Annotated in this window: 117 protein-coding genes, 5 tRNA genes and 5 pseudogenes (1 of these 127 running past the window's edge); 58 read left to right on the plus strand and 69 right to left on the minus strand. The window is 54.9% G+C overall.

From position 1 onward, the window contains the following. Positions 1 to 46 precede the first annotated feature (46 nt). Entirely contained in the window at positions 47 to 424 is a 378-nt protein-coding gene (locus V8689_RS18090; protein ID WP_155717241.1) for a hypothetical protein, read from the plus strand. On the opposite strand, the gene V8689_RS18095 is transcribed toward V8689_RS18090, so the two are convergent. Further along, entirely contained in the window at positions 421 to 666 is a 246-nt protein-coding gene (locus tag V8689_RS18095; RefSeq protein WP_056787105.1) for a hypothetical protein, read from the minus strand. The genes V8689_RS18090 and V8689_RS18095 overlap by 4 nt on opposite strands. A 132-nt stretch (positions 667 to 798) precedes the next feature. Between V8689_RS18095 and V8689_RS18100 the strand changes: the two genes are divergently transcribed. Together V8689_RS18100 and V8689_RS18105 are read left to right on the plus strand one after the other, a co-directional pair. Next, the gene (locus tag V8689_RS18100; RefSeq protein WP_434520577.1) at positions 799 to 1086 is read left to right on the plus strand and encodes a type II toxin-antitoxin system Phd/YefM family antitoxin; all 288 of its coding nucleotides are present in this window, start codon (positions 799 to 801) and stop codon (positions 1084 to 1086) included. Beyond that, positions 1076 to 1363, plus strand: a complete 288-nt coding sequence (locus V8689_RS18105; RefSeq protein WP_056787100.1) for a type II toxin-antitoxin system RelE family toxin — start codon at positions 1076 to 1078, stop codon at positions 1361 to 1363. The genes V8689_RS18100 and V8689_RS18105 overlap by 11 nt, the downstream gene beginning before the upstream one ends. A gap of 401 nt (positions 1364 to 1764) precedes the next feature. Here V8689_RS18105 and V8689_RS18110 read toward each other — a convergent pair. The 9 genes from V8689_RS18110 to thrS form a co-directional block, all read right to left on the minus strand. Next, positions 1765 to 1841, minus strand: a tRNA-Pro gene (locus tag V8689_RS18110). A 90-nt stretch (positions 1842 to 1931) separates the two neighbouring features. Further along, positions 1932 to 2288: a MerR family transcriptional regulator gene (locus V8689_RS18115; protein ID WP_003174972.1), complete on the minus strand. Its 357-nt coding sequence runs from the start codon at positions 2286 to 2288 to the stop codon at positions 1932 to 1934. Further along, positions 2269 to 2571: an integration host factor subunit alpha gene (gene ihfA / locus V8689_RS18120; protein ID WP_002553164.1), complete on the minus strand. Its 303-nt coding sequence runs from the start codon at positions 2569 to 2571 to the stop codon at positions 2269 to 2271. Before ihfA ends, V8689_RS18115 begins: the two co-directional genes overlap by 20 nt. 3 nt (positions 2572 to 2574) lie before the next feature. Beyond that, on the minus strand, positions 2575 to 4953 hold the full coding sequence (pheT, locus tag V8689_RS18125) for a phenylalanine--tRNA ligase subunit beta (protein WP_056787098.1): 2379 nt from the start codon (positions 4951 to 4953) through the stop codon (positions 2575 to 2577). A gap of 26 nt (positions 4954 to 4979) precedes the next feature. Then, on the minus strand, positions 4980 to 5996 hold the full coding sequence (gene pheS, locus V8689_RS18130) for a phenylalanine--tRNA ligase subunit alpha (protein ID WP_003192486.1): 1017 nt from the start codon (positions 5994 to 5996) through the stop codon (positions 4980 to 4982). 109 nt (positions 5997 to 6105) lie between these two features. Further along, complete coding sequence (gene rplT, locus V8689_RS18135; RefSeq protein WP_003192488.1) at positions 6106 to 6462, minus strand: 50S ribosomal protein L20; 357 nt, start codon at positions 6460 to 6462, stop codon at positions 6106 to 6108. A gap of 29 nt (positions 6463 to 6491) precedes the next feature. After that, positions 6492 to 6686: a 50S ribosomal protein L35 gene (gene rpmI, locus V8689_RS18140; protein ID WP_002553160.1), complete on the minus strand. Its 195-nt coding sequence runs from the start codon at positions 6684 to 6686 to the stop codon at positions 6492 to 6494. A 59-nt stretch (positions 6687 to 6745) separates the two neighbouring features. Further along, entirely contained in the window at positions 6746 to 7297 is a 552-nt protein-coding gene (gene infC / locus V8689_RS18145; RefSeq protein ID WP_015884933.1) for a translation initiation factor IF-3, read from the minus strand. Then, complete coding sequence (gene thrS, locus V8689_RS18150; protein WP_003192490.1) at positions 7297 to 9219, minus strand: threonine--tRNA ligase; 1923 nt, start codon at positions 9217 to 9219, stop codon at positions 7297 to 7299. The genes infC and thrS overlap by 1 nt, the downstream gene beginning before the upstream one ends. Positions 9220 to 9584: 365 nt before the next feature. On the opposite strand from thrS, the gene V8689_RS18155 reads away from it, so the two are divergent. Next, positions 9585 to 9899 carry a hypothetical protein gene (locus tag V8689_RS18155; RefSeq protein ID WP_019820908.1) on the plus strand — a complete coding sequence of 105 codons (315 nt, stop codon included), beginning with the start codon at positions 9585 to 9587 and terminating at the stop codon, positions 9897 to 9899. 289 nt (positions 9900 to 10188) lie between these two features. Beyond that, positions 10189 to 10401 (plus strand): cold-shock protein, encoded by a 213-nt coding sequence (locus V8689_RS18160; protein WP_003192493.1) that lies wholly within the window; start codon positions 10189 to 10191, stop codon positions 10399 to 10401. Between the two features lie 68 nt (positions 10402 to 10469). Here V8689_RS18160 and V8689_RS18165 read toward each other — a convergent pair whose 3' ends face one another. Then, positions 10470 to 10790, minus strand: a complete 321-nt coding sequence (locus V8689_RS18165) for an I78 family peptidase inhibitor (RefSeq protein ID WP_003192494.1) — start codon at positions 10788 to 10790, stop codon at positions 10470 to 10472. Positions 10791 to 10934: 144 nt separating this feature from the next. Next, positions 10935 to 11240 carry a hypothetical protein gene (locus tag V8689_RS18170; RefSeq protein ID WP_044275308.1) on the minus strand — a complete coding sequence of 102 codons (306 nt, stop codon included), beginning with the start codon at positions 11238 to 11240 and terminating at the stop codon, positions 10935 to 10937. A 156-nt stretch (positions 11241 to 11396) separates the two neighbouring features. Here V8689_RS18170 and V8689_RS18175 point away from each other — a divergent pair, with 156 nt between their 5' ends. Then, on the plus strand, positions 11397 to 11603 hold the full coding sequence (locus V8689_RS18175) for a hypothetical protein (RefSeq protein WP_044275162.1): 207 nt from the start codon (positions 11397 to 11399) through the stop codon (positions 11601 to 11603). Between the two features lie 33 nt (positions 11604 to 11636). Here V8689_RS18175 and V8689_RS18180 read toward each other — a convergent pair whose 3' ends face one another. Genes V8689_RS18180 through V8689_RS18210 form a run of 7 tightly spaced genes read right to left on the minus strand, consistent with a single transcriptional unit; the run spans position 11637 to position 18606 of the window. Next, entirely contained in the window at positions 11637 to 12665 is a 1029-nt protein-coding gene (locus V8689_RS18180) for a nucleoside hydrolase (RefSeq protein ID WP_056787097.1), read from the minus strand. A 28-nt stretch (positions 12666 to 12693) separates the two neighbouring features. Beyond that, entirely contained in the window at positions 12694 to 13098 is a 405-nt protein-coding gene (rbsD, locus tag V8689_RS18185; RefSeq protein WP_056787094.1) for a D-ribose pyranase, read from the minus strand. Beyond that, positions 13095 to 14012, minus strand: coding sequence for a ribokinase (gene rbsK / locus V8689_RS18190; protein ID WP_056787092.1), 918 nt, complete (start codon positions 14010 to 14012; stop codon positions 13095 to 13097). Before rbsK ends, rbsD begins: the two co-directional genes overlap by 4 nt. Before the next feature lie 23 nt (positions 14013 to 14035). Continuing rightward, the gene (locus V8689_RS18195) at positions 14036 to 15058 is read right to left on the minus strand and encodes a LacI family DNA-binding transcriptional regulator (protein ID WP_003192500.1); all 1023 of its coding nucleotides are present in this window, start codon (positions 15056 to 15058) and stop codon (positions 14036 to 14038) included. A gap of 3 nt (positions 15059 to 15061) precedes the next feature. Further along, a complete protein-coding gene (locus V8689_RS18200) occupies positions 15062 to 16039 on the minus strand; it encodes an ABC transporter permease (protein ID WP_003192502.1) in 978 nt (325 codons plus the stop codon). After that, positions 16036 to 17589: a sugar ABC transporter ATP-binding protein gene (locus V8689_RS18205; RefSeq protein WP_032896204.1), complete on the minus strand. Its 1554-nt coding sequence runs from the start codon at positions 17587 to 17589 to the stop codon at positions 16036 to 16038. Before V8689_RS18205 ends, V8689_RS18200 begins: the two co-directional genes overlap by 4 nt. A 57-nt stretch (positions 17590 to 17646) precedes the next feature. Then, positions 17647 to 18606, minus strand: a complete 960-nt coding sequence (locus V8689_RS18210; RefSeq protein WP_056787089.1) for a sugar ABC transporter substrate-binding protein — start codon at positions 18604 to 18606, stop codon at positions 17647 to 17649. Positions 18607 to 19171: 565 nt separating this feature from the next. Between V8689_RS18210 and V8689_RS18215 the strand changes: the two genes are divergently transcribed. From V8689_RS18215 to V8689_RS18265, 11 genes and pseudogenes are all read left to right on the plus strand, one after another. Then, a complete protein-coding gene (locus tag V8689_RS18215) occupies positions 19172 to 20260 on the plus strand; it encodes an asparaginase (protein WP_032896200.1) in 1089 nt (362 codons plus the stop codon). 241 nt (positions 20261 to 20501) lie between these two features. Then, positions 20502 to 20753: a DUF1654 domain-containing protein gene (locus V8689_RS18220; RefSeq protein WP_081089312.1), complete on the plus strand. Its 252-nt coding sequence runs from the start codon at positions 20502 to 20504 to the stop codon at positions 20751 to 20753. 4 nt (positions 20754 to 20757) lie between these two features. After that, positions 20758 to 21147 (plus strand): annotated as a pseudogene (locus tag V8689_RS18225) (endonuclease); the annotation flags it as partial. A 107-nt stretch (positions 21148 to 21254) separates the two neighbouring features. Further along, positions 21255 to 22406 carry a tyrosine-type recombinase/integrase gene (locus V8689_RS18230; RefSeq protein ID WP_060765723.1) on the plus strand — a complete coding sequence of 384 codons (1152 nt, stop codon included), beginning with the start codon at positions 21255 to 21257 and terminating at the stop codon, positions 22404 to 22406. Further along, the gene (locus V8689_RS18235) at positions 22390 to 24561 is read left to right on the plus strand and encodes a hypothetical protein (RefSeq protein WP_150072893.1); all 2172 of its coding nucleotides are present in this window, start codon (positions 22390 to 22392) and stop codon (positions 24559 to 24561) included. Before V8689_RS18230 ends, V8689_RS18235 begins: the two co-directional genes overlap by 17 nt. 7 nt (positions 24562 to 24568) lie before the next feature. Further along, positions 24569 to 26539 (plus strand): tyrosine-type recombinase/integrase, encoded by a 1971-nt coding sequence (locus V8689_RS18240; protein WP_056787076.1) that lies wholly within the window; start codon positions 24569 to 24571, stop codon positions 26537 to 26539. Next, complete coding sequence (locus tag V8689_RS18245) at positions 26536 to 27111, plus strand: hypothetical protein (protein ID WP_056787073.1); 576 nt, start codon at positions 26536 to 26538, stop codon at positions 27109 to 27111. The genes V8689_RS18240 and V8689_RS18245 overlap by 4 nt, the downstream gene beginning before the upstream one ends. Before the next feature lie 434 nt (positions 27112 to 27545). Then, positions 27546 to 28178, plus strand: a complete 633-nt coding sequence (locus V8689_RS18250; RefSeq protein ID WP_056787071.1) for a hypothetical protein — start codon at positions 27546 to 27548, stop codon at positions 28176 to 28178. A 338-nt stretch (positions 28179 to 28516) separates the two neighbouring features. Beyond that, entirely contained in the window at positions 28517 to 29482 is a 966-nt protein-coding gene (locus tag V8689_RS18255; protein ID WP_434520578.1) for an endonuclease, read from the plus strand. Between the two features lie 13 nt (positions 29483 to 29495). Then, complete coding sequence (locus tag V8689_RS18260) at positions 29496 to 29954, plus strand: thiol-disulfide oxidoreductase DCC family protein (RefSeq protein WP_056787067.1); 459 nt, start codon at positions 29496 to 29498, stop codon at positions 29952 to 29954. 512 nt (positions 29955 to 30466) lie between these two features. Further along, positions 30467 to 31069, plus strand: coding sequence for a DUF262 domain-containing protein (locus V8689_RS18265; RefSeq protein ID WP_056787065.1), 603 nt, complete (start codon positions 30467 to 30469; stop codon positions 31067 to 31069). 478 nt (positions 31070 to 31547) lie between these two features. Here the strand turns inward: V8689_RS18265 and V8689_RS18270 are convergent, their stop codons facing one another. Then, positions 31548 to 32459: a hypothetical protein gene (locus V8689_RS18270; RefSeq protein WP_056787061.1), complete on the minus strand. Its 912-nt coding sequence runs from the start codon at positions 32457 to 32459 to the stop codon at positions 31548 to 31550. Between the two features lies 1 nt (position 32460). Continuing rightward, complete coding sequence (locus V8689_RS18275; protein WP_056787059.1) at positions 32461 to 33282, minus strand: phosphodiester glycosidase family protein; 822 nt, start codon at positions 33280 to 33282, stop codon at positions 32461 to 32463. A 153-nt stretch (positions 33283 to 33435) separates the two neighbouring features. Here V8689_RS18275 and V8689_RS18280 point away from each other — a divergent pair, with 153 nt between their 5' ends. Then, positions 33436 to 33696, plus strand: a complete 261-nt coding sequence (locus V8689_RS18280) for a hypothetical protein (protein ID WP_150072892.1) — start codon at positions 33436 to 33438, stop codon at positions 33694 to 33696. Positions 33697 to 33754: 58 nt separating this feature from the next. Here V8689_RS18280 and V8689_RS18285 read toward each other — a convergent pair whose 3' ends face one another. Both V8689_RS18285 and V8689_RS18290 read right to left on the minus strand, forming a co-directional pair. After that, on the minus strand, positions 33755 to 34159 hold the full coding sequence (locus V8689_RS18285; protein ID WP_056787054.1) for a hypothetical protein: 405 nt from the start codon (positions 34157 to 34159) through the stop codon (positions 33755 to 33757). Then, positions 34152 to 34685 (minus strand): 3'-5' exoribonuclease, encoded by a 534-nt coding sequence (locus V8689_RS18290; RefSeq protein ID WP_150072891.1) that lies wholly within the window; start codon positions 34683 to 34685, stop codon positions 34152 to 34154. Before V8689_RS18290 ends, V8689_RS18285 begins: the two co-directional genes overlap by 8 nt. Positions 34686 to 34968: 283 nt before the next feature. On the opposite strand from V8689_RS18290, the gene V8689_RS18295 reads away from it, so the two are divergent. After that, positions 34969 to 35934: a hypothetical protein gene (locus V8689_RS18295; protein ID WP_230962027.1), complete on the plus strand. Its 966-nt coding sequence runs from the start codon at positions 34969 to 34971 to the stop codon at positions 35932 to 35934. Between the two features lie 74 nt (positions 35935 to 36008). Here V8689_RS18295 and V8689_RS18300 read toward each other — a convergent pair whose 3' ends face one another. The 5 genes from V8689_RS18300 to V8689_RS18320 form a co-directional block, all read right to left on the minus strand. Then, the gene (locus V8689_RS18300) at positions 36009 to 36860 is read right to left on the minus strand and encodes an HNH endonuclease (RefSeq protein ID WP_223816869.1); all 852 of its coding nucleotides are present in this window, start codon (positions 36858 to 36860) and stop codon (positions 36009 to 36011) included. Continuing rightward, positions 36857 to 38395, minus strand: a complete 1539-nt coding sequence (locus V8689_RS18305) for an AAA family ATPase (RefSeq protein ID WP_060766042.1) — start codon at positions 38393 to 38395, stop codon at positions 36857 to 36859. Before V8689_RS18305 ends, V8689_RS18300 begins: the two co-directional genes overlap by 4 nt. 86 nt (positions 38396 to 38481) lie before the next feature. Continuing rightward, entirely contained in the window at positions 38482 to 39168 is a 687-nt protein-coding gene (locus tag V8689_RS18310) for a hypothetical protein (protein WP_056789424.1), read from the minus strand. Further along, the gene (locus V8689_RS18315; protein ID WP_056789421.1) at positions 39149 to 40108 is read right to left on the minus strand and encodes a hypothetical protein; all 960 of its coding nucleotides are present in this window, start codon (positions 40106 to 40108) and stop codon (positions 39149 to 39151) included. The genes V8689_RS18310 and V8689_RS18315 overlap by 20 nt, the downstream gene beginning before the upstream one ends. A 14-nt stretch (positions 40109 to 40122) precedes the next feature. Further along, positions 40123 to 40632 carry a hypothetical protein gene (locus V8689_RS18320; RefSeq protein ID WP_056789418.1) on the minus strand — a complete coding sequence of 170 codons (510 nt, stop codon included), beginning with the start codon at positions 40630 to 40632 and terminating at the stop codon, positions 40123 to 40125. A gap of 231 nt (positions 40633 to 40863) precedes the next feature. Between V8689_RS18320 and V8689_RS18325 the strand changes: the two genes are divergently transcribed. The 3 genes from V8689_RS18325 (at position 40864) to V8689_RS18335 (ending at position 45907) form a co-directional block, all read left to right on the plus strand. After that, positions 40864 to 40983 carry a DUF7693 family protein gene (locus V8689_RS18325; RefSeq protein WP_434520579.1) on the plus strand — a complete coding sequence of 40 codons (120 nt, stop codon included), beginning with the start codon at positions 40864 to 40866 and terminating at the stop codon, positions 40981 to 40983. A 302-nt stretch (positions 40984 to 41285) separates the two neighbouring features. Beyond that, the gene (locus tag V8689_RS18330; protein ID WP_056789416.1) at positions 41286 to 45587 is read left to right on the plus strand and encodes a hypothetical protein; all 4302 of its coding nucleotides are present in this window, start codon (positions 41286 to 41288) and stop codon (positions 45585 to 45587) included. Between the two features lie 173 nt (positions 45588 to 45760). Beyond that, entirely contained in the window at positions 45761 to 45907 is a 147-nt protein-coding gene (locus V8689_RS18335) for a hypothetical protein (RefSeq protein ID WP_156408336.1), read from the plus strand. Between the two features lie 309 nt (positions 45908 to 46216). Here V8689_RS18335 and V8689_RS18340 read toward each other — a convergent pair whose 3' ends face one another. The 3 genes from V8689_RS18340 to V8689_RS18350 form a co-directional block, all read right to left on the minus strand. Beyond that, complete coding sequence (locus tag V8689_RS18340) at positions 46217 to 47020, minus strand: hypothetical protein (RefSeq protein ID WP_150072889.1); 804 nt, start codon at positions 47018 to 47020, stop codon at positions 46217 to 46219. Positions 47021 to 47194: 174 nt separating this feature from the next. Then, on the minus strand, positions 47195 to 48646 hold the full coding sequence (locus tag V8689_RS18345) for a PIN-like domain-containing protein (RefSeq protein WP_056789407.1): 1452 nt from the start codon (positions 48644 to 48646) through the stop codon (positions 47195 to 47197). A 363-nt stretch (positions 48647 to 49009) separates the two neighbouring features. After that, entirely contained in the window at positions 49010 to 51592 is a 2583-nt protein-coding gene (locus V8689_RS18350) for a UvrD-helicase domain-containing protein (protein ID WP_056789404.1), read from the minus strand. A gap of 852 nt (positions 51593 to 52444) precedes the next feature. Between V8689_RS18350 and V8689_RS18355 the strand changes: the two genes are divergently transcribed. Together V8689_RS18355 and V8689_RS18360 are read left to right on the plus strand one after the other, a co-directional pair. Then, a complete protein-coding gene (locus tag V8689_RS18355; protein WP_056789401.1) occupies positions 52445 to 52930 on the plus strand; it encodes a hypothetical protein in 486 nt (161 codons plus the stop codon). Between the two features lie 189 nt (positions 52931 to 53119). Next, positions 53120 to 53812, plus strand: a complete 693-nt coding sequence (locus tag V8689_RS18360; protein ID WP_056789435.1) for an ImmA/IrrE family metallo-endopeptidase — start codon at positions 53120 to 53122, stop codon at positions 53810 to 53812. 258 nt (positions 53813 to 54070) lie between these two features. On the opposite strand, the gene V8689_RS18365 is transcribed toward V8689_RS18360, so the two are convergent. Together V8689_RS18365 and V8689_RS18370 are read right to left on the minus strand one after the other, a co-directional pair. Next, the gene (locus V8689_RS18365) at positions 54071 to 54478 is read right to left on the minus strand and encodes a hypothetical protein (protein WP_056789432.1); all 408 of its coding nucleotides are present in this window, start codon (positions 54476 to 54478) and stop codon (positions 54071 to 54073) included. A 252-nt stretch (positions 54479 to 54730) separates the two neighbouring features. Further along, positions 54731 to 55288: a hypothetical protein gene (locus V8689_RS18370; protein ID WP_056789397.1), complete on the minus strand. Its 558-nt coding sequence runs from the start codon at positions 55286 to 55288 to the stop codon at positions 54731 to 54733. A 298-nt stretch (positions 55289 to 55586) separates the two neighbouring features. Here V8689_RS18370 and V8689_RS18375 point away from each other — a divergent pair, with 298 nt between their 5' ends. The 4 genes and pseudogenes from V8689_RS18375 (at position 55587) to V8689_RS18390 (ending at position 58600) form a co-directional block, all read left to right on the plus strand. Next, a complete protein-coding gene (locus tag V8689_RS18375) occupies positions 55587 to 56054 on the plus strand; it encodes a helix-turn-helix domain-containing protein (protein ID WP_056789396.1) in 468 nt (155 codons plus the stop codon). A gap of 324 nt (positions 56055 to 56378) precedes the next feature. Beyond that, a complete protein-coding gene (locus V8689_RS18380) occupies positions 56379 to 57380 on the plus strand; it encodes a metallophosphoesterase (protein WP_056789394.1) in 1002 nt (333 codons plus the stop codon). A gap of 68 nt (positions 57381 to 57448) precedes the next feature. Continuing rightward, a pseudogene (locus V8689_RS18385) lies at positions 57449 to 58057 on the plus strand (histidine phosphatase family protein); the annotation flags it as partial. Between the two features lie 300 nt (positions 58058 to 58357). Next, entirely contained in the window at positions 58358 to 58600 is a 243-nt protein-coding gene (locus tag V8689_RS18390; protein ID WP_223816872.1) for a DUF7693 family protein, read from the plus strand. Positions 58601 to 58960: 360 nt separating this feature from the next. Here the strand turns inward: V8689_RS18390 and V8689_RS18395 are convergent, their stop codons facing one another. The 3 genes from V8689_RS18395 to V8689_RS18405 all read right to left on the minus strand — a co-directional run bounded on the left by V8689_RS18395 (position 58961) and on the right by V8689_RS18405 (position 61764). Then, positions 58961 to 59209: a CsbD family protein gene (locus V8689_RS18395; protein ID WP_056789384.1), complete on the minus strand. Its 249-nt coding sequence runs from the start codon at positions 59207 to 59209 to the stop codon at positions 58961 to 58963. Positions 59210 to 59339: 130 nt separating this feature from the next. After that, complete coding sequence (locus tag V8689_RS18400; protein WP_056789381.1) at positions 59340 to 60794, minus strand: toxin-antitoxin system YwqK family antitoxin; 1455 nt, start codon at positions 60792 to 60794, stop codon at positions 59340 to 59342. 229 nt (positions 60795 to 61023) lie between these two features. Beyond that, entirely contained in the window at positions 61024 to 61764 is a 741-nt protein-coding gene (locus V8689_RS18405; protein WP_082587736.1) for a GIY-YIG nuclease family protein, read from the minus strand. 128 nt (positions 61765 to 61892) lie between these two features. Between V8689_RS18405 and V8689_RS18410 the strand changes: the two genes are divergently transcribed. From V8689_RS18410 to V8689_RS18430, 5 genes and pseudogenes are all read left to right on the plus strand, one after another. Then, on the plus strand, positions 61893 to 62102 hold the full coding sequence (locus V8689_RS18410; RefSeq protein ID WP_056789430.1) for a hypothetical protein: 210 nt from the start codon (positions 61893 to 61895) through the stop codon (positions 62100 to 62102). Next, a pseudogene (locus V8689_RS18415) lies at positions 62099 to 62529 on the plus strand (hypothetical protein). Before V8689_RS18410 ends, V8689_RS18415 begins: the two are co-directional and overlap by 4 nt. Positions 62530 to 62625: 96 nt before the next feature. Continuing rightward, complete coding sequence (locus tag V8689_RS18420) at positions 62626 to 63165, plus strand: SH3 domain-containing protein (protein ID WP_223816871.1); 540 nt, start codon at positions 62626 to 62628, stop codon at positions 63163 to 63165. 152 nt (positions 63166 to 63317) lie between these two features. Beyond that, positions 63318 to 63713 carry a hypothetical protein gene (locus V8689_RS18425; protein ID WP_056789427.1) on the plus strand — a complete coding sequence of 132 codons (396 nt, stop codon included), beginning with the start codon at positions 63318 to 63320 and terminating at the stop codon, positions 63711 to 63713. 31 nt (positions 63714 to 63744) lie between these two features. Continuing rightward, entirely contained in the window at positions 63745 to 63876 is a 132-nt protein-coding gene (locus V8689_RS18430; RefSeq protein ID WP_082587738.1) for a DUF2256 domain-containing protein, read from the plus strand. Between the two features lie 42 nt (positions 63877 to 63918). On the opposite strand, the gene V8689_RS18435 is transcribed toward V8689_RS18430, so the two are convergent. Both V8689_RS18435 and V8689_RS18440 read right to left on the minus strand, forming a co-directional pair. Beyond that, on the minus strand, positions 63919 to 64284 hold the full coding sequence (locus V8689_RS18435) for a histone-like nucleoid-structuring protein, MvaT/MvaU family (protein ID WP_056789377.1): 366 nt from the start codon (positions 64282 to 64284) through the stop codon (positions 63919 to 63921). Positions 64285 to 64694: 410 nt separating this feature from the next. Then, entirely contained in the window at positions 64695 to 65477 is a 783-nt protein-coding gene (locus V8689_RS18440) for a DUF4253 domain-containing protein (RefSeq protein ID WP_056789374.1), read from the minus strand. A gap of 213 nt (positions 65478 to 65690) precedes the next feature. Here V8689_RS18440 and V8689_RS18445 point away from each other — a divergent pair, with 213 nt between their 5' ends. Continuing rightward, on the plus strand, positions 65691 to 65927 hold the full coding sequence (locus tag V8689_RS18445; protein WP_056789372.1) for a hypothetical protein: 237 nt from the start codon (positions 65691 to 65693) through the stop codon (positions 65925 to 65927). Positions 65928 to 66068: 141 nt separating this feature from the next. Further along, positions 66069 to 66467, plus strand: a complete 399-nt coding sequence (locus V8689_RS18450) for a hypothetical protein (RefSeq protein ID WP_223816866.1) — start codon at positions 66069 to 66071, stop codon at positions 66465 to 66467. Positions 66468 to 66575: 108 nt separating this feature from the next. On the opposite strand, the gene V8689_RS18455 is transcribed toward V8689_RS18450, so the two are convergent. Beyond that, the gene (locus V8689_RS18455) at positions 66576 to 66875 is read right to left on the minus strand and encodes a hypothetical protein (protein ID WP_056789366.1); all 300 of its coding nucleotides are present in this window, start codon (positions 66873 to 66875) and stop codon (positions 66576 to 66578) included. A 579-nt stretch (positions 66876 to 67454) separates the two neighbouring features. Between V8689_RS18455 and V8689_RS18460 the strand changes: the two genes are divergently transcribed. After that, positions 67455 to 68156, plus strand: a complete 702-nt coding sequence (locus V8689_RS18460; RefSeq protein WP_056789364.1) for a glutathione S-transferase family protein — start codon at positions 67455 to 67457, stop codon at positions 68154 to 68156. 233 nt (positions 68157 to 68389) lie between these two features. Further along, complete coding sequence (locus V8689_RS18465) at positions 68390 to 68953, plus strand: TetR/AcrR family transcriptional regulator (RefSeq protein WP_056789362.1); 564 nt, start codon at positions 68390 to 68392, stop codon at positions 68951 to 68953. 348 nt (positions 68954 to 69301) lie between these two features. Here V8689_RS18465 and V8689_RS18470 read toward each other — a convergent pair whose 3' ends face one another. From V8689_RS18470 to V8689_RS18480, 3 genes are all read right to left on the minus strand, one after another. Further along, on the minus strand, positions 69302 to 69922 hold the full coding sequence (locus V8689_RS18470; protein ID WP_048402005.1) for a hypothetical protein: 621 nt from the start codon (positions 69920 to 69922) through the stop codon (positions 69302 to 69304). 201 nt (positions 69923 to 70123) lie between these two features. Next, positions 70124 to 70408: a hypothetical protein gene (locus V8689_RS18475; protein ID WP_003191463.1), complete on the minus strand. Its 285-nt coding sequence runs from the start codon at positions 70406 to 70408 to the stop codon at positions 70124 to 70126. 205 nt (positions 70409 to 70613) lie between these two features. Beyond that, a complete protein-coding gene (locus V8689_RS18480; RefSeq protein ID WP_056789359.1) occupies positions 70614 to 71030 on the minus strand; it encodes a hypothetical protein in 417 nt (138 codons plus the stop codon). Between the two features lie 264 nt (positions 71031 to 71294). Between V8689_RS18480 and V8689_RS18485 the strand changes: the two genes are divergently transcribed. Together V8689_RS18485 and V8689_RS18490 are read left to right on the plus strand one after the other, a co-directional pair. Further along, positions 71295 to 71771, plus strand: a complete 477-nt coding sequence (locus tag V8689_RS18485; protein WP_056789356.1) for a hypothetical protein — start codon at positions 71295 to 71297, stop codon at positions 71769 to 71771. A gap of 189 nt (positions 71772 to 71960) precedes the next feature. After that, the gene (locus tag V8689_RS18490; protein ID WP_032900663.1) at positions 71961 to 72296 is read left to right on the plus strand and encodes a hypothetical protein; all 336 of its coding nucleotides are present in this window, start codon (positions 71961 to 71963) and stop codon (positions 72294 to 72296) included. 97 nt (positions 72297 to 72393) lie between these two features. On the opposite strand, the gene V8689_RS18495 is transcribed toward V8689_RS18490, so the two are convergent. Then, entirely contained in the window at positions 72394 to 73053 is a 660-nt protein-coding gene (locus tag V8689_RS18495; protein ID WP_081089313.1) for a hypothetical protein, read from the minus strand. 220 nt (positions 73054 to 73273) lie between these two features. On the opposite strand from V8689_RS18495, the gene tnpA reads away from it, so the two are divergent. From tnpA to tnpC, 3 genes are read left to right on the plus strand one after another with little or no spacing between them, the layout of a single operon-like run. Beyond that, positions 73274 to 73591 (plus strand): IS66-like element accessory protein TnpA, encoded by a 318-nt coding sequence (gene tnpA, locus V8689_RS18500; RefSeq protein WP_106120197.1) that lies wholly within the window; start codon positions 73274 to 73276, stop codon positions 73589 to 73591. Next, positions 73588 to 73923, plus strand: coding sequence for an IS66 family insertion sequence element accessory protein TnpB (gene tnpB / locus V8689_RS18505; RefSeq protein WP_040266828.1), 336 nt, complete (start codon positions 73588 to 73590; stop codon positions 73921 to 73923). The genes tnpA and tnpB overlap by 4 nt, the downstream gene beginning before the upstream one ends. A 50-nt stretch (positions 73924 to 73973) precedes the next feature. Further along, on the plus strand, positions 73974 to 75500 hold the full coding sequence (gene tnpC, locus V8689_RS18510; RefSeq protein ID WP_106120196.1) for an IS66 family transposase: 1527 nt from the start codon (positions 73974 to 73976) through the stop codon (positions 75498 to 75500). Between the two features lie 385 nt (positions 75501 to 75885). Here tnpC and V8689_RS18515 read toward each other — a convergent pair whose 3' ends face one another. Next, the gene (locus V8689_RS18515) at positions 75886 to 76794 is read right to left on the minus strand and encodes an abortive infection family protein (RefSeq protein ID WP_056789510.1); all 909 of its coding nucleotides are present in this window, start codon (positions 76792 to 76794) and stop codon (positions 75886 to 75888) included. Between the two features lie 460 nt (positions 76795 to 77254). Here V8689_RS18515 and V8689_RS18520 point away from each other — a divergent pair, with 460 nt between their 5' ends. From V8689_RS18520 to V8689_RS18550, 7 genes are all read left to right on the plus strand, one after another. Then, a complete protein-coding gene (locus V8689_RS18520) occupies positions 77255 to 77623 on the plus strand; it encodes a hypothetical protein (RefSeq protein ID WP_056789514.1) in 369 nt (122 codons plus the stop codon). A 61-nt stretch (positions 77624 to 77684) separates the two neighbouring features. Further along, complete coding sequence (locus V8689_RS18525; RefSeq protein WP_056789516.1) at positions 77685 to 78857, plus strand: DUF3800 domain-containing protein; 1173 nt, start codon at positions 77685 to 77687, stop codon at positions 78855 to 78857. Positions 78858 to 78903: 46 nt separating this feature from the next. After that, on the plus strand, positions 78904 to 80442 hold the full coding sequence (locus V8689_RS18530; protein ID WP_056789518.1) for an LA2681 family HEPN domain-containing protein: 1539 nt from the start codon (positions 78904 to 78906) through the stop codon (positions 80440 to 80442). Positions 80443 to 80636: 194 nt separating this feature from the next. Further along, the gene (locus V8689_RS18535) at positions 80637 to 81446 is read left to right on the plus strand and encodes a hypothetical protein (RefSeq protein ID WP_150073093.1); all 810 of its coding nucleotides are present in this window, start codon (positions 80637 to 80639) and stop codon (positions 81444 to 81446) included. 604 nt (positions 81447 to 82050) lie between these two features. Beyond that, positions 82051 to 82932, plus strand: coding sequence for a protein kinase domain-containing protein (locus V8689_RS18540; RefSeq protein WP_056785746.1), 882 nt, complete (start codon positions 82051 to 82053; stop codon positions 82930 to 82932). Positions 82933 to 83186: 254 nt separating this feature from the next. Beyond that, positions 83187 to 83882 (plus strand): LA2681 family HEPN domain-containing protein, encoded by a 696-nt coding sequence (locus V8689_RS18545; RefSeq protein WP_150073082.1) that lies wholly within the window; start codon positions 83187 to 83189, stop codon positions 83880 to 83882. Positions 83883 to 83889: 7 nt separating this feature from the next. Further along, a complete protein-coding gene (locus tag V8689_RS18550) occupies positions 83890 to 84888 on the plus strand; it encodes a DUF4238 domain-containing protein (RefSeq protein WP_056785752.1) in 999 nt (332 codons plus the stop codon). A 254-nt stretch (positions 84889 to 85142) separates the two neighbouring features. On the opposite strand, the pseudogene V8689_RS18555 reads toward V8689_RS18550, so the two are convergent. From V8689_RS18555 to V8689_RS18575, 5 genes and pseudogenes are all read right to left on the minus strand, one after another. After that, positions 85143 to 85745, minus strand: a pseudogene (locus tag V8689_RS18555) (SIR2 family NAD-dependent protein deacylase); the annotation flags it as partial. After that, entirely contained in the window at positions 85702 to 86007 is a 306-nt protein-coding gene (locus tag V8689_RS18560) for a hypothetical protein (protein WP_056785758.1), read from the minus strand. The pseudogene V8689_RS18555 and the gene V8689_RS18560, both read right to left, overlap by 44 nt. Before the next feature lie 60 nt (positions 86008 to 86067). Beyond that, the gene (locus V8689_RS18565) at positions 86068 to 86451 is read right to left on the minus strand and encodes a hypothetical protein (RefSeq protein ID WP_056785760.1); all 384 of its coding nucleotides are present in this window, start codon (positions 86449 to 86451) and stop codon (positions 86068 to 86070) included. An 89-nt stretch (positions 86452 to 86540) separates the two neighbouring features. Further along, positions 86541 to 86831, minus strand: coding sequence for a hypothetical protein (locus V8689_RS18570; RefSeq protein WP_223816899.1), 291 nt, complete (start codon positions 86829 to 86831; stop codon positions 86541 to 86543). 209 nt (positions 86832 to 87040) lie between these two features. After that, positions 87041 to 87412, minus strand: coding sequence for a DUF6957 family protein (locus V8689_RS18575; RefSeq protein ID WP_150073083.1), 372 nt, complete (start codon positions 87410 to 87412; stop codon positions 87041 to 87043). 157 nt (positions 87413 to 87569) lie between these two features. Between V8689_RS18575 and V8689_RS18580 the strand changes: the two genes are divergently transcribed. After that, entirely contained in the window at positions 87570 to 88031 is a 462-nt protein-coding gene (locus V8689_RS18580) for a helix-turn-helix domain-containing protein (RefSeq protein WP_056785768.1), read from the plus strand. A gap of 436 nt (positions 88032 to 88467) precedes the next feature. Next, positions 88468 to 88794: pseudogene (locus tag V8689_RS18585) on the plus strand (endonuclease); the annotation flags it as partial. Positions 88795 to 88827: 33 nt separating this feature from the next. Here V8689_RS18585 and V8689_RS18590 read toward each other — a convergent pair. Beyond that, entirely contained in the window at positions 88828 to 89193 is a 366-nt protein-coding gene (locus V8689_RS18590; RefSeq protein WP_019820896.1) for an SPOR domain-containing protein, read from the minus strand. A gap of 263 nt (positions 89194 to 89456) precedes the next feature. Here V8689_RS18590 and csrA point away from each other — a divergent pair, with 263 nt between their 5' ends. The 3 genes from csrA (at position 89457) to V8689_RS18605 (ending at position 90517) form a co-directional block, all read left to right on the plus strand. Continuing rightward, positions 89457 to 89651 (plus strand): carbon storage regulator CsrA, encoded by a 195-nt coding sequence (csrA, locus tag V8689_RS18595; protein WP_003192511.1) that lies wholly within the window; start codon positions 89457 to 89459, stop codon positions 89649 to 89651. A 210-nt stretch (positions 89652 to 89861) separates the two neighbouring features. Continuing rightward, entirely contained in the window at positions 89862 to 90122 is a 261-nt protein-coding gene (locus tag V8689_RS18600) for a hypothetical protein (RefSeq protein WP_056785771.1), read from the plus strand. A 98-nt stretch (positions 90123 to 90220) separates the two neighbouring features. Continuing rightward, a complete protein-coding gene (locus tag V8689_RS18605; protein ID WP_034135975.1) occupies positions 90221 to 90517 on the plus strand; it encodes a hypothetical protein in 297 nt (98 codons plus the stop codon). A gap of 20 nt (positions 90518 to 90537) precedes the next feature. Here V8689_RS18605 and V8689_RS18610 read toward each other — a convergent pair whose 3' ends face one another. After that, positions 90538 to 91158 carry an HAD-IA family hydrolase gene (locus V8689_RS18610; protein WP_397388092.1) on the minus strand — a complete coding sequence of 207 codons (621 nt, stop codon included), beginning with the start codon at positions 91156 to 91158 and terminating at the stop codon, positions 90538 to 90540. A 253-nt stretch (positions 91159 to 91411) separates the two neighbouring features. Here V8689_RS18610 and V8689_RS18615 point away from each other — a divergent pair, with 253 nt between their 5' ends. Genes V8689_RS18615 through V8689_RS18625 form a run of 3 tightly spaced genes read left to right on the plus strand, consistent with a single transcriptional unit; the run spans position 91412 to position 93783 of the window. Beyond that, positions 91412 to 91672: a DUF2790 domain-containing protein gene (locus V8689_RS18615; RefSeq protein ID WP_056785777.1), complete on the plus strand. Its 261-nt coding sequence runs from the start codon at positions 91412 to 91414 to the stop codon at positions 91670 to 91672. 42 nt (positions 91673 to 91714) lie between these two features. Then, positions 91715 to 92386: a heavy metal response regulator transcription factor gene (locus tag V8689_RS18620; RefSeq protein WP_056785781.1), complete on the plus strand. Its 672-nt coding sequence runs from the start codon at positions 91715 to 91717 to the stop codon at positions 92384 to 92386. Continuing rightward, positions 92383 to 93783 (plus strand): heavy metal sensor histidine kinase, encoded by a 1401-nt coding sequence (locus V8689_RS18625; protein WP_056785783.1) that lies wholly within the window; start codon positions 92383 to 92385, stop codon positions 93781 to 93783. Before V8689_RS18620 ends, V8689_RS18625 begins: the two co-directional genes overlap by 4 nt. A 12-nt stretch (positions 93784 to 93795) precedes the next feature. Here V8689_RS18625 and V8689_RS18630 read toward each other — a convergent pair whose 3' ends face one another. The 5 genes from V8689_RS18630 to V8689_RS18650 form a co-directional block, all read right to left on the minus strand. Beyond that, on the minus strand, positions 93796 to 94305 hold the full coding sequence (locus tag V8689_RS18630) for an anti-virulence regulator CigR family protein (protein ID WP_056785786.1): 510 nt from the start codon (positions 94303 to 94305) through the stop codon (positions 93796 to 93798). Positions 94306 to 94369: 64 nt separating this feature from the next. After that, on the minus strand, positions 94370 to 94999 hold the full coding sequence (pcp, locus tag V8689_RS18635; protein WP_056785789.1) for a pyroglutamyl-peptidase I: 630 nt from the start codon (positions 94997 to 94999) through the stop codon (positions 94370 to 94372). 7 nt (positions 95000 to 95006) lie between these two features. Next, positions 95007 to 95957, minus strand: a complete 951-nt coding sequence (locus V8689_RS18640) for a DUF979 domain-containing protein (RefSeq protein ID WP_056785791.1) — start codon at positions 95955 to 95957, stop codon at positions 95007 to 95009. After that, entirely contained in the window at positions 95954 to 96670 is a 717-nt protein-coding gene (locus V8689_RS18645; protein WP_056785794.1) for a DUF969 domain-containing protein, read from the minus strand. The genes V8689_RS18640 and V8689_RS18645 overlap by 4 nt, the downstream gene beginning before the upstream one ends. 627 nt (positions 96671 to 97297) lie before the next feature. After that, a tRNA-Val gene (locus V8689_RS18650) sits at positions 97298 to 97374 on the minus strand. Positions 97375 to 97558: 184 nt separating this feature from the next. Between V8689_RS18650 and V8689_RS18655 the strand changes: the two genes are divergently transcribed. Further along, entirely contained in the window at positions 97559 to 98842 is a 1284-nt protein-coding gene (locus V8689_RS18655) for an NAD(P)/FAD-dependent oxidoreductase (RefSeq protein WP_056785797.1), read from the plus strand. A 114-nt stretch (positions 98843 to 98956) separates the two neighbouring features. On the opposite strand, the gene V8689_RS18660 is transcribed toward V8689_RS18655, so the two are convergent. From V8689_RS18660 to folC, 13 genes are all read right to left on the minus strand, one after another. Then, positions 98957 to 99928: an XdhC family protein gene (locus V8689_RS18660; RefSeq protein ID WP_056785799.1), complete on the minus strand. Its 972-nt coding sequence runs from the start codon at positions 99926 to 99928 to the stop codon at positions 98957 to 98959. Position 99929: 1 nt separating this feature from the next. Next, on the minus strand, positions 99930 to 101165 hold the full coding sequence (locus tag V8689_RS18665; protein ID WP_056785802.1) for a c-type cytochrome: 1236 nt from the start codon (positions 101163 to 101165) through the stop codon (positions 99930 to 99932). A 2-nt stretch (positions 101166 to 101167) separates the two neighbouring features. Continuing rightward, the gene (locus V8689_RS18670; protein ID WP_044275296.1) at positions 101168 to 101707 is read right to left on the minus strand and encodes a (2Fe-2S)-binding protein; all 540 of its coding nucleotides are present in this window, start codon (positions 101705 to 101707) and stop codon (positions 101168 to 101170) included. Then, positions 101700 to 104531 carry a xanthine dehydrogenase family protein molybdopterin-binding subunit gene (locus V8689_RS18675; protein ID WP_056785804.1) on the minus strand — a complete coding sequence of 944 codons (2832 nt, stop codon included), beginning with the start codon at positions 104529 to 104531 and terminating at the stop codon, positions 101700 to 101702. The genes V8689_RS18670 and V8689_RS18675 overlap by 8 nt, the downstream gene beginning before the upstream one ends. 386 nt (positions 104532 to 104917) lie before the next feature. Beyond that, a tRNA-Asp gene (locus tag V8689_RS18680) sits at positions 104918 to 104994 on the minus strand. 105 nt (positions 104995 to 105099) lie between these two features. Continuing rightward, positions 105100 to 105176: transfer RNA gene (locus tag V8689_RS18685), tRNA-Asp, on the minus strand. A 55-nt stretch (positions 105177 to 105231) separates the two neighbouring features. Then, positions 105232 to 105307 (minus strand) — tRNA-Val (locus V8689_RS18690). Positions 105308 to 105415: 108 nt separating this feature from the next. Continuing rightward, positions 105416 to 106180: an SDR family oxidoreductase gene (locus V8689_RS18695; protein ID WP_003192533.1), complete on the minus strand. Its 765-nt coding sequence runs from the start codon at positions 106178 to 106180 to the stop codon at positions 105416 to 105418. A gap of 11 nt (positions 106181 to 106191) precedes the next feature. After that, positions 106192 to 107403: an O-succinylhomoserine sulfhydrylase gene (locus tag V8689_RS18700; RefSeq protein WP_014719150.1), complete on the minus strand. Its 1212-nt coding sequence runs from the start codon at positions 107401 to 107403 to the stop codon at positions 106192 to 106194. A 65-nt stretch (positions 107404 to 107468) separates the two neighbouring features. Next, positions 107469 to 108974: an amidophosphoribosyltransferase gene (gene purF, locus V8689_RS18705; RefSeq protein ID WP_003192537.1), complete on the minus strand. Its 1506-nt coding sequence runs from the start codon at positions 108972 to 108974 to the stop codon at positions 107469 to 107471. A gap of 41 nt (positions 108975 to 109015) precedes the next feature. Beyond that, complete coding sequence (locus V8689_RS18710; RefSeq protein ID WP_003192538.1) at positions 109016 to 109573, minus strand: CvpA family protein; 558 nt, start codon at positions 109571 to 109573, stop codon at positions 109016 to 109018. Between the two features lie 826 nt (positions 109574 to 110399). Next, entirely contained in the window at positions 110400 to 111056 is a 657-nt protein-coding gene (locus V8689_RS18715) for an SPOR domain-containing protein (RefSeq protein WP_056785806.1), read from the minus strand. Then, positions 111040 to 112188 carry the 3' portion of a bifunctional tetrahydrofolate synthase/dihydrofolate synthase gene (gene folC / locus V8689_RS18720; protein ID WP_434520580.1) on the minus strand. 159 nt of this gene lie beyond the right edge of the window, so the window shows 1149 of its 1308 coding nt (coding positions 160-1308); its start codon lies beyond the right edge, outside the window; it ends in the stop codon at positions 111040 to 111042. The genes V8689_RS18715 and folC overlap by 17 nt, the downstream gene beginning before the upstream one ends.

The raw sequence follows: 112188 nt of genomic DNA on the forward strand, positions 1-112188 counted from the left end.
CTTAGGGAGTCAGACTTGGTGCTTCTTGAGGGCATAGCTACCCAGCTTGAAAAGGCCAACGCTGAAAAGCCTTGAGCCAGATGCAGAAAGCCCGGCGCATGGCCGGGCTCAAGGTTTTCAGGGACCTGCTGACCACTTAATCAGCAGCGCAGCCTGGGAATTTGGGTTGGACTTCGACTACTACAAGCTCTTCAGCGTACCCGGCGTCATCCTGACCCGCCTGACAAGCACTTTTGCTCATTTCGTACTGACGAAGAGTAATGTTTCCCTTGCGGTGCTCGCTCATATCCTCCACACCTTGCACCAGCTCGGCAAACAGGCTGCGTTTCAATTCCCACCTCATTTTTCAACTTTGCGCCAACGGATGCGCAAAACGAAAAAGCTCAGCAGACAAGCCGGGCTTTTACTGGTTACTCAAAACTAGGCGTCAGACGTTTTATTTCTGACAGAGTCACCAGCGGAGAGTGAGCCTTTGATTTTTGCCGCGCGTGCAACCACCTCACGCTGGGAAGCGCTTGCCTTGTGAAGTACCTCCCGGAAAACCTCACGCTTGGTTTCATAGGAGGCTTTATTGAAGAAATCCGCCAGTAGGCTGGAGTCCTCGATATTGGTTTTACGCATGACGATCTGCCTCAGCCAGTAGCTCATTGAGCTGCTGGCAATCATATGCCAGTTTGCACCGGCCTCGATAGTTCAGCGATCAAGCTCTGCAAATGCGAGCATGCTCTGAACTTAGGGGAACACTTGCCACCCCATAACAAAAAGACCAGAATTAAGACCTATATAGGAGTCTTATCTATGCAAAATATCCTGGCTGACGTGGCGGTGAGCGTTTCCGAATTCAAGAAAAACCCATCATCCGTCTTGAGCGGCGCCAATGGCCTGCCCGTGGCGGTACTGAACCACAACCGCGTTATGGGCTACATGGTTCCGGCAAATGTCTACGAAGCTATGGTAGAGCGCTTGGACGAGCTGGAACTGATTCACTTGGTCAAGGCTCGGCTCGACGCCAACGAAATACCCGTTCGAGTATCTCTCGACGATCTGATTGGCGAGGCGGAGGCAGATATAGCCAATGGGCGCTGATTACGAGGTTGAATGGGATCCAAAGGCGCTCAAAGAACTGCGAAAACTCGACGGCACGCTACGTCTCCAGTTTCTGAAAAAGCTTCAGGAGCGACAGGCCGGACCGCGAGTGCCAAGTGATGCGCTTCAAAGTATGAAGGATTGTTACAAGATCAAATTACGCGGCGCCGGCTACCGGCTGGTATATCGCGTTGAGGATGAGCGGATTGTCATCTTGGTTCTGGCCGTCGGAAAACGCGAACGCAGCTCCGTGTACGAGCAGGCAGCGAAACGATAGATAACTGCGAGGAGGCTGGCGCGATGTCAGGCTTTGTCTTCAGGCTAGATTGCGCTGGAAACTCATTGGTAACCGAGCTATCACCTTTCGGTGCTCAAGGACCTTCATGACGGCATACTTGGCCTTGACTGCTCATCAGTCAGGGAATGAACCCTGCGCAGCCTCACCTTCAAAATTTTGCCTTTTTTGAGCTAGGGGAGAAGGTGCGGATGCAGTGGCGGTCGTAATCGAGGAAGACCGCAAGGCTTTTGGGGTGACAAGAATGGCAGCATCAGCAACCCATTGTCACGGGATCCTAACAACTATGAAAAGGATACAGGGGTAAAAACAAAATTCACGCAAATCTCACGCACATGAAAAAGGCCAATGCTGTGAACATTGGCCTAAGTCATTGAATAATATGGTCGGGACGGAGTGATTCGAACACTCGACCCCTAGCACCCCATGCTAGTGCGCTACCGGACTGCGCTACGCCCCGACTAGGCGTGTTACTGGGTTCGCTTCTTAACGAAGCGAACCGGAATATACCGCAAGCTTTTGAAATGTGGAAGTATTTTTAAAGCTTGAATCATTTTTTCAGCACCACCAGTACATCTTCCAATTCGGAGATCATCTGGCGGATCAGTTGCTTGTATTGGGTGGTGTCGTCTTTGGCTTCATCACCGGACATACGCTGGCGTGCGCCGCTGATGGTGAACCCCTGGTCGTACAGCAACGCACGGATCTGTCGGATCATCAGCACGTCCTGGCGCTGATAATACCGACGGTTCCCGGTGCGTTTGACGGGGTTGAGTTGAGGAAACTCCTGCTCCCAATAGCGCAGCACGTGCGGTTTTACCGCACACAGCTCGCTGACTTCACCAATGGTGAAGTAGCGTTTGCCTGGGATGACGGGTAGCTCGTCGTTATGACTTGGTTCCAGCATAAGCCTCAACTCGGGCCTTCAACTTCTGCCCTGGACGAAAGGTGACCACACGGCGAGCCGTGATCGGGATTTCTTCTCCCGTTTTTGGATTGCGGCCAGGCCGCTGGCGTTTGTCTCGCAGGTCAAAATTGCCGAAACCGGACAATTTGACCTGTTCGTTGTCTTCCAGAGCGTGTCTGATCTCTTCAAAAAACAGCTCGACCAATTCCTTGGCCTCGCGCTTGTTCAGACCCAACTCTTCGTACAGACGTTCCGCCATCTCAGCTTTCGTCAAAGCCCCCATACGTCACTTCCTTAACGTGGCGTTCAACCTTTGTTCGAGCGAGGTGAGGATATTTTGCGTCGTGGTATTCACCTCATCGTCATTAAGAGTGCGCGATGGATGCTGCCAGGTCAAGCCAACTGCGAGGCTTTTTCTATGCGGATCAATGCCTTTACCCTGATAGACGTCAAATAGCCTGAGGTCTGTCAGCCATTCCCCTGCATTTTCACGGATTACATCCAGAACCGCAGTGGCGGCGACTTCGCGGTCGGCGATCAGGGCCAGGTCGCGACGCACTTCAGGGAAGCGCGACAACTCGCTGAATTTAGGCATCTTGCCCGACGCAACTTCAGCCAAGACTAGCTCAAACACGAAGACTGGACGGTCCAGACCCAAGGTTTTCGACAGTTCCGGGTGAATGGCGCCGACGAAGCCCACCAGGCGGCCTTCACGCTCGATACGTGCAGTCTGGCCTGGATGCAAGGCTGGGTGGCTGCCCGGTACAAATGTAAAGGCGTCCAGCGCACCGGCAAAGCCGAGCACCGCTTCCACGTCAGCCTTGACGTCGAAGAAGTCCACGACCTCACGGCCTTGCGCCCAGCCTTCCGGCAGACGGCTGCCGCAGACAACACCCGCCAGCATTGGCTCTTGCTTCAAGCCATCGAGCTGGCCGACGAAACGCAAGCCGCTTTCGAACAGGCGCACGCGGTCTTGCTGGCGGTTCAGGTTGTGGGAAAGTGCCTTCACCAGGCCCGGCCACAGCGACGAACGCATGGCGGCCATATCGTTGGAGATCGGGTTGGCCAGCAGCAACGGCTCAACGCCAGGGTTGAACAGTTCGAACTGTTTTGGATCGATGAAGCTATACGTCACGGCTTCCTGGTAACCACGGGCAACCAGCAAGCGACGCAGTTCAGGCAAGTGCGCACGCGCTTCGGCCTTGGGTTGCGGTGCCAGGCGTGCTTGCGGATAGCGAACCGGCAGGCGGTTGTAGCCGTACAGGCGCGCCAGCTCTTCGATCAGGTCGACTTCCAGGCTGATGTCGAAGCGATGGCTAGGTACTGCAACCTGCCACTGCCCTTCCCCGCCCGCAGAAATACCCAGGCCGAGCGCAGACAGCAGTTGCTCGATTTCAGCCGGTTCGATGACCAGGCCGAGCATCTGCTCAACGCTTTTGGCACGCAAGGTGATCGGCGCAATCGACGGCAGGTACTGTTCGCTGACGGTCTCGGTGATCGGGCCGGCTTCGCCACCGGTGATTTCCAGCAGCAGGCCGGTGGCGCGCTCCATGGCTTCACGGGCGAGTTTCCAGTCCACGCCACGCTCATAGCGGTGTGACGCATCGGTGTGCAGGCCGTAAGAACGGGCCTTGCCAGCGATCGCGATCTGGTCGAAGAACGCGCTTTCAAGGAACACGTCACGAGTGGTCGCGGATACACCGCTGTGCTCGCCACCCATCACGCCGGCAATTGCCAGGGCACGAGAGTGGTCGGCGATCACCAAGGTGTCGGCACGCAGGCTGACTTCCTGACCATCGAGCAGCACCAGCTTCTCACCCTCTTCGGCCATACGCACGCGGATGCCGCCGTTGATTTCGGCGAGATCGAACGCGTGCAACGGCTGGCCCAGTTCGAGCATCACGTAGTTGGTGATGTCGACCGCAGCGTCAATACTGCGAACGTCGGCACGACGCAGGCGCTCGACCATCCACAGCGGAGTTGGCTTGGACAGGTCGACGTTACGGACCACACGCCCCAGGTAACGCGGGCAAGCGTTGGGCGCCAATACTTCAATCAAGCGAACTTCGTCGTGTACCACCGGCACGGCAGCAACCACTGGACGAGTGACAGGCGCGTTGTACAGCGCACCCACTTCACGGGCCAGGCCAGCCAGGGACAGGCAGTCGCCGCGGTTGGGGGTCAGGTCGACCTCGATGCTGGCGTCTTCCAGCTCCAGGTAAACACGGATGTCCTGACCCACTGGTGCGTCGGCCGGCAGTTCCATCAAGCCGTCATTGCCCTCACCTACTTGCAGCTCGGCCTGGGAGCACAGCATGCCGTTGGATTCAACGCCACGCAGCTTGGCCTTCTTGATCTTGAAGTCGCCCGGCAACTGGGCGCCGATCATGGCGAACGGGATTTTCAGGCCCGGGCGCACGTTAGGCGCTCCGCACACGACCTGAAAGGTTTCCGAGCCGTTGCTGACCTGGCACACACGCAATTTGTCGGCATCCGGGTGCTGCTCGGTGCTTAACACCTCGCCCACCACCACGCCACTGAAAACACCGGCGGCCGGCGTAACGCTATCGACCTCAAGACCGGCCATCGACAGACGAGCAACCAGCTCGTCGCGATCTACCTGCGGGCTTACCCAGCCACGCAGCCATTGTTCACTGAATTTCATCCTGCTCTCCTAAAGATTCGTTACGACTAGCGAAATTGCGCGAGGAACCGCAAGTCGTTGTCGAAGAACAGACGCAAGTCGTTCACGCCGTAACGCAGCATGGCCAGACGCTCAACGCCCATGCCGAAGGCAAAGCCCGAGAACTCTTCCGGGTCGATCCCGGACATGCGCAGCACGTTGGGGTGAACCATGCCGCAGCCCATCACTTCCAGCCAGCCAGTCTGCTTGCACACGCGGCAGCCTTTACCGCTGCACATCACGCATTCCATGTCGACTTCAGCCGATGGCTCGGTGAACGGGAAGAACGAAGGACGGAAACGTACCGCCAACTCTTTTTCGAAGAACACCCGCAGGAACTCTTCGATGGTGCCTTTGAGGTCGGCGAAATTGATATCGCGATCAACCAGCAGGCCTTCGACCTGGTGGAACATCGGCGAATGGGTGATATCCGAGTCGCTACGGTACACACGGCCTGGGCAGACAATGCGGATCGGCGGCTTGTTCGCTTCCATGGTGCGGACCTGTACCGGCGAGGTATGGGTGCGCAGCAGCATGTTGGCGTTGAAATAGAAGGTGTCGTGCATCGACCGGGCCGGGTGATGGCCTGGGATGTTGAGCGCCTCGAAGTTGTGGTAGTCGTCTTCGACCTCAGGGCCTTCGGCAATGCCGTAGCCGATGTGGGTGAAGAACTGTTCGATACGTTCCAGAGTCCGGGTGATCGGATGCAGACCGCCCGAGGCCTGGCCACGACCAGGCAAGGTCACGTCAATGGACTCGGCGGCGAGCTTGGCCGCAAGATCGGCCTCCTCGAGCGACGCCTTGCGCGCATTGAGAACCTCTGTGACACGCTCCTTGGCGACGTTGATCAGCGCACCGACTTGCGGACGCTCTTCAGCAGGCAGATTTCCCAGGGTCTTCATCACCTGAGTCAATTCACCTTTCTTGCCAAGGTAGTGAACCCGGATTTGCTCCAGGGCATTTACATCTTCAGCGCTTTGCACAGCCTCAAGGGCTTGGGCGACGAGCGCGTCCAGGTTTTCCATGTACAGACTCCAGATACAAAATAGGGGAAGAGCTTGAAGGCTCTTCCCCTATTTATGACGTTTACCACCTTGGGCCACAGGAGTAGCCCAGGGTGACTGTCGGGGGTACTTAAGCCAAGGAGGCTTTAGCTTTCTCGACAATCGCAGCAAACACCGCTTTTTCGTTCACGGCCAGTTCAGCCAGAACCTTACGGTCGATTTCGATGGACGCTTTTTTCAGGCCAGCGATGAAACGGCTGTAGGACAGACCGTTAACACGTGCACCAGCATTGATACGAGCGATCCACAGAGCGCGGAACTGACGTTTTTTCTGACGACGGTCGCGGTAGGCGTATTGGCCTGCCTTGATTACCGCTTGCTTGGCAACACGGAATACGCGTGAACGCGCGCCGTAGTAGCCTTTAGCAAGTTTCAGAATTTTTTTGTGACGCTTACGGGCCATGACGCCACGCTTTACACGAGCCATGAGTTACTTCCTCTATTCTTGAACCAAAATTAACGAAGGCGCAGCATGCGCTCGACTTTTGCCACGTCAGACGGATGCAGCAAGCTGCTACCGCGCAGTTGACGCTTACGCTTGGTCGACATTTTGGTCAGGATGTGGCTCTTGAAAGCGTGCTTGTGCTTGATGCCGTTAGCAGTTTTCAGAAACCGCTTAGCAGCACCACTTTTAGTTTTCATCTTTGGCATGTTCGGTACTCCGCATTCAGTTGATAAACATAATCAGAAGGCCTGCCGTGCCCTGTTGATTACTTCTTCTTTTTCGGGGCGATGACCATAATAAGCTGGCGTCCTTCCATCTTAGGATGCTGTTCGACCGAACCGTACTCGAGCAGGTCAGCTTCAACCCGCTTGAGGAGTTCCATCCCCAGCTCCTGGTGGGCCATCTCACGGCCGCGGAATCGCAAGGATACCTTGGCCCTGTCCCCATCACTCAGGAAACGTACCAGGTTGCGCAGTTTTACCTGGTAATCCCCTTCCTCCGTCCCTGGACGAAACTTGATTTCTTTTACTTGAATCTGCTTCTGGTTCTTCTTCGCTGCGGCAACCTGCTTCTTCTTTTCGAAGATCGATTTGCCGTAGTCCATCACCCGACAAACAGGTGGGATTGCATCGGCGGAGATTTCCACCAGGTCCAGCTTGGACTCTTCTGCAATACGAAGCGCTTCATCAATCGAGACGATGCCAATCTGCTCGCCATCAGCGCCAATTAACCGAACCTCGCGTGCCGAGATATTCTCGTTGATCGGGGCTTTCGGTGCAGCTCGTTTATCTTGTCTCATTTCACGCTTAATAATAATTACTCCGAATCTGGGCGACCACGCCGGGAAACCGCTTGCGCGAGGAACTCAGCGAACTGGGCGACGGGCATCGAGCCCAGGTCAGCACCTTCACGAGTACGCACAGCGACAGTCTGCATCTCGACTTCCCGATCTCCGATAACCAAGAGATAGGGAACCTTGAGCAAGGTATGCTCGCGGATTTTAAAGCCGATCTTTTCATTTCTCAAGTCGGACTTGGCACGAAACCCGCTTTCGTTGAGAGTTTTTTCAACTTCAGCGGCAAAATCTGCCTGTTTATCAGTGATATTCATGATCACTGCCTGGGTCGGAGCCAGCCACGCAGGGAACGCACCCTCGTAGTGCTCGATCAGGATACCGACGAACCGTTCGAACGAGCCGAGGATCGCCCGGTGCAGCATAACCGGGTGTTTACGGCTGTTGTCTTCGGAGACGTATTCGGCTCCCAGACGGATCGGCAGGTTAAAATCGAGCTGCAGGGTACCACACTGCCAGACACGGCCAAGGCAATCTTTGAGCGAGAACTCGATCTTAGGACCATAGAAGGCGCCCTCACCCGGCTGCAGATCGTATGCAAGGCCCGCACTGTCGAGCGCTGCGGCCAGTGCCGCTTCGGCGCGATCCCACAGCTCGTCGGAACCGACGCGTTTTTCCGGACGAGTGGACAGCTTCATCTCGACTTCGGTAAAGCCGAAATCGCGATAAACGTCCATGGTCAGTTTGATAAACGCTGCGGACTCGGCCTGCATCTGCTCTTCGGTGCAGAAGATGTGGGCGTCGTCCTGGGTGAAGCCACGCACGCGCATGATGCCGTGCAGCGCACCCGATGGCTCGTTACGGTGGCAGGCACCGAACTCGGCCAGGCGCATCGGCAACTCGCGGTAGCTCTTCAGGCCCTGGTTGAAGACCTGCACGTGGCACGGGCAGTTCATCGGCTTGATGGCGTAGTCGCGGTTTTCCGACTGGGTGGTGAACATGTTGTCGGCATAGTTGGCCCAGTGCCCGGATTTCTCCCACAGGCTGCGATCAACCACTTGCGGGGTCTTGATCTCCAGGTAGCCGTTTTCGCGCTGCACCTTGCGCATGTACTGCTCAAGCACTTGGTACAGGGTCCAGCCATTCGGGTGCCAGAACACCATGCCCGGCGCTTCTTCCTGAAGGTGGAACAGGTTCAGGCGCTTGCCGATCTTGCGATGGTCGCGTTTTTCGGCTTCTTCGATGCGCTGGATATAGGCGGCCAGCTGCTTCTTGTCAGCCCAGGCCGTGCCGTAGATCCGTTGCAGTTGCTCGTTCTTTGCATCGCCGCGCCAGTAGGCACCGGACAGCTTGGTCAGCTTGAACGACTTGAGAAAGCGCGTGTTCGGCACGTGCGGGCCACGGCACATGTCGACGTATTCTTCGTGGTAATACAGGCCCATGGCCTGCTCATCCGGCATGTCTTCCACCAGGCGCAGCTTGTAGTCTTCGCCACGCGCGGTAAACACGTCGATCACTTCGGCACGCGGGGTGACTTTCTTGATGACGTCGTAATCTTTTTCGATCAGCGCGTGCATGCGCTGTTCGATGGCCGCCAGGTCGTCCGGAGTAAAAGGACGCTCATAGGCGATGTCGTAATAGAAGCCTTCTTCTATGACCGGGCCGATCACCATCTTGGCGGTTGGGTACAGTTGCTTGACCGCATGGCCAATCAAATGCGCGCAAGAGTGGCGAATGATCTCCAGCCCCTCTTGATCCTTGGGCGTGATGATTTGCAGGCTGGCGTCACTGGTGATCAGGTCGCTGGCGTCAACCAGCTTGCCGTCGACCTTGCCGGCCACGGTGGCCTTGGCCAGGCCTGCACCAATGGATGCGGCGACCTCGGCTACGGAAACCGGATGATCGAATGAACGTTGACTGCCGTCGGGAAGAGTAATAGTTGGCATGGCGCCTCCTCTCCTAGTGGTGACCCCTACCAAAGGTCACGTGGGTTGGGATGAGCCAGTACAAGATCCAACACCAGGCCGTTCATTGCTGAACGCCTGCCTTACAGCGGCAGGAGCCTTTCGGCCAACCGATAATCGAACCAGAGTGACTGGAGTGAACAAAAAGAACCTGGCAAGGCGGCAAATGGCGCGCCTGGAAATAGCCAGGCAAGGATGCTAGCACAGATGAACGGTCATCGCGTCGGCCAAGCGTTGGGTAAAGAGCAATTCATGGCTTTATAGCTGTGAAAGTGAACTTGAGCTGTACGTAGGGCCTCAAAGCCACTGAGAATCGCCGTTCGTCCTCGACCCAAAGGAGCATCCCCATGATGCGTTTTACCTCTACCCTCGCTGTCGCCGCTACCCTGAGCCTCCTTTCCCTCGGCGCGCAGGCAGCAGCCCCTTCCAACTGGCCAGCCGGCGCCCGTGACGCCTTCGTCAACGACTGCAGTGCCGCCGCCAGCCAGAACGTGGACGTCAAAACTGCCAAAGCCCACTGTGAATGTGGCGCCGACAAGATCAATGCCGAATTGAGCACTGCCGAGATCAAGGAATTGATGACCAACCAGAACGCCAGCCCGGAGCTTAAAAACAAAGCGGTCGCGGCTATTTCGTCCTGCAAAGTGGTGAAGAAAAAGTAAGATTGGCTGACGATTCGACGGCCATTTCGCTGGAAAAACAGCCTGAAAACTGCCATTTCGCACAAATTATGCAGGTTTTACGGCTTTTTTTAATAGCTGATATGTCGTCGCAAAGCCCCGTAAATCGGGGCTTTCAGCCCAATGATGAATCAAACGCAAAGCGATTGATTAGCAAACAGTGCCTTGGGGGGGCTCCCAAGCCGAACATTTCGACTATGATAGCCCGGTGTGCCCAGTTGGCCTGAGCAGCACAGCACTACTGAAAATATATGTTTCTTGGAGATACACCATGTCTAATCGCCAAACCGGCACCGTTAAATGGTTCAACGATGAAAAAGGCTTCGGCTTCATCACTCCTACAGGTGGCGGTGACGACTTGTTCGTACACTTCAAAGCTATCGAAAGCGACGGTTTCAAAAGCCTGAAAGAAGGCCAAACCGTTTCCTTCGTGGCTGAGAAAGGCCAAAAGGGTATGCAAGCTGCACAGGTTCGCGGCGAGTAATTCTCCGCTGAGCTAAAAAAAACCCCGTCCATGTGACGGGGTTTTTTATGGGTGATGCAAAAGCCGCATCAGCCGCAGTTAACCCGGTTGATCACCAGATTGTTGTCGGTGTTCAGGTTCAAGCGGTCGGAGCGATACTCCAGCGTGATCATGTCATTGGGCTTGAGAATGCGTGCATTCTGCGCGCCGGCACGCGTGCGGGCCTGCTCCAGCAACTGAGGCGAGGCTTTCTGGCCGATGGCGAACTCTGCAGCCTTCGACTCACAGCGGCTATGACCAGCATCGGTCGCAGTGGCAGCTTTGCCTGGCTCAGAGGCACCCGGGGTGCTGCAACCCGCCAACGCGAGCGCAGCCAACAAAGTACCGAATGATGCGAGCTTCCAAGGCATGAAGCCTCCTATGATAAAAAGTGGACAGAGATCGTGCGACAGCAGTCAAAGCGATTGGTTTCAAGACGTTAACCGCCTGTAGGCAAGTCTGCCTGAGTCCCGGCCTGCAATCGCTCGGTGAATCGTGACTAGATATGAACGTATTCAGTAGATGTCGATGTAGTCCGACGAAGGCGTAGGCCAATTCTGCTTCAGCGCGTTGAAAATCTGCATAACCCAGACTTCATCGCTGGCTGCCACCTTGCCGACATAGCCGGAACCCTTGGCCCAGGTCTCCAGGCGAAACAACAGGCCATCGATATCAGCCCCCCCGACTACGCCGGAAGAAATGTAGGCCACGCCTTTTTTGGTCACCCGCAGCTGGGTATGTTCGTCGTCACTGGCGCTGCCAAGCAGTTGGCGCACGGCGTCCAGCGTCAGGTTGTCGGGCTTGCTCAAATCGATTTGCACGCGGTGTTTCCCGGCCATTTAACAGGCCGACAGTGTCGCACAGCCTCTGCGTCATGCCTAAGTAGCAGTGCCAAATGCCGTACAAAATGCTTAACTGCGCCCCTCTGGAACGGCGTTCCAGTGCATTGACCCGCATTTTCAGCCCGTGAGATTTCCATGACCACCGTAACGCTTCAAGCCGACATCAAAGCCAAGTGGCCCCAAGGGCAAAGTTCCTACAGCCCCGGAAGCCCGGAAGAACTGGCGATCATTGGTATCGACCTGTTGGTCAAGGAACTGGGCACCCAGGCGGCGCAAGCGTTCATCGGCCAGATATTCGAGAAATACCCGGCCGATTACGGGGGCGCCCAAGAGCGCGAATAGAACCGGGCGACGAGCGCCGCCCGGTAAAACACCTTACTTCAGACGTGCCAGGCGCTCGGTCAGCAGATCGAAGAAGCCCTGGGCGTCGCCATTCTCAACCCAGAACACATTCTTGGGCTGCTTGAGGCCGTCGTACCAATCGACGATGGTCTGGCCGAAGGTCGGGCCTTCGCGGCTGTCGACCACCACATTGGCCTCACGACCGCTGAACAGCGAAGGTTTGAGCAGGTACGCCACCACGGTAGCGTCGTGGACCGGGCCACCGGGAATGCCGTAGTGCTCCATATCGCCTTTGACGTACTCATTCAGAATACTGCTGACCACCTTGCTCGCGTTGTTGTTCAGGTCCGCAATCTTCTTCAGGCGGGCGTCGCTGGTGAGGACTTTATGGGTCACGTCCAACGGCAGGTAAGTCAATTTCACACCGCTTTTGAGCACGATCTCCGCCGCCACCGGATCGGCGAACAGGTTGAACTCAGCCACTGGGGTGATATTGCCGCCGTTGAAGTGCGCGCCGCCCATCACCACCACTTCCTTGATGCCCTGGGTGATTTCGGGCGCCTGGGTCAGTGCCAGTGCCAGGTTGGTCTGCGGGCCGAGCATGGCGATGGTGATGCTGTGCGGCTTGGCGCTGCTCAGGGTTTTGATCAGGTAGTCGACCGCATTGCCTTCGGCCAGGCCTTTTTTCGGTTCATGCACTGTGACGCCGGAGATACCCTCCTTGCCATGGATATTCTCGGCGTAGATCGGTTTGCGCAGCAGCGGCGCTGGCGCACCGGCGTACACCGGGATGTCCTCGCGCCCTGCCCACTCACGCGCCAGGCGCGCGTTGCGCGAGGTTTTGTCCAGGCGCACATTACCGGCCACGGTGGTCAGCGCACGAATGCTCAGTTCCTCCGGCGAAGCCATGGCGAACAGCAAGGCCACCACATCGTCGGCACCCGGGTCGGTGTCGATGATCAGGTCGATTTTTTCCGCCGCTTGGGCGCTTGCAGCAGTGAGCGCGGACAAAAGCAGAACACTCCGGAACAGGTTTTTCAGGGTAGGTAGACCACGTTGCATAAAGCACTCCTTGTCATAGGGGGGGACGCTAGAACGTTACGCCGGACACCAGCGCGATATTGCAGTACGGCTGGCACTCGCCAGTGCGCACCACGGCGCGGGCATTGCGGCTCAATTGCTTGAATTGGTCATGGCTGAGCAGGCGGCGCTCACCCAGTGAAGCCTGCTCTGTAAGCGCATTTAGCGCGGTCAGCGCGGGCGGTTGCTTCAGCAGGATCTCTTCTGCCAGAACATGGCTTTCCACCTGCATTTCGCTCAGCACGATGCGCAAGGTGCTGATGAAGTCCGGGATGCCCTGGGTCAGTGCCAGGTCGATCAATTCGACGCCGGGAGGTACCGGCAGGCCGGCATCGCCGATGACCAGGATGTCACCGTGGCCCAGGGACGCGATCACACGCGACAGGGCGATATTCAGCAAAGGTGTCTTTTTCATGCGGGCACAAAACCTTGTACGTCGTGCAGCGTAGGAATGGAAGGCTGAGCGCCAGCACGGGTCACCGACAACGCCGCCGCCACCTGGCCAAAACGGATCGCTTCGGCTTCACTCTGGCCCGCGGCCAGCGCGGCGGCAAAGCCACCAACAAAGGTATCGCCAGCAGCGGTGGTATCCACCGCCTTGACCTTCGGGGCCACCAGGTGCTCAAAGCTCTTGCCGTCGGCAAACAGCGCACCCTGAGCGCCCAGGGTGATGATGACCTTACCGGCACCCGCCTTGATCAGCGCGGTCGCGGCGACCTTGGCGCTGTCCAGTGAGTCGACTGTCACGCCGCTCAGAGCGCTGGCCTCGCTTTCATTGGGGATCAGATAATCGATCGAGGCATACCAATCTGCGGGCAACGGTCCGCTTGCCGGGGCCGGGTTGAGGATGACCGTCTTACCCAGCTCGCGACCCCGCTTGAGCGCATGACCGACGGTGTCCATCGGCACCTCAAGCTGACAGATGATCACGTCTGCCGCCTGCAGCACAGCGTCACACGTTCGCAGCGACGCGGGCGTCAGCTCACCGTTGCTGCCGGCCACAATGACAATGGCGTTCTGGCTGCTGTCATCGACCACGATCAGCGCCACACCGCTGGAGCCCTCCACCGTGCTGACTGCCTGGCAATCGATGCCTTCGACCAGCAGCGCATCGCGCAATTGGCTGCCGTAGGCGTCGGTACCGATGCACCCCACCATTGCGACACTCGCCCCCAGGCGCGCCGAGGCGACGGCCTGGTTGGCGCCCTTGCCACCGGGTACAGTGGAGAACGTCTGGCCGATCAGGGTTTCACCGGCACGCGGCAAGCGGCTGGCGCGGGTGACCAGGTCCATGTTCAAGCTGCCTATTACCACTACTTTTGCTGGCATACATCAGTACTCATCAATTCGGTTCAGCGGTATTGGGCGAACACATCAGCCAATGGCGCGGTCGACTCACGCAAAACAATACTGGGCGTCACGATACGTTGATCGATCGGCAGTTGGGGTGTTGCTATTCGTTGCAGTAATAATTCGGCTGCCGTCTCACCCAATTGCAGGATCGACTGGCCGACCGTTGTCAGCGCCGGGTAGACGTAGCGCCCCATCTGAATGTCATCGAAACCGATGACCGACAGCTCGCCCGGCACCCGCACATTGCGCTCGGCGGCGGCGCGCAGCACGCCAAACCCAATCATATCGTTGCTGGCGAAAATCGCGCTGGGCGGGTGTTGCGATAATAACTGTACGGCTGCGGCATACCCGCCCGTGCTGGTGAAATCGCTTTCCAGGGTACGACTGGCCAACACCTCGATACCCGCCTCGCGCAATGCACGCTGGTAACCCGCCAGGCGCATCTGCGCCACGCGGGTATGCCCCGGGCCACCGATACAGGCGATGTCCCGGTGCCCCAATTCCAACAAGTGCCGGGTCGCCAGGTAAGCGCCCTCCTCGTGATCGATGCGCACCAGGTCCACATCAATCCCATCCAGCGCCCGGTCGACAATCACCATGGGCGTGCGCACTGCACTCAAGCCCGCGGCAAGGCCACTGTCATCGCCGCCCACGGAGGTCACGATCAAGCCGTCGACGCGTTTTTCCAGCAACACGCGTAAGTAACTGCGCTGTTTCTCTGCGTCGTCATCCGAGTTGCAAAGGATCACGCAATAGCCATTACGCTCGCAGTAATCTTCGATACCCCGGGCCAGTTCGGCAAAATACGGGTTGAGGCTGTTGGGCACCAGCAGGCCGATGGTCGCCGTGGTCTTGGCTTTGAGCGAGCGTGCGACGGCACTGGGCACGTAGTCCAACTGCTTGATCGCCGCCTCGACCTTGATGCGTACCGGCTCGCTGACCGGGCGCGTCTTGTTCACCACGTGGGACACGGTGGTGTAGGAAATACCTGCAAGCGCTGCCACATCCTTGATCGTTGCCATGGTTCAGCCCCGCCGACTGGCGCGCTGGCTGCGGTAAGTGTCGAGGACCACGGCGATCACGATCACAGCACCGGTAATGATGCGTTTAGTCGGCTCCGTCGCGCCGATCTGCGCCAGCCCGGCCGCCAAGACCGAAATGATCAACACGCCGAAGAACGTGCTGATGACCGAACCACGCCCGCCCATCAGGCTGGTGCCGCCGATCACCACGGCGGCGATCACTTGCAGCTCCAGGCCCGAACCGGCATTCGGGTCCGCCGCTTCCAGACGCGAAATCTGAAACAACGCCGCCACACCGGCCAACAGCCCCATCAGGCTGAACACCAGGATCTTGTAAGGCTTGGGATTGATGCCCGCCAGGCGCACCGCTTCTTCGTTGGTGCCGATGCCGATCAGGTAACGACCGAAGACCGTACGGGTCAGTACCAACTGGGCCGCGATGATCACCAACAGCGCGATGATAAACGACGGGGAAATACCGAAGGCAATCGGGTTGGACAGCCAGGCAAACGAGTCACCGATATAAGCGGTGCGCGAGCCCGTCATCTGGTAGGCCACGCCGCGAGCCATCTCCAGCACGCCAAGGGACACGATAAATGACGGAATGCGCCAGGCCACCGTGATGGAACCGGTGATAGTACCGGCCAACGCCGCGCAGCCCATGCCCAACAGAGCGGCGGGCAACACGCTCCAGCCCCAACCCAGGATCGCCACGCTGACCGCCGAGGCCGCCAATGCCAGTACCGAGCCCACGGACAGGTCGATGCCGCCAATGATCAGGATGAAGGTCATGCCCACCGCCAGCACCATCAGGTCTGGAATCTGGTTGGCCAGGGTGCTGAAGGTGTCATAGGAAAGGAAGTGATCGCTGAGCACCGAGAACAGCGCAATCATCGCCAGCAACGCACCCGCCAGCCCCAGGTAGGTACCCAGGCCATAGAAGTTGCCGCCAGTTTTACCGGGGGAAATGCTTGTTTTCATGGGGTATTCCTAGGCGCTGCTTCGTTGAGCAGCGCATCACGTTTCTGATAGCCGGCAAAGGCGGCGGCGAGCAATTCGTCCTGGGTCCAGCTGTCACGCTCGAAGGTCTCGATCAGGCGCCCGGCAGACAAGACGCCGATGCGGTCACAGATCAGCATCAGCTCACGCAGGTCACTGGACACCACCACCAGCGCTTTGCCCTGGCGGGTCAGTTCACCGAGCAAGGCATAGATGTCGAACTTGGCACCGACGTCGATGCCGCGGGTGGGCTCATCGAACAACATCACCGCGCAATCACGCTCCAGCCAGCGGCCGATCACCACCTTTTGCTGGTTACCACCCGACAGCTCGGACACCAGTTGCGTGGGGCTGGAACTGCGGATACGCATCGCATCGATCTGGCGCTTGGCCAGAGCCGTTTCGTTGCGGCTGTTGACGACGCCACCGCCGGAAATTTCCGGCATGTTGCCCAAGGCGATGTTGGCGCTGATGGACTGAGTCAGCAGCAGGCCCTCGCCCTTGCGGTCTTCGGTGATCAGGGCAATACCATGACCGACTGCGTCCACCGGCGAGCGAATGCTCACCACCTTGGCCGGCGAACCCAAGGCCACGGTACCGCTGTCGGCCGGGTCGGCGCCGAAGATCAGGCGCAGCAATTCGGTGCGGCCGGCGCCAATCAGGCCGGAAATGCCATAGATCTCACCGGCGCGCACTTCAAAGGACACATCGCGAACCTTGTCCGAACGGGTCAGGCCCGTCACCGTCAAGGCCGGGCCACCGATGGTGCGCGGGCCCAAGTCAATGTGTTCGCCCAGTTCGCGACCGACCATCAAGGTCACCAACTGCTCACTGTTGTAATTGGCCATCGGCTCGACGCAAACCAGCTTGCCGTCGCGCAATACCGCAATGCGCTGGGCGACACGGGCCAACTCTTCGAGCCGGTGCGAAATATAAATGATCGCCACGCCTCGGGCCTGCAGGCGGGTGATTTGTTCGAACAGCATCTCGACTTCACGAGCAGTGAGCATCGCCGTGGGCTCGTCGAGGATCAGCACATGGCAGTCGCCGATCAGGTTACGGGCGATCTCGACCATCTGTTGGTGACCAATGCCCAGGCTGCCCACCAGCGTGTCCGGGTCGATCGCGTCCAGGCCGACTTGGGCCATGGCTTCGATCGCGGCCTTGCGCAGTTGTTTGCGGCTGATCCAGCCACAGCGGCTTGGCAGGTTATCCAGGAACAGGTTTTCAGCCACGGTCAGCGTCGGCAGCAGGTTGAGCTCCTGCATGACCATGCGCACGCCCAAGGCTTCGGCCTGGGTGCGGCTGGCGGGGGCGTAATCCTGACCATTGAATTGCATGTGCCCGGTGGTGGGCGTGACCAGGCCGCCGATGATCTTCGACAAGGTACTTTTGCCTGCGCCGTTTTCACCGGTCAGCGCCAGCACTTCCCCGCGATTAAGCGTCAGGGTGATGTCGGACAGAACCGGTTGGGCATAGGTCTTACCGATACCGCTGACCGAGAGGACAGCGTTCGGGGCGGAAGATGACATAGGAAAATCTCCAGGCGCCCGCCCAGGACGAGCGGGCGCTGTTGGGTACTGCCAGGATTACTGCTTGATGACGAGTTCGACCGGGGTTTCGATCACGCCATCTTTGGCATCGACCTTCTCGCCCTTGACCAGCTTCAGCGCGTTCTGGATACCGAATACGGCTTGCTGAGCGGCCGCCTGGTCAGCGGTGGCCAACACGCGGCCGTCCTTAAGCATTGGCTTGATCGCATCAATGTTGTCGTAGCCTACGACTAACACCTTACCGGCCTTGCCTGCCGCACGCACGGCGGAGACAGCGCCCAGGGCCATGTTGTCGTTACCGGCCAGCAGCGCCTTGATATCTGGCGTTTCGCTCAGCATCGCTGCGGCGATCTTGTTGCCTTGGTCGATTTCCCAGTTACCGGATTGGGTGGAAACAATCTTCATGCCTGCCGCGTCCATCGCATCCTTGAAGCCTGCGGTGCGCTGCTGGGCATTGGTGGTCGTGGGTACGCCCTCGATGATGCCGACCTTGTCACCGGCGGCCAGTTGCTTGGCCAGGTAGTCGCCCACCAGCTTGGAGCCTTTGCGGTTATCCGGGCCTACGAACGGGATATCGAGTTTTTTGCTTTTGAGTACTCCCGGGTCCAGGCGGTTGTCGATGTTGACGACTTTGATACCGGCATCGGAAGCTTTCTTCAGCACACTGGCGAGTGCCTTGGAGTCGGCGGGAGCGATGACAAGCGCATCGACCTTGGCGTTGATCATTTCGTTGACGATGGCGATCTGAGCGCTAGTATCGGTTTCGTTCTTGATGCCGTTGGAGATCAACTTGAATTCTGTTGGGTGCGCTTTCTGGTAGTCCTTCGCACCGTCGGTCATGGTGACAAAAAACTCATTGGCAAGGGACTTCATCACCAAACCCACGGTAGGCGTTTTGGCAGCGTCATCGGCAAATGCAGAAGAGAGAGGCAAAGCGGCGGATGCGGCAGCAAGCACAGCAACAGCAAGAAGACGTCCAGCAAATGGCAGCTTCATGGGTTCACTCCGATCTTATGATTATTGTAAGCAACGCTTGCACCGAAGAGCCCTTCGGCAGCCCTCCCACCTGGGCGGCTGATACGAGCTGTCACGATGTGCCAAGGGCGCAGTGAAACATCTCGCAAACGTTTGCGTTGAGCAAACTATGAGAACCTTGTCGAGATTTGTCAACGGTAGCAGCAAGCCTTTCATGGGCGCCCTCCAAGCTTATTCTTCAGTTACTGACCGCTGATACGTTTAAGCAAACTCGCCCTCTCTCACCGTTCTCTGAAACGACAGGCTGTGTGGCGAATGATCCCACAGGGTGCCCGGACAAATCGTGAACGCTTTCGGACAACCGAACATCACAGCCCTTCTCGTTCGGAAAGCCGGACAGCGCCCCGCCCCATCAAACCGAAACCTCACTTTAAGTTGTTTTAAATCAATAAGTTAATTTAAAAATACCAACATGCTCAGCCTGGTACAAATCCTGCTCTTTCTCAGCACCTCGCGGCGTTCAGAACCGCCCGGGTGTTCTAGATGAACCTGCTACAGCACTCATCAAAAACCAGAGAGAAAAATAATGAAATCTGCATTGAAGAACGTTATTCCGGGCGCCCTGGCCCTTCTGCTGCTATTCCCCGTTGCCGCCCAGGCAAAGGAAGTTGAAAGCAAGACCAAACTGTCCAACGTAGTCATCCTCGCCACCGGCGGTACCATCGCTGGCGCCGGCGCCAGTGCGGCCAACAGTGCCACCTACCAGGCGGCCAAAGTCGGCATCGAACAACTGATCGCCGGCGTTCCTGAGCTTAGCCAGATCGCCAATGTTCGCGGCGAACAAGTGATGCAAATTGCGTCGGAAAGCATCAACAACGAGAACCTGCTGCAACTGGGTCGCCGCGTTGCCGAACTGGCTGACAACAAGGACGTGGATGGCATCGTGATCACCCACGGCACCGACACCCTTGAAGAAACCGCCTACTTCCTGAACCTGGTAGAAAAAACCGACAAGCCTATCGTGGTGGTCGGCTCCATGCGCCCAGGCACCGCGATGTCGGCAGACGGCATGCTCAACCTGTACAACGCGGTTGCAGTCGCAGGTAGCAAGGAAGCCCGCGGCAAAGGCGTGCTGGTGACCATGAACGACGAGATTCAATCGGGTCGCGACGTCAGCAAGATGATCAATATCAAAACCGAAGCCTTCAAGAGCCCATGGGGCCCAATGGGCATGGTCGTTGAAGGCAAATCCTACTGGTTCCGCCTGCCGGCCAAGCGTCACACCATGGATTCTGAGTTCGACATCAAGACCATCAAAAGCCTGCCTGACGTTGAAATTGCCTACGGCTACGGCAACGTGAGCGACACCGCCTACAAAGCACTGGCCCAAGCGGGTGCCAAAGCGATCATTCACGCCGGTACCGGCAATGGCTCGGTATCGTCCAAGGTCGTTCCAGCGCTGGTGGAACTGCGTAAACAAGGCGTACAGATCATTCGCTCCTCCCACGTCAACGCCGGTGGCATGGTTCTGCGTAACGCCGAACAGCCAGACGACAAATACGACTGGGTCGCCGCCCTTGACCTGAACCCGCAGAAAGCCCGCATCCTGGCGATGGTCGCCCTGACCAAGACCCAGGACAGCAAGGAACTGCAACGGATCTTCTGGGAGTATTGATCCCTGCTGATTCACCCGTAGGAGCGAGCTTGCTCGCGAAGAACGCTAACGATAACGCGCAAAGCCTGAGTCACTGCGGCGCTATCACGTTTTTCGCGAGCAAGCTCGCTCCTACAGTTCCTTTGCCCCCATCAACAAACTTCCTGATTCGCTGTCAGACGAACTTCTTGAAATTTAAGCAGTTGCGAAATTGCCTACAGTTAAATACTGTATGTGCGTACAGCTAATTAAGGAACACCCTGTGGCAAAGCCCTCTTCCGCAGCACCTACCTCGCCTGACGCCTACCAGCGCCTGGCTATCCGCGTGCAAAAAATCATCAACTCGACCAACGCGCAGAAAGCCAAGGCCGCGTTGATCTTCCGTTTACCCGATGAGCCGGAGAACGATTGGCAACGTTTACTGGAAGAGATTGCGGAAAACGACAACGTCACCCTCGCCTATCGAGATGACGGTGGCGTGCAGATTTTCTGGGTTGTGCCGAAGGAAGATTGATTCAATGAGTGCCCGTTTTATTGCTGTGTGCTGTCTGTTTTTTACCGTCACCGCCAACGCCCAGGCCCCTCGAACCTTCAGCGAAGCCAAGAAAATCGCCTGGAAGCTCTACGCGCCGCAATCCACTGAATTCTATTGCGGCTGCAAATACACCGGTAACCGGGTGAACCTGAAAGCCTGCGGTTACATACCGCGTAAAAACGCCAACCGCGCCGCGCGCATTGAGTGGGAACACATCGTGCCGGCCTGGCAAATCGGGCATCTGCGCCAATGCTGGCAAAACGGAGGGCGAAAAAACTGCACGCGCCATGATGAGGTGTTCAAGCGCGCCGAGGCAGACCTGCATAACCTGGTGCCGAGCATCGGCGAAGTTTATCCGAGAGAGAACCGTTTTTAAGGAAACGTTGACACGCTCTTTTAGGCACGTTGACAGCACCATAACCTGCTGATTAGCTTAGCTTTATGAAGCAACTCATGCTTCGGTGCTAGGGGTGCGATGCGATGAAGATAAAATTTGTGAAAGACATCGCTTGGTCAGGCGGCCCCCTCAATACCTATGCCGTTCTCGAGGATGGGCCGATCACAGAAGAGAGCATCGTCCCAGCCCCAAGTCTTTACCTAATACACCTAGCCCAAGATGGGCAGCTACCCAACTCCATCCGCTCCTGTGCATATGACCTTCGAAGCTTCTTCGAAGCCCTGCGCGCTCATGAGCAAGATTGGAGACGCCTCACAGATCTCGACATGTCAGGCTATCTGTACAGCCACTTGAAAACGACCAAATCGTGCACTGACAAGACAATCGAGCGCCACATTTCCACCATCAAAGCATTCTATGCATACGCCTGGCAGATTGGGATGCTCGATGCTCCGGCATCCTTCACCTACCTGTACCTTTCGACGGAGCAGAAGGTTCAAGGGGACGGCAAGAAAAAAGTCAACTTTGACCTCTTCAGTAAGTACATCCAGAAAGACATCCTCAGCAGTCTGCTGGGCAACATCAAAGCCAAATCCCCTTTCGAAAAGGAGCGGGACGAGCTGGTTCTTCACCTCGGATACTATTGTGGACTTCGCTGTGCAGAAGTCACCGATCCTCGAAATCTGCACACGGCTGATTTGAGGAGACGCATTGCTCTGGCTGAGCAGAGCGGTGATAAGACCATAACACTGCCTATCATCGGGAAGGGAGATAAGCTCCGGCAGGTTGACTGCCCTCCTAAAGCTCTCAAAAAGATCAAGGCCTTCATGGAGGGCCGACGCAGGACGGATAATATTGCGAATGGATCGTTGATTTGCAGGAGGAATGGCGCTTCATTATTCGAAGGACACGCCTCTAATACTTTCAAGTCAGCAAGAATCTTAGCTAGCACAAAAATCGAGAGCGTGATATCCGAACTTCACGCCAAAGACCCGCACCTACACTTTGTGACCAAACCCAACTTTCTCAAGTTGACCTTCCATGCGCTGAGACACACATTCGCGACCAATCTCGTTGACTTCTGCTACAAACACGGGTACGACCCTTGGCAGTATGTTCCAGAACAAATGGGACACGAAGATGAGGCAACTACTAAAGACTATGTGGTTTTCGATGGTAAACTTCACCGTCGTGAAAAAATAAGGCAAGCGCTAAACGATGACCTCGCTGACTGATACTTCTGAAGCCGCAACCGAAACTCCTGCGACTTTGTCTTCGCTAGCCCCTAACCCAATTTTCAACTTCAGTCCATCGGACACTTTTGCCATCGTTGCAATGCAAGTGGCAAAGGGCAAAAAAGTTGAGCACCGTCGCATCGAAATACCAGAGCAGTTCCATGCCTGTCCTATTTTTCGTGCTCAACTTCATTATTTCAACAGCGGCGAATGTAAAAGTAACTCGCTCACAGACGCATACCATAGGATTTTGAGATTTAATATCCTTGCGGAATGGGCAGTAACCGAGTATCCACATGCTAAAGTATTACCTGCGGCAGTCATGCAGGATCTGGGACACCATTTGCGTACGGTGAAAAAATCTCAGTTGAATACCATCTGCGTATACATGTCAATTTATCGCACAGCCTTCGATAATTTCCTAGACCATGCATATGGCAATCCAGCCTTAGCCGACGCGGCTGCAGCTGTGCGTGAAGCTATTGTTTATATACCATCTGTTTCAAACCGCGCCGGTCAAGCAACTCCAAGCTTAGGTCAGATTACTAATCAGCCTGAAAAAGATGAATTGAAGATTGTGAGATCGACGATTCATTTTTGCTGCCGTTTTCTCCACGAGATGAATGAGCAGCGTCTGGAGTTGCTCGGCGATGAAAATGTCATGCGCCAACTTGCCATTATGCTTAATGAATGTGATGGCGATTACGAAAAACTTAGATACAGCACCACCAAGACAACCCGCAGCACTGTCTATAAAGCTATTGCTGGTGCAATTTTGGAAAGCGGCAACCTCCGCCTGAAGGAGCGACTTCTCCATAATCGTACAGAATTCAGCTACGATCAAATCGAAAACAACTCGGCTCTGACAATTGAGGAGGCGAATCGTCTGATCAAATCGGGCCTTCGTGTAACCGGGTCGTTGGACATATACCCCGAGAATAACGCTCACAAGTTGCATTTCAATAACATCGACTATCTGTATCTTATAAAGCATACGCCCTGCGAAGAGGTTGCATTTGCATGGCTGCTAGCCACGGATAGAGTACAACTATCTGGCGTCACGGATATGCGACAAGGGGATTTGAGAATTACCCCAAGTGTCGCCTCGCCTATTTACACCAAGAATCGGAGCGAACAGTCAATTCGCGACGTACCGATGCATTACTCAAAGTCTATGCAATATCATGCTTATGCTGTATTTGACGAATTGAAGACCAGCTTCTATAGGCGCTTCCCCGAAACTGGCGATTTTATGTTCGATCTGCCAGTGACAGGCAACCTTCAGGGCGTCGACAGCGTGCTGTATAGACCCTTAGTAATGGCCGCTTTCCCACAAACGCTACAATATCAGTGCTTATACAAAGAAGATTCTGAGATAGAGACTTTCGCGGATATCGTACGCCGTGTTGCCATGAACAACCGCCCTATCTGGGACAATAAAAAGCGGCGACATGAAAATGCTGCGCTGGGTATCACCGGTGAGAATCCTACCCCTGCTAAGCGGCAGACAATCAGTATCACTGCAATCGCTCAATCGCGTGCAATCCTTGACACTGATGGTGGCAATCCGGAAAACGAGGCGTTTGAAAAATATTCCCAAGAAGTTGTCGGCGCCGATGCGACCGCCCACTCCCCTGGAGTAAAACAGGTTGTATATTTGAATTCCAGCGAGACTAAATATCGCCTGAATAAAAGAGCATTGTTCGCAACGAACGTCGGACACCTTATGGTAGAAGATGCGCGCAAGGTACAAGCAGCTATTCGCGACGAAGCCCTGATTAGCGTCACAGATCTAAAAGTAATGCTTGGTTGGGCGCTAGAAAAAGACGACACCAGCGAAATGGAAGAGTTTGACGCACTGTTGCTTTCTGCTCAACGTGCCGGCTATACGATTTCGCCTTTTGGACAGCTTGAAAAAGATAGCAAGACATTCATCATTACGAATGCCATTACTGCCGCATTGCTTATGGGTTACCGAGATGAATGCATTACCCAGATGAAGAATCTCTCCGTTGAGGATGAGTTAAAAGCTTTTTCAATCGCGATGCAGGCTGCATACACGGAAGAAGCTCTTGAAAAATTTGACATCAAAACCATCTCGGAGGGAACGGAGATGCTGAAGAAGTACACCTTCCCTACTCCGGTCATCAGGTAAATCAGCGATGCATAATACTGAGGGTAAAACCCTGACTTCTCCGCTAATCACCATGGCGACAGAAGATCCTGAAAAACAGAATAAATTTGGAGATAAATTATTTCAAATCCAAGATCCACAGACTGGCCTATTTTATACCGTCAGCTTCGTGTGGAAATGCTCCATGCAGAAAAGGCTATATGCGCAAATGTACTTCATGGCGGGCGATATTTCCCGAGGTTATGCAGACGATAAAGGCCGCATTGTTGTAAGCAGTCTTTCAAGCGCCCGACAAGAAATTGCGTACCTACGCGAGATTTGTGAGTATTGGGAAGTAAATTTCCCAAATCGGCCTCTCCAGTCCCTTTCAAGACTCGAGATACAAATGATGCTTCGTACCCTCATGGTTAAGAAGGAGAACAATGGGGTCGGAGGCATGATTCTTGGTGTCTCTACAATGACTATGGTTTGCAAAATCATTGATCGCACGAACAATTTGCTTCATTCCGGAAAGCTGGTGGACGGCGTCACTCATCGAATGACCGGCCCGTTCAAGAAAAGCACAATGGAGCCTTTGCTCAATGAGCTTGAAGTCGATTACGCGACCTGGAGTAAGGGAGGGAGTTACGGCTCTATTCCCATGACTTGCGCCTCGTTGATGCTTGCGGAAGCTATTACCCAAATAGAATCAGATGAGGCGAAAATCGCGTCCATTTTTTTCACGCAATGGCGAGATGAAAAAACCAAAATTTCCAGTTGGTTTGGTGAGAAAGACCGACTCGCGCTGTATCGACGAATGCAGTCTCCAGATTATGTATTGTCCAGATTTGAAAGGGGCTGGGCAGCGTCTGCCGCGAAACTTGGAGCAGCCATTGATATAGCGACCAAAGCGCATCACGCGGCCTTACCTTGGAAAACGCAGGGAGAGCTCAGCGACTTTTGCGCCGAGCTTACAAAGGCCGCGCTGGTTGTTATCACGCTACTGAGTGGGTTTCGGATCGTTGAAATCAACGGAATGCGGCTTAAAGATTACCAACAAGAACCAGATGGATCTTGGTGGTTCACATCTGAGAATCCTAAAACAGAATCAGGATTTGCTCACCCCAGGTCTCTGCACGGGCTTGCCGCAGAAGCAGCAACGCTTATGAAGAACTTATCGGCAGTTGATACCGACAAATTTGACCTGCCTTTACTGCACCGCGCATATAGGTCGGAGGGCTTCTTCGTAGCGCGCGGTATTGGCAAATTCAGCGATGAACACTGGCTCGCTGATGCAGGTTTTACAACCAACGGCTTGAGGAAGTGGTTTAAGGCGTTCTACCAGATCTATGTGGTAGAGAAATATCCTGAAGCCGGCGCAATTCATAGTGAAGTATCGCCCCACCAAGCGCGTCATACCTTCGCTGAATTTGCCCTGCGCAGATTTGATGGCAATGTCATGGAAAAGATTCGTGAGCATTTTCGCCATTCTTACGGCTCATTTCATACCCGACGCTATACCCGAGAAAAGCTCAGTGAATCCGTTCGAATCAGTATGGAACGCGATTATGCCAAAGAGATAATGGGGCGGATTGCTAATGGCAAGCTGGACGACCGCTTCTATGGGCCGGCAGCAAAACGCATTGATAAGGAAATGGCGGAGATTTCGGTACTCACGGGTGCCGAATTCGATAATCGCTTGAATGAATTGGCGAATGACTTTGTTCGGTTTACCGCGTTTGAATGGGGCTACTGCGCTTTACGTGGTAATGAACAACATATCGCCAAATGCCACGACCCAAAAACCGGCATCCCTAACGTCGACCAGCGCAGCGCGCCAGAAGTCTGTGCGGGCTGCCCACATAGCATGAACAATAATCTGCAGAAGCAGGAGCTTGAGCGCACGGCAATCTCGCATCAATTCATTGCAGAAAATCACCCCCTCAAGGCAATCGGGAATATGAGCGGTGAAGTCGTTCGTAAAATTGAGCGCCGGCTGGAAGAAAAGGTACTGGCATGAAATTCAGTCTTAGCCAGTATTCCAACGTTGCAGCAGCACCCGAAGTACCTGAATGGGTTAACTCGACAACGAAGCGAAACCTTTTTCACCAGGTGTGCAAGGCATTTGAACATATCAAGACATTGATGGAGGCCGGCGACAATCTCGGCATCAAAGACCGAAGGATTGTGGCTCGTAACATCGCCAAGGACAGCGGCGTTCACGACAGCTTGCTGAACAAACGCCGGCAGCCTGAAATCCACGACCTGATAGTACAAAAGAATGCGGAGCTCGAAGAACTGTGGAGCAGTCTCTCAGCGGCCAGATACACCTCAGGAAGAAAGCGCACAAAGAAGGTAATACAGAGTGAGCTTCGCTCTCAAACAGCCGAGATTGAGCGCCTTACCAACCTTCGGCTTTCTGAGGCCCTCATGGAGGCCATATCCAACCAGATGGTTGATAGCCACCGAAGCCTCATAACCACCATCGAATATCTGAAAGCTGAGAATGCCGAGCTTCAGATCCGCAATGGCGAATTGAGCAAGCAGCTTCGTCAGATGATGAAGGCACTCAACAATATCAAAAGCCAATAGTCATAATTCCGCAGCACCAAGATACCCGAAATAGCTCTATAGTTGTTTACAAGCCTATAGAGCATATAAACATATCAATACAGCTGGAGGGTCTGCATAGCAGCGTCTTGCTCAAAGCGGCCTCCATCGCATCGGAATAACTTCAGGGATGAATGGCGTTTAGGTAATAACGTATAAGCACAACCACGCCCATCAGCCGCAATTGATCGATTTCTGCTCGATAATATGAATGGCGTGACCACATGAAACGCCGACGATCTTGAGCAAGAACGCGCCCCAAACGTTTTTTCGTCATATCAATATAAATCAATCGGCCAGTCTGGATCAAACATACGACTCGTATAGGTAAGCCCTAGGCGCGTTATCCCAACCTTCAATACAGCTGATAATTCAATGTGGATAATCGACTCCGCATAGACGACAGGAGAATAGACATGCGCGTTCCTATCTATCCCGTAGATCTTAATCCCGGCAGCGGGTTTACTAGGATTGCAGAATCGTTAAAGCGCGATTGGCCAGGTGAAAAGGCTATCGAGATCTCCGAGGCGCAGAATCTGCTTGCCAAGTGCTTAGGGTATTCTGATTACCGTCAGGTCAGATCAACAACGCCAGCTGAAGGCGCGGCCTATCCGTCCCTAGCAACCGTGGTAGCCCACTGCATGAAGACTCTTTCTTCTGAACTGGTTGGTGGTGGTCGGACTCAATTTTTCGATCTCGGTCGACTTCAGGCGCAGGTTACCGATTGGCCATTCTTGCAATTAAGCGTCTACCGTGAGCATTACGGCCACTCTGATAATCGTATTGTTAGCCAGGCAGTAAATGCCGAACTAATTGAGGCATTCTTGCCCGCTCAGAAGGCTAGGCCTACCCAAGGCACCAGCGAATTTTCCATTGAGAAACTTCAGTCAATGACTGGGCATAAGCCGGCGAACTCTACGTTGATGTACGCGAAAACTTCGATGGGCGCATGTCTCAATGAATCGTTTGATAGTGACATTCATAGTTCAGCTTACCCTGCTGGAGAATCCGTTGAGTGCGGGACATCAACTCATCGGACGCTCCACTGAGCATTTGAAAATCTTTGACTGAGTGCAAAATCGCCCGTTCGCATCTCTGCCCGGGCGACGTCGCATGATGCGCGCAGGGCAGACGCAGCCGTTGCTTACTGATTTGAGCATCGCTCCGTACCACGATAGGTACGCAAACAGGTTCAAGACAATTATTCAAAGCTACGGTGGGAATGCCTGGAGTTGTATGAGTGTCGACTTCAAACCCGCCTCGACTCGCCCCGGAATATAAAATTGACCACTTCAAACCCCTTGTGTGGACTTGCACGGACGACAGGCAGTGTAATTTGAAAGCTTGGGTATACAATGTTCGGCCCTGATTTGTAGTTCGATCAATAATGAAAAAGCTGCTTTACGTATTAGCCCTGTCCTTCTCCACCATCAATCCTGCCCTTTCAAATCCCCCCGCTACATTTTCCGAAGCCAAAGTCATAGCAAAGCAGAAGATCTATCTAGATCAGGCTAATAGCACCCACGGCGACCTGTATTGCGGCTGCCAATGGACTTGGGTTGGGAAGTCTGGTGGTCGTATCGACGCTGCCTCCTGTGGGCTTCAAGCCCGCAAGCAAGAAACCCGAGCGGAGCGTACTGAGTGGGAACACATTGTTCCAGCATGGACTTTCGGTCATCAGCGACAATGCTGGCAGAGCGGTGGTCGCGAACACTGCGTCAGTGACGACCCTGTTTTTAAGGCAATGGAAGCCGATCTGTTCAACCTCTACCCTGCGGTTGGAGAGGTCAATGGCGACCGCAGCAATTTCAATTATGGAATGGCTACCCAGGTCGCACCACAGTATGGACAGTGTAAAACCAAAGTCGATTTCGAACAGCGTGCAGCTGAACCACGAGACGAAGTGAAGGGTCTGGTAGCAAGGACGACGTTCTACATGTTCGACCGGTACAACCTTAATATGTCTCGCCAGCAGCAACAGCTATTGATGGCATGGGACAAGCAATTCCCAGTTACCTCCTGGGAACAGGAGCGAAATAAACGTATCACCGCGATCATGGGGCATGCCAACCCTTTCGTAACTCAAGAACGCCGTTGGACTCAGGGCTATAAGACGGTGGGCGACGGAGTAGCCATCGGCCTTACGGCAAAGTCGGTGCAATCACAAAAACCGACATCGGTATCCCGCTCCACATCAGTTGGTAGCATCATCGGCAATAGTAAAAGCCATGTTTACCATCTACCTGAAGGTTGCCCAAGCTACGACAAGGTGTCCTCGAAGAACCAGGTAACCTTCGAATCAGAATACGCCGCTAAATCTGCAGGTTACCGAAAGGCAGGGAACTGTAAATGAAACAGCAGACTGAATGACCACGGAAGCCGAATCCCCTGCCCCGTTCCTACAATCGGGCGACACGGCAGTTCTCTTCGACGGTACATGCAAGCTCTGCAACGGGTGGGCTAGGTTCATCATTCACGATGACAAGGCTCACCGAATTCAGCTCGCTGCGGTTCAGTCGCCTGAGGGCCAAGAGCTTTTGAGGTGGGCCGGACTGCCGCAGGACAAATTCAACACCATTGTTCTCATCTCAAACAACAAGGTATCCCTACGTTCTGAGGCGATGTTCGAGATTTTAGGTCGCCTAAATGCCCCGTGGCGCTGGCTCACGGCTGCACGTGTTGTACCAGCAGCAATGCGAGATTGGATTTACGACAAAATCGCGGTAAATCGCTATCGGTTATTTGGTCAGTACGACTCCACCCACCTTCCAGCGGCAGATCACGATAAGCGCTTTTTGAAAGCAAACGTCGCATTGGTTCACTAGACTTCAGATTCAGGCGTCAGGGTCGGTGATATATGATCGAACGCATGATCTTTTCGTTTTCCGCTTTACACATATCGCGAATGCCTTCTATTGCTGAAGGGGGCATTCGCGTCTCTGCAGCATCTGCACAAAAATCCTCTATCCAGCTCAAGTTTCGCCAGAACACACCGTTTTCAATTGTATGTACACGGTGAGAAACCAGCCTTGACGAAATCAATGTCTTCATCCATTCAGATTCTGCGGGGAGCGATATCGTTTCCCCAGACGATCCTGGGCAACCGTCAGCGGAGAACCTGGGAACGACTGATTAGTTACATTGAGTCATCCGACTCACCTTCCGCATTCGATAAGGCAGCATCCTACGTCGAAGGCTATGTGCACGCGCTTGTCGATAGTGACCAGATCCACGTTTCTATCGAACGGGATCTATTGATCATCGAGACGGTCGACGCTTGGCGATGCACCCGTACTGAATCGAACACTTCGCCTTATCTGAACGCCCCAGGAAAACCATGACTTCCTTTTTTAAACGCTACGCCGACGGCGGAACATCAGACCTACACATCCATATGCCGCAGCGTCTTCTGCCCACGACCGTCAGTCATTGTCCCATCGAGGTCTTAGTGGGCCACTGGGAAAAGTATCTCGTAGATCCCTCCTCCGCTCATGAGCATTGTCCATGGGCAGCGCGATTCGTTATGGGCATGCCCGTGCCAACCTGGTCGCGCGGGCTGGAATGGAACATCGGACAGAAGTCTCGCTTCATCTCAGCAGTATGGTCAGGTGGGGATCTGGGGAGCTACCTCACGAATGACTGGTACGAGCCAGAGATCGCTGGCAGGGCATTGGCCGAAAACAGCGAGATTCTGGTTGATGGTCAGCAACGGCTTCACAGCCTTGAAGAGTATTTCTTCGACCGGCTTGCAGTCCCAGACGCGCAAGGACAGCCGAGGATTTGGTCTGAGCTCGGCAACGGCGAAAGGAGACGCTTTCTGTCGACGATCTTTACCCATGTCCGGGTGTCGTCTGGTGACGAGGTGGCATTGCGCAGAACATACGATCTTTGCGCGCAGGGAGTAGTGCCTCGGTCATTTGATCAACGAGCTATTCGGTAACCTTTTAATCAAGGCGGTCGGGCGTATCCCTTCGGGAGCGGCTGTCGTAAACCGAGCCCCGCTACGCTGGGTCTCGGCCCTTCGGGCTTCCATCCTTACGCTCTTCGACCATCCTGGCCAGCGCGCTCCGCTTGCATACTAGCCGAGGTCACTTCCTTGCTTGGACATTGCCTCCAGCTCCCACATACTGCTGGCATCCGATCAAAGACGAGGCCGGGCAAATGGGTTGGCTATTTTGGAAAGACAAGCGCCCAGAGTGGGTTCAGGCAGAGGAACGGGAATTCATCAAGGCTGCGAACCGCTTAAAGACGCTTCAGGTCACGCCTCGCGGTGGCATGCGCATTGACCCCGAAGAGCTCAGAGATCAGATCCTTGATGCCCGAGAGCGGTATAGAGACCTGGTTAAGAGGTAGCATCAAGATCATACGCTAGGTGCTGCAGAGTCATGAAGCCGGCCTAGGGGTTAGCTGGCGATCACTCACTCAGGTACAAATTTTGCGCTGGCGTTGAAATGCGCCACCTGCACCACTTCCCACTGGTCAAAGAAAACTTGTTTGGTGCAATCCACTCCTTCTCCACCAACGCTGGCGTGTCTCTTCCCGGACTTCTTGAGATGGTAAGCGCAGCCGACAATCTCAATGTAGGCATTTTGCGGATTTGGCCTGAAGTCACCAGCGACCCGTAGCGTCTGCTCAGGCTTGGATTTGGGGAGGACAAACACGACCCGGAAAGTCGAACCATCCTTGTAGCCCTCAACACTACCGGCACTCCATTTGTACCCTGGCAAACGGAACGTTCCGGATATCTTGCTGTTGGTTGCCTGTCGGATATTCATCGTTCCTGATTGGCCGCCAAAGTCGATGTTCCACTCACCGGACAAATCCACGCGGTTCGTGTCGCTTTTATTGAAGTGAGGATAATTCATCACCAGCGCTGGGATGATCATGATCTTCCGAATCGCCGAAGTCGCCTCGACATCTCCAGACCTATAGTAAGCAACGAGGCTCACCGGCTCATCCGACACCTTGAGAGCCTTCACCTTGGTGGTCAGAGGTACCAGGGTCGAGCCGTCAATCGCGGGAACACCCAACGTCGGTGATGGGGTGAATTTGATGTACTTCTGATCGGTACGAATTTCTACAGTGCCAGCAGGTATAGATTTTGCCGAACCTACAGAATCTACACGCACGTCGACGGGGAATTCGTCCCCGACATGTACGGACTCTGGGGCGATGATCTCTACTCGGGCCTCAGCCCTCTTCCATAGGCTCGACGTTTGTTCGATTACGGGTACAGCCGCCGTTATAGCTGCCGTAGCGGTTGGCACGCCCAACACAAGCCACTTCGCAGTCTTCGATAGGCCTGCCCAAGCCTTTTTTATCCACTGCATGCTAGTTGATCCCACCCAGCTTCGAGTCAATCCTCATCGCGTTGGGGAAATATGAGCGTCCGGTATCGCCGAATCTGCGCTTGAGCGTTGGAAGAGTGATTTGAGCACCCGCCCCTCCATCCATAGCCAACGCTCGGTGAATCTGCAGGCCACGATCTTCAGCGATCCTTTTGTAGACCTCTGCAAAATCGACCAACGTGGCAGCTTGCCCGAAAGTTTGAAATGTCCCCACGAGAAGGATATCTCCCTCGCGGGTGAAGCCAATCGCCACTCGATTGAACTCTGCGTCGCGCAGATTTTTGGCGACGTCAACTTTGCCGCTGTTGATGATGATGGGTTTGGACTGAAGGGCGTCTGACCAGGCACCAGCTTGGTTTCTGTTTGACGCTGGTATGACTTTCGCGTGTCCGTTCTGGTCAGACACCAGCACACCGCCGTGATCCCACGGAATCAGGTTAACCAAGCGCTTACCATTGGAGCGAACCAGGCCCAGTGGCTGCTCTTTCCCGTTTAACTTGAAACCAAAGAAACCGCCACTCGCGATCACCAAGGTGTTCTTCTTCACCAACGGGGCGTAAAGGGATTCTGCGGTTCCCTTTTTCTCGATTTTATGAACGGAGAGAGTGGAGGTATCGTTTGGGATGTACACCGCCACAATCTGGAATTCACCTGATTGATGAAGGGTGACATCACCCTCGTGAGGAAGTGGCCAGTGGAAAACTTCATGCTCTTGGTCGAAAACTGAGACGAGATTAGCGCCGTATACAGAGGACAAACAAAAGGCCGACATGAAGCAAAGCAGTAACGCTGACATCCATTTCATTTACCAAATACACCCGTTCATTCGCACAAATCGTCGACAGAGGAACCGCAGACGTGAGCATCACCGCGCAAGCCATTCCACGTACGCCAGGCGTGCTCATTTCGCACAGCCCACAGCCGGAAAAGCTATGTGCTATGCGAGCGTGGCTAATTAGTGGCCATTTTGCGTCATCTCAATCTGCAAAGCCAGCAGCGCGGCCAGGACGTCCCGCTTGAGAATGTTCAGCTCGCATTGATCAGTGCTGAGATGACCCGTCTGGAGGCGCTCTTCAGCGCCGACAAGCTGATCCGCGACCAGTACGCTGCCCTGACAAAGCGCATCGGCATCGAAAACGCATCCTTGGCTGCCCACGCAGTTCCTGTACCTCCCATTACCCTGGCGACATGGATGCCAGGTCGTTTGGGAAACTGGTGACCCGTGATGTCGGCGATCAGTCCATCAACCTCAAGCCCATCGAAGGTGCCCCAGATGTTTATGGCTTATGCGCTCGGCTAGCAGACATGTGAGCATCCAAGTGCAGCATTTCAGACTGCCATTGAGTCAGAAATTTTTCCCAATCATGGGCGTATGGGCCATCGATCAGGCGCGTCGAGCCGATGCTCGCTTGTAGAAAACGCTCACGCCACGGCTGTGGAATACTGGCCTCGTCCACAATGTTGATACTGGAACGGTGGCGCTCAATCTGGACTGCTTTGCGGACGGCATCGGTATCGAGGCTTGGATGACTCAGCTTTAAGTCGACCCGTTCCTGGTCGTCAATTTCGTCTAGAACATCCAGAATCGCGGCAGCCTTCGGATCGCCTGGCATCAGGTGCGACAGTGTCCAGAGTGCTTTGCGCCTGACAGCCTCACGCGTACGAAGATCATCATCAGCCATGTTCAGTGCCTCGATTTAAACCGGCAGTTAGTCGACGATAAAGGTCGGCTAAGAGGCGAGCATCCAGCAGCGCGTGATGGGGAAGTTCCGGGAGCGTCACGTTGCCGATATCATCCGCTTCGAGATGTCTGAATAGCAGGATCAGGTTGATCGCGCGATTGGCAACGTTAGCTGGCCAACGATGATTTACGTAGGCCAATTGGCAGAAGAGATCCCAGTCCCAGTCCGGAGCGTCCGAGCAAATCTCAAGCGGGCCTTCAAGGTTGCTCAGGAAAGCGAGCAGTGAGGTTTGAGCTTCGACCAGGGGTTGCCCATGGTCAGGGAGGTTGAGCTGAGACAGGACGTTCTGGATCACGAAGTCGCTGCAGTCTGCCACTTGGTAGGTATCTGTGAGCTCGACGTAGAATTCGTGGCCGGCCTCGGACACGAGTGCCAGCGAAATCAACTTCGTGTCGCGGTTAAGCTGAGTGAATTCGCAGTCCAAAAATACCTTCATCCCCTCCTCCCCTGTAAGTACCTGGTTCATGCGTGCCAGTGTACCTTTGGTAGAACGATCAAAGCCGGCTGGTTACTTTTATGACTTTAACCGATTGCGTTGACGAGTCTATGCCTGCACTCACAGCAAGGGACGGGCTCAAAGCGTCATTTCGAGGGGGTGCCCCCGGAAGATGATTGAGCGCTGTCTGTCACATCAGCGCTTCTCCTCACGACCATAAAATTTTATGGCTTCTCGACACATGAGTAGCGGAGACTAGGGAAAAGTAGCTTCGATCTGCCGTCAGCAGGTAAGCATTAACTGGGAGAAAAGGATGTCAATGCAGGATAACGCGGTCGCTTCGATCCGACTCGGGGTAGAAGACTTCAAGGCGGCGGAGCACGATGAAGCCCGAGCCCTTTCATCCATTCGAAATTTGACGTCGGGTCTCCTGTTGCTCTTCAAGGTCAAGTTGCAGGCCATGAGCTCGCCCGGTTCAGGTGAGGCACTCCTTAAAGAGAAAGTGACACCTACCTTGGGCACTGCAGGCCAAGTCGTTTGGGTTGGCAGCGGTAAAAAGACCGTCGATGTTCACACGATAATTACGCGACTCAAGAGCCTGGGGATTGATGGAGTAGAGTGGAACCTGCTGGAAGCACTCACCACCATCAGGAATGATATAGAGCACTATTTCAGCAGCCGTCCGACGTCGGTATTGCTAGAAACCGTTGCCAACTGCTTTCACCTGATACAGCAATTCGTCCCCACTCATTTAGGCATCAGCCCGGGGACTCTGCTTGGCACAGACACCTGGACATTTCTGACCGAGCAGGAAGCTTTCTACGAGCGGGAGCGAAAGGCATGCCTGGAGTCTCTCAGCCAGATCACTTGGCCATCTGACATTCTTGCAAGCGCAATAGAGCATTTGAGCTGCCCTGAGTGCAGAGCAAAGCTCATGAAAGCTTCAGGCAACGTCGAAACACTCTCGCTAACATCCTTTCACTGCACCAGGTGCGAAGCCACCTCTGAGTTTGGTGACGTGGTTGACTCCATGCTCACTGGAAAATATTTCGCAGACCTATACATTGCCGCCACCCAGGGCGGTGAAGGCCCTTTGGATCTCTGTGATCGTTGTGAACGTGATTCATACGTTGTAGAGGAACAATGTTGCGCTATCTGTGGGGACGGCCCGAAAGCTCCAGAGTGCCTGCAATGCGGTACCCAGCTTTATGACGATACTGATGAAATGCAATCGCAAAGGCTGTGTGCCCATTGTCAGTACGTGCTTGAAATGGATTAGGGAGCCTTAACTGTTCTAGTCAGCAGAGCAGTCTGAAAAGGAATCTATTCGCCCCCTATTGCACAACTTGACATCTAGGGAGCGCAGAACAAAGGATCCTCTGCCAAAGCGGAATACATTACCTTCCGCCAGTGATTAGGGAACACACTCGAGCTTTCAGCCGCCGAACGTAGATATTGCGAGAACTCCTCAGCCGGTCTGTTGCGGAAATAGCTCCTGTGCATATCCAGCAAAAAAATAAGCTCGCTACTCGCGGCGATGCTGTAGCGCTTCGCGATCCCGAAAAACTCAAAATGATTTATGGCACGTTCACGATCCACTTCAGACCACGTGTCTGGAGGAGTTGCTGCATAGCTGATTACATTGGGCTGGCTATGCGTGACTGATGCGCTAATCCACGTTTGATCAAAGAAGCAAGGCTGATCAAAATACGGGTGGATTAGCTGTTTGTGAGCGTGGTCGATCAGCGGATTGCCCTTGTCGGTGTTGCAATCCCGGCATGCGGGAATGAGATTTTGAGGAAGCACCGCCAATTTTGGGTAGTTAGCTTTCGGGAGGTAGTGATCTAGTGTACGTGGATGACCTATGCCCCCACAGGTTGGGCATTCATCCCCCGCTCCAACTAAGATCGAATCGTAAATGACGCGACCTAGGGGGCGTCTCACCATGTAATACTCATATAGTGCGACCAGTTCGCTCTTGCGAATATCGCCGACCACAATCGGATCTTCACCTTTCGCAACAACGAGAGGAGGCAGTTCCCAGGTTGCCCCAGCGGCGGCCCGCTCGACGAAGTCGATGGCCGTTTCTCGTATATCGTTCACCCCCGCCATCATCCGGGTTCGTTCCGGCTCGTCGAGGATCGCCGATACACAGGTGGCATAAGAGTATTCTGGAGCGTAGTCCGGGCAAGGTAGCCGCTTCATGACTTGACCCCATTGTCTCGATCGGCAAGAAGCGCTCGGAGTATCGCCTGAGCCTCAAAACCTAACTGCCGGTTGAACTCTAGAAAGATTTGGTCAAAATCCTTACCTTGGTCTACCGCAGAAGCTAACAAGGTGTGAAAGCCAGACGCTGTAACTTCCAGTCCGAAGACCTCTCGGGTCAATATCCCTACATTTTCACCAAAGGTTTCGATGGATGGGCGATGGGCTGCAGCGACGAGATGTGAGCGGTTAATCTTCCACACGCACGAGGAGGGAATTTCTTGGAGAACAACAGGTGAATGAGTTGCGATGATCGCGACCCCGTTCCGCTCCAATAGCAACTCGCTCAAAGCTCTAATGAAAGCGGACAAAAGTGGCGGATGAAGATGACTTTCCGGCTCGTCCAGAAGCACAAGCGTCTTCTCCTCAACCCGCTCAACCAGTTTTGTGATTGTCAGCAAAACGATAGAGTGCCCAGAGCTCAAATTTGAAAAAAGATACTCTGAAGTAGCAATAAACTCCTCGCCGCTTAACGATAGAAGCCCCAGAAACCCCATACCTGCAAAGTTTTCATCAGACTGTAAAGTTTCAATAGCTCGTTTCCAGCGATTTCGCTTGTAGGCATCTTTGAGGCAAGCCTTTAATCCGGCGAGAAACTCAGCTTTCAGTGCCTCACGTCGCTTCAGGTCATGCCCGTCCGTGGCTTTCGCTTTTAGCCCAATGTAGTAGAAGCAGGTGCCAAGTGCCGGATCAGGCTGTTCAGGCGGAGGGTCGAATGGATCAAATGCGCTGAAAGAAACAAGCACAACGCTACTGAAAAAATCCTGACCAATTGGCGCTTTTGCTCCGCCCCAAGGGTTCACCCGGAAAATAGCATCCAGTCCAGAGTGACCATTACTAATAGCGTTTATCATGCCATTCAAAATGGTAGTTTTGCCGATACCATTGCGTCCAATCAAGGCATGTACGTTGGTAAGTGGCGTAGAGCCCGCTATAACCTGAAAATCGAGTTCTATGCCCGCAGTAGCACTATCACTCTGTTTAACAAACGTGAAGGAGTAGTTCGTACGAACAGCCCCTCCCTGCAGTACACGGGCAAACTGCTCTTTAACGCTGCTAAGACTTACATCCCGCAGTAAAGACGTCGAAAAAACAGGCTCACCTGTGATTTGCTCAACAAGCTCAGGGTTGGCAACGATATCTCTCAAACCTGTCAAATAAGCATATTTGAAAGACGGTGACTGAATATGGGCGATTTTGGTGTAATACTCGACATTGTTACCTAGAGAGAAAAAATCATCTGGCAACTCTGTGAAGTGCGTGGGAAGCTTTGAGTACGTGGAAGTAGATGTATCCTGCCCCTTGAATCCGATTTTTAGATTTTCAAGCTCATAGCGTACGCCTTCCTCGTCGAAGGCCACAGCGTAAAACATGGTGACGAAGTGGAAGTCGTTCCATCGATCCATTTTCAGGTAAGTTGCATTCATAGCCCGATCAGGGAATTTCGTATCCCTACCAATCACATAAAAATCCATTTTGCTTGCTCTCCTTTAGGCTATGTACCCAGCGCCGTCTGAAATGGTGGGTTCACATAATGTTTGTGAACAGAGCGATCCGTCACTTAGGAAAAACACATGATCAATGAGGATGACGGGGTCGGGCTCATCAGTTTCTGTATCTCGTCAGAAATCCATACCCCTACCGGCCACATCACTTGTAACACCAATAGGATGGTGAAACTCAAGAATGCCCGAAGAAGGTATTCATGAGTCATTTTGATACCGGTCACCTTCCTGTTCACCAGAGGATAGTTGTAGAGCACAGCGCTTGATAGCTGCTTCGCGAGGGCAGCCTTCGGTGACTTTTTGTTCCAGCTCCTTACCAAATCCCCAGGGCTCAGCTGAGCAAATCCCGCGACCTGTAACGTCCGGAAAGCCCACGCTCCAGCCCTTAACAAATAGGCTATAGCCCAGGCGAAAATGAGTAACCCAAGACATCCCAACCATTTGCTGGATTTGTCACTCCACAGCGTAGGCAGTAGAGAGACCAAAACAGGAATCAGCGCAGTGATCGCAGCCAGGTAGATACCCGCCTTAGCATCAGCTCCTTTACGACGGTCAACCTCTGCGTCGAACAGACGACGCGATTCTTCCAGCACTACCTCGCAGTCCTTAGACCAATTGCTCGCCTGGACAGATGAAGCTAGCCGACGCGCCCACTCATCATCCTCGACCTGCTCTTCTGATGTCAGAGGGGTGAGGCTCGGCCACAACCATTGGAGGCGCTCCTTAAATTTCGGCAATCGCATTCACCATCAACTCATCCACGATTGCCGAGGCGATTGGATACCCGGTCAGGTTTTCTATCCAAGCCCACTGACCATTAGGATTAATCTCCAAAAACCACAGTTTTCCTTTCCGATCACTTATCAAATCAATAGCCCCATAACGCAAGCCAAGACGACGTACCAGTTCTACGCACTGTTTCCGTACCAATTCCGGAAGACTGATTTTCTCATGACGAAGGTCAGGACGACTTCCCTGCCGCCAATCGATCTCGGTTTCAGGATTCTCTTGAGACCAGATTGCGGTAGCAAAGACACGCTCACCGACTACCGTGACCCGCACATCGTATTGCTTGAGCACCTCAGACTGGACTATGAAGGGAGTCATTGCGATAGCTTCGGCTTGATCATCCTCAAACGTACCCAGTCGAGAAGTGAAGATAACCCGCTCTGTCTCACCCGTTAGTACAGCCTGGCGAAGCGGCTTACCAATGGCCTGACTGATTGCCGCAATGGCTCGTGCCGAGGAGATGTCGTTCGTTATAGATGCCTGAGGGACATCGAAGCCAATTTCTTGAGCCAGGAGAAGTTGCATTGGCTTGTCTTCAGCCATGAAGATCTTGGTAGGTGAGTTAAGCCAGCGCCCCTCCAAACGTGAATACAAGCTTTTTAGAAAGCTACTCCACTCCGCCTCGATATAGGCCCGCTCTCCTGCATCAATTATTTGGTCAGATACAGTCGGCGCTCCCGGCCTGCGAAAATAGGCTCCTGATATCTGCGCGCCGTGGGCAGTTTCACCGTCCAGTGATATAGACCATGCATCGCGCGGATATCCTGCCATCGAGCATAATGCCTGCGGGAGCATCTCTGTATTCAAGCGCATGAAAGGCTGGCCACGTCGACGGAGCTCTGACACAACATAATCCATCGTGATGTCACGACGGTTGGTAACCAGCAGCAACATGAGACTCTTCCAGGTCAGTCGGTGTAGTAACGAGTATCAAGCCCGAAGGTAGGATCGCCGTTGTCGTCACGCTCCAACTCGACATTCGTCTTGGTGATCAACTCGAGAATTTGATTGGCCTCACACCGGTCGTCGCGTTCTGTATTCGCATCGGTCTTGGTCACAAGCTGCAGCAGGTTGTTGCTGGAGTCCAAACTAAGTGGCTGGCTAAAGCTATCAGCGGAAGATTGCCCTCGAAAGCGAATGTGGTCATCATCATCGCTCTCAACCTTTTGATAGGTTTTGGTCAACAACTCGACCTGCCAAGGGGCTTCATCATCTTGCTCGGCATTTACTTTGGTCTTGGTCATGAGCTCATTCAGAGCTCCATCAGCGATGATGGGGATTGCCCCAGCTGGCGAGTCAATCGCCCACATATTGAGCTCTGAAGAGTAATAACCAGGGATTTTGTCTTCCCCAGTCCTTGGAGTGGCGAATCTCGAGAGATACGGCGAGGTTCCAGAGAAATTTTCTAAAGCTCCCAAGCTGGCTTCTCCTCGTGCCGGCAAGTCGCGGAGGGCGACAACCGTCTGACAATACCATCTGGCCAGCACAGAGGTAAACGTGACCTTATATGATACGTATCACTAGCCTAGGCTACCGAGGAAGCAGCGCCTCAAGACGGTCAGGGAAGAGGTCTACGCAGGGATGTTCGTGGTCGACATTGAGGGGTGGAGTATTACAATCTTCAACGACTGTGATGCTGCGAAGGGTGCGTGAGCCCGGATGGACTGCGTTGGTCGTTCGACTCGGGAGATCGATACGGTACTGACCCTGTAGCTCTGCTTAGCATGTGGGAGCATCACACTATGGAGCGGATGCTAAAATACCTTTGAATAGTTATGGAAAGTGAGTGCGCGTGCTACCGGGGCCGGCTGTCGTGAATTAAGACGCTGAGATTCGGCGTCTTAGCCCTCCGGGCTTCCATCCGCGCGCCTGCGCGCTTCGCTTGAACCTGAAGGCTTCAAGCCTCACGGACATTTGACTACAAGCCGACGGCACTCCCCAAAAGATACTCGCCCTGAAAAATGTTCAAGCACGGAAAATGAGAGACGGCCTCAGAGCAATTGATTTCAACTGGTAAATAAGACGACATTTGAGCACATCTCGCGACCACAAATTTGGAAAAGGATTTTTGATGCGCTCGCCCAGTAATAACTACGTTCCCATCGAGCGAACGTTTGTTGAATTGAAAGGAACCTCAGCACATGAGGCCGACTCAGAGCTCCTCCACCTCGATGCAAGGAAGAAGCCCCTTCACTGGCCTGAGGTTCTAGACGAGCACAGAGTGATCCTGCTATCGGAAGCTGGATCAGGTAAAACGACAGAAATCCTACAAAAAGCCCGACAAATGAGGGCTGCAGGCAAGTGCGCGTTTTTTGTAAGGATCGAATACATATCGGACGATATGGACATTGCGTTCGAGGTGGGAACTCATGGGGAATTTCTTGCTTGGGTAGGTAGCGGTCAAGAAGGCTGGCTGTTCCTTGATTCGATTGATGAAGCGCGCTTGCGACATCCGAAGGATTTCGAGCGCGCCATCAAGAAGATGAGCCTGAAGCTGAAACCTGCTTTACAACTGGTGCATATCACGCTCACAGCCAGAACAAGCGCGTGGAAAGTGAAAACTGACCTGCAGCTATGTCAGGAAGCGTTTCCTTATAGCCCCCCAACAAATCAAGCTGGGGAGTCCCAGGGGGAAACTCCAGCCCAAGCACTCACCACGTCCAAGCCAGCGGATCAAGAACTGCTGGCGTTTCGATTCGTGGCGATTGAAGATCTCAGCGAACAGCAAGTTGCCGAATTCGTCCGCATAAGAGGCGTCGCTGACCATCAGAGATTCCTCGATCAGGTCGATCAAATGGACGCTTGGTTTCTAACGGTGCGCCCACTCGATCTTGAAGAGCTGATCGACTACTGGGAAGCCAATCACAGAATCGGTACGCGCTACGAGCTGATGGTCAATAGCGTCGAGCGGCGCTTAGTGGAACACCATCAAGATCGACTGGCCGGGAATACTGTCTCCCCAGCAATGCTATTTAACGGCGCAAAGCTAGTCGCAGCCGCAGCAACGCTGTGTCACGAGCCGAAAATCCAGACCCCGGACGGGGCGTACAATCCTCAAGGGATTCCATTGGAACAGGTGCTTCCGGAATGGAGCACCTCTGAACGCCAGACACTTTTGGAGCGACCGCTTTTTGATGAGGCTCACTACGGGACAGTCCGGTTTCATCATCGCTCCGTAAGGGAATATCTAACTGCGAGATGGCTGCACGACCTGTTGACGCACGACGGATCACGTCGCCAAATTGAGGAGCTGTTCTTCCGAAACCAATACGGGATGGAAGTAATTGTTCCGCTCATGCGCCCTGTGCTCGCATGGCTGGCGATTCTTGATGCCCCTATACTCGAACGTGTTTGCCGAATAGCGCCCGAGGTAATCTTCGAAGGGGGTGATCCAAGCCGTTTGCCGGTAGATGCCCGTAGCAAAATTCTACGTCAAGCCTGTGAGCAGTTAGAAGAGCCGGGCCAAGGCCGATCACTTATCAGCTTTGATTCGGCTAAGCGGTTTGCCTCGCCTGAGCTGGCAGCTGAAATCAATAGTTTGCTTGTCGAGTACAGCGATAACGAAGATGTCACTTGGCTTCTGCTCATCATGGTGTGGCATGGCCAGGTAGTCGGAGCGCTTGAGCAGACCAAGAGATTTGCTCTGACTTCCAGGTCGAAATACTCACGAATGGCCGCTTTCAGGGCACTGAAAGCTATAGGATCTGCACGGGATCGACTGGAGATTCGTTCTGCAATCCTTCAGGAGGATGAAGAGCCAGATCGAAACTGGATTGCAGCACTCATCGAATGGCTGGAGCCAACTGATGAGTCCTTCACTTGGCTGATCGGGGCGATCAAGCGCGTTGCCCCAGCACAAAAGTACAACGTGGACTCGCTGACACAGGCGTTAAGTGGCCTCGTCGCCCAATGGCCGGTAAACCTGCTCACTCGCTTGCTCACAGAGTTCAGCGTGCTGATGGATACTCCGCCTATCAAAGAGGTATATCCAAGCACATTATCAAAGCGTTTCGGTTGGCTTACGACTCCAGCTTCGGCTCTATTGCTCGCATTAATCAGATGTCGAGACTTGTCCGCCATTGATTGCGTGGCACTTTCACTGCTACGAAAACTACCAATTTTGCGGGACGCCGGTGAGCTGGACGCAAAAGACCTCACCGCTGACTTGCGCAGCGAGATCAGCAAATGGGGGGAACTGAATCAAAAGCTATTCTGGTACGGTGTTGAGCGTAGTCGCGATTACATGTGCTCCAAGGGATACTTGAAACACGGGCTGACGCTGCACCACCAAGTCGACGTTTCCGGTCACCTTTGGTCTTTCTCTGAAGCCGATTTTGGAGTGGCCTGTGAATGGGTCTTCTCCAAAGAGTCGCTCGACAACAGGAAGGTCGCTCTCAGTCTTGCCTTCAACCTGTATCGGGGTAGCGAATCCCCCGCCTATATGTTGGAGCAGATGACCAAGGCCTGCTCAGAGCAAGCAGAGTTGGCAATCATGTTAGGTTTTTTACTCAACCCTCCTCCAGACGATCCCGAGTGGAAAGCCCAGCAGGCGAAGTGGGCGCTCAAGTCTGCTCGCCATAAAATGGTTCGCGAGGGTCGCAAGCGACAATGGTCAGCAGGCCTGCAGAAAGACGTTGACTTGCTGCGGTCACCGCCCGAACCGGGGCAGCTCACCAACCAGCAGCTCTACCTGCTCCAGAGGCTTCAGGACGTGTCTAATCACTCTGGCAACTGGAATGAGCGGAACTGGGAAGACCTCGTCCCTGAGTTTGGTGAGTCGGTCGCATCAGCATTTCGAGATGGCGCCGTAAAGCATTGGAGGCAGTACACACCCCAGCTACGCTCGGAAGGTGCTGCGACCAATTCAACACTGTACGCAGTGATTCTCGGCTTGGTAGGCCTATCATTTGAAGCCAGATCGAATCCTGATTGGCTAAACGATTTATCCCCTACGAGTGCTGCGCTTGCGACCCGATATGCGTTGCATGAACTCAATGGATTTCCGGGCTGGCTGCCGGGCATTTACAGCGCGCACCCAGACCCGGTAATCGGTATCTTATTGGGAGAAATAGATTTCGAGCTGGCCAGAATGCCCCTTGCAGAAAATAGTCATTACGTTCTGTACGACATCAGCTGGAGCGGGCAGTGGATCTGGGACGGGATCTCACCTCACCTGATTAAGCGGTTAAAATCTCCATCCAAGAACGTCGCCCGACTTCGCCAAGTCGCCACCATTCTGCAAGGATCAGCGCTCGATGACTCCACTCTGGCAGCACTCGGGTCGAGAAAAGCCCCCTCGGCCAAGAATCCCGAAGTCGCGTCGGTGTGGTTTGCTATGTGGGCAGGTGTAGCCCCTCAGAAAGCTATTCCTGCCCTATCCAAGAAATTAAGTTCCACAAATGAGGGGGACAGTTCTCGCTTCGCAATGCTGTTCATCACGGCACTGATGGGAAGCCGCCGACAACGCCGTTCAGGACGCGGTGCATTCCGGACAGTAGAACACCTGAAGGCCTTGTACTTACTTATGAACACCTACATTCATGAGCGAGACGACATTGACCGGGCAAATACCGGAGTGTACTCACCGGAGCTTAGAGACGATGCCCAAGACGCCCGCAACTCTCTTCTCGCATTGATTCGGGAGACTCCTGGAAAAGAGGCATTTCTGGCCCTCATGGAAATATCTGTTTCCCATCCCAACTCAAAGTCTCGCCCATGGCTGGCCTCACATGCGAAAGAGAAAGCCACCCTTGATGCAGATATGCCTCCGTGGTCGCCGCAGGATGTAAGAGACTTCAATGATCGTCAGGAACGCACGCCCAGAACTCATCGAGATCTCTGGGAGCTTGCGGTCTCGCAATTGAAGGATTTGAAACATGACCTGGAAGACGGAGATTCGAGTATTTCTTCTATCTTGAAGCCGAGGAGCCAAGAAACCGAGATCCGCAAGTTCATAGGTGGATGGTGTAGAGATCGAGCGAAAAGCCGGTACTCGATTCCTCAGGAAGAAGAGTTCGCAGATGCCAAGCGTGCAGACTTGCGCTTCCACGGAGCAGCTTTTGACGGGCAAGTACCTACTGAGTTAAAGCTGGCAGATAAATGGACAGGCCCCAATCTAGAGGAGCGCCTGGAAAATCAGCTTTGCGGTGATTACATGCGCGACACGAGATCTCACTACGGTATTTTTCTGCTGGTCTTCCATGGCATCAAACCTAGAAAAAGCTGGCGGATGAGCGACGGCACTCTGGCTCGGAGCTTCAACGAACTCATCGCGAAGCTCCAACAACGCTGGGAACACTTGGCGGCGTCGTACCCGAGCATAGAAGATGTCCAGGTGATCGGGATAGACCTTACCAAACGCACCGAAGGCTGATGGCAATAGTAAAGAAGAGGCAGTCAACCGCTTGATGGATCCTCAAAGGTGGAGACTAGATAGTGTCATCACCGTCAATCACCTACCTTCGGAGCCGACAGCGGCCAAGCCTGCTCCATGCTACGTCCCCAATGTAGGGATTCTGATCTGCTAGCACCCAAGGTAAGCCCGCTATGGAAAGCCCTGAAAACGCGGTAACTGTCGAAACCCTATGCGACTACATCGAAGCGCTGGATGGCGATCAGAGGGTATTCAGGAAGGTGAACAACAATGCGCTGTTGGTTCCCGTCGAAGCACCACCTTTACCGAACAACACCTGAATGAGGCCTAGGCAAAAAACTCCGCAGCAACGAAATCGGATGCTGTGCTCTCCGGAAGCACCAAGATTAGCTTGGTATCTGCGCTCCCGAAGCAATGCCGATAGTACACGCCGACGTGCCCGTCGGATTGGCCTGGAATGATTTCACCAAAAGTCCCGAAAACCCACAGACTCAGGATGTCGCATTGTGGGGTCGCGAGCGGATCAAAAATCATCATCGCGGTGGTATATCGGGCCCATGGCGTGCCTGTATCGAGCACAGATGGATTCCGCATACCCTGCGTCTGCCGATCTGCTCCTGACCGCTTACTCAAAACCTGAGCTCACACTTCCGTTTGCCTCCGCAGCCAAGATCCTCGTACACCTCATACTCCTCCCAACTTCCAGGTAAAGTCACTTCAGTTTCCACGGCTTTTCGCAGCTCTGCCATGCTCATCTTCCCTGGACACCGATAGACTATCGAGGGCACCAAGTGCCCACCAAAGCGTGCTATGAAGTAACCCCACGACATTGATCGCGAGAAGAAGCTGGCTGAGTTTTCGGAATCGGAGTCAATCCGAGCAACAAAGTCACGAATGGCCTCCACAACCTCCACCAGGCTTTCAAAATTTGACTGACCATGGTTACGGCGGGTGATCGAGTTAACCTTCTGGAAGAAGTCCACATCCACGGTGGGAGTGACAGGATACCTCGCCTCATCCACAACGCTTTTTTCCAGCTCGCTCAACTGGTCGAATTGATTTTCAGTGATCGGGATCTGAAGTCGCTTAGCAAGGCGTTGATAGTGATGGCTATACATTCTCAACTCCCGCCCAACTAGCTGCTCTGGACAGTACCTGTACAGCTTCACCAAGCCACCTTTCAGGTACATTTCGGCGGCATACCCCAAGAGCAGCATTGACGACCTAGCGAGCGCGAGGTCTTTTGTGAATACCTCTGGAGAGCGTGGCGCCTGATCAGTGATGATCCGTTTTACCTCCTCCTTGTTAAGTAGCCACTGCTGCCTCAAGGCTTGAGCCGCTATCAACAGCCCATCCCCTTCCTTCTTCCAATTCGAAAAGCGGTAGATTCCTTGGCTGTGGTGGTTCAAAACTGGCGAATTTTCAGCTTCCATTGATCACCTAAATATTGAGACCCCTTCTAAACGGAATAAGCTAGTCAGGGACGACCTACACACTAAAAACACCTCTAGGCCTCGTCCCGCTTACTTAACAGAACAAACCCAAGGGCACCTTAGAATAGTCAATCAGCCTATTAATAAAAAGCCAAATGACAGAACCCCAAAGACTCACTCCATCAAAAAATCTTCTTGCTCCACCGGAGCAACAACAAAAAATTCTTTTGGAATGTATATTCTAAGCAAAAAATTTCTTACCGAAGAAACTGCGCGAACCCTCATCCCGGAAGACCTTAACAAATTATAAATCTTCAACAACCCAGTAGCGCCCTCATGAATTGTATGCCCCATCACATCAAAGTGTCGCTCAGGATCTGAAGACACATTAGCTTTATTTTGCTTATTCCTAAAGGTTAGTATCACACTACTCCTAGCTATTTTTGAGATCACTGAAAGACCACTACCATCTCCGTGTCGATTTGCATTTTCGACAATTAGTTCGATAGCAGAAACCAAAGCATGAGCATCTATTTTCAGCGCAGGGAGATCGGCTACTGAAGAATGTATACGAAGCCGACCTAACAGGCCAGTTTCGCCGCACATTTGAATAATAGGCTTAAGCTGAAAGTATCCATACTCTCCTGGCATAATACTCTGCACCGACGCACGCTCCAAGCGACTTAGATACCTAGCTTCATTAATTGTAGATTCCTTGACATTAATTTTCAGAACCTCACCCGCACGAACCAGAAAATTGGAAGTCTCATACAAATAAAATGTTTTCAGCGCTGGAGCATTGAAATATATTTCATTCAATAACTCCTTCCTGGGCCCCAAAACCTTTCCACTCTTCTTAAACCACCAATCCTCTTTTAGATCACCAGTTACCAGCACGACGTGTTTTAAATTTTCGCTTTTGGCCTTTTCAATAATTTCTTTCCACAAAAGAAGATCACCGTACTTCCTAATGTACTCTCTATCCCCAACCACATAAGCACCATCCTTCCCATTATCTTTAAACCCTGGAGGTATCGAATTCTTATACCTCTTCTCGCCTTCCTTATAAATTTCTACGAGAGTCTCTTCATCGAATCCAGTCCCTACCTTACCTTTAAATAGGTCAAGTATTATTGGTTTTATTTTATCATCGGTATGCACATCAGACTGCTTTACCTCAAGTTCATTAAGCTTATCAACAAAACGATCTATGAAACCTATACCACCAGAAATATTTTCCTCAGTAATGAATTCATCAGGATCAATTGACGAATGCCTTCTTTTGACTTTGAGTTTCGAAAGTTCACCCTGAAGCTTATTAAACACTTCGAAGTAATCATCCCTGCACACATCAAGCAACTTTCTTACAGCGCTATATTTAACTTTCTGATCGCTAATAACCTCCAACCTATTGTACAAAAACTCAATCAAAACCTGTTGAGCTATCCAAATTCTCCCCTTAAAGCTCTTATGAGACAAAACCTTAATCATGTCATTTCGAGCTGATTCAGGAAGCCTATAGATATCCAGCAAAACATTAGCGTCAAATACGAACAACCCCTCGGCCCATACCTCATCAAAATTTATAGACTCATTTTCACCGTGAGTCCTCAACAGCAAGTCCATGAAAATATTTTCCTTCACCAGCGACCATCCCTTTGCGTAAATTTAATGAGACCCAAGAGCTTCCACCCTCGAAAACCCAACAACTTAAAATTCTTGATTACGCATAATTAGAGCTCCTACCACAACCACAACTCCAACAACGCCCCAAAAGCCAATTTCTAAAACTAAGAACCTAACTGCATCGTCGCCTCTACCCCAAGCAACACCACCAACCTATCAAGCCATTAAGATATTTAGCTTACCTGAATCACATCTGCCGCATAACAACTAAGCCTTTAGGCTAGCGCTGCATCGAATAGATTTCTAACCCAATCTAGCACTACTCTGCAAAAAAATTCGAGATCCTAGCTTCGGCGTCTATTACTACCGCCTGTAATCAATAAAGAACGCTTGGTCTTTGTCGATTTTCGCGGAAGCTCTGGGGAAACCTTTGCTAGCTGGCTTCGGCGGATCAAGGAACCAGTAGCAGTTAACCTTGGCACGGGTAATGGCCACATATGCTAGCCGCATCACCTCTTCGCCTTGGGCAACATCATAGGCCCTGGCCTCGCCGTTCATGACCAAACCTGCCAAAGCGTAAGCCTGGTTTCGCCAGTTCGATGACGATAGCTGCTCGCAGTCACCTACAAGGAACACAGCATCTGCTTCAAGACCCTTCGAACCGTGATACGTCATCAATCGGATGTGGTCGGCATTCTTCTCCCTCTTCGCCCGCTGCAGCGTGCGGCTTAGCTTCTTCGATACTTCATCCAGGGTGCTCCTAGATCGCGACAACACCATGACCTCTTCCCCGGCCTCATAGTGTTCGTTGACAAGATCCAACAGACGCTGATCATCTCGCCGCCACAGCTGCACAGGGATATTCAAGCCGATCATGTCTGGGTGCCCAGCCAGGCCGTGTTTGTCACCTATGGAGCGCGTGTGTTTCACAATGCTTTCGGCTGCATCGATCACCATTTGCTGTGACCTGAAGTTTTGCTGCATCAGGATTCGCAGAGACGAGGGTGATGGGAAATAGCTCTCGAACTGCTGGAAGAAATTAGGTGAGCTACCTCGCCATCCGTAGATGCTCTGCCAGTCATCCCCCACCGCCATGAGCGATGGGTAAATCGGGCCTTGCGACGACCGATACTCCACTCGACGCAATCGTAGCTCTGTCAGCACGCCCCGTAGCCAGCTAATTGTGTTAGCCCCGCAATCCTGGAACTCGTCAACAAGCGTGACCATCTGGGATTTCAAAACGCTTTCGGGTAGCTTGCTGAGGTTTTCTTCAGCGTGTTCGCTGTACATGGCGAACATCTTGTTGAAGGTGAAAATTCTTGGGCTTTGATCGGCCAGGAAGTCCTCGAACGCTGGCCAGAACAGCCCCAGAGCCTCGAAGAATTTCCCGTCCATGTCCCTCTTCGTAAAGCTCATTCCTTTGATGGCTTCAGCTACATCCAGCCCCAAGTTCTCAAGGAACGATGCGGCGCTGTGAAAAGCCGGCATGATGGGGGCAGGTCTGATATCTCCATCAACCTGGTAGCCAAATTTGGGAACCTCAGAGACCTGTCCCCTGAGGGTTTCCAACGAGCACATGGCCTCCTCGTAATTTGTGAAGTACAAGACCCGCTGCGAGTAGAACAGCCTAAAGAACAGCCGCCTCATGTTCATGGCCAGTGATAGCTTGGTTTTACCGTTCTCCACCGTCACAGTGTCCGGCTCACTTCGGTCGACACCCAACACCACTAAAGCCTGTAAGTCTTCTGCGTAACCATTCGCGTAGAAGGTTTCACCCTTCAACTTGATCGGCACGAGATCAGTCGTCACGCCAGGCATTGGCCAGTGACCAGCCTTGTGCCAAAGTGCCTCAACGGCTTCGCAGGTTTCACGATCACGTCGAGAGCATTTTTTTATCACTGCTATACGTTTGGCGTGCTCAGGATCCTCAGGATTGAGGGGCTCCCCGATGTAGGTGGAATATTTCACCAACTCAATGATCAGGTTGCGGAATTTCTCGTTGCTCTCGAACAGATTCTGGTAGCAGCGATTCATCAGATCTAGCTGCCTGACGTTCAGCCGAACATCCAGTACGTTCTCAGGCTCTTCGTCCTCGGCGGTAGCGTCTTTGCTGAGGAACTCAAAGGCCTTGGAGCCTTGGAGACTCGGCGACCAAGCGAAGAAATCTAGAATACGAGAGTGGAAGGTTCGGACAAACGTCTTGCCTCTTTTCTCGTCCATGGGGATTTCCCACAGTTTGAAAACCTTGATGACCTTGGAGATGAAATCAAAGCGAGAGTCACGGGTGAAGGTCACGACTGTGATCAAATCCTCAGGCACATTCAGGTAGTGCCGGAGAACAAGCAACCTGAGCACCATTGTGGTGGACTTGCCACTGCCGGCGCCGGCCACGATGTAGGTCGATGGATGCCGAGACAGGATCATTTGCCACTGGGGCTCTGTTGGCTGTTGGTAGTCCGGCAGCTTTGCACGGATGTCGTCACGTATCCGTTGCTCGAGCTCTGGAGAAATAGGGAAATCGAAATTCTCAAAGAGATTGATGTCCACGCCAGGTGCGACATCGGTAGAGCGCGCACCGGGGTTCAGATCCAGTACGAGCTTCCCCTCTTCAAAGCCTACTTCGTGGCCGCTGTCGAACCCCTCTCGCAGACCCACTTCGCGGCCTTCATCGTGCCCCTGCTGGCGACCTTCATCATGGCCTTGTTTGCGGCCTTCCAGGTGACCAAGCTGCTTCCCCGCTTCGTGGCCGGTTTTGTATCCAGATGCGTTGCCGGCAGTCCATGAGGTGGCATCATGGGCGTTGATCCATTTCAGCAACCATTGCGCAAAAACGTGAACCTTTTTTTGCCATGATCCATCGTCGGGTGCCAATTGCTCATGCGATTGGTCGTGTTTCGCCCCGTCCTGAAGGGATGCTTTGTTACCTGACTCGTGTAGAGAACTCACTTAATTCCTGCCTTTCTACGATTTCCTATCACCCAGGCGAGTCATCGCCTGCCGCTCTGAATTCATACGCCAGCGGTAATCAACGACGACCTTTAGGCTTGTCACTGCTCAACCGTGAGACCGCTGGAGATAAAGCACAATGGGAAGGAAGGTAGCACGGTGCCATACGCTTCTGGCAGGAAAAAGGCTCTAGCTAGCCTGTGGAGGCACGGTTCACGCTAACGCTGGCATGGCGGCAACCAATATCTTTGTCCCCCCGTCTGACGGCTAGGACTGCAACTGGATCGATCTGAAGTCAGTTGTTGAAGGGCAATGCCCTACAACCCGACCTCGCTCTCCAAGCGAGCTATACGCGTGGGCCGCGTTAGCTGGTCGGCGGGGATTCTCTCAAGCAATCCAGCCACGAGGTGTTGAGCGTGCCGGCTGTACGGAGTCATACGCTTCGGAAAGTCCTCCCGAAACGGTACTACTGCGGCTACTTCGACCTTGGCAATTTTCAATAAATTATCAGGGAAGGGCCTGCCTCGTCTTCGTCGATGTATTCGACTGTTGGCCTGGCAGGAGGCCCTGCTTTTTGCCAAAGTTCGACGACGACCTGGTACAGCTCATCTTGCCCAAAATGAACCAGGGCAGCCTTCCAGTGCATGGCTTCCTCGGAAACATCGATACAGTTAGCCACGCATCTGATGACGGCCTATGGCATCGCTCTTCAATGTCGGCTGAATATCCAGGCGCCGAATAAGACCGCTGACTTCGATGCTGGGCTTTGAAAAAACGTTTCCGACCCGGCGCATTATCAATGCCGACCGGACGGATCGATAGGGCTTGCCTAACTCCCTTTGAAGAGATTCTATGACCAAACAGCTGTTCGACTTTGACCTCAAACGCGTCTCGCACCAGCACTACATAACAGGGAAAGCTGCCATCAATTTTCCGCATCCAGGAAGCACCACGGGTGGATGGCACTTCCTTTCTTATTTTGATCGGGAATCCGGCGTGGCTAAAGTGTCATTGGCAGGGATCCATTATCCTGACACCACCGTCTACTTTGGTGACCTTGGCATTATTGACGTGACCGATGAGCTAGCGGAGCGCGGCTGGTCTGTGGATGGCTATCGTCTGTTCATGGCAGATCACCATAGAGCCGCTGCGGATATGGTCGTGAGATGGGCACTGAGCGAGTCCATCCACTGCAGCGTCGAGATTGATGATTGGTTTCCCTCTCGTGCCGAGAGACAGCGACTGCTAGAGATTCTAGATACAGGAAGGTCGAAGCTTTTCGAGGTTGGCCGATGGCAAAAAGTGGAAGCGTGGCTGCGTACGCAAACCTTGAGCTAGGGTAGTCGCGAGTTTGGATCGCAACAGAACAAGCACCGAAATGGGTTCTAGGCTGGAGTATCCAGTGCACGAGCACCGAGAACCCACTCATGTCTTTAGCCCGACATCACCCTAGTATTACAGGTCGTTGACAACACTACATATGGTGATTAGGATGCAAAAATAGCACATCATATGGTGTACAAAGCTATGAATCGTGAAAGCATCCAGCAAGCAGCCCATCGTCTTCATAAAGAAATTTGGGACAACCAAGAACGCTTATGGCCAAACCGACACCTGACGCCATTTCAGATGCTGGCACCTGAGGTCGCGGCCCATATCCTAGGACTTGATTACCAGCTCCTTCCTAATCTGGGCTCCCCACTCTTCGGGCGAGAGGGAGAGCGCTTCAAGGCCGCTGGTTTAATGAATCGCTCGATTCGACGCATAGCTGTTTCCACCGAATTCCCAATGAATGTAATCCGGTTCACTGGCGCTCATGAGGTCGGTCACTTTGTGCTTCACGAAGATGAGGTGATGCATCGTGATAAGCCTTTGGACGGATCGGCACGAGGACAAAGTCGTCCTCCCAAGGAAAGGGAGGCTGATTACTTTGCGGCGTGTTTTTTGATACCAGCCCGACTTCTACTAGATGCTTTTGCTGCTCAATTTCAAATGAAGGGCCCCTTCCCCTTCACCGATACCACCTGTTACCACCTCAACCCTTCAGATCCATGGTCGCTTCTGAACGCAGAAAGGGATTCGCTTGATCGAGAGATTTCGCTGGCAAGGTGTGCCCGGTTCAATAACCGTAATTTGATTCCACTTTCGGTTCAATTTGGGGTTTCGGATATTGCGATGGCGATTCGAATCAAGGAGCTTCAGCTAGTACGCTGGCCTTAGCATCTATCCCCCTTGATGCTCTAGTGCCGATGTTCAGTGGTGCGTCGGCCAAAACAAGTCCCTGGTTGGTGGGGTTTCAACGAAATCGATGGATGTACTGAGTTCGTCTTGCATGTGCTCGAAGACTTTGTCGAGACGCGGATGAGCTTTCGATTCTCGCAGTGCATTCACTAACTCCAGAAGCTCTCGCCCTTGGGCTAGCGGCATCTGGATATCGCAGTACACCGTGTCATCGTCTTGTCCCATGCCCTCACCCGCTCAGTCTTTTTTAGATTTATTTCTTGCGGCCCGATGCTGCTCCAGGTGTCGCATCTCTGCTTCCCAACTCGCCAGGAATTTATCCCAGCCTGAGGCGTATGGCCCATCGACCAACCTGGTCGACCCGATGCTTGCCTGATAGAACCGCTCCCTCCAGGGCTGCGGAATAGTCCGCTTCAAAATGATGTCGATTCCGGAGCTGTGGCGCATCACCGAGACAGAGTTACGAACCTCAGTGAGCTCCAGTAGCCTATCGTTACAGGGGGTGTCGTTTGGCTCTTGGTCGTCGAGATCATCAAGGATGGCAAGAAGATGGGATGCGTTGGGATCACCAGGACGGAGGCTGGCAAGTGCCCACAGAGTCCTTCGCCTAGCGCCCTCAAGCTGACGGAGTTCATCGTGGGTCATTTCAGCCGCATCCTTGTTGATTTGATATCGGACAGTAGCTATGGCGTGCCGCCTGCGGCGGGTGGCTGGCGTGAACCGAGCCGTGGCAAGCCACGTCTCGACCCTCCGGGCTTTCATCCAGCACGCCTGCGCGCTCCGCTTGCCTGCTGAACTGCACGGTAAGAATAGTCCTGCGCAGCAAGACATGATTCTGACTGCGCTCTCTAGCGAGGGGGCAAGCGTGGCGCATACCCCACCCACTGCCATCCTTTTTTATTTATAAAACTTACTGAAGCGGCTCGAAAGAGTTGCTGGCTCAATGGTTTCCCAGCTTTCTGGATCCGTCGTAACGCTGAACATTAGCCAAGCCCGCCACAGAAAAAAAGCAGCGACCATAGTCGCTTCAATTGTCGCAAATACAGTGGTGTTGTACATGTAATTCGGGTCATCTTTGCCAAAGAGCATCAGCACTGGAAATATCGATGCAAACCAGCCTGCAACGAATGTCAGACAAAAAGCTATAGCAGCCGTAAATGCCATAAAAATAGGAACTTGATATCTATAGTGAGTCGCGAACATTTTTTCGCCGCTCTCTTTCTGAAGTCCATATATAAAGCCGTCGTTTTCTTCTTTTTTTCTTTTATTTTTAAAAACGCCGTACAACGTCACATTTTCGCCAGCCTCAAGTTCGTCATAAAGCTTATTCGTCAGCTGTAGTTTTGGTATCACGGCCCCATTAATACTGACATTAGCCTTATAACCGCCACTTATACGATCCGTATGCCGAACGTAATCGACTTTCCCAGAAAACTTCACGCAATCAAATTTCATTACTACCTATCCCTGCCTTCGGTCAAAAAATCGCATTCGGTTCATGCCAGGAAGCCTTCGATCATGGTTGCAGGTAGGCATGCGGAGGCTATCCAATGCACGCTCTATGGAGCGGCTCGCATCAAGGCCACCGAGCCATGTCCCACCACCCGCTCTCCTGATCAAACCATCGCTCCTGACACCGTGACGCCTTGATCGACGACCGCCTGACAAACCTAATGCCACGATAATATCACTATGGTCTGTTTATCGAAACACGCTTGCCGTGGCTCTATCCTCAGTTTTGAGGATCCGACTCATGCATCTGAAAGAAGCGCTGGCAGGAGCATTGCGTGGAGCTCGTGCTCATCAGGGTTTAAATTACGAAGAGTTGGCGGGAGCAACGCACAGAACGTACGTTGGGAAGCTTGAGCAGGCCCGAGCGAATGCGACGCTGGAGAAACTGGATGAGATCTCTGACTACCTAGGCCTCGACCTTTTGACTATGGTCACTCTCGTCGTTGCTGCGCAGGGTGAAGAACTCCCGTCAGAGGCTTTACAGCGTACTGCCTTGCGTGTCAGGGAATTCGAGATGTCTGGAGGGTGGCAGTTGGTGGAGGAGCAATTTAGTGACGGAAAGCTCATCAAGCGCTCCCAAGGCAAGCCAAAGCGGCCCGTTAATGCGAATTACATTCGAGCCCTGAAAGCGCAAGGTTTCGACAGAAAAACAATCGCTGAAAAGCTCGGCATTGCCAGAAGCACAGTCCAAAAATATTGGAATACATAAGTCTGCAGAACATCAGCAATCCTTCAATCTGAGCAAATCGCGATTTATGGCGCGCCCTATCGGGTCGGCTGTCGTAAACCATGCCATGGCTGACGCCAAGTCATGGCCCTCTGGGCTTCCATCCTCGCGTCTCCGGCCTTACTGGCCTGCGCGCTCCGCTTGTTCTAGTTATTTTCATCGACGGAAGAAATTCGGCATACCTAAGCCCTGCGAAAGAGTGTAGTCATCCTGTCCGTCCATATTTCTGTTGGAAGGTGAAGTCGCGGGGTGGACAATACGGGTTTGGTCACTTGGTAGGTGGCCATTGAGGAAGGAAACCCGCGCATGAGTCAGAAAGTCCTGAGGCTTCCCCGGAACGAGGCCGGTCGCGACTTCGTCGTCGGTGACATCCACTTCAAGACGATTGATCTTCATAAAGGATTGTTGAAGCTAGGTTTCGACAAAACTATCGACCGAGTCATCGGAGTGGGTGACCTCATAGATCGCGGGCCGGGAGTCCTCGACGGTCTGAAGCTTCTTGGTGAGACGTGGTTCTTCGCTGTTCAAGGTAACCATGAGCAGATGCTTATCAACGCTTACAGGGAAAACCCCAGCGCTCGTTATGTAGCTCATGGTGCAGGCTGGTGGTCGACCATCGCTGACGAATCAAAAGAGATGGTCATTGGGAAGCTCGAGAGCCTTCCCACAGTCATAGAAATCGAGTCCCCTCGCGGTTTGGTTGGCGTTGTTCATGCTGATGTCCCTGCCGGGATGTCATGGGTCGAGTTTACTCGAGACATATCAATCCCTGCTGTAGAAGAGATCGCGCTATGGGGGCGCGAGCGGATCAAAAAGCACCATCGAGAAGGTGTCAAAGGGGTCTGGCGTGTGTGCACGGGGCACACCTGGATTCCAGAGCCTGTTCGGCTAGGGAACGTTCTTGCACTTGATTGCACCGGAGGGGGTGAAGGGCCACTAGCTGTCTATTGCGTTCAGGCGGACACGATTTATGTGGAGGGGCGCCCCGTGTCACTTGACCAGTCGGAGGCTGTTACCGAGCTACTGGACGAACTTGAGCAGGCTTTAGGTCATCTTAAGGCCACCACCAACGCTAACAAGCTAATTGAGTCACAACGCTTGAGCCATGAGGCCGACGAGTTAGCTCGTCGAGTGAACACTACCTGGCAGACTTTGCGTTCGGAAATTGGTGAGTCTCAGAAGTTGCTGAATGCGCTTCACGGACTCAGCTTGCTCACCGGCGAACGAAGGGAAGCTAAACTCGAAGAACTGAAATTCAAGCATGCAGGCACCCAGATTGAGGGATTGCTGTCGAGGCTTCTTGATTGAAGGTTGAGTACCAGTAACCTTTGGGATCTAAGAGAAATGATGGCCGAATCTGTGCGAGTAGTTCGTAAATGAAGCATGTGAGACTAATACGACATGGAGAAAGCGCTGCGAACGCGGGCGAAGCCACTTTAGATCACGCGACTATTACTCTCACCCCGAAAGGAGTTGAGCAAGCGCAGCTGGTGGCATTGTCGTTCAACCATGCTCCGGCTTTGATCGTTGCCTCGCCTTTCACCCGAGCGCACTCAACCGCTATGGCGACCGCAGCGGTGTTTCCTCATATCCCTTTTGAAACTTGGCCCATCCAAGAATTCACTTACCTTGAACCCGCACGGTGCACTGGCACAACCGTCGCTGATCGGCGCGAATGGGTGGAGGCGTATTGGGCCAAAGCAGATCCTCGTTTCAGGGATGGTGAAGGCGCTGAGTCATTTCTAGATTTCATAGCTAGAGCTCAATCGTTCCTGGAACGTCTTGCTGAACATGCCGCCCAAGACATCGTAGCTTTTTCGCATGGTCAGGTTATCAACGCTGTAGCCTGGCTGATTGAGCGCAAGCCGCTCGGCATTGATGGCGCAGCTATGTTGGACTGGCGTGACTATGAGATCGATAACCACGTGCCCAATTGTGGTGGGTGCCTGCTTTCGATAGATCCGGAGGAATCCGGCTGGAGAGTAAGCCGGTCAGCCACTGAGAAGCCACGAATGGATGCCGCTTGGCGCGTGCCGGGCAGAGCCTATCAAGTCGCTCGTGATCCTGAGCGCCTGCTCATTGAAGAGCGTGCCGAAGCTCTCTCAGTCGCAGGCTATCCGCTGCCAGGTGATGATCCGGCTATGTACGCTGAGCAAAGGCTGAAAGCTGCCAGAGCGGCAGCTAGTTCATCCCAGGTAGGTAGCGTTAGTGAAAACACTGCGGCGGAGCTCTCAGCGAGAGAGGTATGCCAGGTATTGCGAGAGGTCACCTTCGAGCGACGGACGATGACCAAGGTGAGCCAGGCGTCTTGGGATGAGATTTATGCGGGCCATTTCGTGGTGAGCGTCGAGGGTTGGCGGATATCGATCTACAACGACTGTGACACGCTCGACTACTGCGAAGAGTGCATCAGCTCTGATGGGCGACGCTGGTCGTTTGGCTCAGGGGATCGGTTTGGAACTGATCCCATTGCGTGGCTCAGCACTTGGGAACATCAGACGCTTGAGCGCCTCCTGAAAGCGCTCTAGGGAGCCAAGTTCGAGCGGGCCTCTACGAGGACGGCTGTCGTAAACCAAGCCTCGCCGTTGTCGAGTCTTGGCCCTGCGGGCTTTCATCCTCCCGCCTGCGCGCTCCGCTTGCTACTGCTCGCACTTCAACCTGCTAGGAGCATTGTGGGCCCGCCGGCCTACCGGGATTGAGACGCCCGGCGATAAAGGGAATAAGTAGCTGATCGCTTCAATTGGTGGCACGCAGCGTCCCCAAAAAAGGCGGCGAATCAGAGAAGATATCTGCCCTCGGCCCCGAAGCTCCTGATGGGCAATCTTGGGGGTGCGACTGGAGATAAATTGAAAAGGAACGCCCCTGACGGAACGTTCTTTCTTCATGACTCAGCGGCGAAAGAGACGGTCTAGAATTAGCAGCGCCACGGCACCAATCGCGATTGCAGCAACTGGTTTTTCTTTTACGAACGTAGATACGCCCTCCAGTGCGTCGCCATAGGCTTGGGTCAGCTGACCAGCAGCTTGGCGACCAGCGCCTTCCGCTTCCAGCGTCGAATCACCAAACAGCTTCCCGACGACGCTCTGTGCCTTTCCAGCAACCTTTTCTGCGACACCTTCGACTTGTTCATTCTTCATAAATCACCAAACCTTTGCGTGTGATTAGTAAGCTCAGGTTCAACCTGAGCTAGGCGCTAGCTGCACAGCATTAGGGGGATCGGCGTTATGATAAGTTCAAAGTTCTTAGGCCCCTGAGGTGACCTCTAGACTACTTACAGTCCTGCTCGAACTCCTCGAGCATGTCCGCACGGATCAGCGCTTCGGGATCTTCTGCGTGAACAGCATCAACCCTCTGCTGAACGCAGCTGTCGGAATCTCCACCGATACCTGGTATTGCAACAGTAGGCTCTGAGGAAGCAAGTGTCGCCCCGGCGGCTGATGTCTGACTAGGAGTAGGGATGTCAACCAATTGCAGGTTTTCTCCTCGCAATCCTTCTCCTGAAAAGCGACTAGCTTCTTCAAAGTCAGGGATGCTGGTTACGCCGCTTCCGTAGCGGTCATAATCAACAAGAGCCATTTTCCCCGGGTACTGAGCGATTAAGCTAGGAGCCAAGGCGGCGAGGATTTGAGTAGGTTTCCCGTTGTTCCAGAAAATAACGGCCTGCAGCTCACCTTTATCGCCGATCACCCTCTCCTGCCCATGCTTGACTACGCTCTGGGTTGGTAGCGTTGTGCGAACGCCTACACCTTGAAACTGGCTGTCCTGCTTGTTGCCGGCCCATACCGTCGCCACCGCGCTCTGTAGGATACCCTTGCTCCATTGCAGCTCACGGATCAGATGACCTTGATCGTCCCAATACTGCTCAACGCCATCTTTGCTGAGGTCGCTTGCCATGTAGCGATTTGCATCTGGAATGACCGCGAGACCGGTGTAGTGATGTACGTGCGCTCCGGTGTAGCTGTACTTATCCACGGTGCGAGAACGAATCTTGTCGTGGTCGAAGACACTAAGCTCTGTGACGTTGCCCCGTGCGTCCATTTGTTTCTGGACGCCATCCATTAAATCGTTGTCGTAGTTGTTCTCGCTGGCCAGGTACCACCGGTTGCTTTCAATACTGTAATCCTGCTGCAGGCCTTGCTTCTTACCATTAACGTAATTGCGATGCTGGGATCCTCGGTTGTCGAACCCGCTTTGCAAACCGTTCTTCCACTCGAGGTCTGCAATTTTTTCCTTACCTGCACTATCCCAAGCACGCTCACGACCATCCTTGCGGCCTTCGGTGTAGCTTACTTCTAAAACTTTCTCGCCGGTTTGGGCGTCGTACTGTTCCTGTACGCCATCTTGCCGACCGGTTTTCCAGTGCTCAACGACCACCTTTTTACTGGTCTTGGGATCGAAGCGCTCGGCCTTCCCGTCCTTCTTACCTGCTTTGAATTCACCGGTACCGACTACGGTTCCTGCGTTGTCGGCACACTTCATGTCCCCATCGGGAAGCCCTTTTTTGAAGTCAACAATGCACGTGCCGACATTGAAGAGCCCTAGAACCGAAATGGGGTAATTCGTGACACGACCAGTGAACGGATCTTCGGCGTGGATCTTATACAGGAGGCCTTGTATTTCTTTAGTTTGACGGGCGTCAATTTCTTCGTTGCAACCAGTGAGACTGAGGGTAGCCAATCCAATGGCACCAATCGCGAAAGCTCGACCTGCAATAAATCTCACCTGAAACTCCTGTTTGGTATGGGACGGCCCTCTGGCCGTGATGGGGCTCTTAAGTCCCGAGGTTGCGCTGCTCGGCGTCCTTGGAACGCTATGCGTACCGTTCCTTAACGTCAGCGGGAGCGAAACCTTGAGGAATAATGAGCATGAACAAGTGTGTCGTTAAAATCGGCACAATGAAGAACGACCACTGGCCCAGACTACAACGTGCCCGATGCTATTTTTTTCAAACCTAAGCTCTTAGTCTTATCTGCTGTATGTCGTCCTCCCCTAGATCGAACCACTCTCCATTGATGCGTTTCTCTGCGAACATTTTATGGTATCGCCGTTCTGCTGCGTGGCAATCTGAAAACCACGAACATAGCGGGATAGTGTAAATAAACGGGAGATGCACACCAAACGCCCGCATGCGTGCCGGCACATTGCGGGTTCTGCCAACCTTGTACCCATAGGCTGACTTCAGCAGGTACACAACGCCTGCTTTTTCTCCATTTGTGGGTTCACCAATTACTTCAATCGGGTTCAAACGCTCGGGAGAGACTCTCCTTGAAGGACGCTGCTTGGGATGCTTAGGTAGATTTTCAACTGCGCCTGTCTCACGAAGTATGAGCCCATCAAAATGCTCCCCCCACAGATGATGAAGACCATAGTCGGCGTTCTTTTTTTGTGCGAATCCAAATGCTCCGCCCTCCCAATAACTGCGGCCTTTGGAAGTATCGACCCATATTTGCGCCGATGTTGGTCTCCAATCCACATCTCTCATCACTCCAGCACGCCCCGTGATGATGCCCACCCATTTGAGGATCCCAGTATTTTCTGGCCGGTCGTATGCCGCAATTGCCAAGCCATGCCCAATCGCAGGAGGAGATGATTGATTGGCGAGGGAATCAGGTAGCAAAAATGTTGGGGGCGGCTCTGCTGACACGACGTCAAGATCGCAAGCAATGCGCCAATATTTCGGAGGAGTAAACATTCCTTGCTCTCCACTTTCTCATTCTCAAATCTTAGTCGTACATCAGGGAAGATGCTCATGCTATCTGCGTCTCACCGTAGTTTGCGCCCACTGCTATGCTGAGCCTTCCTATCACGGGGTCAAATAAGATGTCGGACGAGTATTCGCTATCAGATGTGCTGGATAGGATGTACCAGAACCAGCTCGCCCTAGAGGCAGCCCTGATGGAATTGACGCTCCACGTAGAAGCGCACGGACATGTGGATGTAGGAAATAACGTTCGTGGTGCTCTGGATACAATCGGCGAGAACGCAGGACACATCAAGCAAGGCCTAGCCCGACTCAAAAAGCTTCCATGATCCAGCCGCTATTTGACTTTGATCTCAAACGGGTCTCACGCGAGCACTACGTCACAGGGAAAGCAGCCATCAACTTTCCGTATTCAGGAGGCACAACGGGTGGTTGGTATTTCCTGTCTTACTTCGACCGAGAATCCGGCGTGACCAAGGTGTCTCTTGCTGGTATTCACTATCCTGACACCACCGCCTTCTTTAGCGACCTGGCATCATCGATGTCACTGAACAAATGGCGAAGCCTGGCTGGTCTGTAGAAGGTCGACAGTTACACATGGCGGATCACTATCGAGCCGCCGCCGACATGATCGTGCGGTGGGCATTGAGTGAGTCTGCTCACTGCAATCTCGAGGTTGATGAGTGGTTTCCATCCCCATCAGAGAAACAACAACTCCTTAAGGTACTCGACGTGGCAAAGCCGGAGCTCTTCTAGGTTGGCAGGCTGCAGAAAGTGGAGGCTTGGCTAAGCTTGCAGTGAATACCGGCACGCAACCAGCAGCTTGGTGCGAACTGTACGAGGGCAATGGATATGCGTAAAAAATCCCAGTCGTGGTTAGTCCCGCTTGTAATTCTCTTCGTGGTCTTTTGGGCAATAAGCAAGAAAGACACGCCTCCCGCTAAGGTTCCGCCCAACAAGCAGCCCACGCCGAACGGCTTAATTTCTGCTCCGCTATCAGCGACCCAGCCAGTACAGAGCGTACCAGTCGATCAGTTTGTAAATGCGGATAGGTTGAACCTGCGGAACCAGCCTGGAGGAAAGGTTATCTCGACCTTGAAACGTGGCGACAGGATTCAAGTCTTCGAAAAGAAAAATGATTGGGTTCGCATCAGCGTGGATGGTCAGCCAGCAAAATGGCTATCATCTAAAAGCCTCTGTGACGGGGCGAATTGCTACGCAGTCTCCAAGCAGGAACCAGTGCGTCAGACGAGACCTGCTCCTCAGCCTATTCCTCGGCAAACGCCGAGCTATGGATCCTCTTGCCCTTGTTCATCCGGAAACGTCTGTATCGGGCCTAGAGGCGGTCGGTACTGCATCACTTCTGGGGGGAACAAACGTTACGGTGTTTGATTACATCTCCATCACAGCACACCAGTCCTAATGGGCTGCGGCGACTCGCAGGGAGCTAATGGGCAAAGCTACTTCGATGGTGTAGTCCATAGCCACCATCCTATAATCCGTGACTGCAATCTCCCCAGGAGCTCATCACTATGGAAGCGAATATGCCTCAGCCTTGGTACAACACTCGTCCAGCCCCCGTCTTCATGACCGTCTTCTACTGTTTCATCGTCCTGCTTCAAGCTGGCGTCTGGGTGGTGGAGGAAGGTTTCGAGCAAACTCGCTTTGGTGACATTTCTATCTCGGTGTTTCTCAATATCTGCGTGGTAGCGCTGCTGATGTTCGTTGGCGGCTTGATGCTATTAGCCAGGAAAAAGAGTAGCTCGCTTTGCTTCATTCTTGCCTTGGCGTTAGGTGTAACATTTTCCCTTAGCCGAATGGGTAGCGGTTCTATAGTCCACCTGCTCACGCTGCCGATGTTCAAGGAGTACGCTTTGGTTTTTGGGATCTGGGTTTACAGCCTTCAACTGCGCACCACCGGATACTTCCTATCGAAGTAACCTTCTGACCATCATCAACATGGGTGCGGGTGTGAAAAAGAGCGAGCTTCCGGTAAAAACATGCCTTACGTGCGGCCTTCCTTTCACTTGGAGGAAGAAATGGACGCGATGCTGGGAGGAGGTTCGTTACTGTTCGGAGCGCTGCCGGCGCACAAAAGGTTGAGCCAAAAAAGGGCCATTAGGGGCCCTTTTCTATCAATAGAGATTACTTCGCGAGCCAAGACTCTACAGTCGCTGCGCCGTGCTCAATTTTCCACTCTTTCAAACCTTTGTGATTGCCGCCCTTCGTTTCGATGACCTCGCCGGTGTGCGGGTTCTTATAGACTTTCACCTGGCGGGCCTTGCGCGTGCCCGCTTTCGGCGTGGCGACAGGAACGCGTCGACCGGCTTGCGGATCAAGCAGGTTGATCACGTCCTTCAGGCTGTAGCCGTATTTTGCGAGCAAATCGCGCAGCTTCGTTTCGAATTCGATTTCTTTTTTGAGGCCAGCATCGCCCTTGAGGGCTTCAAGTGCTTGGAGTTGTTCGGCGAGGTGTTTTTCAAGTTGGCGGAATTCGGCAAGTTTGGACATGGGAGGTTCCTAAGCAATTGGTACTGTCAAGTCACAATAGAATAGACACTTGAATGAAGCAGAAGTATCAATGTTTAGATTCTATAAGCTGCTCGGGTACAGTACGTCAGAAAGCGCTGAGCAAACGACGCAAGTGGAGCGCGCGGGCTGGCACAGCCGAAGGCGTGAAGGATGGTTGCCCGTAGGGCCGAGATACTGCGGGACGCAGGAGCTCGGTTCACGACAGCCTGCCCGCGCACAGCGGCTCGCCAACTGAAGTAAGTCAGATCTTGCGGCCCGACTCAGTAGCGCCACCGTCGTGCGGAGAACACAACGTGCAAAGCAACTGCTCTCCTACAAGGCCGCCGAAAGCCCCAGACTTCTCACAAGATCTGGTCTCTATTCAGTCGGGCTTTTGCTGCGCACGGAGCTCATTCCACGTAACGGAGCCACAAATGCGTCTGACCGGAAATCGCCTGTGCGACTGCAGAAATGCGTGTCTGTAGGTCTTCATCGCTCGTGTTGTATAGCGCACAGAAGTCTTTGGCTACGACGTTAGCATGGGATATATCAGGCGGTTCAGCACGAACGAAGCCGATGTAAGAAGCACCTACGCCCATCAACTCATAGCCATGTACTTCTGAAAAGTGACGCGCAACCGCAAAATTTTTCGCAGGATCCAGGTCGGAAGTGAAATAGCCATTCGGAAAAGCCGCGAGTGCCTGGCAAGATTGCTGAACGGGCACCAGGAGAGCTGAAAGGGGCTGCTCTAGAAGAGAGATAGGGTTGTTCTGATAACCGATCCACTCCTGCAGGGCCTGCTCATCCAGCGTCAAACCATGAGCGCAAGCATCTTCAAAAGACGTGCCTGCAACCATCCGTGTGAAATTGCGAACGCAGATCGCGAACTCCGCTTTCGTCGTCGGATAGCCTATGTATTCACCATTCTCAAAGCACTCCGGAGGTAAGCCCGCTATGTCCTCCTCCGATGCATCGTCCATCCCTAGATTGTAGCGCACATGCCCAGATGTGTAGCGGGCTTGGTGCAGGTCATCGAGGGAGAAAAGAGATTTAAAGCCTGGGTGCGACTCAGCGATCTTGCGACGGGCTTCGGTCAGATCGTCAAAGCTGGTAATCCCGCTCACTCCGTACTCATCGCATGTACCTACAGACGGATTATCACGCATGCCATTACCGCGAAATACGATATCCATAAACCGGGGCCTGCTCCAGGTTGCTACTGAATTGAGTGAGTAATCCTAAGCGTTCCAGGATCATCATTGAAGGTCTGCCGCCAAGCGACAATAAGTCTTCCTGCCATCACATAGCGGCGCGCTACGCTAACTTTGACGTTCGCACTTCGAGGTAATGTTGATGTCCGAAACTGGCCTACCATGCAATTTCTAATCGCCTCAGGGAAGAAACTGATGACTACAGATCCGTTATGTCTAGTCTTTGTGCCGGCTCTGGCGGCAGTGCTGCAAGCCGCCGAGGATAAAAAGGGCCAGCCGCTTACCGAGATTGAGGTGTGTGAAATCCGAGACAGATCCACCTGCATCGCTTTGCCTTTCAGCGCAGCGTTGGCAATGGAAGAAGATCGTGGTTATCCAGACCTCATCGCTGAGGACTGCTGGAATGAATGGCAACGTCTACGCTCCCAGTGATTTGCGCCTGTACCAAAACAGTGCAGCCCTTCTGTGATCAGACAATCATCCGACTGTAAGCAACCGTTGCTCTCTGTCGGCCACGAGACGCTGGTAGCACACCGAGTACCTCCCTATCTGCCAAAAGTGAGTCATCCCCTTATGAACGAAGGTTGGCAAAACGACGACTATTTCATCGTCTTCACGGAGGATGAGAGCTTAGCTGCCATGAAGGCCTACAGATTTGATCATCATCTGCCGGGGTACACGCTATTAGGTCTAAGAGGATGGGATGACTTTATCGTCATCAACTCTTCCGGAGTAATATTTACCATTCCGACGCTGCCACTCGATGCGTCCTATGCCGCGCCGTTTGCCTTTCCCCATCAGATTTCCCTTGAACCGGACGAGCGTTTCGCTGGCAAGATCAAGTGGTATACGAAGCCCTTAGTCTTTGGGGGCGATCCGGCGGACAAAACAAATTTCGCTTGGATCACTCACGAGCGACATGCTGAGCTTGTCACCTGGTGGAACGAACAATACAGGAGCGCCAAAGCATAGAATTAGTGCAATTGCCCATAAAGCCGAAATCGCAACACATCCTCACGTTGCGTACTGAGGCACTCACGACTAGCCGAGACCCTATTTTTTTACCAGAGCTGCTGGGTGCTATCGATGAGTGTCCGTCTCCTCAGCCGGATAAAACTCGCCTTCCTTCCCCATCTTTTCCAGCCGTTCGCGCACCATCAACTCAACGTTGGCCACAGCAGCGTGATCGCCAGGGTTGACCACCTTCACGCAAAGACGTCTGACATTCTGATCGTGGGTGCCCTCGCTCATCATCTCGTGGGTGAAGACCTGTTCGCCACGCCATAGGCATAGCTGGGTATGAGTCCCGCCGAGCCATATCTCGTTGATTGATCTCAGGTCAGTGGTCGCCAGTTGATCGACGGTGATTGTCTTATCCATTGCACTGTACCTTACCCGTGAGTAGACACAGGTAGACTTACAGGCATAGCGGGTCGTTCCAAGCGTCTGCAGCTCAACCGCGCCAATGGTGGAAAGCAAGCCCCGGATCAAGCTCGGAAAATCGAAGGAGGACAGTACGAACAGATCGGGGGAATCCCATTACTAAAGCGCCTGGGCCTAAATGCGGATGGCAGCGCCTGGATAACTTTAATCACCTCTCACCAGGCCAATACCGCCGGCTCAATAATTAGCAGAAAACGGAAGAAAGCACTGACCTCAGACGCGTTCCTGCAACGCTCGCGATGGCGTGACGCCTGTGGTGCGATAGGAGCTATCGGTCATCAGCCTCCTCTCGCTTCTGGGGAACGGCATGAAAACTCAACTTTTAGAAGCAACACCTATCCGTCAAACCTTGCATCTACCAGTAGCATCCGCGTAAGCCCTATGGGCTGAATTAATTGTAGACACAGCCAAAGCCTAACAAATGTTAGGTATGTTCTTGACTCAGGTGGGTTTGACTCGCATGGTCTATCTACCTAACAACAGTTAGGTTTGAATTCACCTATTCAGGACTGGGCCATGACTACCAAATTGCAGCTATTCACTTCCCCTTCGGCTTTCCCCAATCCGCAGCGACTTCGGTTATTCATGCATGAAAAAGGCATTGCCGATCAGTTCGATGAAACCATCTATGACATGGCGCCTGGTGGCGAGCAGCGCGGATGGCGTCACCTAAATATGAATCCATGGGGTGAAACACCCACGCTCCAACTGGCAGATGGCAGCTTCATCTCTGAAACGCCTGCTATCGTTCGTTTTCTCGACCAGTCTTATCCGGGCCGCAAAATCATGGGTGAGACTGCGTTAGAGCAAGGCCTGGACAACATGTGGGATAACAGGATCTGGGTGCATATCCTCTATCGGATCGTCACGGCTTTTCATGTGTTGCACACAGGGCTCGGCTTCAAACTTGAACTGACGAAGAACGAGGCATGGGGCGAGCACTGCCGTAAGGAGGCACTGACACACGCGGCCTTGGTGAATCGTCATTTGGCTGACGGTCGAGAATGGTTGCTGGGCGGTACCGATCCCACGTTTGCGGATATCACGCTGGCAACCGCCATTGCGTTTTCCAAGTTCCCGGTAAACGCCACCCCGCTAGACGAACGCTTTGAGCATCTGGATGCGTACTGGCAGCGCTGGCAGAAACGCCCAAGCTTCCAGACTGCATACGCTGATCGCAACAGTGGTATACCAGAACTGGATCTGCCCTCAGACTAATCTGTCTTAATGGGCAGTATGAGCGGTCGGGATCGCCATCACATGGCGGTCTCGGTGCGAGTGATTCAGATGGTTGAAAATGAGCGAAGCATGACTCGTTCGATTTATGCCAGCAATGTGGACACTGAACAGCTTAAATACTCTGTTCTTTACTGACTTAACGAATGTTAGAACTTTTTGCTTTAACATAGCCCGCCTCCCCAGAACTCGTCCGACGTACGAAAGGCACGACTATGAGCAACAACGCCCGCGAGGCCATACTCCTGGCTGCCCGAAACATCGCCCAGTCACAGGGGTACAACGGCCTGAATTTCCGCGATTTGGCGCATGAGGTTGGAATCAAGCCAGCCAGCATCTATTACCATTTTCCCAGCAAGGCGGATCTGGGAATTGCTGTTGCCAAGAGGTATTGGCAAGACGGTGCGGCTGCGCTTCAGGCTATATCTGAGCAAACCCCGAACCCCGCCGAAGCTCTGCGCCGATTTCCTGAGATCTTTCGTCGCTCACTTGAGGCTGAAAACCGGCTTTGTCTTGGCAGCTTTGTGGGGGCGGAAATCGATAATCTCCCCCCTGCAATGGCCGAGGAGATTCAGGCTTTTGCACAGGTAAATATTGCCTGGTTGAGCCAGATGCTTGTCGCTGCGAAATTCTGCGAGGCAGCCGATAGCGAAGTGCGCGCGCGCGCTATTTTTTCGGCTGTGGCGGGTGCTCAACTTATCGCAAGAAGCAGGTCAGACATCTCACTGTTCGATACTCTGATTGAGGCCTATCGTGCCTATGGGCCGCTGCCGGCGTAGTGGCAGCTTTTAGCCGACTGCGGCTCATTGTGAACGGGCTTCGGGCTGAACACGCCAGTCGTATAACGTAGTTACTAGCCGAACACAGACGCCCTTTCGAGCAGTCAAATTGAGTTGAATAGACCGAGATATGAAATGGTTGCGGTGCTCTCCGGTAAGCGCACCAGCGGCTCTACATCGGTAGTGGTCGAACGTCGGTCGCCCCAGATGGCATTCGAACCCAGCCTCTTCAAGGGCGGCTTTCGCGAGCCGAGCCGCCGGGGCGTCTCGGCCCTTCGGGCATTCATCCTTCACACCAACGGGCTTCGGCATGCGCGCACCGCTTGCGAGGGAACGCGCCACTCCTCGTTAATCTGTAACCTGCGGGCAAGGGTTAAAAACCTCGGTTACGTCGAGTGTTGTATGCCACGGGATGGCAGTGCCTGACACCATTCCGCCTACGGTTTGCTTTCGACCCGACTTGCGCACATATCCGCCATCCGTCCCAGTGAAGACGTGCTGCCCTGGCTTCGTCAGATAATCAAAGAAACTGACTTTCACAGGCACATTCATTTGCCCACCCGGCGTAATGACGGCGAGCATGATCGCTCGGTCTTTGGTGAATACAACGAACGGTTCGACTCCAGTGCGACCACCAACTGTCTTCACGCACTGCACTTGTTCTGGGAGGATGCGTGCGGTTTCAGTGTAGGTGTGGTTGTTGTAGAGGCTGAGGATCAGGCCTTTGCTGGTCAACACTCCCAGGCCTTGAGTGGCCCTGCAGCTGCCTTCGCTTCCATATGGGAACAAGCACCAGTTAGTTTCCGATACGGCTTGAATATCCGATGGTGCAATTTTCAGATCGCGCTGGATTTGGGCTTTTGATTCCGGCGTGTCGTAAGGGATCATGACGCATCCGCCGACTGTCACTGCTGCGATGAGGCCTATGGCCGCAGCTACGTTTTGAACTGATGATTTGAAGGTGTTCATTGTTCGCTCTCCTTGCTGTATTACCACCACTGGAAGGCTGTGGCGATTTTGGTAGCGAACCTTACGGCATGGGCGAAAAGCAGTCATCCTCGTGCTGATAACTGGATCGGTAGATGACTTGATTGGACGCTTACCTATTTCTGACCGATTGCTGCACCCTGGCAAAATCGTACGCAATACCTTGCTTAAAGAGCAAGCAACTCAACGCTCGAGCCTGTCGTCACTCTCCTCCGACATTTTGGTACTCGCTTTCATCGCAGATAGCGTCGGCTTGGCAGCAGCGATGACAAGGCGCCATTGAGGGAGCGCAATTGCCGCAGCGTCGTTCTCTATGAGTTCAGGTGTTGCTTCGCAAAAATCCTCGATGGCTGCGCTTACATTTACCAAAAAAACGCTCTGCATTGGAGTGAACCCCTGATCGACGAAGTATCCTTTTGGCGACGGAGTTGGCACCCAATCTTCCCATGAATTGATTAACTCATTCATACCACACCGAGGTGGCTCATTCTCGCACTCAATCAGCCACTCAAGTAGCTCGACAATTCGATTTCGTATTCGTTGGTAGACAAGCTGTCTGGTCATAATTTCACGTCTGGTTGAATCGTCATCCTGCCCCTAATGAGGACAATTTTAGCCTTAATACAGTGCCCGCCCCTGGACAAAAACGGGCCTAACCTATGAGGCCGTCAGCTCAGTTGAACAGGCCGAGATATGTGATGGTTGCAGTGCTCTCCGGCAAGCGCACCAGCGTCTCTACATGGGTAGAAGTCGAACGACGGTCACCCCAGATGGCATTCGACCCCACCAGAATAAAATGGGTAAATTCTGTTGCCTTGGAGCTGAAAAGCACTCTCTCAGAGGGGCTGCGGATTTGCGCTATGACGTCTTCTGGGGTGCCGATAAGCTCAACGAAGTCTGAATCCATATAGAACCCAAGTTCTTCCGCTAGTCGCCAGATTGGATTGCGTTCTTCCCACGAAATGTACTCGGCTTCGCTTGTGCTTTCAGGGGGCTCTGGCTCCCACTGCTCAAACACAAATTTCCGCGCATCGGATTCAGTGACGAAGTTGGCACCGAAGAGATGGAAGGGCCAGCAGCCATCTTGCATGACACGATCTCGATTGTTGAAGAGTCGTCAGAATCGTACCTGATTAAAATCGGAGGAGCAGCTTGTCAGGGAAGCCCGACGGGGAAAGATGCCCACAATCCCTCGTCCTCATCGTTGTGCCAAGGTTGAAAGCTGCCGGTTCGTCCAAGTCTAATATAGGCTGCCCTTAAAGCGTCCGAGAGTAGTGATCTGACGCGTAGGGTGATATCACTGGAGTATCATCATTCTATGTGACACAGCCGCACTGCTTTAAAGGACTTCGCCATGCACCAAGCTATCAGCGCCGCCTACCACCGACCTGGATTCGCCAGGAGCGCTTGCGCATGGTTAATGATTGACGGCATTGGCATTGAGCAATGGCTGTCCACTCATCTCGAATGGTCAGACGTCGCAAGGCTTGGTCTTTCTCTGATCTGGCTTATCGACGAAGACGAAGACGCTCTTGCGAACCGTCGCATCATCCCGGCGGAGGATGGGAGCTCCACAATCGTGCCGTTGCTGGTCTGTAGCGATGACATGAATTTCGACTGTATCGTCGTGGTCGTTGAGCAGGTAATCGATGCTGACACCGTACACTGGCGGCGCTTCGGTCGAAGTATTTCGGACAACCTGGAAGTTGGAATTTCGACAAAATGGATCGCCGAGAGCAAGCCGGTAAGCTTTGCATTGGAGGATTTCCAAAACGCATTGGAGCAGTTCACTCAGTTGTCGAAGACGAAGCCAGACAACCATTGCGATTGATCCCTTAAGCCCTCAATAGCCTAGCTTACGTTGCATTATTTTTATCTCTATCAGGCCCACTACCACGTTGAAATGTTGCGAGCACGTAGCCCGAATTCACAGTGGGCATACATGCTTCCAGAGGCCACGCTGGAGCAGCAATCCTAGTAGAATTCGTCGAGCTGATTACCACCCACTTTGAGATGTTCTATGAGCTCTGAATTAACTGAAGAAGAAATGCGTCGTGCCCTATTCGGTACGCCTCAGCCCGAAGAGCAGATATCTGCTCCTCTAGTAAATGAGCCTGTGGAAGAAGTTGTGCTCGCGAAACCCGTTGTCGCTCCAGCAGCCAAGAAGAAGGTGGCGAAAGCATTTACGCCCAGGCTGCGGGTCACGCTACGGGTTGGAAACGAGTTCGAGGGAAAAATGACCGAGTTGATTCACGAGGCTGATACGTTGAGCTCGTTGCTCGCCGAACAAGATGCGGTGAAGGCTGCCAAGAAAAAATACAAATACGTGGAAGTGCTATCCGTTAAATCGATGTAGGAAATCCAATTGTGCCCATGAGTTGAAAGGTCGCGCGCCTAGGACGTTCTCTTATTTTGAATGAGCAAGCCCCTCTCGGCCCTGCTCTCTGCCTGCATCAACTCGGTGGAGTTGTCGACGAACAGCCCGTCACTTGTGGGTAAGTCTGGCAAACCAGCATAGTTTTATTTTTGGGCTCAAAGCCGTGATCAATCATGCAACGCTGCACTTCTGCAGTGCGTCCTGTGCTAGCGACGTCCAGATTCGACCCAAGTGGATTCGCATAGCCGCACGCATACATGACCGGCAGGGCTTCACTATCATTGGCTACCTTGAATTCGAAATGGCGTGATGCTCCCGCTTTACGCCATGAGACCTGCATACGTTCATCCCGACCAGAATTAGGCTTGATTGGGTGAAATGCTTCATCTTCTACAAACGGCAACGCTTCGAGCTGCGACAAACTGAGAGGACGCCCCTGCCTTTCTTCGACGCAGGCTGGCATATTCTCCATTATTTCACAGTATTCAAAGCCGTCTTTACGTGTAAAACCGAGGCGCTGCATACATTGAAAGTGAATTATCTCTTCGTTTATTGGAAAGCGGTTTAGTGGCCCTGCCACAGGGTCACCACATTCTGCCATTGCGGCTTTAACGCCCTCTACGGAGGTAGAAGCGCGTTTCCATTGGGTGAAAGACGCCGGTGGCGGGCACCCGGTGAGTAAAAGTACCGATGAGATCAGGACTGGGATGGTAATGATCTGAGATTTTCTGAACATATTTTGTCCTTAATTTATGTCAGGCTACCCGAATGGTGTCCAACTCCTCGGGGCGAATAATTCCACCATATGACTCCCACGGTACCAGTCGCTACCTGGGCGGTCTCAGGTATGCCGGGTGTAACCGTCCGGCCAAGTCACCTACCGAACTCCAGCATTAAGGGCGATGGTGTCCGCGTATTTTTAAGCGGACGCGATCGCCCTTATCGCAAGGATTTCCATGCGCCAACGAAGCTCTTACCCGAAACCATTCAAAGCCCAGGTCGTCCAGGAATGCCTGCAACCCGGAGCGACAATTTCCAGCGTAGCCATCCATCACGGCATCAACGCCAACGTGATCCGCAAGTGGCTACCGACTTACCGGGATCAATCGCCTGCAACCTTGCCGGCTTTCGTTCCGGTAAAAACGGGACCAAGGCGAGCATCAGAAGAGATGGTGATCATCTCGCTGCCTCTGGGTGATAAATCCATCACCGTAAAATGGCCAGCCTCGGATCCGGACGGCTGCGCCTGTTTCATTCGTAGCCTGGCCCAATGATTCGCGTCGATGCAATCTGGCTCGCCACCGAGCCTATGGACATGCGCGCCGGCACTGAGACTGCGTTGGCCCGAGTGGTCGCGGTGTTCGGTGCGGCGAAGCCGCACTGCGCTTACCTCTTTGCCAACCGTCGGGCCAATCGGATGAAAGTCCTGGTGCACGACGGCGTCGGTATCTGGCTAGCGGCACGGCGCTTGAACCAAGGTAAGTTTCATTGGCCAGGCCTCCATCGTGGAACGGAGGTCGAACTCGACCCCGAACAACTCCAGGCGCTGGTACTTGGATTACCCTGGCAACGAGTCGGTGCGGGCGGTGCAATTACATTGCTTTAAATGCTGCCTTTTAGCTGAAGCAGTCGGGCTGCTTTGGTAAAATCCACCCCATGACTTCCTTGCCCGATCTCGACCAAATGACCCCCGAACAACTGCGCACACTAGCTGCGCAGTTGATGTCCAAGGTCGACACCCAGAGCCGAAAGATCCATCGTGATGAAACGATTATCGAGCAGCTCACTCACGAGATCGCCATCCTTAAACGGCACAAGTTCGCCAAGCGCAGCGAGCAGATCAGCCCGGCGCAGGGCAGCCTGCTCGATGACCTACTCAATACCGACCTCGAAGCCATCGAGGCGGAGTTAAAAGCCCTTCATCCCGCTCCCGCACAGGCAGAACCACGCCAGCAACCCAAGCGTGTGCCGTTGCCACCGCAGTTCCCACGTACTGTGATCCATCACGAGCCGGACAACACCCAGTGCGCGTGCGGCTGCCAGCTTCAGCGCATCGGTGAAGATGTCAGCGAAAAGCTGGACTACACGCCGGGCGTGTTCACCGTCGAACAGCATGTGCGTGGGAAATGGGCATGTCGGCAGTGCGAAACACTGATCCAGGCCCCGGTGCCGGCGCAGGTAATCGACAAGGGTATCCCCACTGCCGGCCTGCTGGCCCACGTGATGGTGGCCAAGTTCGCCGACCACCTGCCGCTGTACCGGCAAGAAAAGATCTTCGGCCGTGCCGGCCTGGCCATCCCGCGCTCGACACTGGCGCAGTGGGTGGGTCAAACCGGCGTGCAGCTTCAGCCCCTGGTCGATGCGTTGCGCGAAGTGGTGCTGGCCCAGCGCGTGGTTCACGCCGATGAAACGCCGGTACAAATGCTGGCTCCGGGAGAGAAGAAAACCCATCGTGCTTACGTCTGGGCCTACAGCAGCACGCCTTTTTCGGCACTCAAGGCTGTTGTCTACGACTTCAGCCCCAGCCGTGCCGGCGAACATGCGCGCAACTTCCTGGGCACCTGGAACGGGAAGCTGGTCTGTGATGACTTTGCCGGCTACAAGGCCAGCTTTGAGCTGGGCATCACCGAGATCGGCTGCATGGCCCATGCACGCCGTAAGTTCTTTGACTTGCATGTAGCCAATAAAAGCCAATTGGCGGAGCAGGCGCTTCACTCGATTGGCGGGCTTTACGAAGTCGAGCGACACGCCAAGGAAATGAGCGACGAAGACCGTTGGCGATTACGCCAGGAAACAGCAGTGCCCATCGCTGAAAAGCTGCATGAGTGGATGCTGGCCCAGCGTGAAATTGTGCCCGAGGGTTCGGCCACAGCGAAGGCTCTGGATTACAGCCTCAAACGCTGGGTAGCGCTGACGCGCTACCTGGCAGATGGTGCTGTGCCCATCGACAACAACCAGATCGAGAACTTGATCCGGCCGTGGGCGCTTGGGCGGTCTAACTGGTTGTTTGCGGGATCGCTGCGCAGCGGCAAGCGGGCGGCCGCGATCATGAGCCTGATCCAGTCAGCGCGCATCAACGGGCATGATCCGTATGCTTATCTCAAGGATGTACTGACGCGGCTGCCGACGCAGCGGGCCAGCGAGATGGAGCGACTGCTGCCGCATCAGTGGACGCCTGCCTAATCTGCGCAAGGTGTGTTCGCTGGCCGCTTACTGCCGGGTGTCAAAACTGCCGGTTGATTTAAGCGATGTCCGTTCTTAATGAAATCTGATAAGCGCTACTCATGGAAAGGCTTAGCAACGCTGCAGTTGCCATCCATCAACATCGATAACTGAATCTACATAAGCCGGGCATTCGGGAGAGTTCTCGTGCCGCTCCTGTGACCTAGACCATGTAACGCGCACTCTAAAGGCGCTTGTGTCCTCTGGTGCCGCTGTAGCACCTGCCATTGTTATGTGGCGCAGAGCCCTGTGTTCATTCAAGATCGAAAATCACTCTGTCAGGCACATGCAGCTTTCCAAGCTTACACAGCTTGTAAAACCTCCGCCCACCGTGAGCGGGCTTCTTTTATTCCGGTTCCTGCTTGCCCTTCAAAATGGACTCCGTCTGCTTAAGTACAAACGCAGAGCAAGCCCCTGAGAGGTGATTGATAAGCTGTGCAACATCAGAGCCTGGCGGCGTGTAACCATCGTTTTTGCCATGGGCGGTGCTGCTGGAGTTTCTGAGAGTCCCGACCCCGTGGAAAATAGTTCCGATCCCTATAAGTGATTGCTTAGCTCCTTCATTCAGCGTGCCGGCTTCATGCAGTTTTTTTGCGGTACGAGAAATGAGACTTTGCATGGTCAGTGCTTCATATCCAGTATCCCTAAGCTGCTTGAGGCACGCTTTCAGGACTGTTTCTCCGTGAGAGCTGCTGCGAGCGATGGAGTCTTCTGGATCGACCTCTACAGCCTTCTGAGCCTTCTGCCATGACTCAAGCAAAGTGGGATGGTGCTCGAGCTGTTTTTCAATGTCTGAGTCAATGGCCGCTTTTTCTGCTGAGACAAACTCGGTTAACCATGCATTGGTGGTGCTGATAGTGATGTGCTCTTCTTCCAAACTCCTTGTGATATCTGCTACTAGCGATTCTAAGATTTCCGGTGTACTCAGCAAGAGCAGCCATTCAGGCTTGATTTCTGCTAGCTCGCATTCATTCCATTCAGGTTCGGGCCAGCCGTCTGCAAACCGCTCGACTCTTACAATCAGTCTCTCGCCATTGAAGAACAACCAGCCGGTGGTACCACCGCTTACGGCAATATCTTCTATCTCCCAATGATCAAGCGTTAATGACTTGCTAGAGCCGCAGCAGCCAAGGCCACCCGAAGAATCTAATAGCTTTTTATCGAACGTTTTCAGACGATCTATTAATCGTTGCCGTTCGCCCTTCACTTTTGTGGACAATGCCGCCAATCCGGTTAACACATCGTTCTTCGCCATGATTTTCTATCCCCTCAATCAGAACTGATCTTTTACAGGAGCCCGCCGAAAATCTCGACTGGGTACTCGACCCAGAACGGCAAACTAGAGTCTGCGGTCTGCCTCTAGGTGTAGTTACTACACGCAAACCGCAGTATCAACTCGCCTACAAGCCAAGAAATACAGGGCTCACAACGTTTCATCCTATGGCAGCTAATGGCGGTAAACAGGCGTTGCAGGATTCCCCAAGAACGACGATCAGTCGGCTGCTGACCGAGAACATCGCCCTACGCGAAAATACATCCCTCCCGCGATTCGAGCTCCAAACCTCGGGATCGTCCTCTGTTCACCTTGGGCATGAGCACAGTTTCTATGTGTGTAGCGCGCCCTATCAGCGAGAGCAAGCACAGGGATCAAGCTTGCAATGGCTTTTAGCCTCGATGCCAGCTAGATTTGGAGCTTTCTACGATCAAGGAAGAATATGAAAAAGCTCATCGCAGTAATGGGGATCTGTGTCGTACTTGGCGGTTGCGCTACGTCCCACTACACCGCAGGCCGAGACTTTCCGTCAGCTAGTGTAGCGAGCATCACCAAAGGCAAAACCACGACTGCTGAGTTGAAGTCGCTGTTTGGTGAGCCCTACGCCAAGAGCGCAGTCAGCGAGACTGACGAGAAGTGGATCTACACCTACACCAATGGCTCAGCCCATGCCCAAAGCTACGTGGTCACCATGAAGGTGACAACTACGGGCACTCAGAAAACGCTCGACGTCTTGATCCGAAATGACGTGGTCATCAACTACACGTTCAGCGAAGGCCCCGCTCCAGGCACTACCACTGCGACGAACTGAGTTCGCCACCTTGCCATTGGGCGACCCACCGCGCTCAGTACGTTGTTGATGGAGCAAGCTCATGGACAGAACATATGCCTTCGTGGATGAGTCCGGGAATTCCGACCTTGATACGTCAAAGGGAGGAAGCTCGGGCTTCTTCATCGTGTGCTCCATTCTGGTGGCAGAGAAAGACCTGGAAGCTGCTTATGCCCAAGCTGAAGCACTCCGCAAGCGTCATTTTCAAACTGGCGAGATCAAATCCAGCAATCTGAAGCCCAAGGATTCAGATCGCCGTGGCCGGATCCTCAACGAGCTAGCCGAGCTGCCATTCAAGCTCTATTTCACCGTCGTTGATAAGTCCCGAATTCACAAAGATGGCGGCCTCCGTATCAAGACCTCGTTCATAAAATATGTGAACGGGTTGCTCTATGAACGCTTGTTCCGCGCATACCCTGACCTCCAGATGATCATAGACGAGCATGGTGGTCAGGAATTTCAGGAAAGCCTCAAAAGCTACGTTGCAGCGCGGTTTGTCGACGACCTGTTTGGCGATAAGGATGCCTTCCAGACGATGGCCAGCAAGGACAACGTTTTGGTTCAGGTTGCAGATTTTTTTGCTGGCTCAGTGGCTCAGATTTATGAGGAGAAAGCTTCGGAAGAAGCAGTTCTTGCCTACAAACAGATCCTACGGAACCTGACTCTTGGCATGCTAGAGTGGCCATCCAAGTACCAGCCTCTGCTGCCGCCGCCGGCGGATGAATCTGGTTACGCAGACTACCAGGTACACCAAGAAGCCCTCCGCCAAGCAGACCTTTTTAGCGAACGGGTTGGTGAGCACCCTGATGAGGATGAGCGCCTACAGCTAAGCATCTTGCGGTTCTTGAGATTCCAGAGCGAATTTGTCACCAAAGACTACGTGCCAACTGCAGAAATAGCCGCCCACCTAAAAGATAGCGGCTTCGGAGATATCAACGACCAGAGGATCCGCTCCAGCGGCATCGCCAAACTTCGCGATTCGGACGTGATCATCACTAGCGCGGCCAAAGGCTACAAAATTCCTCAGACACGGGCTGACATCAACGAGTTTCTGGAAAGGGCGTCAGGCATAGTCGTCCCTCTGCTGGAGCGAGTTAAAAAGGCTCGCGAGGTTTATCGGCTGAGCAGTCGGGGGGAATACGACATCGTCACGGCAGGCAACCTGACTGAGCTAGCTAAGCTGCTCGGTGCGCTCGAGGCGTTTGCCGACAAGTGAGAAATGCCGCCATTGCTGATTTGTCCATTATCACAGGAGGCACCGCATGTTGAGCGACTTCTTGAAGCTGTCATCCAGCCTCTGCTCCCTGGTGGATGTAGATCCTGCACTTGCAGTGCAACAAGCACGTGAAATCAATCTAGATAGGCTTGATCGCGTTAATTGGATGTCCTTGCGCGCGGCCACACTGGTTAACGCTGGCGCCTCGCTGAAGCGCCAGGATGCAATAGATGAGGGGGTGGAGCTCTACCGCGAACTTCACGACCTGTATCCAACAGCGGATGTCACTTACAACCTGGCAAATGGGCTCGTCGAGGCAGCAAATTGCGGCAGCGCTGATTCGGAGTGGGTAGATCATCAGGAGCACACCCGAGCACACAGAGCCGAAGCTCGAAGGCACTACTGGAGGGTGGTACAGGATGTAGATGCTGATTTGGAGCTACGCACCCAAGCATGGACTAACATCGCAAATCTGTTCGCAAAAACCTACCGGCTTTCTGAGGCTCATGACGCACGCCTTTCCGCATTGAGCGTTGATCCTACGAACGGCGTAGCTGCGTTCTGCGCGGCTTTGGATTTGATGTGGCTTTTCAAACGGGGAGGCTGCTCTGAGTTGACTCACATGGAAGCCGTGACGCTAGCCAGGCTAGCACTTCGAAACAAGGAACGAATTGTCCAATACGCCGGCTCACGCGTAGCAGCCAAGATTGAAGCGCTAGCAGGTGAGTTAAGTGACCCGCCATCGCGGCCTGAGCACATCGACCCATTCATCAAATGGGTAGAGAGGGAGCGCCTTACGCTAGCCCCAACTGTCGAACTCGTTGATCCATTCCTGGGTAAGCTAGATTGGCTTACCCTTCCAGGGATTCTCGAACGTGACCCAGAAATGGGTTGCAGCCCCCCGCCATTGTTTGCCATGTTCAATATGCTGAAGAGTGATTTTCTCCTGGCGCGAGATTTAGCGTGGCGTGCAAGGGCTGGAAGTGCCTGGGCGAAGACGGGGCAGTTTGCAGATACTCTCGACTACGCAATGTACGGCCCTGATACCTCGGCACTCATATTGGCGCATCGAACCGCCCTTGATTTGCTTGATAAGGTAGCCGTAACGGCGAACCATTATTTTGAGCTGGGATTAGCTCCCAATAGAGTTAGTTTCGGGAGGCTATGGAGAGATTCCGCAGACAAAAAAACAGGTAATCCACTCACAAAAAAAGTAGAGGAACTGATTCGTGCGGGCGTATACGCGATGTATGGCTTGGCCGAGCTGGCAGAAGACTATGATGGCAGCGACGGAATTCTCCGTTCGCAGAAGGATCTACGAAACGCGGGTACGCACCGATTCGTAGTCCTTCATGACTTTGGAGACCCCTCACGAGCGAGACAGGCTCCTGAAGTCGAGCACCTCAAACACGCAGACTTTGTCGATGAGGCCCTGAGTGCTCTTCGGGTCGCAAGGTCTGCAATCCAGATGCTCACACTCGCGATTTCCCAGCACGAGGAAATCTTGCAGGCGCAAATGGATGGTCTAATCGGCACCCTCAACGTTCCTGATCACCACTGGGTTCGCGGGGACGATGAAGAGTGAATTCTATTACCAAAAAAACGTCGTCATTCTGTCTCCAACGCTTATCTAATTCCCTTAACAGTAGACGCTAGCTTACAGACGACACAGGAAGGAGCACCCGACATTTGATAATTCCTACCGAGCGAACGCAGCGAGAGATGCATTCATCTGAAGGAGGAATCTGGTTTATACCTACTACAGATGGTGCATCAGTGTTGATCAAAGCACCCATCAGCACCATCAAAGCTATGTCAGTGAGCTGCTCGTTTGAAATCGGGATAGGTGTTGTTGAAAATAAGGTCTGCGTTGCTGGGATTGTTTATGACGCGCCGGACAAGCCACTCATAATTTCTCGCCCTCAGGCGCACGACGAAGAACACAAAGCACTGATGAGGGTTTTGAGCCTTGGTGAGGTGTATTTTTTCGTTTTCAATGAGATGGATCACTGCGTGGGCTGGTCTCCAGGATCTCTTTCTCCGGATGACTCGAACCAAGCTTCAGAGCATCTGCAACCGATCAGTAAACTCTATACTGGCAGCGTCCCAGCGTCCGACGAAAGTCTTCTCGACGTGTTCAACGCATCATTGTCCGTGAACAGGATGCCGACGGAGAGCCCCCAGCCAGCATCGGTGATAATCAACGTCAAGCTTGGTGACTGGCATTCCAATTCCTTGTCGTACTTCGATATTAGTACCTACCAAATTATCCAGATTGATCATCCGGATGAGGGAGGAATGCTCGAGAATTCCGTATGGGCGGCACTTTCATCGACTTACCCTAGGCATCTACATAAAAGTCCTGTTGTAGAAATCGGTGTAAAAGCGCGAGAGCTGACGGATGTTCTGGCTCTTTCCAGTCATGGAAATATTCTGATTGAAACTAAAGACTTAGGGATGCTTGCCTCTAAAGCTTCCAGGAGGCATGCACGAAGGTTGTCTGGAGTAAAAAAGCAGGCTCTCAACTCTCAAAGGGCTGGCGCAACTCGTAGGCGCAGCCAAGGCGCTACGACGAAACTGCATAGTTAGCTCAAACGATGGCACAGTCATAAGTATGGATTTGTCCAAGGAGTTGCACTGCGTTGTGATCGTCTCAGAACTATTTGCAGAAGATTGGGATGAGGTACTTTATGCTGCTGCCTCAGCAATGCGCGAGACCGGGGATCTTTTTCACGTAATCGATTTTCGTGAGCTAGTGGCTGTTCTGAAAATTTCAAGGGGCCGTGACCGGGAGCTTCAGGCAGTTCTGCTCCGGCGCTTAGAGCAGGTGCTACGTCATGGAACGTTGAACGTGCGATGTAGGGAGGCGCCTTACCCTCCTGCAGAAACGAACTTCTGATCAGCCAAACGCCATCCTCAGCAAGCTCTGCGTCATGTCCGAGGCAGGGCCTTGGGTAGCTACTGGGGTCGAGTCCTGGGACGGGCGTAGTCACACATAGTAACCTGGAATGAAGGCCAAGTCTCAGCAGCCCATTTTCAGCCGCGTGACGATGCCTCTGAAACGAGAGCTCAAAGAAAGCGGCTAAATGCAGCAGACAACTTCCAATCGGTTATAATCGCTTGCTTTTTCACTGGGCATGGAAAAAGCCAGTACCTTAATTAAACGTTTGGCACGTGAAGCAGGGAAGTAAAGATGAAAGGTCTTAGGTGGAATACTGGTCAATCGATAAAGTCAGCTAGCGGTGATTATTACAAAATCATACAATTGCTTGGCGAAGGAAAAAGTGCTACTGCATACCTTGCACTTAGAACCGGAATTGAAGATAAGGGCACTTTCCATGTTGTTAAGCTTATGCAGCACCCAGATAGCTCGGCAAAACTAGAGAACTTTAACCAAGAAAAAGAATTAATAAGAAAATTTGATCATGCATCGGTAATTTCCATAAGCGATAGCGGTGAATATGAAAGCGCCGGTATAAAATTTCCATTTTACATTAGCGATTTTTACTCAAGCACCCTTGCGTCAGTCATCAAACAATCGTCATTGAAACTTACAAGAAAAATTAGTTACGCCATACAGTTATGTTCAGCGCTTTCGCATTTGGCCTCTCGATCAATTATTCATTGTGATGTCAAGCCAGATAACATTTATGTGGATGGATTGAATTGCGTCCTTGCTGATTTTGGGCTAGCTGTAAACGTCAATGGCGATGCAGGAGTATTAGAACTTCCGTCCCTCCATCGCTATAGAACCCCTGATATTGTCGAGGCTAAAAAAAATCAAACCCTGCCAACATCAAAATCAGATGTATTTCAGTTGGGCTTGGTACTCGCGGAGCTATTCACAGGGAGAAATCCATGCGTCGTATCAGACTCTGGGTCAGATGAGGTACACATCGACACCCTTCCGAAGGTACACGGTAGATTTGGGAAGAACATTGACGCAATTATTGATTCCATGCTGCAAATTGATCCCCAAAAACGCCCTTCATCAGATAAGTTGATTGAGAAATGGGAAAAAGTTCTTTTCAAGGCGTACGAATATATGCTTAAAGTTGACAAGGATGTTTACTGAAATTACCGAGAAAGTTTCTCGCGCGCATCCAATTGCCGGGTGCCGAGATCCTCGGCATACCGCCTATCAAGGTTTTGCATTCATCAGATGGATGGGTGGGGCGTCTCACACTGGCTCCGGCTGTCGAATTCGTCGACCGATCTTTAGGCAAGCTCGATTGGCTCACGCTCCCAGGTATTCTGCAGCGTGAGCCAGAAAAGAGGGGTTAGCCCACAGCCACTATTGGCCATGTTCAATTTGCTAAGAGCTACTTTTTGCTGGCCCGAGAATTAGCATGGCGTGCAAGAGACGAAAGCGCTTTGCCGAAGACAGGTCAGTTTGCGGATGCTCTTGACTATGCTCTATATGGCCCTGATACCTCGGCACTTGTACTGGCGCACCGGACAGCACTTGACCTGCTCGACAAAGTAGCCGTAACGGCGAACTCATATTTCGAGCTTGGGTTAGCTCCAAAAAAAGTGAGCTTCGGGAGGCTGTGGAGGAATTCCGAAGACAAGAAAACAGGTACTCGGCTTGTAGTGAGAGTTGAGGGGTTGATTCGGGCGGGCGTGCATGCGATGTACGGTTTAGCTGAGCTGGCAGAAGACTATGATGGCGTAGATGGAATTCTCCGCTCACAGAAAAACCTGCGAAATTCGGGTACACACCGATTCCTGGTGCTGCATGATCTTGGTGATCCCGAGTTAGCGAGGCAGGCTCCAGAAATTGAGCATCTCAACCACACTGATTTTGTCGACGAGGCTCTGAGTGCTCTGCGAGTCGCGAGATCTGCAATCCAGATGCTCGCACTGGCCATTTCTCAGCATGAGGAAATCCTGAGAAAGCAGGCTGATGGCGTTATCGGCACACTGATCGTTCCTGATCACCATTGGATTCGTGGTGAAGATGAGGAGCTCTGCCCCCTTGCTGTGGAGCATGCAGTGAGCGTCGTATTATTTCTCAATATCTAGGTGGGCAGTGAACTCAACTCAGCAAAAAAAACGCCATCACTTTGTCCCCAAAGCGTATCTTAAAGCGTTCGCGAATCAGGGCGGCCAAGTTCTCGTTTACCGTAAAGACAACCCTGGACGAGCGCTTCCTGCCAGGCCAGATACAACACAGTTTGAGCGCTATTACTATTCGCAACCGCTGCCCGAAGGGGGGCAGGACAATAACACCCTCGAGGACATCTTCTGTGAAGTAGAGTCCGCATGGCCGTCCCTCGTTGAAAAGCTGGCTCGGAAAGAGTCCATAAACGATGACATTGAGTCCTTCATCCAGTTTGTTGCGCTACAGCGGGCTCGAGTACCTGCGGCGCGAGATGCTTTTGAGGCGGGGCTGGCGGCAACCGTTAAGGACACACTGAAAGCGCTGGTGAGGAACGGAAAGCTCTCACCACCACCCCGAGGTTTCGAAGACATCCTCGACAAGATCGAGGTGTCCATCGACCCTCATCAAAGCATTCATGCGATGCCCGGCCTTATAAAAAAAATAGGGGAGCTTTTTGACACGGTTGGCCTTGCCATTATCCATAACACGTCAGACGTACCGTTTCTCACAAGCGACAATCCAGTCGTTTGGTATGACCCATCAATCCCAATCGAAAGCCAGAATCCGTATGCCATTTCCCCTGATGGGCCGATAGCGATCCAATTTCCCGTCAGTCCCAACATGATGTTGCTTGGAACTAAATACTACCGAGAGCGCTACTGCACGGAGGGGCTCATGCATGGTGAGATACCAGACGTTGAATGGGTACATTATGTAAACACCCAAACCTGTCGCTACGGCTATGGAGCTGTCATTGCCCAAAGCCCAGGACAGGAGGAAATGATTCAGGCGCATAGTGCGCTGTCGCCAGTGTTCGACCGCTCCTTGCTGGAACTTGGCGCCCAGACAGTATCAATAGGTAGGTTCGTTTTCGGATCACGAGTAGCCAAGCCGAAGTGGATACCTCACAAAGATGAATCAACCTGAACTCGTTCGGCACTCTCAGTTTTTTACACTTCCTGAATCACTGCGTTATGAGTTATGAACAGACTCTGGGTGTCAGGATTATCTATTTGTGGCCTTCCCTACATTGCAAGCGGAGCGCGCCGGCCCGCGACGGGCCAGAGGCTTGAGGATGAAAGCCCGTAGGGCCAAAACCTGGCGCAGCCAGGTTCTGGTTCACGCCAGCCGTGCCCCGAAGGGGTCAAGCCAAAACGGATCAACTAGAAATGGCCATCCCACTACGAGACAGGATGGTCTCCGAAGGCCTCGCGAAGCAGGTTCTGCATCATCATTGAAGCTGGGCCTTGGAGGAAGTGCTCCTGACTGCTGATATCGAACCGCATAGGATTGATGTGAATCACAGTCGCCCCTTGGCCCAAAGCACTTAGCGGTAGCTCAGCAGCCGGGTAAACGACCCCAGACGTCCCTATCGACAGGAAGACATCGCAGTCACCCGCAACTGCGAGACCTGTACTCCATGCGTCCTCAGGCAGCATCTCCCCGAACCACACAACACCAGGTCGAACATACCCACTACACGCACTGCATCGCGGCGGCTCAATCCGACTCCCATCCTCAGGCAGGGCGTCAGACGTGAGAGGCAAGGTATACGGCTGCCCACAATCGATGCAGCGGGGTGAATGCAGGCTGCCATGTAGATGAATCACATCTTGGCTGCCGGCGCGCTCATGAAGGCCATCAACATTTTGAGTCACCACTGTCAGCTTAGGCACATGGCTGGCAAGTGCAGCGATAGCTCGATGCGCCCCATTTGGCTGCGCCTAGATAACTTTCTGCCTACGCCACTCGTACCATCCCCAACAGAGCGCTGGGTCGGCTTTCTTCCGTCAGTTCAACGTCCCCCAAAGACCCCAAGTGAATTCGTCGACAAGGTAGCTCGACAAGGAGACCTTGCTCAACAAGCAACCGAGGAAGCTCCCAAAGCAATTCGGTGATTTCCCAAGTTTCCGTAACAGCAGATACGGTCTCGGCAACGAATGCGCCAAGGTCGAAATCTTGGGTCGCTACAAACGGCCCTTCCCGGCTGTAGGCGTCAAAGATACCGGAAGCAATGGAGACGACCTCGCCTTTCCTCAGGAGCATGAAGCCACCTTGATCCCAAACTCACAACAGTAGGCCGAGACATTCCCTCCCGATGAAATATCACTGCAAGATCCGAGGGGTCGGATGGTACTGCCCATTAGTGGTACGCAAAAAATCACGCAAGCTGGCGCGGCCATTTTGGCGCTGAAAAGTTGCTAATACATAACGGCTATTCTCCGTCGTCATAACCCAGAATCTGCCTTCGCGCTCAACTTTCAATACGTCAGAAGTGCGGATCAGATGACCGTCGCCAAACCGCCCATACTGGTCTTTCCGCTTGTGGCCAAACACTACACCGATACCTGCGCGCGACCTGATGGAAACGCCACAAAGGTAAGCGGTAACCGGCACATCAAAGCCTTGCTCTTGGGCTTTAATGATTCGTTTGAGGTCGAAATCTGTGTGGCGTTTTCCGTGGAAATTTACATCAATGGTGTCGAGCATCTTTGCGCTCCGCTAGCGGTCTGTATGGAGTTATCAAGAATTGCACACGCAACCAGGCGCGCTTGTACCGTGGGGATTACTGGTAAATTTCAGGCTGATCGAATCATGCTTGAGAGAAAGACGGGCCTCAGGTTGGCCAGCGCTTCAATCTTGAAGTCTCGCTGGTGTGAGGTGTGATACACCGCCCCCTTAGCCACTTCCAGCAAGCAAACCTCAGAACCAGACCTGTCCTCACCTACGGTTACTCTGGTTAACCGCTCCATCTGCCAGCCTCCGGACTTATTCATCCAAGATGGCGTCACAGCCATAATCTCGGTGATAGCTAAATCCGCACCTTGGCTTACCAACATTTTCTGAAGCTGGTGGGTGTCGTCAATCATCACCGCGCACTCGCTGGGCCGACCCTCGTTTTCGACGCTAAGGGTTAAGTGATACCAAGGCGTTCGGAGCAGCCTTGAGACTCCGCGCCAATGGGACACGCCCTCCCCGAACATTCCTGGGACGCCTATCAGGTCGCTGTCTAAGGTTCTGAACATGTGTCGCCTCAAACTGCTGGAGCACGTCAGTTGCCCAGCAGAACCGTGGGAAATCAGAAAAGGGAAAATATCGCTTCGATGGAGGAAGACTTGCGATGGCCTGGCCCGAGCAACACGTAGACCGTGTTGCGTGTTTCGAATAGGTAGCCTTCTTTGAAAGCGGTGCCCATGCTTGAGCGCACCCAATGGCCTGGTTCGAAACGCCGCTGCTCGTCGTGCACAACTTTGTGGGCAAAAAGAAAGATTGGCTGGCAGCCTGCGGCGGTAACTTTCGCTCGCTCTTCGTCGGTGACGATGGCGTCTAAGATGATCCATTCCTCGACGGCGCAGAGGGGCATCCATTTGTAGCGCTTTCTGGCCAACGCGACGGCTTCGTCGAGGGTAAGTTCGGAACCTTGCAGCTCAATGCCCTCCTCCCCCAGCAAACCATGCTCCTTGGGACTAACCACCCATCACCGCCTATCTCGACAATATTCGTAAATTAAAGCGCCTTCAGGAGCAAAGCACCACCCATACAAATATATATGTTTGTGTGGCGGCAGGCAAACACGGCATACCGTCTGCTTTTATGGGGATCATTGGATGTCTCTGCGCCACTCCTACGCGGCAGTGCTTCGACTGCTACGCACTCAGAAAGGGCTGCTCCAGGCAAACCTCGCTGGCTCACTGACGCAAGCAAACATAAGTAGCCTCGAACTCGCCAAGAATTCAGCCACAGTCGATATGAGCGTTCAGATCGCTGCTGCCCTCAAAGTAGAGCCCATCACTCTTCTCGCACTTGCTGTCGCATCTCACGAAAAACGCACAGTGCGTGAGGTTCTCCTGGCTTCTCTGGCCGAAGTCGAAACCCTGAGTCTCGCAGACGTTCAACTGCCCACCGAACCTCAGCCTCTGACGACAGCGGTGGTGAAAGAGGCTCGCAAAAAATGGGTGGCGGTTCAGGATCTGAAAGCGCGAGGATTTAGTCAGTCGCAGGCAGCGAAGGAGCTCGGAATTCCGGGATCCACACTACGCCGGCTTTGGAATCGAAAATCTGACGGCTGAGTTTCTGTTTGTTAGATGATGGTGGTGGTGGAATCAGTAGCCGCTTCACCATCATTTCCTCAGGAACGAATAGGGGCATAGTCAGGATGCGTCGACCGAAACTCGCATTCTCATCAGGTGTAATTGGGGACATTTTCAGGCGACGTAGGCAGGGTTCACCTAGATAAATCTGTGCGGACGGAGTGGACAGCGCTGGCAGAGATATGAACAGATGCGGGAGTCGGATGGGCTCATTTTTGAACGGACGTACATCCGGATCCGAATACAGCCCTACCGTTCGTCGGATATAAATTCGGCTGCGCTGAAGGGTCAAAATGTCAACGTTGACAAGATTTTGGTGATTTAAATGACACGTTAAATCCGACTAAAACCATTGATTTTCCTAGGTTTTATGTATTATCAGTAAAGATGTCAATGCGGTGTCTTATCGGATAAGCAAGTGAATGGCGACCGTAACAACTTCAGCTTTGGCTGGCTGCCGGTGCAAAGCGGGCAGTACGGCTCATGCCTGACCCAGGTGGACTTCAAGGCGAAGAAGGTCATGCCGCGCCCGTCCATTCGCGGAATGATCGCGCGCACGTATTTTTATATGAGCAAGCAATACGGCCTGCGCCTGTCGAAGCAGGACCGGCAATTGTATGAAGCCTGGAACAAGACCTACCCGGTGCAAATCTGGGAACGCCAGCGCAACCAGACCGTGGCTTGCGTGATGGGGCGTGGTAATGAGTTCGTCGGCCCGGTCAACCTCAAGGCCTGCGGCTGAACGTGGGCGGGGGGTGCCCGCCCACCTGGCCTGCTACTGCGCAGCCTTGTGTTCGATAATCTCCGACACCGTGTCGTTTTTCTTGGCCCGCGCCATTTTTTCGTTTAGCAGCGCCTGCTTGGCCTCGGCCTCGGCTTTGGTTGCGAACGGCCCCAACAGCACCTCATCCTTGCCGTCGACTTTCACGATATAGAAATTGAAGCCATGCTCCAGCAACCAGGCGGTCAAGTCGGTGATCGCCTGCAGCTTGTGGTCCGGCGGGCCGACCCGTATATCCCATTCCTGAGCGGCAATCGCACCGGTTTGCGGCAGGCTTTCGGTCACGGCAGGCTTGGCCTTGGGGGCATCGACCGATTTACCTTCACCGCATCCGGCCAACGCCAACACCACAATTGCCATCGCTACTTTACGCACTGCCCTGCTCCTTTGAGGATCAAAGAGGCAACTTTACCATTCACTGTCTATTCTGGCCGTCATAAACGTTGGCTTAAACAATGCGAATCATGTATCGCGACCTGTATGATACCGCCATGGGAATTAATGTCGCCTCTACGCGTCCTAAAAGAGGCAGTCACAGGGAAGCGCTTCGCAGTAAGCTACACACATCCGACACCTGCCCTGTCTGAAACATGTGTCCTTAAAAGTAATTCAAGGAGAAGTCCATGCTTATACTCACCCGCAAAGTCGGTGAAAGCATAAACATCGGTGATGACATTACGATCACCATCCTGGGCGTTAGCGGCCAGCAAGTACGAATCGGCATCAATGCCCCTAAGGATGTTGCCGTGCATCGCGAAGAGATTTACCAACGTATCCAGGCCGGCCTGACTGCACCCGACAAAAACCAGACGCCTTGAAAAGCCTCCAGTAGCCAGCCTTTTCGTTCACTGTAACGGCTGGCGAAAACCCAATTGGCCTGTTCGCGTATCCCCGCGTAACCAGCGCGCCTTCAGCCTTCCCTTCGCTGCAAGATGAAACTGTCAGGGCATCCGGAACTTGTCGCGCTATTGGCAGCCCAATTTCTGACACTTTATCCTGCCATCCGAGTGCATTTCAGGAACACGTCGATGAGGCCAGCCGCGTCGCAACCCCTTGTTTCAAGATCCTGGATGCTTGCCCTGCTGATAGGGCTGGTCTTCGTGGCACTCGGGTGTGGGTTGAGAATGGAAGTTGAAGGAGCCGATCCCGACACTCATTCCTGGGTGGATCTGGCGCTGCTGCTCTGCGGCTACCTGCTTGTGTTCTGCCTCAAGCCGATCCAGAAGGTGATCTTGCGCAAGTTGCGCCAGCGCGCCGCCCATCGCACCCACGAGAAAGCCGCACGCTGAGCGCTGCTGCCTGCTATCGGATCGCCGGTATTTACAGCGCCGCCGCACCACCTATCATTGGGCTTGCGCTGCGTAGCCAATCAAAGGTGCAAATGCGGATGGACACCCTCAACAAATCCCAAATCGAAAAAGCCTTGGCTGACCGCCTGCCCAGCTACAGGGTCGAGTGCACGCTGCATGCCGACGGCACCCTGTCCGCCGTGCTGACTGGCCCAGAGACCGATCACTTCGCGATTACCGGCATCGTGCGTGCGCACTATCACGGTACAGAAGCCATCAACCGGCTCGCCACCGAGATCCTCAGGGAAATGGTGTTGTCGCGTCAGGGTATGAAAAACAGCCGGCTGCAGGCATTGTCCGATCCCATCGACTGCCTGGAAGGCCGAGACCGGTAACAGGCTCGGCCTTCTGCGTATCACGGCGCCATCTGACTCAGGGACAGCAAGCCATCAGCCCCACGCCGGGCTTTCAACGCACCGTATTCCTCGATGCAAGCATGGGCCGTCGCCATCGGCGCCAAGTGTGTCGAGGTCACCACCATGATATCCGCTCCCGCCGCTTCCCCTGCCTGAATACCCACTGTGGCGTCCTCGAACACCAGGCAGTCTTGCACCGGCACACCCAGGCGCTGGGCTCCCAGCACATAACAGGCCGGATCAGGCTTACCCGTCTTCACATCTTCGGCTGTCACCAGTACCGCCGGCACCGGGATGCCCGCCGCTTGCAGCCGGCGCACAGCCAACGCTTTTGGCGCAGAGGTGACCAACGCCCATTGATCGACGGGCAGACTTGCCAAAAACGCCACCGCACCGGGAATCGCCACGATGCCTTCGACATCGTGCAGCTCAGCCTCGGTGATCCATTGGGCTTCTTCCTGGGGATCGACACCCGGCAACGCCTGGCGGGTGATCGTATCGATCGCGCGGGCACCATGGATGGTGTGCAGAAACGCTTCCACATCCAAGCCATGCCGTGCAGCCCAGATGCCCCAGACGCGCTCCGCAGCGGCAATGGAGTTGAGCAGGGTCCCGTCCATATCGAACAGAAAGGCGCGGTAACGCCGTGTAAATACGTTTGGAGTTGGGCTGGACACGGCACGGCTTCCTCATGGGCTGGGCCCCTGCAATCTACGGATCACCTCGACGCTTGTAAACGCCGAGTCCCGGCCCGTCAGCCCCAAGGCAAAAATGACGAACTTGTCATGCTCCTGTTGGTTGGCTGTTGGGGTCGCCTGGTTACCGTGAGCTCACTGCCAACCCGGTAGCCAACCCGAAACGTGAGACACCACCATGAAACTGATTGCCCTGGGCTTCACCGCTTTGCTCGTCACTGGCTCGGTATTCGCTGCCGACGCCGCCCCTGCCGCCAACGTGATCCACGACAAAACCGGCTTCTTCGTCCACCTGGATGTCGCCAAGGTGCTGTCGAGCACCGACACCCACGGCCAATGCGGGGTTGTACCGGCGCAACTGCGCTACCTGGACCACCAAGACCGCGTACACGTGCTGGATTATCAAGTCCAGGACACCGGTTGCACCAATGACAATTGATCGGGCTACACTGGCGCAACTTATTGAAGCAGAGCACTTCCCATGAACATCCTTGTAGTCGAAGACGAACCCAAGGCCGGCAATTATCTGCTCAATGGCCTGCAGGAGCTTGGGCATTGCGTGAGCCTGGCCCGCGATGGCGTGGATGGTTTGCACCAGGCCCTGGAGACGCCGTTCGACGTGATCGTACTCGACGTGATGATGCCGAAAATGGATGGCTGGGAAGTACTGCGTCGCCTGCGCAAAGAAGCCGATACCCCGGTGTTGTTCCTCACCGCCCGCGATGACATCGCCGACCGCATCAAAGGCCTGGAGCTGGGTGCCGACGACTACCTGATCAAGCCCTTTTCGTTCGCCGAACTGGTGGCGCGCCTGCGCACCCTCAACCGTCGCGGCCCGAGCCGGGATGAAGAACAACTACAAATCGCCGACCTGCAGATTGACGTACTCAAACGCCGAGTGACCCGCGCCGGCACGCGCATTACCCTGACCAACAAAGAATTCGCCCTGCTGCATCTGTTCGCCACGCACCAGGACCAGGTGCTGTCCCGCTCGCTGATTGCTTCGCGGGTGTGGGACATGAATTTCGACAGCGACACCAACGTGGTGGACGTCGCCGTGCGCCGCCTGCGCCTGAAAATCGACGACCCTTTCCAGCTCAAGCTGATCCACAGCGTGCGGGGCATTGGCTACCGCTTCGATACCCAGCCATGAACCGCCAACACCCTTACTCCCTGACCCTGCGCCTGGCGCTGATCTTCGCCCTGCTCGCCTTCGCCCTGTTGGCAACCCTGGGCGTGGCGCTGTACCGGGAACTGGAGCGCGAACTGATCCGCCGCGATGACGCCGCGCTGATATCCCGAGTGGATCAGCTACGCAACTTGCTCAACGACAGCAATACCCTGGACCTGATCAAGACCAAGCCAGAGCTGTTCCAGAACATGTTGGGCAACCGCGAATCGGTGCTGAGCATCGCAGCACCCGGCCAGCAGCCGCTGCTGCTGGTGAACCCGGGGAACATTGCGCTGCCGTCGATCCAGCCGCTGCCCAAGGATCACAGGCTCATGTTGAACGACGTACAACATTTGCCCGGCCTGAACGGCATTCCTTTCTCGATGGTGGCCGTAGCCATCGACTCCGGCGACCTGGGCAGCCTGCAAATCACCAGCGGCCGCCTGATGACCGAGCGCACCGCGGTGCTCGCCAGTTATCGTCTTAGCGTATACATCCTGGCGAGCATCGCCGCGATCATCCTGGCGCTGGTCGGTTACCTACTGGTCCATCGCGGCTTGCTGCCCTTGCGCCGTCTGGCGCGGCATGCCCAAGGGATCGGCGTCAGCAACCTGGCCGAACGCCTCGACAGCCACGGCGCACCGAAAGAACTGCTGCCCATGATCGACTCGTTCAACACCATGCTTGAACGCCTGGCCAAAGGCTTTGTACAACTGGGCCAAGTGTCTACCGACATGGCCCATGAACTGCGCACCCCGATCAACAACCTGCTCGGCGAAACCCAGGTGGCCCTGCAACAGCACCGCAGCATCGAAAGCTACCAGCAACTGCTGGCCTCCAATGTCGAAGAGCTGGAGCGCCTGGCGCGGATGCTCGACAACATGCTGTTCCTGGCCCGCACCGACCCCGCCAGCGCACTGCGCCAACGCCAGGCGCTGGACGCGGCGGATGAAGTGGAACGTATCGCGGATTACTTCGAAGGGCTGGCCGGTGATGTGGACATGCACATCACCGCCCTGGGTGAAGGAGTGATCTGGGCTGAACCGATGCTGCTGCGCCGCGCCTTGGCCAACCTGTGTGCCAACGCGATCAAGTATGGCGCGCCGGGCTCGGAACTGAGTATCCAGGCAGTGCCGGATGGCGCGGGTATCAACCTGAGGGTCAGTAACCACGGCCAGACGATCCCGGCCGAGCACCTGCCACGGCTATTCGAACGGTTTTACCGGGTGGATGAATCCCGCGAGCGGTCATCCCAGTCCAACGGCCTGGGACTCTCGATCGTGGCGACCATCATGCAGCTGCATAACGGGCGGTACCGCGTGAGCAGCGAAGATGGCGTGACCTGTTTTGAGTTGTTTTTCCCTGGGCGTGAAGCCTGAGGATGCTGCAACTCAATCAAACGCGCCGTTAAGGACTTCGTAGATGATGCCGGTCGCAATGGTCACCAATATCAAATCGGTTCCCGCTTGCTGCCACTCGTAACCGTCGTAGCGAGGTAACTGCCCCAGCAAGCGGCCGTCGAGTTTCTTGGCGATACCTGGAGGCAGGGGCTTGCCGCGTGCCAGGTTTTTCTGAATGCCAGGCGGCAAGGCAGGGCCAGGGCGCCAATAATCGCGGTGACCGCCCAACACATTCAGCACACGACCTCGATCAACGCTGAAGTCATTGCTGGAGGGGCCGCCCTTGTCTTTGCCCTTACCTTGCCCACCCTGGGCATTACCTTTGTTATTACCGTGACCTTTGCCGGTGTCCTGCCCACCATAGGCATCACCTTTGTTGTTGCCTTGGCCTTGGCCTTGGCCTTGGCCTTTGCCATTACCTGGATCTGCAAAGGCAAGGCCACTGGTGACAGACAGTGCAAGCGACAACGCAACAGACACGAATTTCGTACGCTTTAGCATGGCGACTTTCCAAGGCGAAGGTGTGCTGGAACTGTAGTTGAAATCGCAACACAGCGTACAGCTGTCAGCTGATCTGGCCACCGGCAAGCACGATATCCGCCTGGGTTTGCCAGGCGGCCAACGCCGCCACACGCAACCCTCCCACGGTCGTCGATAACGCCATTGACGGCTCGCCCGATCCAGGCAAACCGGGAACGTGAATAAACCCACTGCGCACCCCAGTCCCCGCCAACGCATGCTGCAAGCGGTAAAACACCTGGTTGCACACAAACGTCCCCGCCGTCTGCGACACCGAGGCCGCAATACCGGCCTCACACACCGCCTTGACCATGCCCTTGATCGGCAACGTCGAGAAGTACGCCGCCGGGCCGCCCTCCACTACCGCGATATCAATCGGCTGCGCGCCCAGATTGTCGGGAATACGCGCATCGTTAACGTTGATCGCAACGCGCTCGATGGAAATATCACTGCGCCCAGGCCCCAAGCCCGTGGCGATGACCATTGCCGGCTGCAGTTCGTTGATCAACTGCAGCAAGGTCTCGGCAGCGGTGGCAAATGCGCAGGGCAAGCAACGCGCAACTATCTGCACACCTTCGCTCAACTGCACACCATCCAACCGACGCACAGCCTCCCACGAGGGGTTAATCGGGGCGCTATCAAAGGGCTCGAAGCCCGTCAGCAATACGTTTTGCACAATGACCTCACATCAACAGGTAAAGCAGCACGATATTGACCACCAGCATCATCAACGCCGTGGGTATCTGGGCCTTGATCACCGCATTTTTGTCCGGCAGTTCCAGCAGCGCCGCCGGTACGATATTGAAGTTGGCCGCCATCGGTGTCATCAACGTACCGCAATAACCCGAGAACATACCAATGGCCGCCATCACCGCAGGGTTGCCACCGTAAATCCCCACCAGCACCGGCACGCCGACGCCACCGGTCATCACTGGAAAGGCCGCGAAACCATTGCCCATGATCACGGTAAACAAGGCCATGCCCAGCACATAGACCATCACCGCCACCAACTTGTAGTCCAGGTTGATGTAAGTGGTCGTGACATGGGCGACCGCCGTACCCACCCCGGCCTCATTGAACAACAGCCCGAGCATCGCCAGCATTTGCGGGAGCACCATGGCCCAGCCGAGGGCTTCGGTCAGGCGACGAGACTCGCGTAGCGCTTGTACCGGTGTATCACGGGTCAGCCAGCAGGCCAGGCCAAGGGCGATCAGGCAACCGATTCCAAGGGAGACAAAGGTGGTGTTCTTCGGATCCAGCAGCGGTACGCCGCCGATTTCGGTGTGTTTGAGCAACACCGAACCAATCACCGTGGTCAGCGGAATCGCCAACGCCGGGATGAATAATTTGTGGCCCAGACGCCCGGCACTGGCGCGGGACGCCTTGTCGTGCAGTTCGGCGTGCTGGCCACGACCAACCCCGCCCAAGCCCGCAATCAATGCCATCACCACCACACCCACTCCGATGACCACCGAAGGCAGGCGCTCACCTATAAGGAACGGCACCGCAAACAACAACCAGAACAGCGCACTGGACCAACGCTTGGGGTGTGAGCGGTCGAGCAGGATCATGCCGGCGGTGATCAGCAACAGCACGCCCGCCAGCCAGTACAGGTATTGAATGGAAATAATCATCGAGCAGCCTCCACCGGGGTCGTGGCCGAGCTCATTTCGCGGGTCAGGCGCCGGTCGAAACGATGCAACCGGATAGCGTGAATGATGAAGGCACAGATCGCCGTCGGGATGCCCCACACCGCAATGTGCAGCGGCTCCACATCAATCCCCGAGCCGAGCAGAAAGGTGTGCATCAACGCAATCGCACCAAAGGCCACGAAGATGTCCTCACCAAAAAACAACCCGACGTTGTCGGTGGCAGCGCACATGGCCAGTACCTTGTGGCGCAGCTTGTCTGGCAGCTTGCCATAGCGTTTCTCCGCCGCGCCCTCGGCCATCGGCGCCAGCAGCGGCCGCACCATCTGCGGATGCCCACCCAGGCTGGTCAACCCCATGGCCGCCGTGGACTCACGCACAAACAAATAAATGATCAACAAGCGCCCGACCGTGGCGCGTTCGAAGCGGGCGATCCAGTTCTGCGCATGCAGGCGCAGGCCATGGCGTTCCAGCAGGCCAATCACCGCCAGCGGCAATAACAGAATCAGTTGCAGGGCACGGGTCTGAAGGAAGCCATCGCCCATGGTGGCGAGAATTTTTTCCAGCGGGAACTGGGCGGCAAGCCCGGTGGCGATGGCGGCCGCGGTGACCACCAGCAGCGGATTGAAGCGCAATACAAAGCCGACCACGATGACAAGTACGCCGATCAACGGCCATAAGTTCACAACAGTTTGCATGGCGGGAAGGTCCTTTAGTGCGCGCTGCGGCGCCATTACAGCAGGATGTGGGCAAAGGGCTCACAGCTTGAACGTGGCGTGCAGTCGGCTCGGTTTTTTTATTGTTGACCTGGAAGGTCGAGCGTCAGTGGCGGCAACTTTGCTGCCTGGGGCCGGGGGGTGTCCAACAAGAAAAATTGTTGCTGCAAACCAATAATTTTTGTGGGGGGATGACACTGTGCGGTACGGTGCCTGGAAGGAATTGAGCCCAGTTTTTTTGCACAAATCGTGTGGGTGAGCTCGCTATGGCGTCGGACGTGAAAATTCCTGATCAGCACCTATACTCCACGATGCAGCTGTGTGTACTTGCAGTTCATTCACGGCGTCATGCCGACAATGAGGGGTTCCCGCTATGTATGCCGGACAAATGAGCAATATGGCGACCACGCTTGGCGAGATACGCTGCCAACTGTTCGCCCAGGTAATTTGCCTGCTGGCGGTGGCGACGCTGTTCGCCTGATTGGACTTTCAAGCCCTGAAAGGACGCCGCCAGGCGTCTTGGCTTTGCTGCACCCAAATTTCAGGCAACAAAAAAGGGCCCACCTTTCGGTGAGCCCTTCTAGACCGCCCAGCAGAGCGGATTTTGTTTGGTAGGCGCGATTGGACTCGAACCAACGACCCCCACCATGTCAAGGTGGTGCTCTAACCAACTGAGCTACGTGCCTGCTGTGAGGCGGCATTCTACGGAATTCCGAAGGGGTGTCAACATCTTTTTTGCAGCTAACCCTATGAATATGCGAATTTTTTATTTGCGACGGGTACACCTGTGATTTCCGGGTGGCTGGCAGGCAATTTTCAACTCAGGTAGGATCGGCGCACTCGTAAAAAATATAAAACAGAGGTTCCAGGATGGCGAACACCCCCTACCCCCAGTCGTATTACGCCGCTTCTGCGAATGCAGTTGCGCCCCGTCCTGTGTTGCAAGGTGAAGTCGAGACCGATGTGTGTGTGATCGGGGCTGGCTATACCGGGCTTTCCAGTGCGCTGTTTTTGCTGGAGAACGGCTTTCGCGTCACGGTGCTGGAAGCCGCCAAGGTGGGTTTTGGTGCTTCGGGCCGCAACGGTGGGCAGATCGTCAACAGTTACAGCCGCGATATCGATGTGATTGAGCGCAGTGTCGGGCCTCAGCAGGCGCAGTTGTTGGGGCAGATGGCGTTTGAAGGCGGCAGGATCATCCGTGAGCGCGTGGCCAAGTATCAGATCCAGTGCGACTTGAAGGACGGCGGCGTGTTCGCTGCCCTTAACAGCAAGCACATGGGCCACTTGGAGTCGCAGAAGCGCCTGTGGGAGCGCTACGGCCATACGCAACTGGAGTTGCTGGACGAGCGCCGCATCCGCGAAGTGGTGGCCTGTGACAACTATGTGGGCGGCCTGCTGGACATGAGCGGCGGCCATATCCACCCGCTCAACCTGGCGCTCGGTGAAGCCGCGGCGGTGGAATCCCTGGGCGGCACGATCTATGAGCAATCGGCAGCGGTGCGCATTGAGCGCGGTGCCAATCCGGTGGTGCACACCGCCGAAGGCAGGGTCAGGGCCAAGTTCATTATCGTCGCGGGCAACGCTTACTTGGGTAACCTGGTGCCGGAGCTGGCGGCCAAGTCGATGCCGTGTGGCACCCAAGTGATCACCACAGCGCCACTGGGCGATGAAGTGGCCAAGACGCTGTTGCCTCAGGATTACTGTGTCGAGGACTGCAACTACCTGCTCGACTACTACCGCCTCACCAGCGACAAGCGCCTGATCTTCGGCGGCGGCGTGGTGTATGGCGCGCGGGACCCGGCGAATATCGAAGCGATCATCCGGCCGAAAATGCTCAAGGCATTTCCGCAACTCAAGGACGTGAAGATCGACTACGCCTGGACCGGCAACTTCCTACTGACCCTGTCGCGCTTGCCGCAGGTTGGCCGCCTGGGTGACAACATCTATTACTCCCAGGGCTGTAGCGGCCATGGCGTGACGTACACGCACCTGGCGGGCAAAGTGCTGGCGGAGGCCTTGCGGGGTCAGGCTGAGCGTTTTGATGCGTTTGCGGGCTTGCCGCATTACCCGTTCCCGGGCGGGCAAATGTTGCGCACGCCGTTTGCGGCGTTGGGGGCTTGGTACTACGGGTTGCGAGATAAATTCGGGATGTAACCGTTGTAGGAACGAGCTTGCTCGCGAAAAACTCACAGCCGCCGCATTCATTCAGAATAAACGCGTTATCGTTGAAGTTTTTCGCGAGCAAGCTCGCTCCTACAGGGCTGTGCTTCAGAGCTGGTCGCGAGCAATCCCGCTACGAATCCGTACGATATCGGCCAATACTGCCAGCGCGATTTCCGATGGCGTCCTGCTGCCCAGGTTAAGCCCGATGGGCGCGTGTATCCGCGCCAGTTCAGCCTCCCCTAACCCGCCAATGCGGCGCAGTCGCTCAAAGCGCTTCTGCGAGGTCTGCAACGATCCCATCACGCCAATGTAGAACGCGTCGGTACGCACCGCTTCCATCATCGCCAGATCGTCGATACGCGGGTCATGGGTCAGCGCCACCACCGCCGTATCACGGTGACAGCCACCGTCGGCAATAAACACCGACGGCAACTGGCGACGAATCTCCACGCCATTGAGCACCACGCCTTCCAGCACTTCATCGCGGGGGTCGCAGAGAATCACTTCGAACCCTAGGCCCACCGCAAACTCGGCACACGCCTGCGCCACGCTGGAGTACCCGGCCAGCAACAAACGCTGAGCCGCACCAACGCGGATGCGCACCCGGTCACTGTCACGCTCGATGCGCGCGCCCTGCTCGCGATCAACGAGCAAGCTGCGCGCCCCGCTGCCCAGGTCGACCTCGCGAATCAAGCGGCGCTGCCCGAGCAGCGCCGACTCCACTCCACGCAGGTGCGCCTGCACCTCGCAGCCTGGCTCGAACCTCTCAACCAAGACATCGAGAATGCCGCCACAGGGCAGGCTGACCCGCGAGCGCGGATCGTCCCCTGCGCCGTAGCGCACCACGTTGACCGCATCGAGAAACGCACCGTCGGCGACACGCTCGAGAAAGTCTTCCTCGACGCAACCACCCGACAACGACCCGATCCACTGCCCTGAGGCGTTCACCGCCAGCAGCGAACCCGGCGCACGCGGCGCCGAGCCGTAGGTGGCCAGCACCGTACAGAGCCAGATGCGCTGCCCAGCCAGCGACCACTCCAGCGCCCGTCGCACCACTTGCAGATCCAGATGCTGCATGTCAGTGCGCCTTGTGCTCGATGGACGGCGCCTCAGCCTGCAGCTTCTGCACGTCGCTCACCGCCAGCTCCGCCGATTGCCCGCCCCAGCCTTGACGCAGGTAATTGATCAGATCGGTGAGTTGCTCCGAGCTGAGTTTTCCAGCGAAGCCCGGCATCGGTTGCATGTGTTCGAACCCGGAGAACTTCTGCTCGCCGATCCCGTCCTCGATCACCCGCACCAGGTTGCGCGGGTCTTCCAGCCGCAGCGTGGTGTTGCCGCGCATCGCCACCGCGATGTGCGGCTTGCCTTCACCACCCGCGGCGTGGCAACCGGCACAAACATTCAGGTACTCCTGGCGGCCGCGCTGAGCGCTCGGGCCGAGCTTGTCCACCGGCACTTCGATCAGCGCCTTGGCTGCCGGCGGTTTATCGCCGAGCAGGAAGGTCGCCATCGCAGCCAGGTCCGTATCGCTCAGGCCCTGGGTGCTGTTATGGAACACCGGGAACATCTCGTTGAACATCGTGCCTTGGGCGCTCATGCCGTGCTTGAGGAACGTAGCCAGGTCCTGCTCGTTCCAGCCGCGTGCGGCCAGGTCCGTGGCGAGCAGGCTAGGCGCCAGATAGCCATTGAGGATGCCGCCAGTCAGGCGCTTGTCCAGCTCCATCGCGCCGGGCAGGCCGCGTGGCGTGTGGCATTCGCCGCAGTGGCCGAGTACTTCGACCATGTACTGGCCGCGCTTCCAGGCTTCGCTCTTGCCTTGGGCCGGTTCCAGTTTCAGCGCTTTGCCGTACAGCACGTTCCAGCCCATCAGGCCCAGGCGCACGTTGAACGGAAAGCTCAGGCTCGTCACCGGCGCTGCGCGCTCGATCGGCTCGATGGTTTTGAGGTACGCATGAATCGCGTCCGAGTCTTCACGTGGCATCAGGTGGTACGAGGTGTAAGGCATCGCCGGATACAAGTACGCGCCATCGCGACGCTTGCCTTCAGTCAAGGCGGCGAAAAACTCGTCATCGTTGTACAAGCCGATGCCGTGTTCTTTGCTTGGCGTGATGTTGGTGCCATAGATGGTGCCGAACGGCGAGACAATCGGCAGGCCGCCCGCAAACGGCGCGCCGCCCGGTGCCGTGTGGCACGCCATGCAGTCGGCGGCGCGGGCGAGGTATTCGCCGCGCTTGGCTTGATCATCAGCATGGGCAAACAATACCGGCGCAGCCAGGCCAACCGCCAAGGCCAGGCGGGTCAGAAAAAGCTTCATGCTTAACCCTCCTTGACCAGGCCGAGATCGGTCAGCACGTTGCGGGTGGCGTTGTAATAACGCACGTACCCGGTACAACGGCAGACATGATGACCGAGGCTGTCCTCGATGACTTGTTCCAGCTTGCTGTGCACGGTCGGCTGGCGTTGCAGTTTCTCCACCAACACGGTGGCCGCATTGACGAAGCCCGGCGCGCAATAGCTGCACTGAAAGGCGAACTCATCCACGAAGCGCTGCTGGATCGGGTTCAGCTCAGTGACCTGGCCCGACTCATCGCGCTTGGCGTGGCCTTCGATGGTGCGCACTTTTTTGCCTTCAAAGTAGTGCGCGCCGGTGATGCAGGTGCGCACTTCTTCGCTGGTGCCATCCGGGTTGTCGACGATCACCACGCAGGCGTGGCAAATGCCCTGGCCGCAGCCCAGCCGCGAGCCAGTGAGGTTCTTGTACTCGTGCAGGTAGTCGATCATCGGCAGGTCATCAGGGATGTCCACCGGGCCGACGGATTGACCATTGAGGGTCAGTTGAAGCGGACGGTTAGCCATTGAGGGCCTCCTTGATGCGGGCAGCCGTGATTGGCAGGTCGCGAACACGTTTACCGATGGCGTGCGCCACCGCATTACCAATGGCCCCGACAATCGGGATCATCACCACTTCAGCGATACCTTTGGACGGGTCGCTTGGCGACAGCGCCGGCAGAATCTCCGAGGTCTGTTTCCACACGGCAACGTGACGCGCCATTGGCAGGCGGTAGCGGTTGAAGTTCCAGTCACCCTCCCCCGGCCCGCCTTCGTACAGCGGCATTTCTTCCATCAAGGCGTGACCGATGCCCATGGCCACACCGCCTTCGAGCTGGCCCTTGACCAACTCTTCAACCAGCACCCGCCCGCACTCGATCCACGAATGGTGATTGAGCACTTCGACCTGTGCCGACCCCTTGTTGACCTTCAACTCCACCAACGTGGCGACGGGGCTGTAGTACGTCACCGCAGCGTTGTTCAACTGAGTGGCGGGATAGCTGACGTTCTGTCGATCGAGCAGGTGGAAACCGGCAGTGCTCATCAGCGCTTGCTTGGCTTTCGGTGCGCCGTCGCCGTATTTCACCGCCAGACCATCGAGCGGCAGGCGCTCGCGCACGCCGTCGATGCTGTATTCGGCTTCGGCCCAGCTCCAGCGGTTGAACCCGTGGACCGTGGCAGCGGTGACCAGGCCGCGCTCGTGAGCACGCTTGGCCAACTCTTCAAAGCTCAACGGCTGCATGCCGTTGGCGGTGAGCTTGCCGTCCACCCAATGTGCGTCTTCGCGTCGCACCACATAGGGGTTGGCCTGGCCGCCGAACGGGCCCTGGCGCCAGATCTCCAGCGCCGCTGGCCACAGGCCGTGGTTGAACAGCACACGCGCCGCTTCACGGGTGGCGTGGCTGAAGTAGTACGCCGAGTTGGTCGCCGAAGACGCCGACGCGAGCTTGCCCACCCAACGCGGGTTGCGCAGCAGGTTGTCCTGCTCGGCCTGGCTCATGGTGTAAGGGTTGCCGCCGGTGACCAGCTGCATTTCCTGCCACTCTGTTTCGCCAGTCTTCACTTCGTGGGCCGGGCTGCCGAGGAAATCGGCGACCACCAGCGATTGCGAAGTGGACATGCCGGTGCCGATTTCGATGCCGATGTGGCGCAGGCTGATACGACCGTCAGCGCTGAATTCGACACTGGCCATCGGCGCTTCGGAACCGGTGCCGAAGTCTTTCTGGCAGATGGCGAAACCCACGCCATACCAGTTATCCGGGTCAGCGGCTTCGCGTTGTTGCTTGATCGCGTCGCGGTTTTTCCACACGTCGTGCACAGCGGCCTTGTCGAGAATCTCGTGCAGGCGCAACGCACCGGCAGGGATCGCGCCCTGGGTGTTTTTCATGCCCGAGCGCAGTGCGTTCTTGCGCCGCAGCTCAATAGCATCCACACCGAGGCGACCGGCGATTTCGTCGACCATCATTTCGGTCGCCGCCATGCTTTGCAGGGTGCCGTAGCCACGCATCGAACCGGCTTCAACGCCACGGGAATGGTACGCGGTGACTTGCAGGTCGTTCTGCGGCATGTAGTAGATCGATTGCGCCGCCGTGGCGCCGACCGCAGCCACCGATGGGCTGTAGTTGATCCGGCCACCGCCGTCGACGCTCATGTCGGCGAGGAAGATTTTGAAGCTGTGGTCGTTTTTGTCGACCGCCAACTGATAGCGAATATCGAACGGGTGACGCTTGATGCCGCTCTGGAATTGCTCGTAACGGTCATTGGCCAGACGCACCGGCACACCAGCGCCATACAACGCAGCGAGGGCAGCGTAGTAGACGAAAATGTTGTGGTCTTTGGAACCGTAACCCACGGTGTAACCCGGGTGCATGTTCAGGTGGGCCAGGCCGAAGCGCGACGGCGAGATCATCTTGGCGGTCTCGGTCGCGACTTCCAATGGGCACTGGGTGGCCACCACAAAGTGCAGGGTCTTGGTCGCCGGGTCGTACCAACCGTTGCCGTTGTCCGGCTCCATGGCGGCCGGTTCGATCGATGGGGTTTTGTAGCGCTCGTCAAACACCAGCCAGTTGTCCGGCGGCGTGTTGATCTGGCTCTTCATGCGATCAGCGTAGAACAGCCCGCGCTCGGTCAGGTTGCCGTGCAGGTTCGGCTGGGAATTCCACACCGGGCGACGGTTTTTCAGCATCGGGAACAGGATCGAATCCTTGAGGCTGGCGAATTCGTCTTCATCGGCCGAGGTCGCGCCACCCACGCGCACATAGCGGAAGCTGCCGTAGGGGTCGCCTTCGTAATACGGCACTTTGGCGCCGTAACGAATCGCCTTGTCATTGAACTTGAGCTTGTTCTTGGCCTGGCGGAAACGCTCGAAGTCGTTCCAGATCAGGATCGCCACCGGGTGGCCGATAAACATCGGCACTTTGCCCTCGGGCAGCAAAGGGTCCGGCGCATGTTCTTCCGGGAAGACGATACCGTCCTTGTCCAGGTCGGCAGCGGTGACGATACGGTCCGGCTGCAGCTCGGCGCCAAGCCACGACAGGTCGTAGCCTGCGTAGATGTGGTCGGCCTTGATGGTTTTAAGCAACATGGCGTGGCCTTGCTGCTGGGGCCAGCCCGGCATGTCCTTGGAACGGATGTCGCGGGCGAACACCTTGCTGCCGCAGACTTTCGACAAGGCATCGTTACGCTGGCGCGCCTTGCCGTTATGGCCGAGCCACTTTTCAGACGGCACGGTCACGCTGTTTTCCATCAAGGCAGCCAGCGCCTGGGTGCTGAGCGGCGTGAGCGTGACACTCACACCCGCCACCAGCCCGCCCTGGAGGAACGAGCGCCGGGTTATTTCACGGTTGGACATGGATCATCCTCTGAGCGGTTATAAATCCGCCCTTATGGTTAAGTACACCGAATCTGGAGACTTGCAGAAGCCTTTCTCGACGAATCAAAAGGCCATGATGACAGTGCAAAGTTGACCGAAGGGTTAACTTTAAAGGTTTCTACGCCTGCGGCAAATAACCACACTGAAATTTTTTGACACAAGAACGCAAAACGGCCGACAGAATCGAAATGATCTGTCGGCCGTTTGCCGATAATGAGCGCGGGTGGTAGCGAAGAAGATAAGGTTTTTTCAAACCCCAGACACAAAAAACCCCGGTCTTTCGACCAGGGTCTTTGCTATCGGATCAAGGCGAGCCAGTGGCTTTCCTTGTGCTTCAAGGCGTTCAGTGGGCCTTGAGGCAGATATGGCGCAGCGGACGGGACTCGAACCCGCGACCCCCGGCGTGACAGGCCGGTATTCTAACCGACTGAACTACCGCTGCGTATCGCTTGGCTGGCTGAGCATGAACCCTCAACCACCTTTAAACATCTGACCGATCAGCCTTGGCTGTTCAATCTCAAGCCCGACTTATCGAACCTGGAAAATATGGCGCAGCGGACGGGACTCGAACCCGCGACCCCCGGCGTGACAGGCCGGTATTCTAACCGACTGAACTACCGCTGCGCGTCGGTGCAACCTTTAACGTTGCGTCTTGCCCTAAGGCAAAACTCTCAAGAAGTGGTGGGTGATGACGGGATCGAACCGCCGACCCTCTGCTTGTAAGGCAGATGCTCTCCCAGCTGAGCTAATCACCCTTTGCTTCGTTGAGGCCGCGAAATTTACGCAGGTAGCGGACCTAAGTCAATAGCCTGCTTGAAGTTTTTCTGAAAAAGACAAAAATGACTTCAAGACGGCTACCGGCCCTACTCGCTGTAAATCATCTTCTTGCTCATGCCGCCGTCCACCACGAACTCTTGCCCGGTGACGAACCCGGCCTGGCGTGACAGCAACCAGGCCACCATCGCGGCCACGTCCTCCACCGTCCCCACCCTGCCCGCCGGATGCTGGGCATGATCGGCGTCGGTGAGCGGCTCTGCACGCCGCGCAGCCGGGTCACGTGCGTCGATCCAGCCAGGGCTGACTGCATTGACCCGCACTTCGGGCCCCAGGCTCATGGCCAGGGCGTGGGTCAGGGCCAACAACCCACCTTTGCTGGCCGCATAGGCTTCGGTGTCGGGCTCCGATTGTCGCGCCCGGGTCGAGGCCAGGTTGACGATGGCACCGCCATGGGCACGCAGGTAAGGCGCGCAGTGCTTGGCCAACAGCATCGGCCCACTGAGGTTGACCGCCAGCACCCGATTCCAGTACGCCAGGTCGAGGCTTTCCAGGGTGATATTGCGCGGGTCGGCCACCGCCGCGTTGCACACCAACGCATCCAGGCGCCCGAACTGCCCCAGCACCTCGGCGACACCCTGGGCCACTTGTTTCTCGTCGGCCACGTCCATGGTGATAAACCAGGCATTGTCGCCCAGCACCTTGGACACCTTGGCACCGCGCTCGCGGTCCAGGTCGGTCAACACCACCTGCCAGCCTTCACTGATCAGCCACGCGGCAATCCCGAGGCCAATGCCCCGCGCCGCGCCCGTCACCAACGCCACACGCCCGTTACTGGCCGCTGCGGCCTCCATGGACCACTCGATCACAAGGCCGCCAGCCCGCGGGCCAGGTCTGCCTGCAAGTCAGCAACGTCTTCCAGGCCCACCGCAATGCGGATCAGGCTGTCGCGGATGCCGGCCGCTTCCCGCTCCTGCGGCGCCAGGCGCCCGTGGGAGGTGGTGCTCGGGTGGGTGATGGTGGTTTTGCTGTCACCCAGGTTGGCGGTGATGGAGATCAAGCGCGTCGCGTCGATAAAGCGCCAGGCGCCGTCTTTGCCGCCCTTCACTTCAAAACTCACCACCGCCCCGAAACCACGCTGCTGGCGCTGAGCCAATGCGTGTTGCGGATGGCTCTTGAGGCCGGCGTAATGCACCTTCTCGATACCGTCCTGCTGCTCCAGCCACTCGGCCAGGGCCTGGGCATTGGCGCAATGGGCTTTCATGCGCAGGCTGAGGGTTTCCAGGCCTTTGAGGAAGATCCAGGCGTTGAACGGGCTGAGGGTCGGGCCGGCGGTGCGCAGGAAGCCCACTACTTCCTTCATCTGCTCGCTGCGGCCGGCCACCACGCCGCCCATGCAACGGCCCTGGCCGTCGATAAACTTGGTTGCCGAGTGCACCACGATGTCCGCACCCAGCTTCAGCGGTTGCTGCAAGGCCGGGGTGCAGAAGCAGTTGTCCACCACCAGCATCGCGCCCTTGGCATGCGCCACTTCGGACAGCGCGGCGATGTCCACCAGCTCAGCGAGCGGGTTGGACGGCGATTCGACGAACAACAGCTTGGTATTGGCCTTGATGGCCGCTTCCCAGCCGGACAGGTCCGCCAGGGGCACGTAGTCCACTTCAATACCGAAACGCTTGAAGTACTTCTCGAACAGGCTGATGGTCGAGCCGAACACGCTACGCGACACCAGCACATGGTCGCCAGCGCTGCACAGGCTCATCACCACGGCCAGGATGGCCGCCATGCCGGTGGCAGTCGCCACGGCCTGCTCGGCACCTTCCAGGGCCGCAATGCGCTCTTCAAACGCACGCACGGTCGGGTTGGTATAGCGCGAATACACGTTGCCTGGCACTTCGCCGGCAAAGCGCGCAGCGGCGTCGGCGGCAGTACGGAACACGTAGCTGGAGGTGAAGAACATCGGGTCACCGTGCTCACCTTCCGGGGTACGGTGCTGGCCGGCGCGCACAGCCAGGGTATCGAAAGCTACGCCATCGAGGTCGCTGTCCAACCGACCGGCATCCCATTCCTGACTCATGCTGCGACTCCTTATTCAATTCTTTATTTAAGATACAAAACCGGCCCCTCAGGGCCGGTGTTTACTCAGTTGTTATACAGATCGATGATCGCGCTGACCGCCTGGGTCTTGATCTTCGACGAGTCGTTGCGCGCCTGCTCGATCTTGTTCAGGTAGGCTTCATCGACATCGCCGGTCACGTACTTGCCGTCAAACACGGCGCAGTCGAACTGCTCGATCTTGATCTTGCCACCGCCAACCGCTTCGATCAGGTCTGGCAGGTCCTGGTAGATCAGCCAGTCGGCGCCGATCAGGTCGGCCACGTCCTGGGTCGAACGGTTATGCGCGATCAGCTCATGGGCGCTCGGCATGTCGATACCGTACACGTTCGGGTAACGCACCGCAGGCGCGGCGGAACAGAAGTACACGTTCTTCGCCCCGGCTTCGCGGGCCATCTGGATGATCTGTTTGCAGGTGGTGCCGCGCACGATGGAGTCATCCACCAGCATCACGTTCTTGCCGCGGAACTCAAGCTCGATGGCGTTGAGCTTCTGGCGTACCGACTTCTTGCGCGCCGCCTGGCCGGGCATGATGAAGGTACGGCCGATGTAACGGTTCTTCACGAAGCCTTCGCGGAACTTGACGCCCAGATGGTTGGCCAGCTCCAGCGCGGCGGTACGGCTGGTGTCCGGGATCGGGATGACCACGTCGATATCGTGCTCGGGACGCTCGCGCAGGATCTTCTCGGCCAGCTTCTCGCCCATGCGCAGGCGCGCCTTGTAGACCGAGACGCCGTCGATGATCGAATCCGGACGCGCCAGGTAGACGTGTTCGAAGATGCACGGGGTAAGTTTCGGGGCTACGGCGCACTGACGGGTGTGCAGCTTGCCGTCTTCAGTGATGTAGACAGCCTCGCCCGGCGCCAGGTCGCGGATCAGGGTGAAGCCCAGCACGTCCAGAGACACGCTTTCGGAAGCGATCATGTACTCGACGCCTTCGTCGGTGTGACGCTGGCCGAACACGATCGGGCGAATGCCATGGGGGTCGCGGAAACCAACGATGCCATAACCGGTGATCATCGCCACCACCGCATAACCACCGACGCAACGGTTGTGCACGTCGATCACGGCAGCGAACACGTCTTCTTCGGTCGGCTGCAGCTTGCCGCGCTGGGCCAGCTCGTGAGCGAACACGTTGAGCAGCACTTCCGAATCGGAGCTGGTGTTGACGTGGCGCAGGTCAGATTCGTAGATCTCCTTGGCCAGTTGTTCAACGTTGGTCAGGTTACCGTTGTGCGCCAAGGTAATGCCGTAAGGCGAGTTGACGTAGAACGGTTGAGCTTCTGCCGAGGTGGAGCTACCGGCAGTCGGGTAACGCACATGGCCAATGCCCATGTGCCCGACGAGGCGCTGCATGTGACGCTGATGGAACACGTCACGCACCAGGCCATTGTCCTTGCGCAGGAATAACCGGCCGTCGTGGCTGGTCACAATACCGGCAGCGTCCTGGCCGCGGTGCTGGAGGACGGTTAGCGCGTCATACAGCGCCTGATTGACGTTCGACTTACCGACGATACCGACGATGCCACACATGCGACGCAACCCCTACTTAATGAATCTTGACTGAACACAGCTTACTGAGGCGTTTTGGCCGGTAAGAGGTGTTCCTTGAACGGAAGATCAGCGGGTACGCTGATTCCGCTGGCCAGCCACTGACTGCTCCACCCCAATATGAGGTTCTTGGACCAGTCTGCAACCAATAGAAATTTTGGCACGAGTACCGACTCCTGCCACCACGAATCCTGCTGTACCGGCCCCAGGCTCAACAGCCCGACCGCCACGACCACCAGCAGCGCGCCACGCGCAGCCCCGAAGGCCATGCCGAGAAATCGATCGGTCCCGGAGAGGCCGGTGACACGTATCAACTCGCCAATAAGATAATTGACCATTGCCCCCACCAACAGCGTGGCGATGAACATGATGGCGCAGCCCGCGATGACGCGAGCCGAAGGTGTCTCTATGTACCCGGCCAGGTAGACCGACAGTGAACCACCGAACATCCAGGCTACGACTCCTGCGATGATCCAGGTCAGCAACGACAGTGCTTCTTTTACGAAGCCGCGGCTCAGACTGATCAAAGCGGAGATGGCGACGATTGCAACGATCGCCCAATCAACCCAGGTAAATGGCACAGTGCAGCCTACGTACGGATAAGGCGGCGCATTTTAGCAGAGCGCCGGGCTATCGGTAAGCGGTGATTGCGGGTGCTTTGCAAATCAATAGATTGTGACGGGGCGATCGTATTTCAACCCCGGCACAAACCAATGAGGGAGCGGTATCTACACAGTTTAGGCCCGAGGCTAAACCTGTGGCGAGGGAGCTTGCTCCCGTGACGAACTGACAGCTGACGCTGATCTAGCTGACGCACCCCGATCAAAATGTGGGAGCTGGCTTGCCTGCGATGGCGGCCTGAGAGCCAACGCCTATCTACCAGACACCCCACGATCCAACTGTGGGAGCGGGCTTGCTCGCGAATGCGACCTGACAGCCGACGCTGTTATAGCGAGTACATATCCATTCCTGCGGCAACGGCCACCTAGGGTTCCGCTCTGACAGCGGCTCACTTTTGAAAAGCGCAAAAGTAAGCAAAACGCTTCTTGCCCCACCACTCGGCACCTCGCCTAGGCTCGGTGTGCCCGTAATCCGCCAGTGATTTGGGGGGCCGCCGCCACGCGCCATCCATGGCGCGGGGCGGCTAAACCGGCATCCCTGCCGGTTTACCTCCCAAATCCCTGTCGAATTCCGGCCAGCGTGGTTTAACGGGGCGCCTAAGATCAAAAGCAGATCAAGAGCGGCTCGCTTCGCATCGTGGAGTGTGTGGCCGGGCGCGGTCGACTGTGGGAGCTGGCTTGCCTGCGAAGGTATCGACTCGGTGTACCTGAATCACCGAGTTGACTGGATCGCAGGCAAGCCAGCTCCCACATTCAGACCTTATTGCCAGCCAAAGCCGGCGGTTGTTCAGCCGCGCTCGGGCTGGAAACGTACCACGAACCCGTTGAGGTTCTGCTGGCGACCCAACAAGTCGCGCAGGCGATCTGCCTCGGCACGCTCGATCAGCGGCCCGACAAACACACGGTTCTTGCCGTCGGCGCTGCGGATATAAGCGTTATAGCCTTGGGCACGCAGCTTTTTCTGCAGGGCGTCGGCACTTTCGCGATTGGCCAGGCTGGCCAGTTGGATCGACCAACTGATCGGCAGGCCATTAGGGTCGATGCGGCTCTGGCCCACATCCGGCTTGCCCGGTGCCGCAGGCTGCGGCGCTACCGGTTTGGGCGCTGGTGCCGGTGCGGCCGGCTTGGCAGCAACGGCCGGTGCCGGGGTCGGCTTGACCACCGGGACACTTGGCTGCACCGGCATCGAAGGCGCCTCTTGCGCGGCAACCTCCTCATCGGTGGGCACAGGCTCTTGCGGCAACGCCTGGGGCTCAGGCACCACCACCGGCTCGACCTGAACCTGCGGCACCACAGGTGCCTGGGGCGCGGCGGGGGCTTCAACCACCACCTGGCGCTGTTCGTCCTGACGGGAAAACAACATCGGCAGAAAGATTACCGCCAACGCCACCAGCACCAGGGCCCCGACCATTCGCTGCTTGTATGCGCTATCCAGTAATGCCATGTGCAGCTTCCTCCGTGGAGCGCCGGGCCAGCCATTCAAGCGCCTCGGCAACACAATAAAATGATCCGAACAACAGGATTTCGTCCTCGGCCGTCGCTACCGCACACTGCGCCTCCAGGGCTGCAGTGACGCTTGCATACGACGTCACCGGCGCGTCAAGGTTCTGCAAGGCAGTTTCCAACTCAACCGCAGGACGGCTGCGTGGCGTATCCAGCGGCGCAACGGCCCAAGACTGGACACTGCCCAGCAGCGGCGCAACCACGCCGTCCAGGTCCTTGTCGACCAACAACCCGAACACCGCCAGGCGACGCCCCACCGGCGGCGTACGCGCCAGACGCTGAGCCAGGTACTGCGCAGCATGGGGGTTGTGGCCTACATCCAACATCAGGCTCAGGCGCTTGCCTTGCCAGTCGAAGGTTCGGCGATCCAGGCGCCCCACCACTTTGGTTGCCAGCAGGGTCGCGGCGATCTGCGCGGCATCCCACGGCAGGTCCAGCAGCAAATAGGCTTGCAGCGTGAGCGCGGCATTTTCCATCGGCAGGTTCAGCAACGGCAAATCAAGCAGCTCTACCCGTTGGCCACGTGCATCCTGCCCACGCCATTGCCAATGGGTGTCGCCGATGTCCAAAGTGAATTCGCGACCGCGCAGGTAGAACGGGCAATTGAGCTCACGCGCCTTGTCGAGCAAGGGTTGCGGCGGGCCCAGGTCACCGCACAGCGCCGGACGGCCCTGGCGGAAGATCCCGGCCTTTTCAAAAGACACCGATTCACGGGTATTGCCCAGGTAGTCAGCATGATCGACACCAATGCTGGTCACCAGGGCCAGGTCGGCATCCACCACGTTGACCGTATCCAGGCGCCCGCCGAGACCGACTTCCAGCACGACCACATCCAGTTGCGCACGCTCGAACAGCCAGAACGCCGCCAAGGTGCCCATCTCGAAATAGGTCAGGGAAATGTCGCCACGCCCGGCCTCCAGGGCCGCGAAGGCTTCGCACAGCTGGGCATCAGTGGCTTCTACGCCATTGAGTTGCACCCGCTCGTTGTAGCGCAACAGGTGCGGCGAGCTGTACACGCCGACTTTGAGGCCCTGGGCCTGCAACAGCGCGGCGACAAAAGCACAGGTGGAGCC

The sequence above is a fragment of the Pseudomonas sp. AK181 genome (genome assembly GCF_051122975.1).
GTDB classification, from domain to species: domain Bacteria; phylum Pseudomonadota; class Gammaproteobacteria; order Pseudomonadales; family Pseudomonadaceae; genus Aquipseudomonas; species Aquipseudomonas lactis.

What these genes read in the sequence shown, in the direction of transcription:
- V8689_RS18095 (WP_056787105.1), bottom strand. Translation starts at nt 666, where the DNA reads ATGATTGCCAGCAGCTCAATGAGCTACTGGCTGAGGCAGATCGTCATG.
- V8689_RS18100 (WP_434520577.1), top strand. Translation starts at nt 799, where the DNA reads ATGCAAAATATCCTGGCTGACGTGGCGGTGAGCGTTTCCGAATTCAAG.
- V8689_RS18105 (WP_056787100.1), top strand. Translation starts at nt 1,076, where the DNA reads ATGGGCGCTGATTACGAGGTTGAATGGGATCCAAAGGCGCTCAAAGAA.
- V8689_RS18115 (WP_003174972.1), bottom strand. Translation starts at nt 2,288, where the DNA reads ATGCTGGAACCAAGTCATAACGACGAGCTACCCGTCATCCCAGGCAAA.
- ihfA (WP_002553164.1), bottom strand. Translation starts at nt 2,571, where the DNA reads ATGGGGGCTTTGACGAAAGCTGAGATGGCGGAACGTCTGTACGAAGAG.
- pheT (WP_056787098.1), bottom strand. Translation starts at nt 4,953, where the DNA reads ATGAAATTCAGTGAACAATGGCTGCGTGGCTGGGTAAGCCCGCAGGTA.
- pheS (WP_003192486.1), bottom strand. Translation starts at nt 5,996, where the DNA reads ATGGAAAACCTGGACGCGCTCGTCGCCCAAGCCCTTGAGGCTGTGCAA.
- rplT (WP_003192488.1), bottom strand. Translation starts at nt 6,462, where the DNA reads ATGGCTCGTGTAAAGCGTGGCGTCATGGCCCGTAAGCGTCACAAAAAA.
- rpmI (WP_002553160.1), bottom strand. Translation starts at nt 6,686, where the DNA reads ATGCCAAAGATGAAAACTAAAAGTGGTGCTGCTAAGCGGTTTCTGAAA.
- thrS (WP_003192490.1), bottom strand. Translation starts at nt 9,219, where the DNA reads ATGCCAACTATTACTCTTCCCGACGGCAGTCAACGTTCATTCGATCAT.
- V8689_RS18155 (WP_019820908.1), top strand. Translation starts at nt 9,585, where the DNA reads ATGATGCGTTTTACCTCTACCCTCGCTGTCGCCGCTACCCTGAGCCTC.
- V8689_RS18160 (WP_003192493.1), top strand. Translation starts at nt 10,189, where the DNA reads ATGTCTAATCGCCAAACCGGCACCGTTAAATGGTTCAACGATGAAAAA.
- V8689_RS18165 (WP_003192494.1), bottom strand. Translation starts at nt 10,790, where the DNA reads ATGCCTTGGAAGCTCGCATCATTCGGTACTTTGTTGGCTGCGCTCGCG.
- V8689_RS18175 (WP_044275162.1), top strand. Translation starts at nt 11,397, where the DNA reads ATGACCACCGTAACGCTTCAAGCCGACATCAAAGCCAAGTGGCCCCAA.
- V8689_RS18180 (WP_056787097.1), bottom strand. Translation starts at nt 12,665, where the DNA reads ATGCAACGTGGTCTACCTACCCTGAAAAACCTGTTCCGGAGTGTTCTG.
- rbsD (WP_056787094.1), bottom strand. Translation starts at nt 13,098, where the DNA reads ATGAAAAAGACACCTTTGCTGAATATCGCCCTGTCGCGTGTGATCGCG.
- rbsK (WP_056787092.1), bottom strand. Translation starts at nt 14,012, where the DNA reads ATGCCAGCAAAAGTAGTGGTAATAGGCAGCTTGAACATGGACCTGGTC.
- V8689_RS18195 (WP_003192500.1), bottom strand. Translation starts at nt 15,058, where the DNA reads ATGGCAACGATCAAGGATGTGGCAGCGCTTGCAGGTATTTCCTACACC.
- V8689_RS18200 (WP_003192502.1), bottom strand. Translation starts at nt 16,039, where the DNA reads ATGAAAACAAGCATTTCCCCCGGTAAAACTGGCGGCAACTTCTATGGC.
- V8689_RS18205 (WP_032896204.1), bottom strand. Translation starts at nt 17,589, where the DNA reads ATGTCATCTTCCGCCCCGAACGCTGTCCTCTCGGTCAGCGGTATCGGT.
- V8689_RS18210 (WP_056787089.1), bottom strand. Translation starts at nt 18,606, where the DNA reads ATGAAGCTGCCATTTGCTGGACGTCTTCTTGCTGTTGCTGTGCTTGCT.
- V8689_RS18215 (WP_032896200.1), top strand. Translation starts at nt 19,172, where the DNA reads ATGAAATCTGCATTGAAGAACGTTATTCCGGGCGCCCTGGCCCTTCTG.
- V8689_RS18230 (WP_060765723.1), top strand. Translation starts at nt 21,255, where the DNA reads ATGAAGATAAAATTTGTGAAAGACATCGCTTGGTCAGGCGGCCCCCTC.
- V8689_RS18235 (WP_150072893.1), top strand. Translation starts at nt 22,390, where the DNA reads ATGACCTCGCTGACTGATACTTCTGAAGCCGCAACCGAAACTCCTGCG.
- V8689_RS18240 (WP_056787076.1), top strand. Translation starts at nt 24,569, where the DNA reads ATGCATAATACTGAGGGTAAAACCCTGACTTCTCCGCTAATCACCATG.
- V8689_RS18245 (WP_056787073.1), top strand. Translation starts at nt 26,536, where the DNA reads ATGAAATTCAGTCTTAGCCAGTATTCCAACGTTGCAGCAGCACCCGAA.
- V8689_RS18250 (WP_056787071.1), top strand. Translation starts at nt 27,546, where the DNA reads ATGCGCGTTCCTATCTATCCCGTAGATCTTAATCCCGGCAGCGGGTTT.
- V8689_RS18255 (WP_434520578.1), top strand. Translation starts at nt 28,517, where the DNA reads ATGAAAAAGCTGCTTTACGTATTAGCCCTGTCCTTCTCCACCATCAAT.
- V8689_RS18260 (WP_056787067.1), top strand. Translation starts at nt 29,496, where the DNA reads ATGACCACGGAAGCCGAATCCCCTGCCCCGTTCCTACAATCGGGCGAC.
- V8689_RS18265 (WP_056787065.1), top strand. Translation starts at nt 30,467, where the DNA reads ATGACTTCCTTTTTTAAACGCTACGCCGACGGCGGAACATCAGACCTA.
- V8689_RS18270 (WP_056787061.1), bottom strand. Translation starts at nt 32,459, where the DNA reads ATGCAGTGGATAAAAAAGGCTTGGGCAGGCCTATCGAAGACTGCGAAG.
- V8689_RS18275 (WP_056787059.1), bottom strand. Translation starts at nt 33,282, where the DNA reads ATGAAATGGATGTCAGCGTTACTGCTTTGCTTCATGTCGGCCTTTTGT.
- V8689_RS18285 (WP_056787054.1), bottom strand. Translation starts at nt 34,159, where the DNA reads ATGGCTGATGATGATCTTCGTACGCGTGAGGCTGTCAGGCGCAAAGCA.
- V8689_RS18290 (WP_150072891.1), bottom strand. Translation starts at nt 34,685, where the DNA reads ATGAACCAGGTACTTACAGGGGAGGAGGGGATGAAGGTATTTTTGGAC.
- V8689_RS18295 (WP_230962027.1), top strand. Translation starts at nt 34,969, where the DNA reads ATGTCAATGCAGGATAACGCGGTCGCTTCGATCCGACTCGGGGTAGAA.
- V8689_RS18300 (WP_223816869.1), bottom strand. Translation starts at nt 36,860, where the DNA reads ATGAAGCGGCTACCTTGCCCGGACTACGCTCCAGAATACTCTTATGCC.
- V8689_RS18305 (WP_060766042.1), bottom strand. Translation starts at nt 38,395, where the DNA reads ATGGATTTTTATGTGATTGGTAGGGATACGAAATTCCCTGATCGGGCT.
- V8689_RS18310 (WP_056789424.1), bottom strand. Translation starts at nt 39,168, where the DNA reads ATGCGATTGCCGAAATTTAAGGAGCGCCTCCAATGGTTGTGGCCGAGC.
- V8689_RS18315 (WP_056789421.1), bottom strand. Translation starts at nt 40,108, where the DNA reads ATGTTGCTGCTGGTTACCAACCGTCGTGACATCACGATGGATTATGTT.
- V8689_RS18330 (WP_056789416.1), top strand. Translation starts at nt 41,286, where the DNA reads ATGCGCTCGCCCAGTAATAACTACGTTCCCATCGAGCGAACGTTTGTT.
- V8689_RS18335 (WP_156408336.1), top strand. Translation starts at nt 45,761, where the DNA reads ATGGAAAGCCCTGAAAACGCGGTAACTGTCGAAACCCTATGCGACTAC.
- V8689_RS18340 (WP_150072889.1), bottom strand. Translation starts at nt 47,020, where the DNA reads ATGGAAGCTGAAAATTCGCCAGTTTTGAACCACCACAGCCAAGGAATC.
- V8689_RS18345 (WP_056789407.1), bottom strand. Translation starts at nt 48,646, where the DNA reads ATGGACTTGCTGTTGAGGACTCACGGTGAAAATGAGTCTATAAATTTT.
- V8689_RS18355 (WP_056789401.1), top strand. Translation starts at nt 52,445, where the DNA reads ATGACCAAACAGCTGTTCGACTTTGACCTCAAACGCGTCTCGCACCAG.
- V8689_RS18360 (WP_056789435.1), top strand. Translation starts at nt 53,120, where the DNA reads ATGAATCGTGAAAGCATCCAGCAAGCAGCCCATCGTCTTCATAAAGAA.
- V8689_RS18365 (WP_056789432.1), bottom strand. Translation starts at nt 54,478, where the DNA reads ATGACCCACGATGAACTCCGTCAGCTTGAGGGCGCTAGGCGAAGGACT.
- V8689_RS18370 (WP_056789397.1), bottom strand. Translation starts at nt 55,288, where the DNA reads ATGAAATTTGATTGCGTGAAGTTTTCTGGGAAAGTCGATTACGTTCGG.
- V8689_RS18375 (WP_056789396.1), top strand. Translation starts at nt 55,587, where the DNA reads ATGCATCTGAAAGAAGCGCTGGCAGGAGCATTGCGTGGAGCTCGTGCT.
- V8689_RS18380 (WP_056789394.1), top strand. Translation starts at nt 56,379, where the DNA reads ATGAGTCAGAAAGTCCTGAGGCTTCCCCGGAACGAGGCCGGTCGCGAC.
- V8689_RS18390 (WP_223816872.1), top strand. Translation starts at nt 58,358, where the DNA reads ATGACCAAGGTGAGCCAGGCGTCTTGGGATGAGATTTATGCGGGCCAT.
- V8689_RS18395 (WP_056789384.1), bottom strand. Translation starts at nt 59,209, where the DNA reads ATGAAGAATGAACAAGTCGAAGGTGTCGCAGAAAAGGTTGCTGGAAAG.
- V8689_RS18405 (WP_082587736.1), bottom strand. Translation starts at nt 61,764, where the DNA reads ATGTTTACTCCTCCGAAATATTGGCGCATTGCTTGCGATCTTGACGTC.
- V8689_RS18410 (WP_056789430.1), top strand. Translation starts at nt 61,893, where the DNA reads ATGTCGGACGAGTATTCGCTATCAGATGTGCTGGATAGGATGTACCAG.
- V8689_RS18420 (WP_223816871.1), top strand. Translation starts at nt 62,626, where the DNA reads ATGCGTAAAAAATCCCAGTCGTGGTTAGTCCCGCTTGTAATTCTCTTC.
- V8689_RS18425 (WP_056789427.1), top strand. Translation starts at nt 63,318, where the DNA reads ATGCCTCAGCCTTGGTACAACACTCGTCCAGCCCCCGTCTTCATGACC.
- V8689_RS18435 (WP_056789377.1), bottom strand. Translation starts at nt 64,284, where the DNA reads ATGTCCAAACTTGCCGAATTCCGCCAACTTGAAAAACACCTCGCCGAA.
- V8689_RS18440 (WP_056789374.1), bottom strand. Translation starts at nt 65,477, where the DNA reads ATGGATATCGTATTTCGCGGTAATGGCATGCGTGATAATCCGTCTGTA.
- V8689_RS18445 (WP_056789372.1), top strand. Translation starts at nt 65,691, where the DNA reads ATGACTACAGATCCGTTATGTCTAGTCTTTGTGCCGGCTCTGGCGGCA.
- V8689_RS18450 (WP_223816866.1), top strand. Translation starts at nt 66,069, where the DNA reads ATGAACGAAGGTTGGCAAAACGACGACTATTTCATCGTCTTCACGGAG.
- V8689_RS18455 (WP_056789366.1), bottom strand. Translation starts at nt 66,875, where the DNA reads ATGGATAAGACAATCACCGTCGATCAACTGGCGACCACTGACCTGAGA.
- V8689_RS18460 (WP_056789364.1), top strand. Translation starts at nt 67,455, where the DNA reads ATGACTACCAAATTGCAGCTATTCACTTCCCCTTCGGCTTTCCCCAAT.
- V8689_RS18465 (WP_056789362.1), top strand. Translation starts at nt 68,390, where the DNA reads ATGAGCAACAACGCCCGCGAGGCCATACTCCTGGCTGCCCGAAACATC.
- V8689_RS18470 (WP_048402005.1), bottom strand. Translation starts at nt 69,922, where the DNA reads ATGAACACCTTCAAATCATCAGTTCAAAACGTAGCTGCGGCCATAGGC.
- V8689_RS18475 (WP_003191463.1), bottom strand. Translation starts at nt 70,408, where the DNA reads ATGAATGAGTTAATCAATTCATGGGAAGATTGGGTGCCAACTCCGTCG.
- V8689_RS18480 (WP_056789359.1), bottom strand. Translation starts at nt 71,030, where the DNA reads ATGCAAGATGGCTGCTGGCCCTTCCATCTCTTCGGTGCCAACTTCGTC.
- V8689_RS18485 (WP_056789356.1), top strand. Translation starts at nt 71,295, where the DNA reads ATGCACCAAGCTATCAGCGCCGCCTACCACCGACCTGGATTCGCCAGG.
- V8689_RS18490 (WP_032900663.1), top strand. Translation starts at nt 71,961, where the DNA reads ATGAGCTCTGAATTAACTGAAGAAGAAATGCGTCGTGCCCTATTCGGT.
- V8689_RS18495 (WP_081089313.1), bottom strand. Translation starts at nt 73,053, where the DNA reads ATGTTCAGAAAATCTCAGATCATTACCATCCCAGTCCTGATCTCATCG.
- tnpA (WP_106120197.1), top strand. Translation starts at nt 73,274, where the DNA reads ATGCGCCAACGAAGCTCTTACCCGAAACCATTCAAAGCCCAGGTCGTC.
- tnpB (WP_040266828.1), top strand. Translation starts at nt 73,588, where the DNA reads ATGATTCGCGTCGATGCAATCTGGCTCGCCACCGAGCCTATGGACATG.
- tnpC (WP_106120196.1), top strand. Translation starts at nt 73,974, where the DNA reads ATGACTTCCTTGCCCGATCTCGACCAAATGACCCCCGAACAACTGCGC.
- V8689_RS18515 (WP_056789510.1), bottom strand. Translation starts at nt 76,794, where the DNA reads ATGGCGAAGAACGATGTGTTAACCGGATTGGCGGCATTGTCCACAAAA.
- V8689_RS18520 (WP_056789514.1), top strand. Translation starts at nt 77,255, where the DNA reads ATGAAAAAGCTCATCGCAGTAATGGGGATCTGTGTCGTACTTGGCGGT.
- V8689_RS18525 (WP_056789516.1), top strand. Translation starts at nt 77,685, where the DNA reads ATGGACAGAACATATGCCTTCGTGGATGAGTCCGGGAATTCCGACCTT.
- V8689_RS18530 (WP_056789518.1), top strand. Translation starts at nt 78,904, where the DNA reads ATGTTGAGCGACTTCTTGAAGCTGTCATCCAGCCTCTGCTCCCTGGTG.
- V8689_RS18540 (WP_056785746.1), top strand. Translation starts at nt 82,051, where the DNA reads ATGAAAGGTCTTAGGTGGAATACTGGTCAATCGATAAAGTCAGCTAGC.
- V8689_RS18560 (WP_056785758.1), bottom strand. Translation starts at nt 86,007, where the DNA reads ATGCTCCTGAGGAAAGGCGAGGTCGTCTCCATTGCTTCCGGTATCTTT.
- V8689_RS18565 (WP_056785760.1), bottom strand. Translation starts at nt 86,451, where the DNA reads ATGCTCGACACCATTGATGTAAATTTCCACGGAAAACGCCACACAGAT.
- V8689_RS18570 (WP_223816899.1), bottom strand. Translation starts at nt 86,831, where the DNA reads ATGATTGACGACACCCACCAGCTTCAGAAAATGTTGGTAAGCCAAGGT.
- V8689_RS18580 (WP_056785768.1), top strand. Translation starts at nt 87,570, where the DNA reads ATGTCTCTGCGCCACTCCTACGCGGCAGTGCTTCGACTGCTACGCACT.
- V8689_RS18590 (WP_019820896.1), bottom strand. Translation starts at nt 89,193, where the DNA reads ATGGCAATTGTGGTGTTGGCGTTGGCCGGATGCGGTGAAGGTAAATCG.
- csrA (WP_003192511.1), top strand. Translation starts at nt 89,457, where the DNA reads ATGCTTATACTCACCCGCAAAGTCGGTGAAAGCATAAACATCGGTGAT.
- V8689_RS18600 (WP_056785771.1), top strand. Translation starts at nt 89,862, where the DNA reads ATGAGGCCAGCCGCGTCGCAACCCCTTGTTTCAAGATCCTGGATGCTT.
- V8689_RS18605 (WP_034135975.1), top strand. Translation starts at nt 90,221, where the DNA reads ATGGACACCCTCAACAAATCCCAAATCGAAAAAGCCTTGGCTGACCGC.
- V8689_RS18610 (WP_397388092.1), bottom strand. Translation starts at nt 91,158, where the DNA reads ATGGACGGGACCCTGCTCAACTCCATTGCCGCTGCGGAGCGCGTCTGG.
- V8689_RS18615 (WP_056785777.1), top strand. Translation starts at nt 91,412, where the DNA reads ATGAAACTGATTGCCCTGGGCTTCACCGCTTTGCTCGTCACTGGCTCG.
- V8689_RS18620 (WP_056785781.1), top strand. Translation starts at nt 91,715, where the DNA reads ATGAACATCCTTGTAGTCGAAGACGAACCCAAGGCCGGCAATTATCTG.
- V8689_RS18625 (WP_056785783.1), top strand. Translation starts at nt 92,383, where the DNA reads ATGAACCGCCAACACCCTTACTCCCTGACCCTGCGCCTGGCGCTGATC.
- V8689_RS18630 (WP_056785786.1), bottom strand. Translation starts at nt 94,305, where the DNA reads ATGCTAAAGCGTACGAAATTCGTGTCTGTTGCGTTGTCGCTTGCACTG.
- V8689_RS18640 (WP_056785791.1), bottom strand. Translation starts at nt 95,957, where the DNA reads ATGATTATTTCCATTCAATACCTGTACTGGCTGGCGGGCGTGCTGTTG.
- V8689_RS18645 (WP_056785794.1), bottom strand. Translation starts at nt 96,670, where the DNA reads ATGCAAACTGTTGTGAACTTATGGCCGTTGATCGGCGTACTTGTCATC.
- V8689_RS18655 (WP_056785797.1), top strand. Translation starts at nt 97,559, where the DNA reads ATGGCGAACACCCCCTACCCCCAGTCGTATTACGCCGCTTCTGCGAAT.
- V8689_RS18660 (WP_056785799.1), bottom strand. Translation starts at nt 99,928, where the DNA reads ATGCAGCATCTGGATCTGCAAGTGGTGCGACGGGCGCTGGAGTGGTCG.
- V8689_RS18665 (WP_056785802.1), bottom strand. Translation starts at nt 101,165, where the DNA reads ATGAAGCTTTTTCTGACCCGCCTGGCCTTGGCGGTTGGCCTGGCTGCG.
- V8689_RS18670 (WP_044275296.1), bottom strand. Translation starts at nt 101,707, where the DNA reads ATGGCTAACCGTCCGCTTCAACTGACCCTCAATGGTCAATCCGTCGGC.
- V8689_RS18675 (WP_056785804.1), bottom strand. Translation starts at nt 104,531, where the DNA reads ATGTCCAACCGTGAAATAACCCGGCGCTCGTTCCTCCAGGGCGGGCTG.
- V8689_RS18695 (WP_003192533.1), bottom strand. Translation starts at nt 106,180, where the DNA reads ATGGAGGCCGCAGCGGCCAGTAACGGGCGTGTGGCGTTGGTGACGGGC.
- V8689_RS18700 (WP_014719150.1), bottom strand. Translation starts at nt 107,403, where the DNA reads ATGAGTCAGGAATGGGATGCCGGTCGGTTGGACAGCGACCTCGATGGC.
- purF (WP_003192537.1), bottom strand. Translation starts at nt 108,974, where the DNA reads ATGTGTGGCATCGTCGGTATCGTCGGTAAGTCGAACGTCAATCAGGCG.
- V8689_RS18715 (WP_056785806.1), bottom strand. Translation starts at nt 111,056, where the DNA reads ATGGCATTACTGGATAGCGCATACAAGCAGCGAATGGTCGGGGCCCTG.